Raw genomic sequence first — 114,222 nt, forward strand, 5'->3', positions numbered from 1 at the left:
CCAGCATGTCGAATCGACGTCGCTGCCCGGCATCGCGGTCGTGAAGGTGTTCCTGCAGCCGGGCGCGAACGTGCAGACGGCGATCGCGCAGACCGTGTCGTCCGCGCAGGCGATCGTGCGGCAGATGCCGCAAGGCGCGACGCCGCCGCTCGTGATCACCTATTCCGCGTCGAGCATCCCGGTGATCCAGCTCGGGCTGTCGAGCACAACACTCAGCGAACAGTCGCTCGCCGACATCGCGCTCAACTTCCTGCGCCCGCAACTGATCACGGTTCCAGGCGCGCAGATACCGTTCCCGTACGGCGGCCGCACGCGCGTGGTCGCCATCGACCTCGATCCGCAGGCCTTGCTCGCGAAGGGCCTCACGCCGGCCGACATCGTCAACGCGGTCAACGCGCAGAACCTCGTGCTGCCGACCGGCACCGCGAAGATGGGCCAGACCGAATACCGGATCGACACGAACGCATCGGCCGACACGGTCGCCGACATCAACAACCTGCCGATCCAGACCGTCAACGGCGCGACGACCTACCTGCGCGAGGTCGCCGCGGTGCGCGACGGCTTCGCGCCGCAGACCAACGTCGTGCGCCAGAACGGCCAGCGCGGCGTGCTCATCTCGATCCTGAAGACCGGCGACGCGTCGACGCTCAAGGTCGTGTCGGACCTGAAGGCGCTGCTGCCGAAGGTGATCCCGACGCTGCCCGAGGGGCTCACGATCACGCCGCTGTTCGACCAGTCGGTGTTCGTCAACGCGGCCGTGCAAGGCGTGATCCACGAGGCGCTGATCGCCGCCGTGCTGACCGCGATGATGATCCTGCTGTTCCTCGGCAACTGGCGCAGCACGCTGATCATCGCGATCTCGATCCCGCTGTCGATCTTCACGTCGCTGATCGCGCTGTCGGCGCTCGGCGAGACCATCAACATCATGACGCTCGGCGGGCTCGCGCTCGCGGTCGGGATCCTGGTCGACGACGCGACCGTCACGATCGAGAACATCGAGCGGCACCTGCATCTCGGCACGAACCTGCACGAGGCGATCCTCGAAGGCGCCGGCGAGATCGCGGTGCCCGCGTTCGTGTCGACGCTGTGCATCTGCATCGTGTTCGTGCCGATGTTCTTCCTGACGGGTGTCGCACGCTTCCTGTTCGTGCCGCTCGCCGAAGCGGTCGTGTTTGCGATGCTCGCGTCGTACGTGCTGTCGCGCACGCTGGTGCCGACGCTCGCGATGCTGCTGTTCCGCCCGCAGCAGGCCAGCACCGGCCCCGACCATGCGACGTCGCGTTTCGCGCGTATCCATCACGCGTTCAACAACGCGTTCGAGCGGCTGCGCGCGTGGTACATCGTGCTGCTCAGCATGCTGCTCGTGCGCCGCCGCTTCTACGCGATGTGCTTCCTCGGCTTCTGCGTGCTGTCGACGGGCCTCGTATTCGTGCTCGGCCGCGACTTCTTCCCGAACGCCGATTCCGGCAACATCCGGCTGCACATGCGTGCGCCGACCGGCTACCGGATCGAGGAAACCGCGCGCCTCGCCGACCAGGTCGAACGCGTGATCCGCGAAGCCGTGCCGCCCGACGAGCTCGGTGCGATCGTCGACAACCTCGGCCTGCCGGTGAGCGGCATCAACCTGTCGTACAGCAACGCCGGCACGATCGGCACGCTCGACGGCGAGCTGCTGATCGCGCTGAAACCGGGCCACCGCGCGACCCAGCACTACGTGCAGACGCTGCGCACGCTGCTGCCCGAACGCTTCCCGGGCGTCGAGTTCTTCTTCCAGCCGTCGGACATCATCACGCAGATCCTGAACTTCGGTCAGCCGGCCGCCATCGACGTGCAGGTGCTCGGCAACGATCTCGCGAGTAACATGACAATCGCAAGCAGCCTGATGAAAAAGGTCAGGCAAATCCCCGGCGCCGTCGACGTGCACGTACTGCAACGCAACGACGAGCCGACCCTGCTGGCCGACATGGACCGCACGCGCATGCAGCAGCTCAATCTCTCCGCGCAGAACGTCGCGCAGAACATGCTGATCTCGCTGTCCGGCAGTTCGCAGACGACCCCGTCGTTCTGGATCAACCCGCGCACCGGCGTCCAGTACCCGCTGCAGATCCAGACCCCGCAATACAACATCTCGTCGGTCGACGACCTGCTCGGCACGCCGATCTCGGCGAGCGGCCGCACGGGCGCGCCGCTGCAGTTGCTCGGCAACCTGGTGCAGATGCGCAGCGGCGCGAACCCGGCCGTGATCACGCACTACAACATCCGCCCGGCGATCGACCTGTACGTGAGCGTCGAGGGCCGCGACCTCGGTTCGGTCGCGGGCGAGATCGACCGCATCGTGTCCGACGCGCGCGCGACGCTGCCGCGCGGCACCGAGCTGACGATGCGCGGCCAGATCGAGACGATGCGCACGTCGTATATCGGCCTCGGCGCGGGTGTCGCGATGGCGATCGTGCTCGTGTACCTGCTGATCGTCGTCAATTTCCAGTCGTGGCTCGACCCGCTGATCATCATCAGCGCGATGCCGGCCGCGCTCGCCGGTATCGCGTGGATGCTGTTCATCACCGGCACGCACCTGAGCGTGCCCGCGCTGACGGGCGCGATCATGACGGTCGGTGTCGCGACCGCGAACAGCATTCTGGTCGTGTCGTTCGCGCGCCAGCGCCTCGCGGCCGGCGCGCCGCCGCTCACGGCCGCGCTGGAGGCCGGCGCGACGCGGATCCGGCCGGTGCTGATGACGGCGCTGGCGATGATCATCGGGATGGTGCCGATGGCGCTCGGTCTCGGCGAAGGCGGCGAGCAGAACGCGCCGCTCGGCCGCGCGGTGATCGGCGGGCTGCTGTTTGCGACCATTTCGACGTTGTTGTTCGTGCCGCTCGTGTTCGGCGGTGTGCATTCGCGGCTGGCCCGACGGCGCGCGCGCCAGGCCGGACACTGACTTTCGCCTATAGACCCGGTTGAATTGGTTGAATTCATGGAAGAGAAACATCACAGCTCCGTCGGCATCCAGGTGGACGAACACGGCATGCACCTGCCGACGCGCACGTCGGTGTCGCGGCGCGGACGGATCGTCCTGATCGTGATCGGCGTGCTGCTGGCCGCCGGCGCCGCGCGCACGATCGTCGTCAACGTGCTGAACCGCAACCGGCTCGACGCGGTCGCGGAGCAGAACACGCGCCAGTACGTGAACGTCGTGCATCCGGTCGACGCGGCGACCGGCGGCAAGCTGACGCTGCCCGGCACGCTGCGCGGCTTCGTCGAGGCGCCGATCTACGCGCGCGCCAGCGGCTACGTGCTGCGCTGGCAGGCCGACATCGGCGCGCACGTGAAGCAGGGGCAAGTGCTCGCCGAACTCGACACGCCCGAACTGAACCAGGAACTCGCGCAAGCCACCGCGCAGCGCCAGCAGGCGCAGGCGACGCTCGCGCTCGCGAAGACGTCGTTCGACCGCGCGCAGCAGCTGCGCCAGCGCGATGCCGTCTCGCAGCAGGAACTCGACGACCGGCAAGGCGCGTTCAACCAGGGCACCGCAAACCTCGCCGCGGCCGATGCGAACATGCGCCGGCTCACGGAGCTGAAAGGCTTCCAGCGGATCGTCGCGCCGATCGACGGGATCGTCACGCAGCGCAACGTCGACGTCGGCGATCTCGTCAGTTCCGGCAACGCGGGCCGCTCGCTGTTCACGGTCGTGCAGGCCGACCGGCTGCGCCTCTACGTGCAGGTGCCGCAGGCCTATGCGCAACAAGTGAAGGTCGGCCAGCACGTGAGCGTCGCGCAGACCGAGCTGCCGGGCCAGACCTTCGACGGCACGATCACGCGCACGTCCGAGGCGATCGACGTCGCGACGCGCTCGCTGCAGATCGAGATCACGTTGCCGAACCCGGACGGCCGGCTGCTGCCCGGCGCATACGTGCAGGCGACGCTGCCGATGACGCCGATCGGCCGCCTGCAGGTTCCGGCCAATACGTTGCTGTTCCGTGCCGAAGGCCCGACGGTCGCGACCGTCGACGCGAACGGCCAGGTCCGCCTGAAACAGGTGACGATCGTGCGCACGATCGGCCAGACGCTCGAAGTCGACGGGCCGCTCACGCCGAACGACCGGCTCGTCGCGAACCCGGGCGACGCGCTCGCCAATGGCGATCAGGTCATCGTGTCGGCGCCGGCGGCGAAACCCGCATCCGGCGCCGCGGGAGCGAAGTCGTGATCGCGACACGCGTTCGCGTGCGGCCCGCGGCGCTTGCCGCCGTCGTGGCGGCCACCGCCCTCGCCGCCTGCACGGTCGGCCCCGATTACCAGCGCCCGGCCGTCGATACGCCGGCCGCGTGGCGGCTCGACCCGGCCGACGCATACTGGCATCCGGCCGCGCCGGCCCGCGCGCCGCTCGATCCGGCGTGGTGGACCGCGTTCGGCGATCCGCAGCTCGACGCGCTCGAAACCGACGCGCTGCGCAACAACCAGAACCTCAAGGCCGTCGCCGCGCGCTACGACCAGGCGAAGGCGACGCTCGCGTCGGTCGCGTCCGCGCAATATCCGGCGGTCGGCCTGAACGCGAGCGGCCAGCGCTTCAAGATCTCCGCCGACCGGCCGCAGACCAACTACGCGACAGTGAACGCGTCGACCGTGCAGAACGACATCCAGGTCGGCGCGAGCGTCAGCTACGAGCTCGACCTGTTCGGCCGTGTGCGGCGCAGCGTCGAATCCGCGCAGGCAAGCACCGAGCAGGCCCACGACGATTTCGTGAACGCGCGCCTCGTGCTGACCGCCGATCTCGCGTCCAGCTATTTCGCGCTGCGCGAGCTCGACACCGAGATCGACGTCGTCAAGCGTTCGATCGATCTGCAGCAGAAGGCGCTCGACTACGTGGACGCGCGCCATGAACTCGGCGCGGTGTCGGGCCTCGACCTGCTGCAGCAGCGCGCGCAGCTCGACGCGACGCGCACGCAGGCGCAGTTGCTGCTCCAGCAGCGCGCGCAGGTCGAAACCGCGATCGCGACGCTGGTCGGCACGCCGGCCCCCGCATTCTCGCTGCCGCCGCGCGTGGTGCCGATCAACGCGCCCGCGCTGCCGACCGGCATGCCGAGCGACCTGCTGCAGCGGCGCCCCGACGTCGCGTCGGCCGAGCGCGCGATGGCCGCCGCGAACGCGCAGATCGGCGTCGCGCGCGCCGCGTATTTCCCGCGCATCATGCTGTCGCCGGACCTCGGCTGGGATGCGACGCGCTTCGCGGGCCTGTTCACCGTGCCGGCGCTGCTGTGGTCGGTCGGCGCGTCGGTCAGCCAGCCGCTGTTCGAAGGCGGCAAGCTGAAGGCAGGCGTCGATTTCGCGCAGGCCGGTTATACGGCCGCGCAGGCCAGCTACCGGCAGACCGTGCTCACCGCGTTCCAGGAGGTGCAGAATGCGGTGACGGGCCTGTCGGTGCTGGCCGAAGCCGCGCAGCAGGCGTCGGCCGCCGTCGACGATGCGCGCAAGCTCGTGTCGCTCGCGCAGGATCGCTACGCGGGCGGCCTGACGCCGTTCATCGACGTGCTGACGGCCCAGCAGCAATTGCTGACGAGCGAGCGCCAGGCCGTGCAGATCCAGGGCCAGCGCGCGGCGCTCGTCGTTTTTCTCGCGAAGGCGCTCGGCGGCGGCTGGGACGGCGATGCGACGCACGGCCCCGCGCCGTCCGACGTCGCGGCGGCGGGCCCGCAGCGCACCGCGGGCGTCGGCCCTTAACCCGGTTACGCGGACACACAATATGAAAGTGCTGATCGTCGAAGACGAACCGAAAGTCGTCGAATACCTGAAGAGCGGCCTGACCGAGGAAGGCTGGGTCGTCGATACCTCGCTAGACGGCGAGGACGGCGCGTGGAAAGCCGTCGAATTCGACTACGACGTGGTCGTGCTCGACGTGATGCTGCCGAAGCTCGACGGCTTCGGCGTGCTGCGCGCGTTGCGCGCGCAAAAGCAGACGCCCGTCATCATGCTGACCGCCCGCGACCGCGTCGACGATCGTGTGCGCGGGCTGCGCGGCGGCGCCGACGACTATCTGACCAAGCCTTTCTCATTCCTCGAACTGATCGAACGGCTGCGCGCGCTGACGCGCCGTGCCCGCGTGCAGGAATCGACGCTGATCTCGATCGGCGACCTGCGCGTCGACCTGATCGGCCGCCGCGCGACCCGCGACGGCACGCGGCTCGACCTGACCGCGCAGGAATTCCAGCTGCTCGGCGTGCTCGCGCGGCGCAGCGGCGAGGTATTGTCGAAGACGACGATCGCCGAACTCGTGTGGGACGTGAACTTCGACAGCAACGCGAACGTCGTCGAGACGGCGATCAAGCGCCTGCGCGCGAAACTCGACGGCCCGTTCGCGGAGAAGCTGCTGCACACGATCCGCGGCATGGGCTATGTGCTCGAGGCGCGCGAGGAAGGCGACGCCGAGAGGCAGGCATGAAACGCTCGATCGTCCTGCGGCTCTCCGCGATGTTCGGCATCGTGTCGCTGCTCGTGTTCACGCTGGTCGGCTGCGGGCTGTTCGTGATGATGGAGCGCCAGTTGTTCGCCGAACTGCGCGCGACGCTCGACACGCGCGCCAAGGTCGCCGAACTGATCGTGTCGCATGCCACCACGGCCGCGCGCGGGCGCCTGCTGCAGGAGAAACTCAGCGATTTCGAACCGCCCGATGGCTCGACGCACTACCAGATCGTCAGTCCCGATCCCGCCTTCCGCTTCGGCAAGCCCGTGAACGGCGTGCCCATCGAGCCGCCGAACGGCTCGTTCCAGCGCTACGCGCTGAACGACAGCAGCTACGACGTGATGACGAAGACCGTCACGGTGGCCGGCAGCGGCGAGCGGCCGACACTGCAGCTGGTCGTCGCCAGTTCGTGCGAGCGCACGCAGCGGATGCTGCGCCGCTTCGGCTGGACCCTCGCCGCGCTGATCGCCACCGCCACCGTCATCACGCTGCTGCTGAGCCGCGCGGTCGCGCGCTTCGGGCTCGCGCCGCTCGACCGGCTGTCGCAGGATGCGGCAACCGTGAGCGCCACGAACCGCCGCCAGCGGCTACAGACCGACGCGCTGCCGGCCGAGCTGCGCGACCTCGCCGCGGCGTTCAACGGCGCGCTCGACCGCATCCAGCAAACCTACGCGCGGCTCGAGGCATTCAACGCGGACGTCGCCCACGAGCTGCGCACGCCGGTCAGCATCCTGATCGGCCAGACCCAGGTCGCGCTGACGAGCCGCGACCGCTCGGTCGACCGGATGCGCCAGACGCTGCAGTCGAACCTCGAGGAGTTCGAGCGGCTGCGCGTGATCATCAACGACATGCTGTTCCTGTCGCGCAGCGATCGCGGCGAACGCGCGACCGACCTGAAGGACGTGTCGCTCGCCGACGAGGTGCGGCGCATGCTCGACTTCCTCGAAATCCCGCTCGACGAGGCGCAACTGCACGCCGAACTGCACGGCGATGCGCGCGCGGCCGTCGATCCGTCGCTGTTCCGCCGCGCGATGACGAACCTGCTGATCAACGCGATTCAGCATTCGGCGCCCGGCGCGACGCTGAACGTAACGATCACGCGCCGCGACGCACTCGTCGAAATGGCCGTCGCGAACCCCGGCGAACCGATCGACCCCGCCCAGCGCTCGCACGTGTTCGAGCGCTTCTACCGGCTCGAGGAAGCCCGCGCGAACAGCAAGGAGAACCACGGGCTCGGGCTGTCGATCGTCAAGGCCGTGGCCGAGATGCACGGCGGCGGCGTGTTCGTCGCATGCTCGGGCGGCGTCAATACGTTCGGCTTCTCGGTATCGACCCAACCTTGCGCGGGCGGCCCGCTGCGCCCGGCCGATGCAAACGGCCCCGCCGATACGCACGACGCGCAACCGGCACACACGCCGCGCGCATTGCACTGACGGCGGCCGCGCGCCGCCGAGGGCAGTTTTCTTCAATACGGGCCGGTGCGGCTTCCGTAGTCTCGATGCGACTTTCGACATTTCGCATGGAGACATCCAATGAGCATGCTGGTTTCGATGGCCGCGTTCGCGCTCGCCTCGTCGATCACCCCCGGTCCCGTCAACATCGTCGCGCTCAGCGCGGGCGCGCGCCACGGGCTCGGCGCGAGCCTGCGTTATGCGGCCGGCGCGACGCTCGGTTTCGTCGCGCTGTTCCTGCTGATCGGCCTCGGCCTGCACGCGGCGCTCGCGCGCTGGCCCGTGCTGACGACCGCCACGCAGTGGTCGGGGATCGCGTTCCTGCTGTATATGGCGCTGCGGCTCGCGCTCGATGACGGCCGGCTGTCGGCCAACCCGGACGTGGCCGGCCCGACGGCAGCGGCCGGCGCGGCGATGCAGTGGCTGAATCCGAAGGCGTGGCTCGCGTGCGTGGCCGCGATGGGTGCGTATGCGGCCGACGGCGACCGCACGCAGGTCTGGTTATTCGCCGGGCTGTATCTGGTGATCTGTTTCGCGTCGATCGCGTGCTGGGCGTATGCGGGCGCGTCGCTGCGGCATCGGCTCGCGAATGCGCGGCGCATGCGTTTGTTCAACCGGTTGATGGCGCTGCTGCTCGCGGGCAGCGCGCTGTTTCTGCTTGACGTGTAGCCCCGCGCCCGTTCAACTCATCGCGCTGCGGTACTGCCCGGGCGTCGCGGCCGCGATCCGCCGGAACGCGCGCTGGAAATGCGCCTGGTCCGCAAAACCCGCGTCGAGCGCGACGTCGGCGATCGGCCGGCCGCGGCGCAACTCGGTGCGGCCGTACTGCACACGGCGATCGATCAGGAATGCATGCGGCGTCATGCCGTAGCGCGCGTTGAATGCACGGATCAGATACGAAGGTGAAAGATCAGCCGCCGCGCAGATCGCATCGAGCGTGACGCCCTCGCGGCAATGCGCGGCGATGTAGTCGGCCGCGCGCGCGAGCTTTGCGTTGTCGTCCCCGGGCCGCGGGTCGGGCAGTTCGCGATCGAGCGCGCCGTGCAGCGCGGTGAAGAATTCGACCGCCGCGCTCTCCTTGCCGAGCGGATCGATCGCGGGCGACACGAGCGTGCGATAGAAGCCGCCAAATTGCGTGAACAGGTCGCGCCGTTCCGTCAACTTCGGCGAAAACCCGTGGAAATCGCCATTCGGATCGCGGCCCAGCGAATGCTGCAGCCGCGCGAGCCATGGCACGTCGACGTAGACCATCCGGTACGCCCACGCGTCGGGGCCGTACGGATTGCACGCGTGCACCTGTTCCGGATCGATGATCACGAGCACGCCGCGCCCGACGTGTTCGTTCGTCGCGCCGTTCACGTAGGTGCTCGTGCCGCCGACGATCGCGCCCACCGAAAACGTGTCGTGCGTGTGCTTCGCGTAGCAGATCGAACGCCCGTCGTCGACGGTGCGCGCCTCGATGAACGGCAGCGCGGCATCGCGCCAGAACGGCGACGGTACGGCGGATCGGTTGGCGGTACGGCTCACGCGGCGGGCTCCCGGTTCGGACGGCGAACGCTCACCGTACAAGACTGTGCGGGACGATGCAACCGGCACTTTGCAGCTTCGATACCGGATCGCGCGGTTTGACCTAAGCTTTGAATTCCGCTCGCCGCGACATGCGCGGCGGTTCCTGTTCACTCCTCTCCCGTCACCCACATGCATATCGATCTGAAAGGCAAGACCGCGGTCGTCACCGCCTCCACCGCCGGCATCGGGCTCGCCATCGCCGAAGGCCTCGCGCGCGCCGGCGCACGCGTGGTCGTCAACGGCCGCAGCGACGCGTCGGTGCAGTCCGCGCTCGCGCACCTGCGCACCGCCGTGCCCGGCGCGAGCGTCGACGGCGTCGCCGCCGACCTGTCCGATGCCACTGGCGTCGCACGCATCACGCAGCACACGCCCGATGCGGACATCCTCGTCAACAACGCGGGCATCTACGGCCTGAAGGCGTTCTTCGACATCGACGACGCCGAATGGGAGCATTACTTCCAGACGAACGTGATGTCGGGCGTGCGGCTCGCGCGGCATTACCTGAAAGGGATGATCGAACGCAACGCCGGGCGCGTCGTATTCATTTCGTCGGAATCGGGCCTGAACATCCCGGTCGACATGATTCATTACGGCTTCACGAAAACCGCGCAACTGTCGATCGCGCGCGGCCTCGCGAAGCTCGCGGCCGGCACGAACGTGACCGTCAACTCGGTGCTGCCGGGGCCGACGATGTCGGACGGCGTGCGGGCGCTGCTGAAGGAAACGGCCGACGAATCCGGCCGCAGCGTCGAGGACGTGGCCGTGGATTTCGTGCGCAACCATCGCGCGAGCTCGATCATCCAGCGGCCCGCGACGCCCGAGGAAGTCGCGAACCTGGTGGTGTACGTGTGCTCGCCACAGGCTTCGGCGACAACGGGCGCTGCGCTGCGCGTCGACGGCGGTGTGGTCGACACGATCGCGTGACCGCGTGATGCGGCCGGCGGCGGCCGTACTGACTAACTGCCCTTGCCCGACTGCAGCTTGCCGTTGCGGTCGGCGTCCATGCAGGTATCGAAGCCGTGTTGCGTGACGACGCCGGCCCGGTCGAACACGACGAAATAAGTCCGGTGATCGTTGCCGTGTTCGATGAAGTAGTTGTAGCAGACGCCGCTGCCGTTGCGGACCATCCAGACGCTGCGCGGGTTGCCGCCGGCGCGGACGACATCGGCGCGGGTCGCGCCATGCCGCGACGCGGCCCTTGCCAGCGGCGTGCGCGAATACGAAAACGGCAGCCACGAGTCGAACCACGCGCAGCCATGCAACATCAGGCAGCTGGCGGCCAAGGATAGCGTCGCTGCGGGACGGGACATCGTAATCAATCGCATGCTTGGGAAAATCTGCTGCGCCGTGCCGGCGTGATCGAAAACCTCATGCTACTCGACCTTTGGGTCCGGATCGAAAAGAAATGTAGAGATCCGCATCCGAATCCCTGGTTTCCACGCACGTTGCATGCCCCAGCGCAAGCTCAGGCGTTGCCGACCGTTGCGGCCGGCAGACGCTTGCCCGCGCATCCATGCCGCTGCGCCGATGCGTCAAACCGGCGCAACGGCGTGCATCGTCACGCGATCCATTCGACCCACAGCACCGTCAGCACCGTCATCAGCGCGGGGCCGACGAACAGCCCGATCAGGCCGAACGTCTCGGCGCCGCCGAGGATGCCGAACAGCACGAGCAGGAACGGCAGCCGCGCCGAGTTGCCGATCAGCACCGGCCGCACGAAATGCTCGGCGACGAACACGACGACGAAACCGAGCACGGCCACCACGACGGCCCACACGGTCGCGCCCTGCACGAACAGCCAGAGCGCCGCGCCGCAGAACACGATCGGCGCGCAGAACGGCAGCATCGCGGCGACCGCCGTCACGAGGCCGAGCAGCGCCGCATGCGGGACACCCGCGAGCGCATAGGCGATGCCGAGCAGCGCGCCCTCGCCGAGCCCGACGACGACGAGCCCCGTCACCGTGCCGAACACGGCCGCGACCATCCGCTCGATCAGTTCCGCGCCGTTGCGCCCGAATACGCGCCGCGCGCCCTGCAGCAATGCGCCCGACAACTTGTGGCCCGCGCGCAGGATCACGAACAGCGTGACGAGCATGAAGCCGAATTCGAGCAGCGCATGCGCGAGCTTCGTGCCGAATTGCCGGCCGTACGCGAGGAATTTCTCGCTGTTGACGCCGTGCATCGCGCTGGACGCATGCAGCGGATGGCCGAGATTGGCCTGCCACCATTCGGTGATCTGCGCGGCGCCGTAAGGCAGCCGGCCGACCACTTCCGGCAGCGGAATGCCGTTGTCCTGGATCGAGTGCAGCCACTCGCGCAGGTCGTGCGCCTGCCCGACCGCCTCGGTCGCCGCGATGGCGACCGGCAGCACGACGAGCAGCGAGATCGCCGCCGTGATGACGAGCGCGATGACCGTCGGCCGCTCGCGGAACAGCCGGTGCGATTCGAAGCGCTTCAGCAGCGGCCACATCGCAATGGCGCTCACGCAGGCCCACGCGATGGCGGGAATGAAGTCGCGGATCACCCACAGCGCGAGCACCAGCAGCGCCGCATACAGCACGGCGCGGGCAATCTGCTGCCCGCGCGGCCGCGCGGCGGGATCGTGAGACGACGGGACATGTACGCCCATGGCACCTCTGTCGAAATGGAAAAATGGCGGTTCGCGCAAGCCACCGGCCTGCGCGAACCGCCATTCTATCCATCGGCGCCGGATCGGCGGCGCGTTATCTCACCCGCTCAGGCCACCTTGTCGGCGATCCGGTAACGTTCGAGCCAGTGTGCGTACGGCGCGGGCAGCGTCCACGACGGGCGCTCGACGCCGAGCTGCTTCGCCGCGTAGTACGGCCAGTGCGGATCGGCGAGATGCGCGCGGCCGACCATCACGAGATCGAGCTGCTGTTCGGCGACGACGCGGTTCGCCAGTTGCGGCGTGTCGATCCCCCACGCGGACGACACCGGCAGCCCGGCCTCGCGGCGCACGCGCTCGGCGATCGGCGCGAGGAACGCCGGGCCCCACGGAATCCGTGCGTCGGGCGTCGAGAAACCGACCGACACGCTCAGCATGTCGAGCCCTGCCTGCTTCATCCGCTGCGTGAGCGCGATCGACTCGGCGAGCGTCTCGTCGTCGCGGCCGTCGTATTCGATCACGCCCAGGCGCGCGGTCAGCGGCAGATGCTCGGGCCATACCTTGCGGACGGCCGCGAGCGTGTCGACGAGGAAGCGGCCGCGGTTCTCGGCGGAACCGCCGTATTCGTCGTCGCGCTGGTTCGAATGCACCGAGAAGAAGCTCTGGCCGAGATAGCCGTGCGCGAAGTGCAGTTCGAGCCATTCGAAGCCCAGGTCGCGCGCGCGCTTCGCCGATGCGACGAAGTCGGCCTGCACGCGGGCGATGTCGTCGTGCGTCATTTCACGCGGCACCTTCGGCAGATGCGCGCCGAACGGCACGGCCGACGGCGCGATGGTCTGCCAGCCGCGCGGGTCGCCTTCGGCGATATGGTCGTCGCCTTCCCACGGACGGTTCGCGCTCGCCTTGCGGCCCGCGTGCGCGATCTGGATGCCGGGCACCGAGCCGGCCGCCTTGATCGCCGCGACCGACGGCGCGAACGCTTCGGCCTGCGCATCGTTCCACAGCCCCGCGCAGCCCGGCGTGATGCGCCCTTCCGGCGACACGGCCGTCGCCTCCGCGATCACGAGGCCCGCGCCGCCGCGCGCGATGCTGGCCAGATGCACGTGATGCCAGTCGTTGACGACGCCGTCTTCGGCGACGTACTGGCACATCGGCGGCACCGCGATGCGGTTGCGCAGCGTGACATCCTTGAGTTTGAACGGTTCGAACAGGGCAGACATCCACGACTCCTTTGCTTGGTTCTGCAAAACGACTGGGAACGCGCCGTGCGGCGCGCACGGCGGAACGATTCGGGCCGTCGGCGGGCAGATCGCGCCCGGCGACGGATACGGAACGGCGCCGGCCCGGCCGGCGCCATGTGCTTGCGTGCTTACTGGCGGCCGAGCTTCGCGAGCAGCGCCTCGGCGGCGGGTTCCGACGACGCGGGGTTCTGCCCGGTGATCAGCAGTCCGTCGGTGACGACATGCGGCGCCCAGTCGGCGCTGCGCTCGAATTCCGCGCCGTTGGTCTTCAGCATGTCCTCGACGAGGAACGGCACCACTTCCGTCAATTCGACGGCCGCTTCCTCGCTGTTGGTAAAGCCCGTCGCGCGCTTGCCGCGCACGACCGATTCGCCGGTCTTCGGGTTCTTCACGTGGCGCAGCACGCCCGGTGCGTGGCAGACGGCCGCGACCGGCTTGCCGGCCGCGAGCGCATGCTCGATCAGCCGGATCGAATGCAGATCCTCGGCGAGATCCCACAGCGGGCCGTGGCCGCCCGGGTAGAACACGGCGTCGTAGTCATCCACCGACACGTCGGCCAGCTTGTGCGTCGAAGCGAGTTCGGCCTTGGCCGACGCATCGGCTTCGAAACGGCGCGTCGCGTCGGTTTGCGACGCCGGATCGCTGCTTTTCGGGTCGAGCGGCGGCTGGCCGCCCTTCGGCGACGCGAGCGTCAGCTCGACACCCGCATCCTTGAACGTGTAGTACGGCGCGGCCAGTTCCTCAAGCCAGAAGCCGGTCTTCTTGCCGGTGTCGCCGAGCGTGTCGTGCGAGGTCAGGACAACCAGAATCTTCATGATCGGATACTCCTTCGAAAGTGGACGGGAACGGAGCCGTGCGGCGCGGCCGCCTGGATCGAGCAGGCGGCGTGCCGATCACGCAGGCACCTGACGGTTAGTCAGCTGTCGCGCGCCGACGTGCGGCGGACGTCGCCGAAAATCCGTTTCCGTCTATTAGACCAGTCGTCTAGAAATCGGTACAAAAAAAACATGCCGGCCAAGCGATACCCGATGGACTCAAGGGCAACGCCTTCAGCATCCCAGCCGCATGTGGCAATTTCGCGTCCGCGGTGCGAGTGCCGTCGCATTCATGAAGCCGGATCATATCGCCGGATTAGACCGGTCGTCTAGTAAACACCCGCTCGACCCTGCCGCCCGCATGGGTTTCACAGCGCGGCCGGGCGAGCGGCCCAATCGCCACCCGCCCGGCCCGCACCTGGCCCCAATCGTTCCGGCTACCGGCCGGTCACGTCTTAGCCCCGCTGCCCTTCGGCGCTCAGAGCAGCCCCATCCCGCCCGACGCGATGATTTCCGCGCCGACGATGAACGCGGACTCCGGCGCACTGAGGTGCAGCACCGTCGACGCGATTTCGTCCGGCGTGCCGAACCGGCCGATCGGGACGAGCCCCTTGATCTTGTCGGCCGTCGCGTCGAGCGTCGCCGCATCGAGCCCGAGCTTGCCGTACAGCGGCGTCTGCACCGGCCCCGGGCTCACGACGTTCACGCGCACGCCGTGCGGCAGCAATTCCGTCGACAGCGTCTTCGCGAACGAATTGACGGCCGCCTTGCTCGCCGCGTAGACCGACGAGCCGGGCATCCCGATGTGCGCATTGATCGAGCCGTTGATCACGATCGACGCGCCGCGGTTCAGCAGCGGCACCAGCGACTGGATCTGGAAATACGCGCCCTTCACGTTGGTGTTGAACACGAGGTCCCACATGGCCTCGTCGCTGTCGGCGAACGGCGCGAGTTTCGCGACGCCCGCGTTGATGAACACGGCGTCGAGCCGCACGCCGGCCGTCGCGATCGCGTCCGCCAGCGCGCGGGCCGACGCGACGCTGCCGGCCTCGTTGCGGATCGCGAGCGCGCCTTCGCCGAGCGTCTGCCGTGCGGCGTCGAGCGTCTGCGCGTCGCGCCCGGTGATGATGACCCGCGCGCCTTCGGCCGCGAATGCGCGGGCGGCTGCCAGGCCGATACCGCTGTTGCCGCCCGTGACGAGGACCGTTTTTCCTTCGAAGCGTTGCATGATGTTCTCCTGTGAACCGGTGAGTTGACCGTGATCACAGGATGCGCGCGGCGCCATGCGTTGCCGTACGACGCGCGTGGCGAACATGTTCGAAATCGTCGAACGTGTTCGAGCGGATGCCCCGCCCGCCTTTCTCCGTCTCAGCCGGCCACGTCGATCCCGTCGAGCAGGCGCTGCGCGAGTCTCGGCTCGCGCAATTGCTCCAGCCACCATTGCAGCGCGCGGCCGTCGCGGTCACCGCGCCATGCGACATACAGCAGGTTCGGTTCGCGCGGATCGGCCGTCCGTTTCTCGACGAGTTCGCCGCGCGCGAGCAGCGAGGCCACGCGCCGGCGCGGCACCCAGCCGACGCCGAGCCCGTCGCGCTGCGCGAGGATCTTCGCGCGCATCGACGGCACCGCGAGCATGGCCTGCCCGCCGAGCAGGCCGTAAGCGCGGCCGGCCGCGCCCCGCGACGAATCGGCGACGACGACCGCGCGATGCGCGCCGATCGCGTCCCGCGTCAGCACGTCGCTCGCGGCGGCCAGCGGATGGCGCGGCGACACCGCGAACACCCACTCCATCCCGCCCAGTTCGAACCACTTGAAGCCCTGAATCGCCGGCGGCTCGTTGGTCGCACCGACCACCAGGTCCGCGCGACCGTCGCGCAGCGCTTCCCAGGTGCCGCCGAGCACTTCGTGCGTGAAGCGCAACGACACGCCCGAGTCGAGCGCGTCGAACGCGCGGACCACCGGCAGCAGCGTGTCGAACTCCAGCACTTCGTCGCTGACGATCCACAGCCGGTCCTCCCAGCCGCTCGCGACCTGCCGCACGCGCTGCGTCAGCCGTGCGACGTCCAGCGCCAGCCGCGACGCCTCGTCGGCCAGCAATTGCCCGGCCGGCGTGAGCTGCAGCCGGTAGCCGCGCCGGTCGAACAGCAGCGCGTCGAAACGCGTTTCGAGCTGGCGTGCCGCATGCGACACCGTCGACGGCGCCTTGCCGAGCCGCGCGGCGGCGCGCGACAGGCTGCCGGTGGCGCGGATCGCGTCAAGCAGCGCAAGTTCGTCTTCGGACAGCATGGGGACGCTCCGGTTTGGGGTTGTCGTGGATCGTAAGGCAGCGGCGGGCCGCGGTCCAATCGGGCGACGGGGGCTTCGGTGTCGGCCGATGCCGGTGCCGGGAGTATGCCGACTTCCGGTATGCTGATCGGCACAAAATTACCCCAATCGAGGTAACCACTGCGATGGACATCGCGATCCGCATCGAAGGCCGTCACGACCTGACCGGGCAAATCTTCCGGCAACTGCGCACCGCGATCGTCGACGGGCGTCTCGAAGGCGGCGCGCGGCTGCCGTCGACGCGCGATCTCGCGAAACAGCTCGGCGTATCGCGCAAGACGACGCTCGATGCGTTCGAGCGCCTCGTCGCCGAGGGTTACCTGAATACGCGTGCCGGCGACGGCACGTTCATCGCCGATGGCCTCGCACGCGTGCCGCATGCTGCCGCGATGTCGGCGCCGTCGCTCGTCGAGGACACCCCGCGCATCGACGCGGTCGACGCGCGCGCGCTGTGGAACGACCTGCCCGACGCGCTCGCGATGCCCGCGCCGCAGGATTCTCCCGGCTTCGACTTCCGCGGCGGCGTGACCGACAAGACGCTGTTCCCGTTCGACGCGTGGCGGCGCTGTCTGCATCACGCGCTGCGCCAGCAGGCGCGCGGCCCCGGCCAGTACCACGACCCGGCCGGCGACCCGCAACTGCGCGGCGCGATCGCGCGCTACGTCGCGTTCAGCCGCGCGGTGGCGTGCAGCTGGGACGACGTGCTCGTCACGCACGGCGCGCAACAGGCGCTCGACCTGCTCGCGCGCGTCGTCGTGCGGCCCGGCGACGTCGTCGCGGTCGAGGATCCGGGCTATCCGCCCGCGCGGGCCGCGTTCGCATCGCTCGGCGCGACGGTGATCGGCGTGCCGGTCGACGCGCACGGCCTCGTCACGGAACGGCTGCCCGACGATGCGCGTCTCGTCTACGTGACGCCGTCGCATCAGTTCCCGCTCGGGATGCCGATGACGCTGGAGCGACGCATCGCGCTGCTCGAATGGGCGCAGCGCCGCCGCGCGCTGATCATCGAGGACGACTACGACGGCGAATTCCGCTTCGAAGGCCGGCCGGTGGAATCGCTGAAGAGCCTCGACCGCACGGGCCTCGTCGCGTACGTCGGCACGTTCTCGAAGACGATCTTTCCCGACCTGCGGATCGGTTATGCGATTCCGCCGCGCGCGCTGCGCGGCGCGCTGGCCAAGGCAAAACAGATCGTCGACTGGCACACCTGCGCGCTGACGCAGGCGGCGCTCGCGCGCTTCATGCTCGAAGGCGATTTCGCGCGGCACCTGAAGCGTGTGCAGAAGCATTACGACGCGCGCCGCAAGATGCTGATCGCGCATCTGCGCGGCGAACTCGCACAATGGTTCGACGCGATCGTGCCGACCGCCGGCATCCACCTCGCCGCGCACCTGAAGCCGGGGCTCGACGAAGCGGCGCTGGTTCGCGCGGCGCGCGCGCAGGACATCGGCCTGTACGGAATTTCGGGGTTCCATGTCGGCGTGCCGGTCCGTGCGGGGCTGCTGTTCGGCTATGGCGGGATCGACGCGCTGCGCATCGACACGGCGCTCGCGAAGCTGGCCGGATTGCTGGGTTCGGGCAGTGTGGGGAGGTTTCAGAAAACGGAAAATATTGCACGCTAAGGCCGGTCTGGTTTGGTCCTAACGTCTTCCCAACACATAAAACGGGGGGGCGTAGCCTGCAATGACATCGTGAATTGCCCCTCGAGCCGATCCCCCAAGTCGGACGTGCGATTAGCTGGAGGAACGCTTTCGCCCACAGTGGCGAGCCGTCCATGCTGCGGCATGAACCGCAGAACCTGCCAGGACACCCAAGACCCCCACGCCTGCAATCAGCATCCCCAGCGACGCCAACGCGGTCGCATCGGGCGTTCGCCTGGCAACGTCGATAGTAATTGCCGTACCTAACACCATCACCGTCGCACAAACAATCCAGTAAATCCGGGCCGCGCGCTTCGGTCGGACTCTACCCCGTCCGCATGCATGAAACAGCGCATAACCAAGACTAAACAGATAGATCAACGCCGGAAGCCCCATCGATAAAAGCCACGCTTTTGTCATCTCCATGTCACTAATACTCCTAAGAAACAAATACCGGGTTTGTCGTGGGTTGAAAACCATACGGGCCTGACAGCTCGGCTGTAGTGATTTTTCTTGCAGATACAACAACCTTACATTACCCTTCGGATTCCTGTCAAATCACATTTCCCAGGAATCACCGCTATGGATAAGAAATTGTCAAAGCAGGTACGATCGGTTGATACAAATCACATCCGACGTCTCATGTTGCTTGCTTCGGGGTCGGCGTCACTGGTGGGGCTCTTGAGATCAGCGAAAAGCTTCGCGGCAGGCGACCCCACGTTGCCCGCTATTACGGTCTCAGCCTCTCCCATTACGGACCCATACTATCCCGGCTCCGGTACGCTGGGGACTGGCGAAGTATCTCCGCTCAGACTTCCTCCCGTGCTGACGAACGGCAACATCACTGGTCCGGTATTCAAGGTCGGCGATTTTTTTCTGGTCAACGGCAAAAAGATACTTGACGCCATAGAACGCGGAGATTCCACCGGCGCCCTGGTTGAGTTTGCTACAGGCTTGCAGCACGCCACCGAAGCTGCCGTGCGCTCTCAGGCAGCAGTTTATGGATTGATAACACTTTGGCTTGCGGACCGCGGCTATACCAATCAACCCGGCGCGACCGAGTACGCATTCACAAACGTCGGAAGCATGAGTACGCTATTCGGCACATTCAGTACTTGGTATTTTAGCCACCTGCCTTCGCGACCGGCGACAGAGTTCAAATTCTATGGCACGCCGTTCATGTCTATCGCGGCAATTTATTACTGGATGTTTGGCGACGGTTCCCAGCGGACCATGAATATCGCATCTCTCAATTTAAAAATGAGCCTGGACGATTTCGACCCAATAAAAAGGGCCGTAGAAAATCCAGCATACGGACCGGGAACCTATCCATTCGATGCCGAGTTTTCAACCAATTTATTTAATCATGCAACCAAAGACCTTTGGGCCGCCGGAGTAATTGGTCGAGTCGGCGGCCGGGTCACCGGGACACTGGAAGTAAGCGCAACAGGCGACTACGTTTTCAATGGTAGTTTTACGCTCAATCCAGATCGATACAAGGCATACGACTCAAATCGGACAATTACACAAGAAGCGCTCACCAAATTTCTCGGTCTACTTGGTACCTTCGGACACAAAGACTACGATATCCTTTTCACTGGCGGTCAGAACATACAATTCTCCGGCAAGAAACCCGTAGCCTATCAACAGCCGACTAATCCCGGGGATGCTGTTCATCGTCCATCGTTTGGCGGTCGCCAACGTCCTCCCCGTTAGCCCATAAACGCGTTCGCATCGCAACTCATAGTGCGCCCACATTAGAAATGTGCGGCGCACTGTCGCCCGTCAAGTTGATGTGTTCCCAGCCCAGCGGCGACAGATAAGGCAGCAGCGTAGAATCGGTCGGCCCACCCCGCGCCTGCATAGCCTCGATCGCGCTCTCGCGAAAGGCCGTGTTCCATAGGTTCAGGCCGCCGGCCCGATAGTGCCGCGCCCCAACCAGCCTTGGCGTGCAGTACTTCCCGTTTTCTGAAGTCACCCCAGTGTCGACGCCATGTTACTGGTTACCTGAATTTACCGAAAATTGGCTATTCAAGCAGACCAATCTGCGTCTTAAAGTGGGTCCTGTCGCGCCACCCGGCGCTCCAACCGAACAAGGACCTGCCATGCAACAGCGCCTGAACTTCTATACCGCCAGCCCGAATGCGATGAAGGTGATGCGCAACGCCGAGGAATTCCTCGCGAAGAGCTCGATCGAGAAGCCGCTCGCCGAACTCGTCCGTCTGCGCGCGTCGCAGATCAACGGCTGCGCGTTCTGCGTCGACATGCACACGACCGACGCGCGCAAGGGCGGCGAAACCGACCGCCGTCTCGCGACCGTCGTCACGTGGCGCGAAACGCCGTTCTTCACCGAGCGCGAACGTGCCGCGCTGGAGTGGACCGAGGCGTTGACGCTCGTCGCCAGCAATCACGTGCCCGACGCCGTCTGGGAAGCCGTGAAGCCGCATTTCAGCGACGAGGAGCTGTTCGACCTGTCGATGCTGATCGCGACGATCAACTCGTGGAACCGCTTCGCGATCGCGTTCCGCAAGATGCCCGAGTAAGGAGACGACGATGATCCGCTCCACGCTCCATCGAGCCGCCCTGTGTGCGGGGCTCGTGCTGACCGCCGCGCTGCCGGCCGCCGCCCATGCGCACGACGCCGGCGACAACGTGCACGCGATCATGCGGCAGGCCGTGCCCGAGGCGCCCGGCAAATTCGCCGTCGTCGCGACCGTCGACTATGCGCCCGGCCAGGCTTCCGAAGCACACAAGCACCTCGGCTCGGTGTTCGCGGTCGTGTCGAAAGGCGAAGTGCTGTCGCAGGTGAACGGCGGCCCGCTGCGCCGCTACCGCGCCGGCGAAGGCTGGTACGAGGCGCCCGGCTCGCGCCACCAGGTATCGCGCAACGCCAGCGCGACCGAACCCGCGCAACTCGTCGTGTTCGGGCTGACCGGCGAACACGAGCCGCTGAAGTCGCCGATCGATCAGTAACCCCACACCGGGGCGCGTGCCATGCCCGGCCCGCGCCCCCGCTTCGCGACCGGCTTCCCCGCCGGTTTCGCCGGTTCCCTCTGTTTCTCGTTAATCACTCCCTACACGCCCCCCTCGGCACCCTGCCCGCCGCCCCATCGCGTCCCCGCTTGTCCGCGCCGCCATTCGACGCTCGCCTGATCCCGATCAAGGACGGCGAAAACCCTTCCTTGAAATTAACTAACTCATCAATTAGCGTCGATTTCATGAACGCGAAATCCACCATCGGCAAACCGCGCGGGCGCCGCCCGTCGGTGAGCGATTTCGACCTGCGCGACCACATGCTCGACGTCGCAATGCAGTTGTTCGCCGAGCGCGGCATCGCCGCGACGACGGTCGCGCAGATCGCCGCCGCCGCCGGCGTCACGTCGGCGATGGTCCACTACTACTTCACGAACCGCGAACAACTGCTCGACGCGATCGTCGAGGAACGGATCGCGCAGGCTATCGCGTTCGTGTGGCGACCGACCGAGCCGCAGATCGAAAACGATCCGTTCGCGCTCGTCGCCGAACTCGTCGACCGCTTCTTCGACGTCACGCACCGCATGCCGTGGCTGCCGTCGATCTGGCTGCGCGAGATCATCCACGAAGGCGGGCTGCTGCGCGAGCGGATGGTCCGGCGCATTCCGCTCGAGCATGTCGGACGTTTCACCGAACGCATCCGCGGCGCGCAGCAGGCCGGCACGCTGAACCCCGCGCTCGAACCCGCATTCCTGTTCCATTCGATCATCGCGCTCGTGATGCTGCCGCTCGCGACCGCGAAGCTGTGGCAAAGCGCGCGCGGCTTGCCGCCGATCGACCGCGACGTGCTGCACCGGCACGTCCGCGCGTTGCTCGGCGCCGGCCTGCAGCCGCCGACCGCCGCGCCGCGGAGTCCGTCATGAACGCCACCCGCGCGTTGCCGCTCGTACTGGCCGCCGCCGTCGCGCTGCTCGCCGGTTGCGGACGGTCGACGGACCACGCCACGACCTACCAGGGTTATGTCGAAGGCGAATTCGTGTACCTGTCGTCGTCGCAATCGGGCACGCTGACGCAGTTATCGGTCGAGCGCGGCCAGGCCGTCGCCGCCGGCACGCCGGCGTTCTCGCTCGAAGCCGCCAGCGAAACGGACGCGCTGCTGCAGGCGCAACATCAGCTCGCGGCGGCACGCGCGCAGCTTGCCGACCTGCAGACCGGCAAGCGCCCGCCGGAAGTCGCGGTCACGCAGGCGCAGCTCGCCCAGGCCACCGCGCAGGCCGCGCGGGCCGCCGCGCAACTCGCGCGCGACGAACGCCAGTACGCGGCGGGCGGCCTGTCGAAGCAGCAACTCGACGATTCGCGCACGTCCGCGCAGACCACCGCCGCGCAGGCGCGCGAGCTGCGCAACCAGGTCGACGTCGCGCGCCTGCCGGGCCGCGCGCAGCAGCTCGCCGCGCAAGCCGCACAGGTCGACGCCGCGCAGGCGGCGGTAGCCGCCGCGCAATGGAAGCTCGACCAGAAGCGCGTCGCCGCACCCGCCGCCGGGCGCGTGTACGACACGCTGTACCGTGTCGGCGAATGGGTGCAGGCGGGCAACCCGGTCGTGCAGATGCTACCGCCGCAAAACCTGAAGGTGCGCTTCTTCGTGCCGGAAGCCGCCATCGCATCGCTCGCGCCGGGGCACACGGTCGCGATCCGCTGCGACGGCTGCGCGGCCGACGTGCCTGCACGCATCACCTATGTGTCGAGCGAGGCCGAATACACGCCGCCCGTGATCTACAGCAACGAGAGCCGGACCAAGCTCGTGTTCATGATCGAGGCGCGCCCGGCCGTTGCCGACGCGCCGAAGCTGCATCCGGGCCAGCCCGTCGCCGTGAGGATGCAATGAACGCGCCGCCCGCTCCGTACGCGATCGACGTCGATCGCCTGAACAAGCGTTTCGGCGACAAGCACGTCGTGAAGGACGTCTCGCTGCGCGTCGCGCGCGGCGAGATCTTCGGCTTTCTCGGGCCGAACGGCAGCGGCAAGACGACGTCGATCCGGATGATGTGCGGCCTGCTCACGCCCGACTCGGGCAGCGGCACCTGCCTCGGCTACGACATCGTGCGCGACAGCGCGCAGATCAAGCGGCGCGTCGGCTACATGACGCAGCGCTTCTCGTACTGGGAAGACCTGTCGATCCGCGAAAACCTCGATTTCGTCGCGCGCGTGTACGGAATGCCCGACCGCAAGGCGGCCGTCGCGCGCGCGCTCGACGGGCTCGGCCTCGCGAGCCGTGCGGACCAGCTCACGGGCGCGCTGTCGGGCGGCTGGAAACAGCGTCTCGCGCTGGCCGCCTGCATGCTGCACGAGCCGGAACTGTTGCTGCTCGACGAGCCGACCGCCGGCGTCGACCCGGCCGCGCGCCGCGACTTCTGGGAGGAACTGCACCGGCTGGCCGCACAAGGAATTTCGGTGCTCGTCAGCACACACTACATGGACGAGGCGGAGCGCTGCCACAAGCTCGCTTATATCGCGTACGGCGAACTGCTCGCACAGGGCACGTCGGCGGAGATCGTCGCGTCGCAGGGGCTGTCGACCCGTTCGATCACCGGCGAGCGCCTGACCGAACTGTCCGCGCGGCTGCACGCGATGCCGGGCGTCGACCAGACGGTCGTGTTCGGCTCGGCGCTGCACGTGAGCGGCCGCGATCGCGCGCTGCTCGACGCGACGCTCGCGCAGGTCGCTGCACGGGCCGACGGGAATGGCGCACTGCAGGTCGCGCCGATCGACACCGGGCTCGAGGATGTATTCATCTACATGATGGGCCGCGCCTCCGGGCCGCCCGGCGGAGCGTCGTCATGAACGCGTGGGCGGGCCTGCGCGAATCGTTCTCGGTCGCGCGCTGGTGGAGCATCGTGCTGAAGGAATTCCTGCAGCTTCGCCGCGACCGCGTGACGTTCGCGATGATCGTCGGCGTGCCGATCATCCAGCTCGCGCTGTTCGGCTTCGCGATCAACACCGATCCGAAGCACCTGCCGACCGCGGTGATCGTCGCCGATTCGAGCCCGTTCGCGCGCAGCTTCATCGCCGCGATGCGCAATTCCGCGTACTTCGACATCGTCGAGACACTGCCCGACGAGGCAGCCGGCCGGCATGCGCTCGCACGCGGCGACGTGCAGTTCGTGCTGAGCGTGCCGGCCGATTTCTCGCGACGGCTGCTGCGCGGCGAGCATCCGTCGCTGCTCGTCGAAGCGGACGCGACCGACCCCGTCGCGACCGCGTCGGCGATCGGCGCGCTGCCGGGCCTCGTGCAGCCCGTCGCGGACAAGGACCTGACGGGGCCGCTCGCGCACCTGAACGGCCGCCCGGCCGCCTTCGACGTCGTGCTGCACCGGCTGTACAACCCCGAAGGCATCACGCAATACAACGTCGTGCCGGGCCTGATGGGCGTGATCCTGACGATGACGATGGTGATGATGACGGGCCTCGCGATCACGCGCGAACGCGAGCGCGGCACGATGGAGAACCTGCTCGCGACGCCCGTGCGGCCGCTCGAGGTGATGACGGGCAAGATCGTCCCGTATGTGTTCATCGGGCTGATCCAGGTGTCGATCATCGTCGCCGCGTCGCGGTTCGTGTTCGACGTGCCGTTCGTCGGCGGCGTGTTCGCGATCTACCTGTCCGCGCTGCTGTTCATCGCCGCGAACCTGACGGTCGGCATCACGCTGTCGTCGCTCGCGCAGAACCAGTTGCAGGCGATGCAGCTCGCGGTGTTCTATTTCCTGCCGAACATCCTGCTGTCGGGCTTCATGTTCCCGTTCGCCGGGATGCCGAAGTGGGCGCAGTTCGTCGGCAACCTGCTGCCGCTCACCTACTTCAACCGGCTCGTGCGCGGCATCCTGCTGAAGGGCAACGGCTGGGCCGACCTGTGGCCGTCCGTATGGCCGGTCGCGCTGTTCACCGTGGTCGTGATGGGCGTCGCGCTGCGCTTTTACCGGCGCACGCTCGATTAGGCGGCACACGATGAAACCGGCCTCGTATCGCGCCTCCATCACTGCCCGCGGCTTGACGTTGGCCGCTGCTGTGCTGCTCGTCACCGGATGCGCGGTCGGGCCGGATTTCCGCACGCCCGATGCGCCGACCACGCAGCACTACACGCTCGGCGAACCACCCGCGACGACGGCCGCCACCGCTGGCCCGGCCGGTGACGCGCAGACGTTCTCATCCGCCGCGCACACACCGCAACGCTGGTGGACGCAGTTCGGCTCCGACCCGTTGAACCGGCTCGTCGACACCGCGTGGCAAAACAGCCCGACGCTCGCCGAAGCCCGCGCGCGGCTCGACGAAGCGCGGCAGAACCATGCGGCCGAAGCCGGCGCGACGATGCTGCCGCGCGTCGACGCGAACCTGTCCGCCACGCGCGAGCAAGTCGACACCACCGCGTTCGGGTTGCCGGCCAACGTGCCGAATCCGGGGCCGTTCACGCTGTATGACGCATCGGTGAGCGTGTCGTACGCGCTCGACGTGTTCGGCGGCAACCGGCGCGCACTCGAAGCGCTGCGCGCGCAGGTCGACTATCAGGCATTCACGCTCGACGCCGCGCGCCTGACGCTCGCGGGCAACGTCGTCGCCACGACAATCCTGCGCGCGTCGCTCGCGCAGCAGGTCGCGCTCACGCGGCAGCTCGTCGACGCGCAGGCGCGGCAGTTGCGCATCGTCGAAGCGCGCTTCGCGGCGGGCGGCGTGTCGCAAGCCGACGTGCATGCGCAACGCGCGCTGCTCGCGCAGACGCAGGCCTCGCTGCCGCCGCTCGCGGCTCGCGTTGCGCAGGCCGATCACCGGCTCGCGATCCTGCTCGGCGCGCCGCCGTCCGACGCCGTGCTGCCCGATCTCACGCTCGATGCGCTCGCGCTGCCGCGCACGCTGCCCGTCGCGCTGCCGTCGACGCTGGCCCGCGAACGGCCGGACATCCGTGCGGCGGAAGCCATGTTGCACCAGGCGAGCGCGAATGTCGGCGTGGCCACCGCGAACCTGTATCCGCGTTTTTCGATAACGGCCGGGATCGGTTCGGAGCGCACGCGCGTCGCGGATATCGTGAGCGGGCTCAATGTCTGGAACGTCGGCCTCGGTCTGACGCAGCCGCTCTTTCACGGCGGCGAGCTGCGCGCGAAGAAACGCGCGGCCGAAGCGGCGTACGATGCCGCGTTCGCGAGTTACCGGGAAACCGTGCTGCAGGCGCTGCAGCAGGTGGCCGACGCGATGCGCGCGGTGGAGCACGACGCGGCCGAACTGCAGGCAAGAGATACCGCCGCGCGGGAAGCCGCGGCAAGCAACGCGATCGCCGGCGACCGTTACGCGGCGGGCGGGATCAGCACGTTCGACCTGCTCGACGCGCAGCGGCAGGCGTTGCAGACGTCACTCGACCGCACCCGCGCGCAGGCCGACCGGCTTGCCGATACGGCGGCGCTGTTCCAGGCGCTGGCGGGGAGCTGGACGGATGAGGCTGCGCAGTGACGGATAAGACGGCGTTGGCACTGGCCGAACACTGCGCCATCCATCGCATGATGCGCGCACCTGTCAGACCCGACTGCCGTCGCCGCCCGCTTCCCTTTGATGCCCGCTGGTGACGGAACCGGCACTGCGCACAATGCGTACCGCCAATAAAAAAACCGGCCCGAAGACCGGTTTTTCATACCGCATGCCGTAAGCGGCGCTCGCGCGCCGCGCGACATCAGAAGCGGTGGATCAGGCCAACGCCGAGGCCGATCTGGTTCTGCTTCGAACCTGCGCCCACGCCGTCGCCGATCGACGTCGTTGCAGCGATGATCTTGCCGCCGTTCAGCGTGTTGCCGCTCGAATGCTGCCAAGCTTCAACTGCGTACAGGCCCGTGCGCTTCGACAGGCTGTAGTACTGCGACAGCGTGACCTGGTGGTACTTGGCCGCGCTCGAGATGCCGTTCGACTGCGTTGCCGCCGTGTACGAGTAGCCTGCCGCGAAGTCCCACTGAGCCGCTGCCTTCCAGTGCAGCACGGCGCCTGCCGTGTTGAAGATCGCCGTGTTGCGGAACGACGAACCGACGCCCGGCGTGTACTGGACGTTCGAGTACGATGCCGAAATGTCCCATGCCGGCGTGAACTGGTAGCCCGCCGTCACGGCGATACGCTGCTGCGATTGCGCGGTCGCGTAGCCGTTGTTGATCGACGAAACAGCCGGCTGGTTGCCGTCGCCCGTCGCCGTCAGGCCGTTCTGGACCGTCGAGTTCGCGCCCCACACGCCGCCGCCGAGCGTCGCGTTGTTGACCTTCTGGTAGCCGACGGCGATGCCTGCCGGGCCGTTCAGGTACTGGATCGCCGCGCTCCACGTCGAGCCGCGGTTCGTCGCGCCTGCGACACCGCCGAACGAGTACGAACCGCCGACCGTGAAGCCGTAGAACTTCGGCGACATGTAGACGAGCGAGTTGTTCGCGCGGTAGCTGGTATCCAGCGAATCGATATCGCCCGGGTGCGCGCCGTAATAGCCGGTCAGCCAGGTCGTCGGGCTGTACGGCGACAGCAGCGTGTAGTACGCGGTGTACTGGCGGCCGGCCGTCAGCGTACCGTACGTCGCGTTGGTCATACCGACCCATGCCTGACGCGTGAAGATGCCGTTGGTCCACTGCGACGAGCCGTTAGCCGTGTTGACGCCGGCTTCCAACTGGAAAATCGCCTTCGTGCCGCCGCCGAGATCTTCGCTGCCCTTCAGGCCGAAGCGGCTGCCTGCCCACACGCCGGTGGACATCTGCACCTTCGAGTGACCGCCCGTGGTCGCACCGACTGCCGACGAGTTGTTCTGCCAGGCGATACCGTTATCGACGATACCGTACAGGGTCACGCTGCTCTGGGCGTGGGCGGCGGTAGCGGCTGCAAGGCCAACTGCCGTCATGGCGAAAGCGACGCGCTTTTTCATTGATTCTCCGTCCTCAAAGAATGATTTCTTTTCTGGTGTGGTTTTATGACTGACACATGTGCGAGTACATGCCGGCGCAATTCTGACGGATTACCGATTGTTTCCCAACATGTGCAGTCGGTCATCGTATGATCGACGCAACGCGCGGGTTCACCAAGCGGTTACATAACACCTGAAAACGCTTACGCGGCGGGCATTTCCGGCCTTTCCCGGTGAAAACCCTAGCTTTACATTTTTACTGGTGTAACACGACCGTCCGATGTCGTCAGACGCCTTCGGCATAAATTCATCTTACAAATGCGCGATCGGGACCTGACATCCGATTCACGCCGCCGCGCAGGATCGCTGACATTCATGACACCCACATTTCGGGAAACGAATTCATGAAAACGTTTTAGTCCGCACGCGGGAGATCGAACGGGAGCGGCCCGGCGAACGCGGGCCGAAGGGGATGCCGGCGCGCCGCGCCGGCGAGATTCAACGCGATGCGGGCTGGCCGAGCCGCGCGGTCACCGCATCGGTGAGCGCGGTCATGCGTGCGCGGATCGCCGCGTTCGAGCCGACGAGCGCGAGCGACGACGCCATGATCCGGTAGATGCGCTTTCTCGGCACCTTGGCCGGCTGCGCCGGGTCGAGCCACGCATCGTGGCCGGCCAGCAGCTCGAGCGTTTCGAGGCCGATCATGATCGGCCACAGGCACGCGAGCCGCAGCCGCACGAAGCGGCGCGGGATCGCGAGCGTGTACAGGCAGGCGTCGCGATACTGGTCGAGCGCGACGCGCAGCAGGTCGACCAGCACGCCGCGCGTACGCGCCGACGCATCGGGCTGCATCAGGTCGGCGAAGACGAGCCCGTGCGCGGCCAGCACGTCGTCGGGCAGGTAGCAACGGCCGATGCGCAGGTCCTTCGCGCAATCGCGCAGGATGTTGGTCATCTGCAGCGCCTTGCCGAACCGGATGCCCTTCTCGCGCATGTCCGGCAGGTCCCAGTTGCGTGCGGCGCGCGTGTGCGCGCCGGTCATGTCGGTCCAGAACTCGCCCACGCAGCCCGCGACGAGATACGTGTAGCGATCGAGCAGGTCGCGCGTCGGCAGCGACGCGACCTGCCCCGACTGCTCGTCGGGAAACGTGCGCAGGTCGAACTCCATACCCGACGTGAGCGTCGCGACGACCTTGCGGATCGACGCGCGGTCCGCGTCGGGCTGCGCGCGCAGCAGCGCGAGCATCGGCTCCATCGAGCCGAGCAGCACATGCTCGTGCGAATCGGTCTGCATCCGCGTCACGTCCTCGAGCGAACGCGACAGCGCCGCGCCGTCGCCGAGCCGTTCGATCTCGTCGCGCAGGCCGGTCAGCAGCGCCGCCCGGCGGTCGGGTGCAACGAGCGCCGTGTCGGCGATCGTGTCGGCCGCGCGCGCGAGCAGGTACGCGAGGCCGACCGGAGCGCGCATGCCGTCGGGCAGCACGCGCAGCGTCAGGTAGAAGGAGCGGGAAACGTTCTTCAGCAGCTCGCCGAGCAGATAGGCGGGATCGGTATGGGTCGTCATGGGTCGGAAAAAATCGGCCGGCGCGCGCCTCGGACGCTCAGAGCGCCGGGCGCCCGCGCCGGCCCGCGAGTCGCCGCATCGTCGCGCCAGGCGGGCGCCGGCCCCGGTGCGGCGATGCAAAATTCCCGCAAGTTTAGTGCATCCGGCGCGCGACCTCCCGGCGACGGCCGGATTGCGGTGCGCGCACGGGCGCCGTGCCCCCTTCTACTGCGCGCATCACGCCCCGAACAAAATAGAAAGACACAAGTAATACATATGTAATTATTCGGTGCGACGATCGCGTCCCGTTCGATTCCGTCCGGTGCGACACGACAGCCGTACCGGCGGAGCGACCGCCCTTTTCCGACTCACGTTTCGAAGGCTCATCGACATGCTCCTCAAGCGCCCGAGCGCCCTGCGCTACGTCCCGTTCGCCTGTGCCGCCGCTTTCCTGCTCGCCGCGTGCGGCGGCAACGACGATCTGACGTCCGATCCCACTCAGCCGATTTCCGCGAAGGTCCAGGTGGTCGGCCATCGCGGCGCGAGCGCGCTGCGTCCCGAACACACGCTCGCGTCGTACCGCAAGGCGATCGAGGACGGCGCGGACGTCATCGAGCCCGACCTCGTGTCGACCCGCGACGGCGTGCTCGTCGCGCGCCACGAGAACGAGATCTCGGGCACGACAAACGTGTCGGTACTGCCGCAGTTCGCGAGCCGCAAGGCGACCAAGACGATCGACGGCGCGCAGTTGACGGGCTGGTTCACCGAGGATTTCACGCTGGCCGAGCTTAAGACGCTGCGCGCCCGCGAGCGCATTCCGCAGGTCCGCCCCGCGAACACCGCGTACAACGACCAGTTCGAGATCCCGACGTTCGACGAAATCGTCGCGCTCGCGAAGCAGATGTCCGCGCAGACCGGCCGCACGATCCACCTGTACCCGGAAACCAAGCATCCGACCTACTTCCAGTCGATCAACCTGCCGCTCGAGGACCGCCTCGTCGACGCGCTGCTGAAGGATGCGTATACGTCGCGCACGGCGACCGTCTACATCCAGTCGTTCGAGGTCGCGAACCTGAAGACGATCCGCAACCGGATCAAGTCGAGCCAGCCGAACTGGAAGCTCGTGCAGCTGATGGACGAAGCCGGCCAGCGCCCGTACGACTTCGTGAAGGCAAACGACAAGCGCACGTACGGCGACCTGTCGACGCGCGACGGCATGCGCGAGATCGCGACCTATGCGAACGGCGTCGGCCCGTACAAGACGTCGATCATTGCGGTTGCCGCGGACGGCACGCTGCAGCAGCCGACGCCGTACGTGCGCTACGCGCACGAGGCCGGCCTCGTCGTGCATCCTTACACGTTCCGCCCGGAGAACAACTTCCTGCCCGCATCGCTGAAGGACGGCGGTACGCCGAGCACGCGCAACACCGCCGGCTCCGTGCGCGAAATCCAGGCCTACCTGCGCGCGGGCATCGACGGCTTCTTCACCGACGATCCGGCCGTCGGCCGTACGGCCGTCGATACGTTCAAGCGCTGATCGCGCGGGACGTGCCGGACGTGCGGTAACCGGGCCGGCGCGCAACGTGCCGCGCCCGGTCGTGCCGCTTCGGTCAGATCACGTTGAAGTGGTGCGTGCCGTCCCGCTTCAACTGGTCGACCAGCCCGTATTCCCAGTCGAGATACGCCTGCATCGCGGCAGCCGCGTTGTCGGTGCCTTCGTACGGGCGCCGGTAGCGGTCGACACGCGGCGAAGCAAGGCGCGTCTCGCCGCTTTCGAGCGGCAGCCCGGCGTCGATCCAGGCGGCCGTGCCGCCGGTCAGCACCGAGATGTCGGCCGAAGCCGGCAGCAACGCGCGCGCGTCGTCGGCCGCGAACCGCGCAAGCAGGCTCGATCCGCACGTGAACACGTAGCGCTTCGCGGGCGGGATCGCCGCGAGCGCGTCGCGCAACTGCGCACGCACGACGAACCAGGCGCCCGGGATATGGCGCTTCACGTAGTTCGCGCTGGCCGTCACGTCGACGATCGCCAGTTCGCCGGGCGCGGCTTCCTTCAGCCAGCCCGCGAGCGTCGCGGGCGACACGTCGGTCGCGGCCGGCGTGACCGGCACGTCGCGCGGCGGCTGGCCGCGCTCGCCGAACGCCGCCGCGCCGGCCGGCTCGACGACGTGCACGTCCCAGCCCATCTGCGCGAGCCACGACGCGGTCATGTCCGCGCGCACGCCGTCGTCGTCGGCAAGCACGATCCGCGCGCCGCGCACGGCCGCGTGATGGTCGGTCTCCTGCACGAGCTGGCCGCCCGGCGTGCTCAGGAAGCCCGGCAGGTGGCCGGCCTCGTACTCTTCCGGCGTACGCACGTCGAAGCGGTACAGCGTGCGGCCCGGCTCGTCGAGCGCAGCGACGTCCGCGAGCGCAATGCGCGGCACGCCCGCACGTTCGGCCACGGCGCGCGCGGCCTGGCGCGCAGCGGCGCGCTGTGCCGCGTTGATCTCGTCCGGAAAGCGGCGCGCGGCGCCACGCTCGAGCGTCTGGCCGGCGAGCGTCCAGCCGATCGTGCCGTTACGCAGTGCCGCGACCGGGTTCGGCAACCCCGCATTGACGAGCGACTGCGTGCCGATGATGCTGCGCGTGCGGCCCGCGCAATTGACGACCACCTGCGTCGCCGGGTTCGGCGCGAGCGCGCGCACGCGCAGCACGAGTTCCGCGCCCGGCACGCTCGTCGAGGTCGGGATGTTCATCGTCTGGTATTCGTCGAAACGGCGCGCGTCGACGATCACGACATCGGCCTTCGCATCGATCAGCGCCTGCACTTCCTGTGCGGACAGCGACGGCGTATGCCGCTCGGCCTCGACCCATTCGCCGAACGACTTGCTCGGCACGTTCACGTCGATGAACAGTTCGCCGCCCGCGGCCACCCAGCCCGCGAGGCCGCCGTCGAGCAGCCGCACGTCGGTATAACCGAGCTGTGCAAGCTTCGCGGCTGCGCGCGGCGCAAGATCCTCGCCGCCCGCTTCGCCGAACACGACGATCGGCGTGTCGCGGCGCGGAATCCGCGTCCACGCGTCGAGTTCGAGTTTCGACAGCGGAAAGTTGGCGGCCCACAGCGGGTGGCCCTGCGCGTACGGATCTTCCTCGCGTACGTCGATCAGCGCGATCTCGTCGTGTGCAAGCAGGCGCGCGCGCACGTCCTGATATGACGCGACGGGAAAGCGGGAGGTGGAATCGGCGGATTGCGTCACGATGTCTCTGTCTGATTCGGTTGAAGTCGGTGAAGAAAACAAAACGGATGAATCTTGAGCCTGCCGGCGCGCGCCCGCAACGAGCCGCGCCAGCGGGCCCGGCGTCAGGCGTTCGAATAACCCGACACGAAAGGCTTCACGGTGCCGTCGTCCAGGAACACCGCGCGCTCGACCTTGCCGATGTTCGCGCCATACACGTGGATGCTGATCGATACGCGATCGGCGAATGCGTTGGTCACGCGATGGACGTCGCCGATGCGCGGCGACACGGCCTCGACCTGCCCCGGTTCCAGCCGCACGGCTTCGCCGAACGGCACGGGCTTGCCCGCTTTGCCGAACCGGTACGGCTGCGAGAACTCGCCGCCGCGCAGCATCCCGATCAGCCCCCACACCGTGTGGTTGTGGATCGGCGTCGTCTGGCCGGGCCCCCACACGAAGCTGACGACCGAGAACCGCTCGTCCGGGTCGAGATGCAGCAGGTACTGCCGATAGCGCGCCGGATCGGGCTCGGCAAATGCGTCGGGTAACCAGTCGTCGTGTGAGACGAGCGCGGCGAGCAGCGCGCCGCCCTCGTCGAGAATGCGCGCCTCGTTCGCGCCGGACGCGAGCAGCGCGCCCAACGCGTCGACGAACGGACGCAGCGGCGTCTGATGCAACGAAAGCGTACTCATCGGCTGGCTCCTCGAATATGATGCCGAATATGATGGATCGTCATGATGCACCCGAAAGACCATGCAGAACAAACATGAAAATTAGCGATATCGACGCTTTTGCAGCGGTCGTCCGCTGCCAGACCCTGAGCCAGGCCGCAGCCGAGCTCGGGATGACGCAGCCGGCGATCACGCGGCGCGTCCAGAATCTCGAGGAAGCGCTCGGCGTGATCCTGCTCGATCGCAACACGAAGCCGCCGCGCCCGACCGACATCGGCCGGCGGGTATTCGAGCAGTGTCGCGCGATCCTGCGCGAAGTCGATGCGCTGCGCGAACTGACGGCCGGCGAGCAGCCGCCCGCCGGCGAATTCCGGATCGGGCTCACGCAGGGGCTCGGCGAGCTGATGCTGCCGGCGCTGATCGCGGAACTCGCCGCGCAGTGGCCGGCGCTCGCGACGCAGGTCACGACCGCATGGGGCGGCACGCTGGTCGAGCGCGTCGCCCGCCGCGAGCTCGATGCGGCGCTCGTGTTCCTCGCGCGCGAGATGGTGCTGCCGGCGCAGGTCGAAGGCGAGCGATTGCTGGCCACACGGCTCGTCGTCGTCGGCCGCAAGGGCGACTGGCCGCGCCGTGGCTACCGGCTCGCCGATTGCCACGCGCGCGGCTGGGTGCTCAATCCCGACGGTTGCGGTTTTCGCGCGGGCTTGCGGCGTGCGCTCGACGCGCAGGGCCTGCCGATGCCGGTCACGCTCGACACCTACGGCCGCGACCTGCAACTGCAGAGCGTCGCGAACGGCTTCGGCGTCGGGCTGATGCCGCTGCCGCTCGTCGACGGCAGCCCGCTGCGCGATGCACTCGACATCGTGCCGCTCGCCGATTTCAAGCCGCAGATCGATCTGTGGTTGCTGCGCCGGCACGACGCGGCCCGTTTCGACGCGCCACTCGCGGCCGTTGCCGCACATGCGCGCACCGCGTTCGCGTTGCCCGAACAGACGCACGGCAAGGCTGCGTGACCGTATGGGGCGGCGCCTGCATGACGTCGCCCTGTTTGCCTGCGCGGCAACCCTGCACCGCTCACGCATCGTTTCGACCGCGTTCGCCCTCGTGGCGTGGCGTCCCGCCCGCCTCACCGTTCGTTTCACCCCGGCTCGCAGCTTCGAGCACCTCGCGCCCCGCCGCCACCGCGATCGCATCGTCCTGCGGCGTATGCACGCGGCTGCACAGCACGTCGCGATAGTGACGCTCGAGCGGGTTGCCGCGGCTCAGCCCGTGATTGCCCGACAGCTTCAGCGCCTGTTCGACCGCACGGATCGCGTGCTCGGTCACCGTCCGCTTGACGAGGCCGCTGGTCGTGACCGATGGCGCATCGCCCGCGTCGGTGCGCGCGATGTGATCGTCGAGCAGCACGCGGTTCGTATGCAGCCAGCCCTCGATTTCGCCGACCGCCTCCTGCACGCGCGGCAGCGTCGCGAGCGGCGCCCCGAGCCCGCTCGGCGCACGCGTCGTCGCGAATCCGGTCAGCCAGTCGCGTGACGCGCGCGCCACCGCGTCGTACAGGCTACCGAGCAGCGCGACCATCCACGCCTGCTGGTCGGCCTGTGCGTCGGCATCCGCATGCGTCGCGGCGGACACGGCCCACGCTTGCGGCGCGCGCACGTCGACCGCGTGATCGGCCGGCAGCCGCACGTCGTCGAACACGACCTCGTGGCTGCCCGATGCGCGCAGGCCGAGGTGATTCCAGCTTTCGATCACGCGGATCCGATCGCCATCCGCATCGCGGTCGCGCGGCACGAGAAACACGCCGACACGCGGCTCCGGCTCGTCGGTGCGCGCCCACACGGCCAGCCAGCGCAGCGCCGGAATCCCGGTGCTGTACAGCTTGTGGCCGGACAGCCGCCAGCCGTCGCCGTCACGGCGAGCAATCGTTTCCGGCAGACCGCCGCGCGACGGCGAACCGAGCGCGGGCTCGACGCGCAGCGCGTTGATCAGCGCGCCGAGCGCGACCGCGCTGTCGAACACCGCGCGCCGTGCCGGTGCCGGCCAGCGGTTGTCGGCGCGGCCGAGCGCGCGATGTTGCAGATACGTCATCGTCAGCACCAGCGCGGTGGCCGGATCGGCGCGCGCGACGGCCGCAACGATCCGGCTCGCCTGTGCGAGCGTCGCACCGGCGCCGCCATGCTCGCGCGGCACGACCTGCGCTATCAGTCCCGCGCGATGCAGCCGCGCGAAGTTCTCGTGCGGAAAACGGCCGTCGACGTCGTTGCGGGCCGCATCGGCGGCGAGTTCCGGCGCGAGGCGGTCGAGCAGCGCGGCGACGCGCGCGTCGTCGGCAGCGTCGGCGGTGTCGGCAGGCAAGAGACGCAGCGAAGGCGGCTGCGGCGACGGCGAGGAAGCGGCAAGGCTGGCGGACATCGAGACGGATTCCCTGGGTAGTGCAAGCGCGGCAATGCCGGCCATGGCGATGATCGATCGGCACGCGATGCGCGGCGCACGATACGGCGCCAACGCGCGCCCGATCGTTCGTGAGCCCACAGCGTATGCGCACCGCGCACCCGCCCAAACCATGCAAATCTGATATTCAAATCGGGATTGATTATTTCCATTCCGCATGATCGCGGCGTTAACCTGCGCTCCATTCCTGCCCGGCCGTGCGCCGGGACGTCCCTGCACCGGAGACCCAGATGAGCGTCGAATTCATCGGCATGATCCAGAGCCAGAAGCAGTCGGAAATCCATCCGGCGTCCGGCCCCGTGGTCGATCCCGACTATGTGCGCGACTTTGCGCGCGCCCACGAAACGGCCGGCTTCGACCGGATCCTCGTGCCGCATCACTCGACCGGCCCGTCGGCGACGCTGACGATCGCGTTCGCGGCGGCCGCGACCGAGCGCATCCACTTCATGCTCGCGCATCGCCCGGGCTTCACCGCGCCGACGCTCGCCGCGCGGCAGATCGCGACGCTCGACCAGTTCAGCCGCGGCCGGCTCGCCGTGCACTTCATCTCCGGCGGCTCGGACAGCGAGCAGCAGCGCGACGGCGATTTCCTCGACCACGACGCGCGTTATGCACGCACCGACGAATACCTCGGCATCCTGCGGCGGATCTGGACCGAAACGCAGCCGTTCGATCACGACGGCGCGCACTACCGGTTCAAGCAGGGCTTTTCGGAAGTGAAGCCGTTCCAGCAGCCGCACGTGCCGATCTATTTCGGCGGCGCATCGGAAGCCGCGCTCGCGGTGGCCGGCAAGCACGCGGACGTCTATGCGCTGTGGGGCGAATCGCTGGATCAGGTGCGCGACCTGACGACGCGCGTGCGCGCCGAAGCCGCCCAGCACGGCCGGCAGGTGCGGTTCTCCGTGTCGTTCCGCCCGATCCTCGCCGCGACCGAGGACGAAGCGTGGGCGCGCGCGCACCGCATCCTCGACGAAACACGCCGGCTGCGCGAAGCGGCCGGCCTCGGCGCCGGCGGCCCGCAGCAGAGCGAAGGCGCGCGCCGCCTGCTGGCCGCGGCCGAACGCGGCTCGCGCGTCGACAAGCGGCTGTGGACGGAAATCGCAAAGCTCACCGGCGCACGCTCGAATTCGACGGCGCTGGTCGGCACGCCCGAACAGGTCGCCGACGCGCTGCTCGACTACTACGACCTCGGCGTGACGACGTTCCTGATCCGCGGCTTCGATCCGCTCGAGGATGCGATCGACTACGGCCGCGAACTGATTCCGCGCGTGCGCAGCGCTGTCGCCGAACGCGATGCGGCACGGCGCGCCGCATGACGCCAACGGAGCGATACGCCATGTCCGCCGTTCTTTCCTCGCCCGTCCGCACCGCATCGGGCCTCGTGCTCGCCGACGCGCCGCGCCAGCATTTCTGGTTCGACCCGCCCGCGCCGCGCATCGACGTCGCCGCCGAACGCCGCCACCGTCAGGAGCGGCTCGCGGCCGCGTTCCGCCTGTTCGCGCGCTTCGGTTTCGCGTCGGGCCTCGCCGGCCACATCACCGCGCGCGATCCGGAGTTGCCCGACCATTTCTGGGTGAATCCGCTCGGCGTGCATTTCTCGCAGATCAAGGTATCCGACCTGCTGCTCGTCAATGCGCACGGCGAAACCGCGATCGGCACGCGTCCGCTGAACAAGGCCGCGTTCGCGATCCATGCGGCGATCCACGACGCGCATCCGCATATCGTCGCCGCCGCGCACACGCATTCGACCTACGGCAAGGCGTGGTCGACGCTCGGCCGCCCGCTCGATCCGCTCACGCAGGACGCGTGCGTGTTCTACGAGGATCACGCGCTGTTCGACGACTTCACGGGGATGGTCGTCGATACCAGCGAAGGCGCGCGGATCGCCGATGCGCTCGCGAAACCGGACGGCACCACGCACAAGGGCGTGATCCTGAAGAACCACGGGATCCTGACGGCCGGCCCGTCGGTCGAGGCCGCCGCATGGTGGTACATCGCGCTCGACAATGCCGCGCACACGCAGTTGCTGGCCGAGGCGGCCGGCACGCCGCAGCCGATCGATCACGCGACCGCGCGCCACACGCACGGCCAGATCGGCGGCCCCGAGGGTGCGCTGCATGCATTCGACAGCCTGTTCGCGCGCGTCGTCGCCGACGAACCCGACCTGCTCGACTGAGCGCCTTTCCGCACGACCGGAGACCCGACCACATGACCCGAACCACCGCACCCGCGCCCACCGATGCGCACGACGACAAACGCCGCAGGCTGCTGCGCGCGGCCGGTGCCGCCGCGCTCGCTGCGCCGGCGATCACGCTTGGCCGCAAGGCCTGGTCCGCGCCGCCGCTGAAGAAACTCACGTTCGCGTGGAACCAGAACGCGTTCTGCCTGACGCCGATCGTCGTCGCGCAGGAACGCGGCTTCTTCGAGAAGAACGGGTTGAAGGTCGAGCTGATCAACTACAGCGGGTCGACCGACCAGTTGCTCGAATCGATCGCGACCGGCAAGGCCGATGCGGCGGTCGGGATGATCCACCGCTGGCTGAAGCCGCTCGAAGCCGGCTTCGACGTGAAGATCATCGGCAGCTCGCACGGCGGTTGCGTGCGGCTGCTCGGCGCGAAGGCGGCCGGCGTCACGACGCTGCAGGCGCTGAAGGGCAAGACGGTCGGTGTCAGCGATCTCGCCGCGCCCGGCAAGCATTTCTTCTCGATCCTGCTCGCGAAGAACGGCATCGATCCCGAGCGCGACATCACGTGGCGCCAGTACCCGGCCGACCTGCTCGGCGTCGCGGTCGACAAGGGCGAGATCCACGCGATCGCCGACGGCGACCCGAATCTCTTCCTGCTCGAAAAGCGCAGCAATGGCGCGTATACGGAACTGGCGACGAACCTGTCCGGCGAATACGCGCGCAAGGTGTGCTGCGTGATCGGCGCGCGCGGCGACCTCGTGCGCAACGACCGGCCGTCGGCTGCCGCGCTCGCGCGCTCGATCGTGCAGGCCACCGAGTACACGCACGACAACCCGAACGAGGCCGCGAAGGTGTTCGCGAAGTATTCGCCGAAGATCAGCCCCGACGATCTGCGCAAGCTCTACGCGACGCTCACCTACACGCATCACCCGACCAACGTCGATCTGCAGCAGGAAATCGCGTTTTATGCGGACGATTTCCGCCGCATCAGCGTGCTGAAGAAAAGCACCGACCCGCAGCGCTTCGCGCAGCAGGTCTATGCAAACGTGCTGGGGTGACGCGATGTCGACGATCGAACACGCTTCCCCCGCACGCACCGCATCCGCACCGGCTGGCGGCAGCGCCACCGCGTCCGCACGCGTCGCCTGCACGGCCTGCGAAGCCACGCTCGCCGCCGAAGCCCGCCGTGCACGGACCTGGCCGACCGGCATCGCCGCCGCGCTCGCGTGGGCCGCGCTCGGCGCGCTCACGCAACTGTGGCCGAACCGCATCGTCGGCTTCAGCGACTGGGCGTACACGGACACGTTCGGCACGGCCGCCTGGTCGATCGGCGCGCTGCTGCTCGCCGCCGCGACGCTCGGCCATCTCGTCCCCGCCACCCGCACGCGGCTTGCACGCGTGCGCCCGGCCGGCCCGTGGCTCGTCGCGCTGCCGCTCGTGCTCGCCGCGTGGGAAATCGTCACCGCGAAAACCGGCTGGCTGCCGACGCCGTTCTTCGCGCCGCCGCAGGCGCTGATCGAGGTCTATGTCGACGACTGGCCGCGCCTCTTCGGCAGCGCCGGCAACACGCTGAAACTGCTCGCGCTCGGGTTTGCGTACGGCGTCACGGTCGGCTTCGCGGTGGGCGTGTCGATCGGCTGGTCGCGCCGGATCGGCTACTGGGTGCATCCGGTGCTGCGCGTGCTCGGCCCCGTGCCGGCCACCGCGCTGCTGCCGCTCACGTTCTACTTCTTCCCGTCGAGCTATTCGGCCGCCGCATTCCTGATCGCGCTGTCGACCGGCTTCCCGGTCGCCGTGCTGACGTGGTCCGGCGTCGCGAGCGTCAACCGGCAGTACTACGACGTCGCCCGCACGCTCGGCGCGAACGCGCGCTTCCTCGTGCTGCGCGTCGCGATTCCGGCCGCGCTGCCGCACGTGTTCGTCGGCATCTTCATGGGGTTGAGCGCGTCGTTCACGGTGCTGGTCGTCGCCGAGATGATGGGCGTCAAGTCGGGGCTCGGCTGGTACCTGAGCTGGGCGCAGGGCTGGGCATCGTACGTGAACATGTATGCGGCGCTGATCGTGATGGCGCTGCTGTTTTCCGGGCTGATCGCGCTGCTGTTCGCGGTGCGCGACCGCGTGCTCGCGTGGCAGAAAGGAACCGTCAAATGGTAAGCACCGCCGTACTCGAACCGTCCGTTACCGCTGCGCCCGCCGCTACGCCCACCCTCACGGCGCCGCGCGGCGCGCACATCGACATCCGCCGTGTGAGCCATGCGTTCGACGGCCCCGGCGGCCCGCTGCCGGTGCTCGACGACGTCACACTGTCGGTCGCGGCCGGCGAATTCGTCGCGCTGCTCGGCCCGAGCGGCTGCGGGAAATCGACGCTGCTGCGTCTCGTCGCGGGCCTCGACGCCGCACGGCAAGGCACGATCGCGCAGGACGGCGTGCCGATCGAGCGCCCCGATCCGTCGCGCATCGTCGTGTTCCAGGACCCGACGCTGTACCCGTGGCGACGCGTGCGCGCGAACGTCGCGCTTGGCCTCGAAGCGCGCGGCGTGGCGCGCGTCGCACAGCATCGCGTTGACGATGCGCTGGCGCGCGTCGGGCTGCAGGAATTCTCGAACGTGTTCCCGCATCAGCTATCGGGCGGGATGGCGCAGCGCGTCGCACTTGCCCGCGCGCTCGTCAACGATCCGCGCCTGCTGATTCTCGACGAACCGCTCGGCAAGCTCGATTCGCTGACGCGGCTCACGATGCAGGGCGAACTGACCGCGCTGTGGCAACGCGACCAGTTCTCCGCGCTGCTCGTCACGCACGACGTCGAGGAAGCGCTGTTCCTCGCGCAGCGCGTGATCGTGTTCGGGCCGCGTCCCGCACGGATCGTCGCCGAATTGCATGTCGACCTGCCCTACCCGCGCCATCGCGGCGACCCGCGCCTCGCGGCACTGCGCCACGACGCGCTGCGGCATCTCGGGCTCGATGCGAGCTGGTAGATGCGGGTTGCCGTTCGACGATCGGCCGCCACGCGGCGGGCGCGCGGCAGATGAATGCGCCGCCGTTCGCCGACTGGGCGCTCGTGTTCCTGCAAGGGCTGTATCGCGCGCAACTCGCGTTGGCACGCGTGCTGCACATGCTCGGCCTCACGGGCGACGCCGACGGTCAGGCCGCGTGGCCGTGGGCGCACCGCATCGCGCTCGAGACGCTGCGCATCGACGCGGGCCTCACGCGGCAACTCGCGTTCGCGTTGGCGGCGACCGCGTGTGCCGTCGTGCTCGCATGCGTCGCGCTCGTTTCGCGCAAGGGGCGTTTCGCGTCGGCGATCGCCGCGCTGGCCGTTGCATGGTTCGCGCCGTGGCCGCCGTCGTCGCTGTGGCTCTCGCCTGCCGTGCCGACGAGTTTCCAGCGCGATCCCGCGCCGTTTTCGGTGTCGAACGTGGTGCGCGGCGCGCATCTCTACACGCAACACTGCGCGGCCTGCCACGGCGCGGACGGCCGTGGCGAAGGGCCGCTCGCGGCCACGCTCGCGCACTGGCCGCCGACCTTCGCCGGCGCGCTGCTCGCCCGCCGCCTCGACGGCGAACTGTTCTGGCGGGTGCGCCACGGCACGCGCGACGAACACGGCGTGTCGACGATGCCCGGCTTTGCGGCCACGCTCGGCCCGCAAGACACGTGGGCCGTGCTCGACTACCTGAAAGCGCTTGCGGCGGGCAGCGGCGCGCAAGCCGAAGGCGCGTGGCCCGTACCCGTCCCGCTGCCGGCGCTCGACGTGCGCTGCGGCACCGCCGCGCCGCAATCGCTCGAGCGCTGGCGCGAAGGCCAGCGGGTGCGCATCGTCGCGCTCGCGCCGGGCGTCGCAGCGCCGCCGGAAGACCCGCGCTGGCAGACCCTGCTCGTCACGGCACGCGGCACATCCATGCCGCCCGCAACCGGCACGCGTGCGGCCAACTGCGTCGCGTCGACGCCCGGCGCGTGGCTCGCGTTCGCGACGATCGCGGGTGTGGCGCCCAATGCACTCGGCGGCACGCAACTGCTCGCCGATCGTCGCGGCTGGCTGCGGGCGCGCGCGTTGCCGGGCAGCGCCGGCTGGTCGGACGCCGACCTGCTGTGCCGCTCGGACGCCACCGCACGGCCGGCCGCAGCGTCGGCGACCGTCGATCCGTTGACCGCACTGCTGCTGCGCGTCGACACGGAACCCGTCCGCGACGTGCAGGCCGGCCTCCCGCACTGAATTCCCGAACCTTTTCTCCGACCCACCGAACTTCACGATGAATCCGACCCGACGCCATTTCCTCGCGCAAGCGAGCGCCCTCGCCACGATCGCCGCGGCCCCGGCCGCGCTGCGCGCGCAATCGGGCACACGGCCGCTGCTGCGCGCCGGCGACCAGAAAGGCGGGCTGCGCGCGCTGCTCGAAGCGGCCGGCGAACTGAACGGCCTCGCGTACGACATCGCATGGACCGAGTTCCCGGCCGCCGCGCCGCTCGCCGAAGCGCTGAACGCGGCCGCCGTCGACTGCGGGCCGATCGGCGACGCGCCGGTGATCTTCGCGCTCGCGTCGGGCGCACGCATCAAGGTGATCGGCGCGAACCGTTCCGATCCGTACGGCACGGCCGTGCTCGTGCGGCCCGACGCGGCGCTGAAAAGCGCGGCCGACCTGAAGGGCAAGCGCATCGGCACCACGCGCGGCTCGATCGGCCATTTCGTCACGTTGAAGGCGCTCGACGCGGCCGGCCTGCCGCCGGACGCCGTGTCGTTCCGCTTCCTGCCGCCGGCCGACACGATGCTCGCGCTCGCGACCGGATCGATCGACGCGTGGGCGACCTGGGAGCCCTATACCGCGCTCGCCGAAACGAGCGGCCGCGCGCGCGTGCTCGTCAACGGCCGTGGACTGTGGTCGGGCCTCAGCTATGTCGCGGCGACCGACGCGGCGATCGCGTCGAAGCGCGACGTATTGCACGATTTCCTGCTGCGCGTCGTGCGCGCGCAGACGTGGTCGTACCGGCATGTCGACGCGTATTCCGCGGCGCTCGCGCGCATCATCGGCATTCCGCCGGCCGCCGCGAAGCTGCAGTTCGAGCGCCGCAACACGCGCTGGTTGCCGATCGACGCGACCGTGATCGCCGGGCAACAGCGCACGGCCGACTTCTACCTGAAGGCCGGGCTGTTGCGTCAGCCGCTCGACGTGCGCACGACGTTCGACACCGGCTTCCCGCTCGCGTAACCGCCCGAACGACTTCGGCCCGATCTGGCACAATCGCGTTTTGACTCTCCACGTCATTCGAAGCCAGCGCCATGCCAGCCATCAGCGAACTTTTCGTCTATCCGATCAAATCCTGCGCCGGCATCGCGCTGACGCGTGCGCAACTGCTCGAAACGGGCCTCGCCTACGACCGCCACTGGCTGATCACCGATCGCGACGGGCAGATGATCACGCAGCGCACGCACCCGCGCCTCGCGCTGATCCGCACCGCGCTCGACAGCGATGCGCTCGTGCTGAATGCGCCGGGCATGCGCGAGATCCGCACGCCGCTCGACGGCGACGCGTCGCCCGCCACGCCGAAAATGGCCGCGACCGTCTGGCGCGACACCGTCGACGCGATCGACACGGGCGCCGAAACGGCCGCGTGGCTCACCGAATTCCTCGGCACGCCCGCGAAGCTCGCCCGCTTCGGCGCCGACGCGCGCCGCGGCTGCAACCGCAAATGGACCGGCGAGATCGATACGCACACGCAGTTCGCCGATGCTTATCCGCTGCTCGTGATCGGCCAGTCGTCGCTCGACGACCTGAACGCGCGGCTCGCCGCGAAAGGCGCGCCGGCGATTCCGATGAACCGCTTCCGCCCGAACATCGTCGTGTCGGATCTCGATGCGTACGAAGAGGATTTCGTCGAACACCTCGATACCGAAGGCGCGACGCCCGTACGGCTGCGCCTCGTGAAGCTGTGCACGCGCTGCCCGATGCCGACGATCGATCAGGCTACCGCCGCGCCCGATCCGGCATGGCCGCACGAGCCGACCGACACGATGCAGACCTATCGCGCGAATCCGAATTACGAAGACGCGCTGACGTTCGGCATCAATGCGATCGTCGTCGAAGGCGCGGGCGCGTGGCTCGAAATCGGCCAGCCGCTCGAAGCGGAGATCGGGTTCGGCGATTAAAAAATCGCGAACCCGCATGAATGGCACAAGGCGCTGAATCGGAAGGCGGCGCATGCGATCGTTTACCGCAATGCGCCACCGGATTCGATTTCAAACAATGTGCCGATTGATTTCCGCTGGAATCACAGTTCCGTAATCTTTGCGTCGCTTACCGTGATCTTTTCTTCCGGATTTTGGGGATCGACGCTCGTATAACTGGCCGTTCCGGTTTTCGAACCCTGCGGAATAAGGGACGACAAATCCAGCACCGGAAACAGCGCCGGCGGGACGCCATGATACTTGTTGACGGGAATGATCCCGCCGACGTAACCATGCACGTGCAGCAAAAGCGACCGTACCAGAAGAGCGGACGCGCTTTCCTCTTCCTTTGACGGGAAGTAGGTATAGTTTCCGCCGATCGTGATTCTGGTCACGTTATTGGGCCGATGGGCCCACACAATCGTGCCGGAGCCTTGCAGCGAGCCCGACGGATGATCCAGTTCCGGGTGGAATGCGGCGGCAAACTGGATGGCCGGCGCATGTCCCTTTCCTGACGTGACCTGCCCACCGCTGATTCTGAATCGTTTGACGAAAATCTCCGGCAGAACTTCTTCATCGAGTGTCGTGGCCATGGCCTTGCCCTCATTGAATTATGGAAAATTACGATTCATCCCTGAATTAACGAGACGACGCCGTGCATTGAACGGCTGATTCAGCTTAGGTCGGATAATCGGAATTTGTAGCTGTTATAAATAGCAGCATGTCACGTGATTATAAAAAACATTCAATTTAATTATTGAATTCCTCGATTTTATAAAATATCGCGCCTGTGCATAATGGCGCAGATAATCACCTGCGCTCCGCATATCCACCGTCTCCCGGGAAACACATGCCGAAATGTGTTTCTAAAGGCTGATCGGCAGCGCCACCGTGACGATCAGCCCGCCGCCGCCCGCATCGGCCAGCGCCACCGTGCCCTGGTGCACGCGTGCGATCTCCCGCACGATCGACAGTCCGAGCCCCGTCCCTTCGACCGTCTGCGTCTTGCTGCCGCGATGAAAGCGCTCGAACACCGCGTCGCGCTCGTCGGCCGGAATGCCCGGCCCGTTGTCGATCACGTCGAGCCGTGCATGCTCGCCGTCGCGCGACACGCGCACCGTAATCACCGCACGATCGCCCGCATAGCGGATCGCGTTGTCGATCAGGTTGCCGATCATTTCGCCGAGCAGGTCGGACTGCCCGTGCACGTCGACGTCGGCCTCGTGTTCGAAGCCGAGATCGATGTCGCGCGCGCGTGCGACGGGCGACCAGTCGAGCGTCACGCTGCGCGCGAGCCGGTGCAGTTCGACCGGCTTGCGCGCGACCGCGTGGCCGCTGTCCGAATCGAGCCGCGACAGCGACAGCAATTGCTGGACGATCTTCGCGGCCTGCCGCACCGCGCCGTTCGCGCGCCGCAGGTGGGCGTTCGCGCGCGGCTGCTCGTCGGGCCGCAGCGCGAGTTCGACGCCGGCCTGCACGGCCGCGAGCGGCGTCTTCAGTTGATGGGCCGCATCCGCGAAGAAGCGGCGCCGCGCGACCTGCATGCGCTGCGTGCGGCCGATGTACTGGTTGATCGAATCGACGAGCGGCGTCAGCTCGCTCGGCATCGCGCCCGTGTCGAGCGGCGTCGTGTCGTCCTCGCTGCGCGCGGCGACCGTCGCCGACAGCCGGTTCAGCGGCCGCAGCCCGCGCCCGACGCCGAGCCATACGATCCCGAGCGCGAGCACGACGAGCAGCCCTTCCTGCAGCAGCGAACCGACCAGGATCTCGCGTGCGAGCGCCTGGCGCGCCTCGATCGTCTCGCCGACCATCACCCACACGATGCGCGACTGTGCGGTCGGCACGTCGTGCACCGGAATGCGCAGCGCGGCCATCCGCAACTGCTCGCCGCGATAGACGACGTCGTAGTAGCGCGTGACGAACAGCGCGCCGTCGCCCGCGTCGCGCCCCTGCGGCAGCGGCAGGTCCGGGTAGCCGGTGATCGTGTGGCCGTTGTCCTCGCGGATCAGGTAGTAGATCTTGCCGCCGTCGCTCGATTCGAGCATTTCGAGCGCGAGATACGGCAGGTCGACCTCGATTTCACCGTCGTTGAGCCGCACGCCTTCGCGGATCGACTTCAGCGACGACGACAGCGTGCGATCGAACGCGACGTGCGCGGCGCTCATCGCGCGCTGGTACGTGAGCCACGAGTCGAGCGCGAGCAGGCCGAGCAGCGGCAGCAGCAGCCACAGCGCAACCTGGGTGCGCAGGTTCGGGCGGGTCATTCCACCGCCTTCGCTTCCAGCAGATATCCCAATCCCCGCAACGTAACGATCGCGATGCCCGTGTTCTCGAGCTTCTTCCTCAGCCGGTACACGTAGATCTCGATCGCGTCGGCGTTGACCGATTCGTCGAGCCCGAAGATCTTCTCCGACAGCGTTTCCTTGTTGATCGCGCGGCCGTTGCGCAGGATCAGCACCTCGAGCACCGAGCGCTCGCGCGGCGTGAGCGACAGCGGTTCGCCCGCGAGGTGGAAACTGCGATCGATACTGTCATACGAAAGCGGCCCGCATTCGACCCGCGAATGCTCGTGGCCGAGGCTGCGCCGGATCAGCGCGCGGGCGCGTGCCTCCAGTTCGGTCAGCTCGAACGGCTTCGCGAGATAGTCGTCGGCGCCGAGATCGAGCCCCTTCACGCGGTCCTCGACCGACCCGTGCGCGGTGAGGATCAGCACCGGCACCGGATTGCGGCGCGCGCGCAGCCGCCGCAGCACCTCCAGCCCGTCGAGCTTCGGCAGCCCGAGATCGAGGATCACCAGCGCGTAATCCTGCGTGCGCAGCACGTGGTCCGCCGCCTCCCCGTCCGCCATGTGATCGACCGCGAAGCGCGCGGCGCTCAGCGCGTCGTTCAGCGACTGGGCCAGGTTCGGGTTGTCTTCGACGAGCAGCACACGCATGGGGAATCCGGTAAGGTCAGCGACAGGCCGCTACATTACATGATCCTTTCCGTTTCGACGCCTCGCGGAAACACCTGTTGCACCGCGTCTGCGAACCCGCGCCGCGTGGTCCGGTCGACTGTCGCTCATTGCTCGGGCGCACGACGCCTCCCTGTCGCGAAGCGCGAACCGTCGGTCACGCGACGCTCACGCAGACCGACGGCCACCGCGACGAACGCGACGCTCGCACCGACCGTGACGGCAATCATCGGGCGGGCGGTGCCATCCGACAGCCACGCCAGCACGCCGCCGCACGCGGCCGTGATCGCCATCTGGATAAAGAAGAACAGTCCGGACGCCGTGCCGGCGATCTTCGTGTACGGCTGCATCACCGCAAACTGACAGGCCGGAATCGCGATCCCGACGGCAATCATCACGACGAACATCGGCACGACGAGGGCCGTCACCGCCGTGGGGGCGATCGCACCGCCCGCCCACAACACCGCGGCGCCGACCAGATTGACGCCTGCCGCCGCGACGATGACCGCATCGGCTTCCCAGCGGCCGCTGGTCCGCGCGAACAGGCTCGAACCGATCAGGTAGCCGAGCACGGTCAGGCCGAAGATCGCCGCATAGACCGGGCCGGACACGCCCATTTGCCGCTGGAACAGCGTCGACGATTCCGCGATGAACGGGTAGTACGTGCAGTACGCGAAGCTGATGGCCAGCGAATAGCGCAGGAACCGGCGCTCGCGCAGCAGGCCGGCATACGTCCGCAAGAGCCCGCGGCCCGGCACCGGCCGCGCGTCGTATTCGCGGGTCTCGGGCAGGTAGCGCAGCACCATCGCCGTCGCGACCAGCCCGCCCGCCGCGAGACACCCGAACACCCCGCGCCAGCCGAACCACTCGGCGACCGCGCTGCCGGCCAGCGGCGCAATCACCGGCGACAACGCCATGCCGGCCGAGATACGACCCAGCATCGTGGCCTGCATCGCGGTCGGAAAGCGCTCGCGCACGATGACACGCCCGATCACCGTTCCGCTGCAGCCGCCCAGCGCCTGGAAGATGCGTGCGGCGATGATCGCCGGGATGCTCGTCGACAACGCGCAGGCAACGCTCGCGATCGCGTAGATGCACAGGCCGCCGATGAGTACCGGACGGCGTCCGTACCGATCGGACAACGGCCCCGACACCAGCATCGACAACGCATAACCGACCATGTAGAGCGTCAGCGTGAGCTGCAACTGGGCATCGGTGCCGTGCAGCGCGTCGGCCATCGCGGGCAGCGACGGCAGGTAGGCATCGATCGTGACCCGCGGCAGGCATACGACGAGCATCAACAGGAACAACCAGCCCCACTGGGGCAATAAACGCGTCTTCATGCGGTGAGTCCGTCTTCGGTCGGATGGGTGGGGTCGACAGCAATCTAAGGGGAAAGTGATATAAGCTGAAGGACCATTAAATCGAACGCTGACTGGACCACTATGCCGCGAGGCAAAGCCGCGATTCCGCTTGATCTGCCGCGCCCGTCCGGGTTGTCGACCAGCAGCCTGCAGTCGAAGCAGACGTGCATTGCCGACGCGATTCGCGACGCGATCCTGAAGCGCCTGCTGCCCGGCGACAGCGCGCTGCCGTCCAGCCGGACGCTTGCCGCGCGCTGGAGCGTCGCGCGGGGAACCGTCGAAGCGGCGTACGACCTGCTGTGCTCCGAGGGCTACATTGCGCGCACGCGCGGCTCCGGGTCGCGGGTCTGCGCGATGGTGCCGGACAGCTATCTGCGCGCGGCCGCGCAGCCGCGTCACGGCGGCGCCGATCGCCCCGACACGCCGAGCGCGTCGGCGGGCACGACGGACACGGCCGAGCCGGAACATGGCGTGCGCCCCGGCGTCCCGTTCGTCGCACGGCTCACGGATCCCGGCCTGCTGCCGATGCAGCAATGGAAGAAGGCGCTCGGGGCGAGCCTGCTTGCCGCGACGGCGAACGACCTCGGGGCCACGCCGTCGCAAGGCATCGAAAGCCTGCGCGCCGAAATCGCCGCGTACCTGCGGGAATACCGCGGCATTCCGTGCGAAGCCGGCGACATCTTCATCACGACCGGCATCCGGCATTCGATCGATCTCGTCGCGCGAACGGTGCTCGCGCCCGGCTCGACGGTCCTGATGGAAGATCCGGGTTATGCGTCGGCCTGGCAGATTTTCACGATCGCGGGCGCGACCGTGATCGACGTGCCGGTCGATCGGGAAGGAATCGACACGGCATCGCTGGATCGCCATCCGGATGCGCGCGCGGCCTACGTGACGCCCGCCCATCAGGCACCGCTCGGCGTCACGATGTCGGTGTCGCGCCGGCTCGAACTGCTCGACTGGGCGCAGCGCAACCGGGCATGGATCATCGAGGACGACTACGACGGCGAATTCAGTTACCAGACCGCCCCGCTGCCCGCGCTGAAATCGCTCGACGCATGCGATCGCGTGATCTACTGCGGCTCGTTCAACAAGACGCTGTTCTCGGGGCTGCGCATCGGCTTCATGGTCGTGCCGACGGAATTGCGGCCGATGCTGGCGGCCGTGTGGCACGCGACCGCACGCTCCGTCGGCGTGGCGCCGCAGCTTGCGCTGGCCCGCTTCATCGCGCACGGCGATTTCGCGAAGCACCTGCGCGCCAGCCGCCACGCGTACCGCCAGCGGCGCGACATCGTGCTCGACCAGTTGGCGAAGCACGCCGGCGGGCGGTACACGGTGTCGGGCGAGCACGCGGGATTTCATTTCGTGCTGTGGCTGCCGCCCGGGATGGACGACGCGTCGTACGTCGCGCAGGCGCACGCGGCCGGCGTCACGTTGCAGGCGATCCGCGGATTCTGCCGAAGCGCCGAGCGCGAAGCGGGTGTCGTCGTCGGCTATTCGGCACTGACGGCCGCGCACGCGCGGCACGGCGGCCGGATCCTCGGCAAGCTGCTGGCGCAATCCGCATAGCTGTCTTCGGCATCGTTGTCGCGCCTGTCGGCAACGCACCTCCTTCCCTTTTCAAATCGTGTCGCGCGCCGCGAAAACCGCGGCCGCCGCCGTTTCGACCTCGGGAAATCCATGACACAAAGGACGCGATTGTGAACGGAAATGAAAGCAGGCTGAAAGTGCCTCGCAATTAACATCCGCGTCACTCGAACAACACCGATACGTACTGGAGGAAGACATGTCGTTTGCACCGAAGACCCTCGCCGCCGCGCTGGCGGTCGTTCTGGGCACTGCCGCCGGCAGCGCCGCCGCGCAGGTTCCGGCCGGGTATCCGGGTAACTACCAGGGCGTGATCGACGCCGCGAAGAAGGAAGGCAAGCTGATCGTCTACTCGACGACCGACACGGGCCTCGTGCGTCCGCTGATCAAGGACTTCGAAAGCCTGTACGGCGTGAAGGTCGAGTACAACGACATGAACAGCACCGAGCTGTACAACCGCTACATCAGCGAGAACGCGGCGAGCAGCACCAGCGCCGACGTGCTGTGGAGCTCGGCGATGGACCTGCAGGTCAAGCTCGTCAACGACGGCCTGATGGCGTCCTACGATTCGCCCGAAAGCCCGAACCTGCCGCAATGGTCGCAATACCAGAAGCAGGCGTACGGCACGACCTTCGAGCCGCTCGCGATCGTCTACAACAAGCGCCTGATCCCCGAGAACGAAGTGCCGACGACGCGCGCCGACCTGATCAAGCTGCTCACCACGCAGGGCGACAAGTTCAAGGGCAAGGTCACGACCTACGACATCGAGAAATCGGGTGTCGGCTTCAACTACCTGACGCAGGACGCGCATGTGAACGAGAAGGTCACATGGGAACTCGTGCGGGCGATCGGCGCGACCGGCCCGAAGCTGCAGTCGAGCACCGGCGCGATGATGGAGCGGATCTCGTCGGGCGAGAACCTGATCGGTTACAACATCATCGGTTCGTACGCGTATGCGAAGGCGAAGAAGGACAAGTCGATCGGTTATGTGTTTCCGAAGGACTACACACAAGTCGTGAGCCGCCTCGCCACCGTGTCGAAGAAAGCGAAGAATCCGAACGCCGCGAAGCTGTGGGTCGACTACCTGCTGTCGAAGCGCGGCCAGACGCTGATCGCGAACCAGGCGAACCTGTACGCGATCCGCGCGGACGTCACGGGCGAAACGTCGGCCGCGAGCCTGTCGAAGGAACTCGGCGATTCGCTGAAGCCGATCCAGATCGGCACCGGCCTGCTGGTCTATCTCGACCAGTCGAAGCGGCTTGCGTTCCTGAAGCAATGGCAGCAGTCGATCAAGCGCTGATCCGCTGACTGCCGGCCGCCCGCCGCATCTGGCGCGGGCGGTCCCTTCCCCTTACCGACTTCCTAAAGGCGGCCATCCGGATGGCCGCAGGGGCGAACTCATGCTTTCAACCAGCACACGCGGAACGGCGCCGGCCGTTCCGCCCTCTACCGGCCAGAGCAGCGCGATTCCCGCGCTGCCGGTCAACAGCCTGCAGCCGCTCGCCGGCATGCTGCGCTGGATCGTCGTCGCGGTGCTGACCATCGCGGTCGCGCTGCCGCTCGGCTTCATCCTGTTCCAGAGCCTGTTGTCCGCGCCGTTCTTCGATGCGAACAAGACGCTCGGCATCGAAGGCTTCCGCTTCATTTTCAGCGATCCCGACTTCTGGTCGGCCGTGAAGAACTCGTTCATCATCGCCGGCGGGATGCTGTTCATCTCGATCCCGCTCGGCGGCATCCTCGCGTTCCTGATGGTGCGCACCGACCTGCCCGGCCGCCGCTGGCTCGAACCGCTGCTGCTCACGCCCGTGTTCGTGTCGCCGATGGTGCTCGCGTTCGGCTACGTGGTCGCGGCCGGCCCGGTCGGCTTCTACTCGGTGTGGTTCAAGGAACTGTTCGGCGTCGCGAACGTGCCATGGAACGTGTACTCGATCTTCGCGATCACGGTGATCGTCGGCCTCACGCACGTGCCGCACGTGTACCTGTACTCGTCGGCCGCATTGCGCAACCTCGGCTCGGACGTCGAGGAAGCCGCCCGCGTGACGGGCGCCCGCCCGTTCCGCGTCGCGCTCGACGTGAGCCTGCCGATGACGATGCCCGCGCTGCTGTTCGCCGGCGTGCTCGTGTTCTTCCTCGGCTTCGAAGTGTTCGGGCTGCCGCTCGTGCTCGGCGATCCGGAAGGCCACCTCGTGCTCGCGACCTACCTGTACAAGCTCACCAACAAGCTCGGCGTGCCGTCGTATCACCTGATGGCCGCGGTCGCCGTGTGCATCGTCGCGATCACGTTCCCGCTCGTGCTGCTGCAGCGCCGCCTGCTGAAGACCGCGAACCGTTTCGTCACCGTGAAGGGCAAGGCCGGCCGCGCGACGGTGCTGCCGCTCGGCGTGTGGCGTTGGGTCGCGCTCGCGATCGTCGCGCTGTGGCTGATGCTGACCGTGATCGTGCCGATCTCGGGCATCGTGCTGCGCGCATTCGTGACCAACTGGGGCGAAGGCGTGGCGCTCGCCGAGGTGCTGACGCTGTCGAACTTCATCGAGCTGTTCGAGCAGGACAACCTCGTGCGCGCGATCGTCAACACGCTCGGCATCGGCGTGATCGGCGGTGCGCTCGCGGTCGGCTTCTACTCGCTCGTCGCGTTCGCCGGCCACCGCCGCCACGACTGGGCGACGAAGCTGCTCGACTACATCGTGCTGCTGCCGCGCGCGGTGCCCGGCCTGCTCGCCGGCCTCGCGTTCCTGTGGATCTTCCTGTTCGTCCCGGGCCTGCGCGAACTGAAGAACTCGATGTGGAGCATCTGGATCGCTTACACGGTCGTGTGGCTCGCGTACGGGATGCGGCTCATCCAGAGCGCGCTGCTGCAGGTCGGCCCCGAGCTCGAGGAAGCCGGCCGCAGCGTCGGCGCGACGCGCAGCCGCGTGTCGCTCGACGTGACGCTGCCGCTCGTGCGTTTCGGCCTGCTCGCCGCGTGGCTCCTGATCTTCATGATCTTCGAGCGCGAATACTCGACGGCCGTCTACCTGCTGTCGCCCGGCACCGAAGTGATCGGCGCGCTGCTCGTGTCGCTGTGGGCGACCGGCGCCGTCGACCAGGTCGCCGCGCTCTCTGTCATCAACATCGCGATGGTCGGCGTCGGACTCGGCGTGGCCCTGCGTTTCGGAGTGAAACTTCATGGATAAGCTCATCGTCGACGACCTGCATCTCAGCTATGGCGTCAATCCGATCCTCAAGGGCGTGTCGTTCGAACTGAAGGCCGGCGAAGTCGTCTGCCTGCTCGGCGCGTCGGGCAGCGGCAAGACCACGCTGCTGCGCGCGGTGGCCGGCCTCGAACAGCCGTCCGAAGGCCGTATCCAGCTCGATGACCGCGTGTTCTTCGACGGCGCGCGGCGCGTCGACCTGCCCGTCGAGCAGCGTTCGCTCGGCCTCGTGTTCCAGTCGTACGCGCTGTGGCCGCACCGCACCGTCGCCGACAACGTCGGCTACGGGCTGAAGCTGCGCCGCGTCGCACCGGCCGAACAGAAGCGCCGCGTGCAGAGCGCGCTCGACCAGCTCGGCCTTGGCCATCTCGCGGAACGCTTTCCGCACCAGTTGTCGGGCGGCCAGCAGCAACGCGTCGCGATCGCACGCGCGCTCGTCTACAACCCGCCGGTGATCCTGCTCGACGAGCCGCTGTCGAACCTCGACGCGAAGCTGCGCGAGGAAGCGCGCGCGTGGCTGCGCGAGCTGATCGTGTCGCTCGGGCTGTCGGCGCTGTGCGTGACGCACGACCAGACCGAGGCGATGGCGATGTCCGATCGCATCCTGCTGCTGCGCAACGGCCGCATCGAGCAGGAGGGCACGCCGGCCGAGCTGTACGGCGCGCCGCGCTCGCTGTACACGGCCGAATTCATGGGCAGCAACAACCGGATCGACGCGCGTGTCGCCGCGATCGACGGCGAATGCGTGACGCTCGCCGGCGACGGCTGGGAAATCCGTGCGATGGCGCGCGACACGTTCGCGCCGGGTCAGGACGCGCAGGCCGTGATCCGTCTCGAACGCGTGCAGGTGACCGACGGCCCGGGCGCGAACCGGCTGCAGGCCGACCTCGTCACGTCGATGTATCTCGGCGACCGCTGGGAATACCTGTTCCATTGCGGCGACATGCGCCTGCGTGCGTTCGGCAACGTGCCGCGTGCGGCCGGCAAGCACTGGATCGAATTCCCGACCAACGACTGCTGGGCGTTCGCGAAAGCGGGCTGACCCGAGCGCGGCGGCCTGCGCGCCGCCGCGCATGCACCGCGCGCATCCCGCCAGGCGATGACTTGCATGACCGGCGGACGTCTCCGGGCGTCCGTCGCGGGCTGCCGCGCGTCGCATCCGTTTCACCCAACCCACAAGAACCAAGGAGACACCGTCAATGAAGTCACGCGCAGAACGTTCGATTCGTACAGTAGTCCTCACGGGCTCGGCCGCCGCGGCCTGCATCGCCGCGCCCGCCGCGCACGCGCAGTCGTCGGTCACGATGTACGGGATCATGGACGCCGGCATCGAATTCGCGAACCACGCGGCGCCGGAGGGCGGCAATTCAGTCAAGCTCAAGTCGGGCAACAAGAACACGTCGCGCTGGGGCCTGCGCGGCGTCGAGGATCTCGGCGGCGGGCTGAAGGCCGTGTTCCGCCTCGAAAGCGGGATCGATCTCGCGAACGGCGCGTCCGACGACGGCCCCGACTCGATCTTCGCGCGCCGCGCGACGGTCGGCCTGAAAGGCAAATGGGGCGAGCTGTCGCTCGGCCGCAACTTCACCGTCACCTACGACTACATGCTGCCGTTCGACCCGATGGGTTACGCGCAGAACTACTCGTGGGCGACGTCGTCGATGGCGACGGGCGGCCGCAAGGACGGCATGTTCACGCGCTCGTCGAACGCGGTGCGCTACGACGGCGAATTCAGCGGCTTCAAGTTCGGCGCGCTGTACGGCTTCGGCAACGTGCCGGGCAGCGTGAAGACCAGCTCGAAGTACGACATCGCGCTCGGCTACGAGACCGGCCCGTTCGCGGCCGTGGTCACGTTCGACCGGCAGAACGGCGCGGCCGACAGCGTCACGCCGGCCGACACGGTCAACTATATCCAGGGCATCCACGCGGGCCTGAGCTACGACTTCGGCAACCTGAAGACGATGGCCGGTTATCGCAATTACAAGCGCACGTTCCGCACCACGGCGGCAAACCAGCTGAGCGACATGGCCTGGGTCGGCGGGTCGTACCAGTTCACGCCGACGTTCTCGCTGATCGCGGCCGTCTATCACCAGAACGTCAAGGGCGGCACGGATGCCGATCCGACGCTCGTGTCGCTGCGTGCGCAGTACGCGCTGTCGAAGCGCACGGTGCTGTACGCGGCCGGCGCGTTCGCGATCGCGAAGCACGACCAGAAGGTCGGCGTGTCGCGCGACTTCAACGGGTACGGCACGACGCAGGTCGGCGTGACGGCGGGGATTCAGCAGCGGTTCTGAGCCTGACGCGGCGGGCGGCGACGGGCGTCTTTCGCGCGCGGCCGCCCTGCTTTCGGCCCACGCGCGGCGGCTTCACGACGGATGACAGCGTGTCGCCGCGCGGCTTGACCGTCGTGCCGTATTCGGCCCGCCGCGGCTCGGTCGCCGTTCACTCGTCCTGCATCGTGAACACCGTGCGCACGAGGCTGTTTGCATCGCCCCAGTGTTCGCCGACCGCCGACAGCGGCACGGTGCGCGTATCGATTGCCAGCCGCGCCGGCCCGGCCGCGTCGAACACGCCGCGCACCGAGTCCAGCAAACGCGGCAACGATACGCTGCCGATGCCGCTACCCATCAATTCGATCGCGGTGGCGCGCAATACGGCGCCCGGCAGCAGCACGTCCGCGCCGCCGATCGAGCCGATCTGCACGAATCGCAGCCGGCGCCCATCGGGCGTCGCCTTCGCCGCGGCAACCAGCAGCGTCTGCGCGCTGGCACCCCACAAGTAGTCGAGCACGACATCCACACCCGCACGGAAATGCGGTTCGAGCGCACGCGCCAGATGCGCATCGTCCTGCTGCAGCGACACGACGGCGTCTGCACCCGCGCTCAGCAAGGCGTCCAGCGCAGCTGCGTTGCGGCCCGTCGCGACCACCTTTGCAGCACCGAGATGCTTCGCGATCCGCACCGCCAGCCGGCCCGACGTCCCCGTCGCGCCGTTGACGAGCACCGTCTCGCCCGCGACGAGCCGCGCGCGTTCGGTCAGCGCGGCCCACGACGACATCCCGGGAATCGCGATCGCCGCGGCCGTGACATCGTCGAGCGCGTCCGGCAGCGGCACGCACCGCGCGTCGGGCGCGATCGTGCGCTCGGACATCGCGCCGAACGGCGCGGGCGCACCGAAGAAATAGACGCGCTGCCCGTCGTCGAGGCGGCCGACGCCGTCAACGCCGACTACGAACGGATAGCCTCCGTCCGACGAGTAATGCGTGCCGGACGCACGCGCCTGCGCGATCCGGCTCAGCGCGGACGCCGTCACGTCGATCAGGCGGTGGCCCTGCATCGCGCGCGGCGGTTCGAATTCCATATGGACGGGACGCTCGCCGGCGCCCGTCACGACTGCAGCTTTCATCTTGGCTCCTTGAATCGGGGATCTTGATCGACGGTTCGGACGGACGTCAGCGTGCGGCGAGCCACGCGCGCAGCGCGGGATCGCGTACTTCCAGCACGTCGAACAGGCCGAGCGCGCGCAGTGCCGGCAACGCGTCGATCGTGTCGGCCTCCGCGCGCGCCCGGTCGGCGGGCGCGGCGTTCGGATCGGTCAGCACCCGCGCGTTGACCAGAAACGCGCCGATGGTGCCCTTGCGGATCGTCGTTCCGCCGGCCTCGATCCGGTCGGCATGGTCGGGAAGCATTTGTTCGGCTCGCATCGTGTCGTACTCCGGTTGTCATCGATGGACGCAGTGTAGGCGTGCGAAGCCGGCCGATCTCCGGTATAACAGCCATTCGATACCGCTATCCGGCCATGTCCGATCCACTCCTGCCCGCCCGATTCGTCGTGTCCGACGACGGCCCGTTCGTCGTCGCCGCCGTCCTGTCGCAACGCGACCCGCGTATCACCGCACCGCACGCGCATGCGCGCGGTCAGCTCGTCGGCGCGCTCAGCGGACTGCTGACGATCGGTCTCGACGACCAGGACTGGGTCGTGCCAGCGATCCACGCGATCTGGATTCCGCCGCATTGCCGACATTCGCTGCGCTCGTTCGGGCCGATTTCCGGCTGGTCGGCGTTCGTCGCCGAAGCGCGCTGCGCGGCACTCCCGGACACGCCGCGCGCGATTCGCACGTCGCCGCTGCTGCGCGAAGCCGTGCAGCGTGCCGCAAGCTGGGGCGATGCGGAACTGGATGCGGCGCAGACGCGGATCGCCGACGTGATCCTCGACGAGATCGCGTCGTCGGAGGTCGAAGCGCTGGGACTGGTGCGGCCGCAGGACCCGCGGCTGATGAAGATCACCGATGCGCTTGCCGCGGATCTCGCGGACAACCGGCGGCTGGAGGAATGGGCGGAATGGGCCGGCATCAGCGCACGGACGATGAGCCGTCGCTTCGTCGCCGAGACGGGGCTGACGTTCGCGCAGTGGCGTCAGCAGGCGAGGCTGCTGCGTGCGCTGGAGAAAATCGCCGATGACGTGCCGGTGACGACGATCGCGCTCGATCTCGGGTACGACAACGTGAGCGCGTTCATCGATATGTTCCGGCGGGCGTTGGGGACGACGCCGGGAAGATATATGGAAATCGGGCAGCGCGGAACGCGATAGTCGCTGCTATGCGCAGGCACGAAGCCGCACTGCGGAAGGCGGCCGTTCCGCAGACGGCCGGCCGCTGCCGCTTCGTCAATACGTGCCGTCGCCCTTCTTCCCTGCCGCGCCGCCGTTCCCCTTGAACTGCGCCGCCAACCGCTCCGCGCTTCGCGCAAGCAACGTCGTATCGACCCCGACCGCGACGAACAACGCGCCCGCTTCCAGATAGCGCCGCGCCGCCGCTTCGTCCGCACTCAGAATGCCCGGCGCCTTGCCGGCCGCCTTGATCGTGCGAATCGCACCGTCGATCGCGGCCTGCACGTCCGGGTGCCCCGGATTGCCGAGATGGCCGAGATCGGCGGCCAGGTCGGCCGGCCCGATGAACACGCCATCGACGCCTTCGACCCGAGCAATCGCGTCGATCGCGTCGAGCCCCGCGCGCGTCTCGACCTGCACGAGCACGGCCATCTCGTCGTTTGCACGGTGCAGGTAGTCGCCGACGCGGTTCCATCGCGACGCGCGCGCCAGCGCGCTGCCGACGCCGCGAATCCCGTGCGGCGGGTAACGCGTCGCGGCAACGGCCGCGCGCGCTTCGTCGGCGCTCTGCACCATCGGCACGAGCAGCGTCTGCGCGCCGAGATCGAGCACCTGCTTGACGATCACCGGATCGTTCCACGGTACGCGCACAACCGGATGCGACGGATACGGCGCGATCGCCTGCAACTGCGCGAGGATCGTCGGCACCGTGTTCGGCGCATGCTCGCCGTCGATCAGCAGCCAGTCGAAACCGGCGCCCGCGACCACTTCCGCGCTGTACGGATTCGCGAGCCCGAGCCACAGCCCGACCTGCGCGTCGCCGCGCGCGAGCGCGGCCTTGAAGACATTCGTAGGAATCTGCATCGCTCGCTCACTCGAAGTAGCACTGGATCGTCCCGAGCGGGCCGTAGTCGACGCTGAACGTGTCACCCGGCCGCGCCGCGCACGGCCGCGTGAACGAGCCGCCGAGCACGATCTGCCCGGGTTCCAGCGCGACGTCGAAGCGCGACAGCCGGTTCGCGAGCCACGCGACGCCATTCGCCGGATGGTTCAGCACGCCGGCCGCGACGCCCGTTTCCTCGACCACGCCGTTGCGCGACATGATCGCCGCGACCCAGCGCAGGTCGACGTCGTGCGGCTTCACCGGCCGCCCGCCGATCACGACTCCCGCGTTCGCCGCGTTGTCGGCGATCGTGTCGAACACCTTGCGCGGGCGTTTCGTATCGGGGTCGATCGACTGGCTGCGCGCGTCGATGATCTCGAGCGCGGGCACCACGTAGTCGACCGCGTCGTACACGTCGAAGATCGTGCAGTCCGGGCCCGAGAGCCGCTTGCCGAGCACGAACGCGAGTTCGACCTCGACGCGCGGCACGATGAAGCGGCCGGTCGGGATCGTGCCGCCGTCCGCGAAGAACATGTCGTCGAGCAGCGCGCCATAGTCGGGTTCGTCGATCTGCGACGTGTTCTGCATCGCCTTCGATGTGAGGCCGATCTTGTGTCCCTTCAGCGTGCGGCCTTCCGCGAGCTTGAGGGTCACCCACGCGCGCTGGATCGCATACGCGTCGTCGATCGTGATGTCGGGATGGTCGAGCGAGATCTGGCGGATCTGCGTGCGCTCGCGCTCTGCGTCGTGCAGACGCTGCGCAAGCTGGTCGATGAGGGCGGGTTCGAGCATGGTCGGATCGGGAATGGGGTTCAGCCGGCCCGCTTGTAGCGGGCGTGGATGTTGTTGTGCTTGTACGAGCCGCTTTCGCTGAACTCGGTCAGTTCCATCGACAGCGCGAGGTAGCGTTTCGCGTACAGCTCGGCGAAATGCGCCTTGATCGCGTCGAACAGCGCGTCGCATGCGGCCTTCTTCGTTTCGTCGCTGCGGCCCGAGCCGATCTTCAGCGTCACGTGGACGAACGCGTCGTCCTCCGTGCCGTCGGCGACGCAGTAGTCCTGCAGCTCGATCGCGCGCGAGCGGATCCCACCGGTCGGGAACACGCCGCCCTGCGCGATCAGCGTTGCATTGATCGTGCGCAGCAGCGCGGGGATGCGCGCGTCGTCGCGGATGTTCGCGGTGTATTCGACGACGATATGTGGCATGGCAATTCTCCGGTCGGATGTCGAATGTCGAATGTCGGATGCGGTGCGGCGCCGTTCACGGCAGCGGGAAGATCGCGTTGATCTGCCCCGTGCCCGAACTCGCGAAATAGTCGGTGACGATCTCGACGGGTTTGTCGTAACGATCCCAGCCGAGCAGGCCGAGCAGCATCGCCGTGTCGTGCATGCCGCCTTCGCCGTGGCAATGCGTGTTGTACTCGGGCAGCATCGCGCAGAAGGTCTTGAAATCGCCCTGCTTCCACAGCTCGACCACGCGCAGGTCGACCTGCCGGAAGAATTCGCGGCTGATCTGGTGGATCGATTCCTCGGGGCTGCCGTTGTCGTTGAAGCGGTGCGACAGCGAACCGCTCGCGAGGAACGCGACGTTCGAATCGCTCTTCTCGATCGCTTCGAGCAGCGCCTCGCCGAAGCGCCGGCTTTCGTCGAGCGTGTGCCACATGCACCAGCCGGCGATCGACACGACCTTGAAGTGCTGGTCGCCGTTCATGTAGCGCATCGGCACGAGCGTGCCGTATTCGAGTTCGAGGCTGTCGATCTCGTGCGCACGCGTCGCGACGCCACGTGCGCTGGCCGTCTCGGCAATCAGCCGGCCGAGCGTCGGGTTGCCCGGATATTCGTACTGCATGTCGCGGATGAAATGCGGCAGTTCGTTGCTCGTGTACGTGCCCGCGAAGTGCGCATTGCAGTTCACGTGATAACCCGCGTTGACGAGCCAGTGCACGTCCGACACGACGATCGTGTCGACGCCGAGCGCACGGCAGCGCTCGCCGATCAGCTGATGGCCGCGGATCGCCGCTTCCCGGCAGCCGTGATGCCTGCCGGGCAATTCCGACAGGTACATCGACGGCACGTGCGTGATTTTCGCGGCGAGGGACAGTTTGCCCATCGTTAAGTCTCCGTATCGTTCGTTTTAGCGCCGAAACGACCCGCGCCCGTCACACGCCCCAGCGCGGAATGTGGTGCGAACCCATCGAAATGCACACGTTCTTGATCTCCGCGAACACCTCGAAACTGTACTCGCCACCCTCGCGCCCGGTGCCCGACTCCTTCACGCCGCCGAACGGCTGGCGCAGGTCGCGCACGTTCTGGCTGTTCACGAACACCATCCCGGCCTCGATGCCGCGCGCGAGGCGATGCACCTTGCCGACGTCCTGCGTCCAGATGTACGACGCGAGGCCGTACGACGTGTCGTTCGCGAGTCGCAGCCCTTCTTCCTCGTCCTCGAACGGGATCAGGCACGCAACCGGCCCGAAGATCTCTTCCTGTGCGACGCGCATCCGGTTGTCGACGTCGGCCAGCACGGTCGGACGCACGAAGTTGCCGTTGCGCAGATGGTCGGGCAAGCCCGCCGGCTTGTCCGCGCCGCCCGCGACCACGCGCGCGCCTTCCTGCTCGCCGATGCGGATATAGCCGGTCACCTTTTCCCAGTGCTGGCGCGTGATCATCGCACCCAGATTCGTGGCCGGATCGGACGGATCGCCGACCACCAGGTTGTTCGCGCGGCGCGCGAATTCCTGCACGAAGCGGTCGTAGATCGTGCGCTGTACGAAGATCCGCGAGCCCGCGGTGCAGCGTTCGCCGTTGATCGAGAAGATCGTGAACAGCGACGCGTCGAGCGCGCGGTCGAAATCGGCATCGTCGAAGATCAGCACCGGCGACTTGCCGCCGAGTTCCATCGAATACTTCTTGAGGCCCGCGCGCTCCATGATCCGCTTGCCGGTGACGGTACCGCCGGTAAACGACACCGCGCGCACGTCCGGATGCCGCACGAGCGCGTCGCCGGCCGTCGCGCCGTAACCCTGCACGACGTTCAGCACGCCGGGCGGGATGCCGGCTTCGAGCGCGAGCCGGCCGAGCTGGTCGGCCGTCAGCGGCGACAGCTCCGACATCTTCAGCACGGCCGTGTTGCCGAGCGCGAGGCACGGCGCCGTCTTCCACGTCGCGGTCATGAACGGCACGTTCCACGGCGACACCAGCGCACACACGCCGACCGGCTGGTAGAGCGTGTAGTTCAGCATCTGGTCGTCGACCGGATAGGTGCGGCCGTTCATCTGCACGCACACTTCGGCGAAGAAGTTGAAATTCTCGGACGCGCGCGGAATCAGCTGCTTGCTCGTCTGCGCGATCGGCAGGCCGGTGTCCTGCGTCTCCAGCGCCGCGAGCATCGGCACGTTCTTCTCGATCAGTTCGCCGAGCTTGCGCATCAGCTTCGCGCGCTCCTTCGCGGGCGTGTTCGCCCATTTCGGGAAGGCTTCCTTCGCCGCGCGCACGGCCGCGTCGACTTCGGCTTCGCCGGCCGACGCGACGTCGGTGATGACATCGCCGGTCGCGGGATTCAGCGTCGTGAAGGTCTCGCGGCTCTCGACTTCGCGGCCGTCGATCCAGTGCTTGATGGTCATGGGTTCTCCTTGGGCGACGGGCTCAGCCGGCGCGATAGTAGTCTGCTTCGCCGACGATCGTGTTGACGAGCCGGCCGATCCCTTCGATTTCGGTCACAACCTCGTCGCCCGGCTGCGTGTCCGCCAGCCCCTCGGGCGTGCCGGTCAGGATCAGGTCGCCCGGCGAGAGCGTCATGAAGCCGCTGATGTGCTCGATCAGCGCCGGCACGTCGAAGATCATGTCGCGCGTGCTGCCGCGCTGCGTCTCCTGCCCGTTCACCGTCGTGCGCAACGTCAGGTCGCCCGGGTCGCCGATCTCGTCGCGGCTGACGAACCACGGCCCGAGCGGCGTGCAGGTGTCGCGGTTCTTCACGCGCAGGTTCGGGCGGTAGTAGTTCTCGAGATAGTCGCGGATCGCGTAGTCGTTCGCGACCGTATAGCCGGCCACGTAGTCGATCGCCTGCGCGCGGCGCACGTTGCGCGCGGGCCGGCCGATCACGACGGCCAGTTCGCACTCGTAGTGCATGTGGGTGGCATCCGCCGGGCGCACGGTATGCGACCGGTGGCCGATGAACGTGTTCGGCCCCTTCAGGAAGATCAGCGGCTCGCTCGGCGCCTTGAACGCGAGTTCCTTCGCATGGTCGGCGTAGTTGAGGCCGAGGGCGAACGTCGTGCGCGGCGCGACGGGCGGCAGCCACGCAACCGCCTCCTCGGCCACGACGCGCCCGGTATCGAGGCGGATCGTGCCGTCTCCGGCCGGTTCGGCCGCATGCAGTGCGCCGTTGTAGATGATGCGCGCCGTCTTCATCGGGTTTCCTCCGCAATCAGCGTGTGCCGCAACGTGCCGATGCCGGCGGCGGCGATCTCGACCGTGCTGCCCGCGCGGGCGCGCGGGGCGCCGCCCGCGACGCCGAGCAGCAGCACGTCGCCCGCGTCGAACGACATGAAGGCCGTCACGTCGGCGATCAGGTCGCGCACGGGGCGGATCAGCGTGGTGGTCGAAGCGGAGACGGCAAGCTCGCCGTCGATCCGCACGGTCAGCGCAAGCGCGTCGACATCGGCGAGCGCGGCGGCCGGCACGATGGCGGGACCCAGCGGGCAGAAGCCGTCACGGCACTTGAAACGCACGGCCGGACGGTAGTAATCGGGATGCGGCACCGACACGTCGCTCGCGAGCGTGAAGCCGTGCACGTAGTCGAGCGCCTGCGCGGCCGGCACGCGGGTGGCGCGCCGGGCGAACACGACGGCCACCGACGCGCCGATCTCCAGCGCGTCGACACCGGCCGGCACGACGACGGCCGCGCCGTCGGCCGCATGCGTGTTGGCCGGCTTGATGTAAAGGATCGGCGCCTGCGGCGGGCGGCCGTAAGGCGGTGCGTTCACGGCAGCGCCGAGCGCGTCGAGCGCCGCGCGCTCGTTGAGCAGCGCACCGTAGACGGTACCGATGGCGACCGGCAACGGCGGCGCCGCGGCGGTCGTGCAAGACAGCTCCATGCGTCATTCCCCTGCCGCGCGTCGCGGCGCATCGTCAATAGTTAATATCTTAAGTAAACAATCGAGCGCTGGCAACCTCGATTACCCTGATACGCGAAATTCACCACCTTCGGCTGTTAAGATTGATGCGTCCCCGTCCACTGTCCACCCCGATGAACCGTACGCTCGACCATCGCAACCTGGCCATGCTGCTGCTGGAAGCCCGCGAAACGCTGATGGGTTTGTTCCGCCCCATTCTCAAGGAATTCGCGCTGACCGAACAGCAATGGCGGATCATCCGCGTGCTCGACGGTGAACCGGCGCATGCGCTCGAAGCGGGACAGATCGCCCGGCGCTGCTGCATCCTGAGCCCGAGCCTCACGGGCGTGCTGGAACGGATGGAGCGCGACGGCCTGATCACGCGCACGCGCGCGCAGGAAGATCAGCGCCGGCTGCTGGTCAGCCTGACGCCGCAAAGCAGGAAACTCGTCACGGAAATCGGTCCGCGCATCGACGAGCAATACCGGCAGCTCGAATCGCGCTTCGGCCAGGACGGCCTCGAAGATATCTACCGCGCGCTCGACCGGCTGATCGAACTCGGCGGCAACGCGTGAGGATGGCGCCCGTTCCCGCCAGTCGCGGGAATGGGCGCCGATGTTGCGCCGGCGGTCAGTGCACCGCGCCGCGCATCAGCTCGGTCACCGCGACGCCGCGCGACGTGCGCATGCATTCCTCGACGTAATCGATGAACGGCAACGGCTCGAAATCGATTTCATCGCGCACGCGGCGGTTGTCGAATACGCGATCGACCGTCGCGAATTCCCCGCAACGCTGCAGCGCCCGGCCGATCACGCGTTCGAGTGCCGGATCGGGCCGCCCGAGCACATCGCGCACCACGAGCGGCAGTTCGGCCGGCGCGCATGCCGCGTAGCGCGGCGCACCCGTCATCCCCGCCGCCTCGTCCATCGCACGCACGATCTGCGTGACCTGCGGCGCATCGTCGCCGGCCGATACGTGATAGACGTCGTGCGCGAGCGTCGGCTTGACGGCCAGCAGCATCGTCGCGCGTGCCACGTCGTCCACCGACACGATGTCGATGCGCGTCATCGGCCGTGCGGTGAAGCGGCGCGCGGCATGCGCAAGCCGGAACATCCAGAACGAATTCGGCGCGGGCCGCGTGCCGAGCACCGTGTGACCGACGACGTGCGACGGCCGCACGACGACGAGCGGCAGCCCGAGCGCGCGCAGGCGCTGCTCCGTTTCCGCCTTCGCGTGCAGGTAGTCGGCCGCGAGCACCGCGCCCGGCAGGCCTTCGTCGTCCTGCGCGACGTCGTTCGCCGCGTCGCCCGCCGCCTCTTCCTGCACGATCCCGCCACGGCCCGCATGCGCGTAGGCCGTGCCGACATACACGAAGCGCTGCAGGCGCGGCGCCCGAGCGAAGCGTTCGGCAAAACGCACCGAATCGGCGATGTCCGACTGCAGGTGCGCGCCGTCAGCCGGCGATGCATGACCGGCACAATGAATCACGTGGGTCGCACCGCCGAGACGCGGCGCGTCGGCACCCTGCCACACGTCGCCGAGCGCACCGACGATCACGTTCGCTTCGGTCAGGCGCGACGCCCAGTACGGCGCGAGTCCCGCGCGCAACGCCGCTTCACGCAGTCGCGCGACGGCGTGGCCGCGGTTCTGCGCACGCACGACGCACACGATACGTTCGAGCAGCCCTGCATTGACGAGCGCCGTCAGCACGGTACTGCCGATGAAGCCGGTTGCGCCGGTCAGCACCAGCCGTCCGACGTTGGCCGCCGCGACCGGTGCGCTGGCCGGCGACACGAGGCTGGTCCGCCAGTTGAGCGACAACGCGGTTTTCCAGATCAGCACGATAGTCTCCTTCGAAGAATCGGCCGGGCGGCGCGGCACCCGCGGTTGCGGGCTGCGCACGGCTCACCGGCCGGGCCGGGGCTAACGCGCGCCCTGGCAGTCCCGATCGGGCATGCGGCCCGCGATCGCGTCGATCGCGTCTCTGGCACGAGGCGGCGGCAGCCGCCGAGGACGGGCGTCCGCGGCACAGGATCGGGAAGCTCCCAGTGTGGGGCCCGACCGTATGCAAGTCTGTCCCGAAAGTTTCGCGAAAGTGTGCCGATTTGTACGCGATTGTCTGAGTGTGTCGTTCCGGACGCGCCGTCAGAACACTGACACATCCGATCGGGCGGCATTCGGGCTGTGCCGTGTCGCATCGGCCGGCGCGGTTTCGGCGGCCGGTCGCACGCGACAGATCGACGCGCCCCCCGGCCATGTCATCGCATGTCTCGAACGTCGGCCATGCGTGCGTCGATACCACGATCGCCGGTGTCGCCTGCGATTGCGCGCGCCGCCGGAATAACCATGAATCGTCAGACGTCGTTTCATCCGAAACCGAAATAGACTCAATACGGATTTATTGCGGATTATCACTTGCGTTTCACACCAGTCTATCTAGACTGTTCAAGTCAAAACGGTCGAATACGTCAATTTCTTGGGAGACGATCCTATGCGCCTCACTATTCGGATTAATGGCAGCGAATCAGCAACCCTGCAATCGTTCGCGGTACTGTGGGTCGATACCGACGAAGGGCTGTGGTCGCGCGAGGCACATCAGGGCATGGATCTTCCGACCTGGGGCAAGGTCCGCGATGTCGAGGGCGCAATGGCGCTCTGCGCGGCCGACGGCGGGAATGCCGTATGCCAGCTGAAGGGGCTGTCGTTCGGTGCGACGCAGCGTGAACAGGGCCCCGCTGTGCTCGCCGGCGATCACGCCGGTGCATGGCGGCTGCAGGCCGTCGATCGTTGCACGACCCAGCCGGAATACCGGGAATTTATTTCCGTTGCGCGATAGCAATATTGACCTGAATCGTCTGCGGTTTTCGGGTTTATTCCAGGTTCGTTGATATTCATTTCGATATTCAGTATTAACAGCGCCTCATTTTGGGGCGCTTTTTATTTTCTGCACCAAATAAATAATCAGCGACCGGGCAATTGATCGCGTGCAAGTGACGGTCGCGATCGACCTGACCCGGATATCCTGCCCCCGGATCGACACGCCGCCGATCGTCCGTCTTTCATCGTCTGCCGCGGCGGTGAAATTCCGCTTCCGCCCGCCTTTCCTGCCCCCTTTTCCGCACGTCGCCGAATGGTCGCCGAACGCTCTTTCACGGGGCCGGAACACACTTTCCCCACACGACGTTTACTCCTTTATTACAATTGCTTTATTCAGACTGACTCGCCGCCGCCCGGCGGCCCGACCCGGCCATTGCATGAGCGTAAAAAAGAAGACCCACCCCGCCGATCCGTACGCGGCCGCGACCAAGAATCCGATGCTCGCGTCGCGCCTGCCGATGTGGCGCTCGAAGCTGATCGTGATCGTGGTGTTCCTCGCGTTCGCCGCACTGATCGGGCGCGCTTTCTGGGTGCAGGTCGCCAACCAGGATTTCTACGTCGGCCAAGGGCAGAAACGTTACCAGCGCACGATCGAGCTCGGCGCGATGCGCGGGGGCATCGTCGACCGCAACGGCGCGATGCTCGCGGTCAGCCTGTCCACTTATGAAATCTGGGCGAACCCGAAACAGGTCGCCGATACCGACTACCCGCAGATCGCGAAGCTGCTCGACATGCCGCTCGTCGAGGTGAAACGGCGCCTCGGCAACGACAAGACGTTCGTGCTGCTCAAGCGGCAGGTCGACGCGGACACCGCGGGCCGGCTCGACAAGCTCGCGATCGACGGTGTCACGCAGATCGCCGATTCGAAGCGCTTCTACCCGGAAGGCGAATCGGCCGCGCACGTGGTCGGCTTCACGAACGTCGAGGATAAAGGCCAGGAAGGCGTCGAACTCGCGGCGAATGCACGCCTGTCGGGCACGTCGGGGCAGCGAGAGGTGATCCGCGACCGGCTCGGCCGCATCGTGTCGGACACGCGCCCGCTCGTGCCCGCGCAGCACGGCGCGACGATCGAACTGACGATCGACCGCCGGATCCAGCAGCTCGCGTTCAGCCAGCTCAAGGCGGCCGTGGTCGAAAACAACGCGTTAGCCGGCAGCGTCGTCGTGCTCGACGCGCAGAACGGCGAGATCCTCGCGCTCGCGAACTACCCGACCTTCGACCCGAACGACCGTGCGCGCCTCACCGGCCAGCAGTTGCGCAACCGCGCGGTGATCGACACGTTCGAACCCGGCTCGACGATCAAGCCGCTCGTCGTCGCGCTGTCGATCGACGAACGCAAGGTCACGCCGAACACGATCATCAACACGTCGCCGGGCACCTACAAGATCGGCCCGGCCGTGATCCACGACACGTCGAACCACGGGTCGCTGACGGTGTCGCAGGCGCTGCAGAAGTCGAGCAACATCGCGCTCGCGAAGCTCGCGCTGAACCTGCCCGCCGAGACGATCTGGAACAAGTACCAGGAATACGGGATCGGCCGCGCGCCGGAACTGACGTTCCCGGGCGTCGCGTCGGGCCGGCTGCGCGGCTACAAGCGCTGGCGGCCGATCGAGCAGGCGACGATGGCTTACGGCTACGGCCTGTCGATGTCGCTGCTGCAGATCGCGCAGACCTACACGGCCTACGCGGGCGACGGCACGCTGCACCCGGTGTCGCTGCTGAAGAACGGCACCGACCAGCAGACGATCGACGCGCATCGCGGCCACCGCGTGACGACGCCGCAAACGGCCGCGTCGATCCGCTCGATGCTCGAGATGGCGGTTGGCGAAGGCGGCACCGGGCGCCGCGCGCGCGTCGACGGCTACCGGATCGGCGGCAAGACCGGTACCGCGCGCAAGCAGGTCGGCGCGACCTATGCGAAGGGCAAGTACCGTGCGCTGTTCGCGGGGATGGCGCCGATGAGCAACCCGCGCCTGATCGTCGCGGTGATGATCGACGAGCCGCGCGGCAAGGGCTACTACGGCGGCACGGTGGCCGGCCCGGTGTTCGCGTCGGTCACGAGCGGCTCGCTGCAGTTGCTCGGCGTGCCGCCCGATGCGCCGGTCGAGCCGGAAAAGCCGCAGCCGGCCAAGGCGGTTGCACCGCAGAAGACGGTCGCGGCGCCAAAGGCGGCGGCTCAACCGAAAACGGCTGCCGCGCAGAAAGCCGCCGTGCCGGTCAAGACAGCCGCGCATGCCGACACGGCCGCCGTGCAGGCGAAGGCGACGGCAAGCTGAAACCGCCTGGCGGGCGATGCCGTGCGCCCCTCGCCCTCACCTCGCTTTCATCCCACTTACTAGGAACACACCGCATTATTTGAGCGTTCCCGCCGCGTCCTCCTACAATTTTTTCGCGCCGCGGGCGGCCTTGCCCGCGCGCCCGACTACAACAATGGAGTGAGACGCATGCGATTCCACTGGAAAACGCTCGTGCTGGCCACCGCGAGCCTCACGCTGTTTGGCGGCGCCCCGGCCCGCGCCGCCGATGCCGCCGACGTGAAAATCGGCTTCCTCGTCAAACAACCGGACGATCCGTGGTTCCAGGACGAATGGCGCTTCGCCGAGCAGGCGGCGAAGGAAAAACACTTCACGCTGATCAAGATCGCGACGCCGAGCGGCGAAAAGGTGTCGACCGCGCTCGACAGCCTCGCCGCGCAGAAGGCGCAGGGCGTGATCATCTGCGCGCCCGACGTGAAGCTCGGCCCCGGCATCGCGGCAAAAACGAAACGCGCGGGGCTCAAGCTGATGTCGGTCGACGACCAGCTCGTCGACGGCCACGGCGCGCCGCTCCAGGGTGTGCCGCACATGGGCATCTCCGCGTACAAGATCGGCCAGCAGGTCGGCCAGGCCATCGCGGACGAGACGAAGCGGCGCGGCTGGAATCCGGCCGAGGTCGGCATCATCCGGCTCGCTTACGACCAGTTGCCGACCGCGCGCGAGCGCACGACCGGGGCGGTCGACGCGCTCAAGGCCGCCGGCTTTCCGGCCGCGAACGTGATCGACGCGCCCGAGATGACGGCTGACACCGAAGGCGCGTTCAATGCGGCGAACATCGCGCTCACCAAGCATGCGAACTTCAAGCGCTGGGTGGCGTTCGGCTCGAACGACGACACGACGGTCGGCGCGGTGCGCGCCGCCGAGGGGCGCGGCATCGGCGCGGACGCGATGGTCGCGGTCGGCATCAACGGCAGCCAGGTCGCGCTCAACGAGTTCGCGAAGCCGAAGCCGACGGGCTTCTACGGTTCGATCCTGCTGAATCCGCGCCAGCACGGCTATCAGACAAGCCTCAACATGTACGACTGGATCACGAAGAACCAGGCGCCGCCGCCGCTCGTGCTGACGTCCGGCACGCTGATCACGCGCGACAACGAGAAACAGGCGCGCGCCGCGCTCGGCCTGTGAGCCTGCACCAGGAGCCGACATGACACGTACCACCCTCGTGACGGGCGCCGCCGGCGGCATCGGCCAGGCGCTGTGCCGCACCTTCCTCGCGGCCGGCGACCGCGTGCTCGCGCTCGATCGCGACCGCGCGGCGCTCGACCGCTTCATCGACACGCTCGCCGACACGCACGCGACACCGATCGTCGACGACCTGACCGACGCGGCGCGGCTGCATTCGATGCTCGAATCGCATCCGGAAGTCGACGTGCTGGTCGCGAACGCGGGCACGGCCGCATCGACCACGCTGCGCGATACGACGCCCGCCAGCTGGCGCACCGATCTCGATGCAAACCTGACGGCCACCTACGTGAGCGTCGAAGCCGCGCTGTCCGGCATGCGTGCACGCCGGCGCGGCGCGATCGCGATCATCGGTTCGGTGAACGGCGTGCACGCGCTCGGGCATCCGGTGTACAGCGCCGCGAAGGCCGGGCTGATCAGCTACACGAAATCGCTTGCGATCGAATACGGCCGCGACGGCGTGCGCGCGAACATCGTGCTGCCGGGCACGGTGAAGACGCCCGCGTGGGAAGCGCGCGTGCAGCGCAACCCGCAGGTATTCGAGCAATTGAGGAAGTGGTATCCGCTCGACGATTTCGCGACGCCCGACGACGTCGCGCAGGCCGCGCTGTTCCTGTGCTCGCCGGCCGCGCGAATCATCACCGGCGTCGCGTTGCCCGTCGACGGCGGCCTGCTGGCCGGTAATCGCGTGATGGCGCAGGAACTGACGCTCGAGACGTTCTACTGACTGCCGCGCGGGCGGCCGCCTGGCCGCCGCGCGGCCCGGTGCGCGGCGCGATGCCGCGCGCCGTCTCAATGCGCAGCCGCGACCGGCTTCACCATCCTGCCGAGCACGTGCTCGGTCATCCCGCGCGCGAGTTCGGTCTCGCCCATGAACACAGTGCCGATGCCCTCGCTCGACAGCAGCGCGGCCTCGTCGCCGCTGTTCGTGCACAGCACGACCTCCAGCGTCGGGTTGAGCGTGCGCGAGATCTCGACGATCTGCCGCACGTCGAACACGTCGGGCAGCGTGACGACCAGCATCCCGGCACGCGCGATATGCGCCTGCACGAGCACGATCGGCTCGATCGCGTCGCCCGACACGGCCGCGATACCATCCGCGCGCAGCTTCTCGACGAGCTCGCGGTTCTGCTCGACGACGACATATGCGATCCCGCGCTCGTCCAGCGCATGCGCGATCCGCGTGCCGACCTTGCCGTAGCCGACGATCACGACCTGCCCGGTCAGGTGCGTCTGCGGCGTCGACATCGGCAGCGCGGCGAGCGGATCGTCGCGCGCCTCGAGCCTGCGCGCGAACGCCGAATGCTTGCGGATCCATGCGAGCGCCGGATCGATCATCGCGAACAGCAGCGTATTCATCGCGATCGAGATCAGCGCGACCGCGAGAATCAGGCTCTGCCCCTCGGCCGACAGCAGCCCGAGCGCCCGGCCGAGCCCCGCGAGGATGAACGAGAATTCGCCGATCTGCGCGAGGCCCGCACCGACCGTCAGCGCGGTGTTCAGCGGATAGCGGAACGCGATCACGAGCGCGACCGCCGCGAGCGTCTTGCCGACCAGCACGATCGCCGCGACCTCGATCACGTGCAGCGGCTCGTCGAGCAGCACCTTCGGGTCGAACAGCATCCCGACCGAAATGAAGAACAGCACCGAGAACGCGTCGCGCAGCGGCAGCGTCTCGTCGGCCGCGCGCCGGCTGAATTCCGACTCGCGCATCATCATCCCGGCGAAGAACGCGCCGAGCGCGAACGACACGTCGAACAGCTTCGCCGCGCCGAACGCGATGCCGACCGCGGCCGCGATCATGCACAGCGTGAACAGCTCGCGCGAGCCCGTGCGCGCGACGAGCCACAAAATCCGCGGGAACACGCGCTTGCCGACCACGAGCATCAGCGCGATGAATGCCGCGACCTTCAGCATCGTGACGCCGAGCGTGCCCCAGATGCTGCCGCCGGCCGCATGCGCGTCGCCGGGCGGCGTGCCGCCGAGCAGCCCCGCGACGGGCGGCAGCAGCACCAGCACGAGGACCATCACGAGATCCTCGACGACGAGCCAGCCGACCGCGATGCGCCCGTTGACCGTCTCGACGAGCCCGCGCCCTTCGAGCGCGCGCAGCAGCACGACCGTGCTCGCGACCGACAGCGCGAGCCCGAACACGAGCGCCGCACCAACGCTCCAGCCCCACGTGAGCGCGAGCCCGCCGCCGAGCAGCGTCGCGACGGTAATCTGTACGACGGCGCCCGGCAGCGCGATCTTGCGCACCGCGAGCAGGTCGCCGAGCGAGAAATGCAGGCCGACGCCGAACATCAGCAGCATCACGCCGACTTCGGCGAGCTGCTGCGCGAGCGAAAGATCGCCGACGAAACCGGGCGTGCCGGGGCCGATCACGATCCCGGCGAGCAGATAGCCGACGAGCGGCGGCATTTTCAGCAGCGACGCGAAGTAACCGAAGATCATCGCGAGACCGAAACCGGCCGCGAGCAACGCAATCAGGCTGACGTCATGAGGCATCCCCCCTCCCAAGTTCTTGTAACTATTTAGTAAGGTTCAAGAATGGAAGGATAAGGGATGAGGCGGAACAATGGCGCGCCGCCGCGAAAATTTCACGTGGCGGCGCGGCTTGGCGGGGTGCAACCCCGGCGAAACGCAAGGCGCAGCGCGAGCGCGCCGGCGCGTTGAAACGGCCCGGACAGGCGGGGCTAACGGCTAACGCCCCGCCGCTCCCGTCAGCGCGACGCTTGCGGGAACCGCGCGCCCGGCGGCGGTTCGGGCCGGGTCGACGGGACGCTCTTGCGCACTTTCGCGACCTGCGCGGCCGTCACCGGCGCGCCCGTGTTGCCCCAGCTCGTGCGCACGAAGTTCGACACGTCCGCGACTTCCTGGTCCGACAGGCGCCAGCCGAGCGGCGGCATCGTGAAGGTCGACGGCGCGGTGCGCGTGCCCTGCAGCGCGCTGCCTTCCAGCACGACGTGGATCAGCGACGTCGGATCCTCGCCCTGCACGACCGGGTTGCCGGCCAGCGCCGGGAACACGCGCGTGTAGCCGTGGCCGTCGCTGCGGTGGCAGGCCATGCAGTTGTCGCGATAGACGGCCGCGCCCGGCTTGCTCGCGTCGCCGGTCTGCAGCGCCTTCGCGGCGGCCGCGTCGTACACGTGCGCTTGCTCGCCCTGCACGCGCGGCGGCAGCGTCTTCAGATAACGCGCGATCGCGTTCAGGTCGTCGTCGGTCATGTGCTGCATGCTGTGGCCGACCACGTCCGTCATCCCGCCGAACGCAGCCGTGCGCAGCGTGCGGCCCGTCTTCAGGAACTGCACGATCTCGGTGTCCGTCCACGTGCCGAGCCCCGTGCGCGGCTCGCCGCGCAGGCTCGTCGGCACCCAGCCGTCGATCGCCGCGCCGCCGGCCAGGAAGTCCGGGCCGTCCGCGTCGGTCAGCCCGCGCTCCTGCATCGTCGGCGCGCGCGGCGTGTGACACGCGCCGCAGTGGCCGAGACCCTGCACGAGATACGCGCCGCGCGCGACCACCGGATCGGTGTACGGCGCCGCGTCGAACGGCTTCGGCGACGGTGCGAACATCTTGCGCCAGATCCCGAGCGGCCAGCGCATCGACAACGGCCACACGATGTCGACCGCGCGGTTCTCGTGCTCGACCGGCGCGACGCCGTGCATGAAATACGCGTACAGCGCCTTCATGTCGTCGTCGGTGAGGCGCGCATAGGACGGGAACGGCATGGCCGGATACATCGTGTCGCCGTTCTTGCGCACACCCTCGCGCACCGCGCGGGTGAAGTCGTCGACCGTCCAGCCGCCGAGGCCCGTTTTCGGGTCCGGCGTGATGTTCGTCGAATAGATGCCGCCGATCGGCGTGTCGAACTTCAGCCCGCCCGCGAATGGCTTGCCGCCGCTCGCGGTGTGGCACGCGATGCAGTCGCCCGCGCGTGCGAGATATTCGCCGCGCTTGACGAGGTTCGCATCGGCGGATTGGGCCGCGGGCGCGGCCGCCGGCTGGGCGAAAGCCGCCGTGCCCGCGAGACCGAACGCAGCCCAGGCCGCACCGGCCGCCAGCGCGCGCCGCACCGGCGAAAGGCGACGCGCGGCGTCGTGGTTCATCGTCCTCTTCATACGGTCACCAGCGGGGCGGGATTTTTCAGGTATTGCTCGCGGATCGCACGTGCCGACCAGTAGGCCAGCGCCGCGATGATCCCGGTCGGGTTGTAGCCGATGCCCTGCGGCAGCGCCGAGGCGCCCATCACGAACACGTTGTGCACGTCCCAGCACTGCAGGTAACGGTTCAGCACGCTCGTCTTCGGGTCGGTGCCCATCACCGCGCCGCCGACCAGGTGGGTCGTCTGGTACGCACGCGAATCGAAGTGCTTGCCGAACTCGCGCGTCGATACGCCGATCGACTTCGGCCCCATCGCCTCCGCGATCTTCTTCATCTGCCCGGTCACGTACTGCGCCATCCTGATGTCGTTGTCCTTCCAGTCGAAGGTCATCCGCAGCAGCGGCTGGCCGTACGAATCGCGATAGGTCGGATCGAGGTCGAGATACACGTCGCGGTACGACATGTTCGAGCCGTGCGCGTCCATCGAGATCGTGTGTGCGTAGTAGTCCTTCACGGATTTCTTCCACGCCGGGCCCCACTGCGGCGTGCCGGCCGGCGTCGCGATGCCGCTGATCGGCTTCACGCCGGCCTGGTTCACCCACAGCGGCGAACCGCCGACGAAGCCGAGCGGGCCGTGGTCGAAGTTGTCCGCGTTGAAGTCGTCCACCGCAACGCCGTTGCCGCCCGCGCCGATGAACGGATTCGTGTAGGTGTCCTTGTCGAAGAACGCCTTGATCGTCGACAGGTTCTGGTACGCGAAATTGCGGCCGACCACGCCTTCGCCCGAGATCGGGTCGTACGGCTTGCCGATGCCCGACAGCAGCAGCAGGTGCACGTTGTGATACTGGAACGCGGCCACGATCACGAGATCGGCCGGCTGGTGCACTTCGCGCCCGGCCGGGTCGACGTACGTCACGCCCGTCGCGCGCTTCTTCGTGTCGTCGAGGTCGACGCGCAGCACGTGGCACTTCGAGCGCAGCTCGAAGTTCGGCGCCTGCTTCAGCGCGGGCAGAATGTTCAGGTTCGGCGACGCCTTCGAATACATGTAGCACGCGTAGCCGCTGCAGTAACCGCAGAAGTTGCACGGGCCCATCTGCACGCCGTACGGGTTCGTGTACGGGCCGGACGTGTTCGCCGACGGCAGCCGGTACGGGTGCAGCCCGAGCGACCGGGCCGCATCGAAGAAGCGCTGCGCCGAATACGTATTGAGCTGCGCGGGCAGCGGGAAGTTGTCGCTGCGGTTCGCCTCGAACACGTTGCCGTCGCCGACCACCTTGCCGCCGACCTTGTACGCCTGCCCCGACGTGCCGAACACCTTCTCGGCGAAATCGAAATGCGGCTCGAGCTCGTCGTAACTGACACCCGTGTCCTGGATCGTCATCCCCGCGGGGATGAACTTCTTGCCGTAGCGCTCTTCGTAGTGGCTGCGCAGGCGCAGCTCTTCCGGCGTGATCCGGAAATGCACGCCCGACCAGTGCAGCCCCGCGCCGCCGACGCCCTCGCCCGGCAGGAACGCGGCGAGCTGCCGGTACGGCAGCGCGGTGTCCTGCACGCCGTGGCGGATCGACACGGTCGTCTTCGACAGGTCGAGGAACAGCTTCTTGCGGATGTTGTAGGTCAGCTCGTCGATCGTGTTCGGATACGCGCCGTCCGGATAGGTGTCTCGATATTCGCCGCGCTCGAGCGCGACAACCTTCAGGCCCGCTTCGGTCAGTTCCTTGGCGAGAATCGCGCCGGTCCAGCCGAAGCCGACGATCACCGCATCGACATGCGGTTTTTTATCTGCGGCCATCAGCTGCGCTCCCCGTTGATCGAGACGGGGCCGTACGGATAGGCCTTGCCGTTCTGGTTGACGAAATCCATGAAGTCCGCGCGCGCGCCCGGAAAGCCGATCATCTTCCACGCGGCCATGTCGTGATTGCCGCCATGCACCGGATCGCAGAAGTAGCCTTCGCGGGTGTTCTGCAGCAACTGGCCGAAGAACACCTCGGGCGGCACGTCGTCGATCTGCGCGCCGCCCTTCTCCAGCGCGCCGAGCACCGTGTCGCGCGTCGGCGCGTCGAGCTCCGCGAACGCCTTGCCGTGGGCCTTCTCGCAATAGCGGTTGACGGCCGCGATGCCGAGCCGGTAGATGTCGCGCGGCACGAGCTTCAGCTGGTAGCCGAGCTCGGGCACGCCCTGCTGGAACGGCCCCTGCATGTACCACGTCGCGCCCTGCGCATACGGCGTCTCCATCTGGCGGTCGATGAATTCGGGCACGCCCGATTCGAGCGCGCCGGGGCCTTCGGTATCGGCCGGGATCAGCCGGTCGACGGCGGCCTGGACGAACGCCCATTCCTTCGCATCGAAGAAGGTCGGCTTGTACGGGGCGCGTTCGGCGCTGGCCGATGCGGCGGGCGCGCTGCCGGCCGTCGTCGCGGACTGCGACGACGAGCGCAGATCGCAGCCGGCAACCGACGCGATCGGCACGAGCGCGACCGACGTGCGCAGGAAACGGCGGCGCGAGTTGGGTTTGTCAGATGGCGTGGACATGGTCGGATGTTGATCGTTGGGGATCGGGGGCCGGACGCGCGCATTCCGCGTGCGGTGTGTCCGGCACGGCAGCCATGCCGCACGCGGCCGGCCGTCCTGTTCTTTCGGATGCTGCGAACAACCTCGATGCAGCCGCGTGCGCGCCGGGTTCCGGAGGCGCTGCGCGGATCGACCTCTACGTGGGCCTTATCGTCGGACAAATACCAGCCATCGGCCCGTATCTGCCCGCCATCGCCATGACCCTGATTCAACTTAGACGCCACGTTTGCCGACGGCAAGCGCAACGTGCACGACCCTCTTTCGGGTCCGGCGACGCGTGGCGCGAATTATAAATGGAACCGGTTCCATTACTAGACGGTTCAATGCAATTCAATGCATCGTAAATTGCAACAATTGAAAAATCCGGGATGTGGAATGCGCAAGGACCGCGCGATGACAGGCCGAACCGCCCGCCGGGTAGACGATTGTTCTGCGTCGGGCCGGGCCAATGACTGTCTCTTTCCAGCCACGCTGGCGCAACGCGGCGATGCCGGTTTGCAACGCGGTCTGGTAGCCTCCGCGTCTCATGAATACACAGAACAACAAATCGCTGGCGCCCGACGCGACCAGTATCAGCAAAACCCTCAGCTACCTGCTGCGCCACGCACCGCAGACGATCGGCCTGCAACTCGACCCGGAAGGCTGGGCCGACATCGGCGAGCTGATCGCCGGCGCCGCCCGCGACGGGCGCAGCCTCGATCGCGCAACGATTGAAACCGTCTGCGCGACCAGCGACAAGCAGCGCTTCGCCCTCTCCGACGACGGTCGACGCATCCGCGCGGTACAAGGCCATTCGACGTCCGCCGTGCAGCGCCGGTATCCGGCCGCGCAGCCGCCCGAGCGCCTCTATCACGGCACCGCGACGCGCTTTCTGGATTCGATTCGTGCACAAGGGCTGAAGCCCGGCGCCCGACATCACGTACATCTGTCGCCGGACATCGGGACGGCACTGGCCGTTGGTACGCGCTACGGCGTACCCGTGATTCTCGAGATCGATGCGCAGCGCATGCAGCGGCAAGGCCACACGTTCTTCGTCGCCGAAAACGGCGTATGGCTGACCGATGCGGTGCCGGCCGAATTCCTCACACCGATCGATCCGCCTGCGTGCTGAGCCGCACGCCGCTCACCACGGCCAGAACATCGACGCGATGGACAGCGCGAGGGCCGCGCAAAGCGGCGAGTAGTACAGCGTGTCCATCCGCGCGAAACGTGACCCGCGAATCCGCTTGAAGAAACCGACGTAGCGGAAATCGCCGACGGCCCGCACCGCGAAGATCAATGCGAGCGCAACGACCGCGAACGCGATCGTGCCGGGATACGGGTTCCGCCCGAACCAGCCGGCTCGCGTGGCGACCATGCATGCGCCGGCCAGCAGCGCCGCCGCGACGACGAGCGTGCCGACGGCAGTCGGCCGCAGCAGCGGCTCGCCGTCCTGTTCCGGAATGGCCGCACGCTTGCCCAGCCGCCCGCCGAACGCCCAGTAGACGTGAACGAGCGCAATCGCGCAAAGCGTCGGCACGCTGAAATACGCACCGGTCATGTCGGTAAATGTCCTCGTCTCGATGTGTCGTTGTTCTGCCGGAAGGGTTCCGGCACGCGGCCCCGGCCCGCGACACGCATGACGATACCGAAACCCGGCAACGCGTGCATTGCGACGTCCGGTCGCAACCCGCGACTGCGCATGTTGCGATGCAGTGCGCGTGCATCGTTACGCCGGCCGGCCGCTTGACTTCCCTCCGCGCACTACTACGCTGTTATTCCAGTACTGCGTCCCGCACGCCCCTGCGCCAGCGGCCGCACGTGCATCGCCGCCGCGCCGCGCGGATGCACGACAACGATAACGAAGGCCATGGAGGTGACTCATGCTGATCGGTGTGCCGAAGGAGATCAAGAACCACGAATACCGCGTCGGCCTCACGCCGGCCAGCGCACACGAACTCACGCGGCACGGCCATACCGTGCTCGTGCAGCGCGGCGCGGGTACGGCGATCGGCCTGCTCGACAACGACTACACGGCCGCGGGCGCGTCGCTGTGCGACGGCGCCGACGAAGTCTTCGCGCGCGCCGACATGATCGTCAAGGTCAAGGAGCCGCAGCCGGTCGAATGCGCGATGCTGCGGCGCGGCCAGATCCTCTACACGTACCTGCATCTCGCGCCCGATCCCGATCAGGCGGCCGCGCTCGTGCAGTCCCGCGCCGTCTGCATCGCATACGAAACCGTGACGGGCCCCGGCGGCGGCCTGCCGCTGCTTGCGCCGATGAGCGAGGTGGCCGGACGCATGTCGATCCAGGTCGCGGCGACCCATCTCGAAAGCCCGCGCGGCGGCCGCGGCCTGCTGATGGCCGGCGTGCCCGGCGTGCCGGCCGCGCATGTCGTCGTGCTCGGCGCGGGCGTGGTGGGCACCGGCGCACTGCAGATGGCGGTCGGTCTCGGCGCGCGCGTCACCGTGCTCGACACCAACGTGAACCGGTTGCGCCAGCTCGACCTGGTCTTCGCGAACCGGATCACGACCGTCTGCTCGAATGCGCACACGATCGACGAAGCCGTACGCGATGCCGACGTCGTGATCGGCGCCGTGCTCGTGCCGGGCGCGTCGGCGCCGCGGCTCGTCACGCGCGACATGATCGCGACGATGCGCACGGGGGCCGTCGTCGTCGACGTCGCGATCGACCAGGGTGGATGCTTCGAGACATCGCACGCGACGACGCACGCGGACCCGACCTTCGTCGTCGACGGCGTCGTGCATTACTGCGTCGCCAACATGCCCGGCGCGGTCGCGCGCACGTCGACCTTCGCGCTGAACAACGCGACGCTTGGGGCTGCGCTCGCGCTCGCCGACAAGGGCTGGAAGCAGGCGATGACCGACGATCCGCATCTGCGCGCGGGCCTGAACGTCTGCAACGGGCACATCACATATGAAGCGGTCGCGCAGGCGCTCGGCCTGCCTTATGTACCGGCGGCCGGCGTGCTGGCCTGACCTGAACGCACGGCTGGCGGCACGCGTTGCCGGCCGCCTTCACGCGCCCTTCGAGCGGCTGCGCTTCGACGCGCCGCCCGCCCCCATCGTGCGCGCCAGCAGCGGCCGCAATTGCGCGAGCGTGCGCGTGTTCAGCACGTCCCGCCGCGTAAGCCAGCCGCGTCGCGCCTGATCGACCCCGTACGCGAGATTGTCGAGTTCATCCGCGCTGCACGCATCCGAACCGATCGCCACCGGCACACCGGCCTTCGCGGCCTCGCGGCACCAGATGTCCGGCAGGTCGAGCCGCCGCGGCTGCGCATCGAGTTCGACGAAGCAGCCGCGCGCCGCGGCTTGCGCGATCACACGCGGCAGGTCGAGTTCGCATGCGTCGCGCTCGCCGAGCATGCGGCCGGTCGGGTGCGCGAGCATCGTGAAATGCGGATGGTCCATCGCGCGCAGCATGCGCTCGGTCTGCGCGTCGCGCGACAGGTCGAAGCCGTCGCGTACCGCGCCGACCACGAGATCGAGCCGGCCGAGCATCGCATCGGGCACGTCGAGGCTGCCGTCTTCGCGAATGCCGGCCTCCACGCCCTTGAGCAGCACGAAATCGTCGAACGACGCATTGACGCGATCTATCTCGTCGAGCTGCCGCGCGAGCCATTCGAACGCGTTGCGGCCACCGCCGGCATGCGGCGTCCGGTCGGTGACGGCCAGATACGCGAGCCCGCGTGCGCGCGCCGCATCGGCCATTGCGCGCAGGCTGTCGCGGCCGGCCGATGCGTCGGTATGCGCATGCAGGTCGCCGCGGACGTGCTTGCGCTCGACCAGCACCGGCAGCGTGCCGGCGCGCGACGCGTCGATCTCGCCGCGATCCTCGCGCAGTTCGGGCGGTACCTCGTGCAGCCCGATTGCTTCGTAGACCGATGCCTCCGTCGCGCCGGCAATCCGTTCGTCGCCGCGAAACACACCGTATTCGTTGATCTTCAGCCCGCCGGCCTGCGCGATCCTGCGCAGCGTGATGTTGTGCGCCTTCGATCCCGTGAAGTAGACGAGCGCCGCGCCGAACGCATCGGCATCGACGACGCGCAGGTCGACCTGCAACCCGTTGACGAGCACGACGCTCGAACGCGTCTTGCCGTGTGCGAGCACGCGCGCCACGTCGCCGTAGCCGACGAATGCGTCGGCGACGGCGACCGGATCGCGTGAGGTAACGAGGATGTCGAGATCGCCGACCGTCTCGCGGCGACGGCGAAAACTGCCGGCCGGCACGGCCTTGCCGACGCCTGCGACCGCGCGCAGCCGTTCGAGCAACGGCATCAGCGTGTGCGCGGCATCCGGCAGCAGGAAACGTTGCGGATCGCGCAAGCGCTCGTCGATCGCGTCGAGCAGGTGCGCTTCGGTTCTCGCGCCGAAGCCCGGCAGCTCGCGCACGTGCCCGTTCTTCGCTTCGGTGCGCAGTTGTTCGAGCGAATCGACGTGCAGCGCGTCATGCAGCGCTTTCACGCGCTTCGCGCCGAGCCCGGGCACCTCGAGCAACTCGACGATTGCGCCCGGCAGCGCATGGCGCAGCGTTTGCTGCAGTTCGCAGGTGCCGGTCGCGGCGATCTCGCGCAGCTTCGACGCGAGGTCGGGCCCGATCGACGGAATCTTCCCGAGATCGTCGCCGTTCGCGACCATCGTCGGAATATCCCGCCCGTAGTCGGCGATCGTCCGCGCGGCATTGCGGTACGCACGCACGCGGAACGGGTTGGCGCCCTGGATCTCCAGCATGTCGGCGATCTCGGCAAACACGGCCGCGCACTCGGCATTGCGGATCGGCATGATCGGCGTGGCTCCCTTCCACGTGGATGACGCCGTGCGCGTGCGCGACGGCATCTGCCTGCCCGGCGCCGCATGTCGACGCCGCCGGGCGCCCGTTCGTCATCGTACGCCGACCGCGCAGCACGTGCAGCGCGTGCTGCGCGCAGGCGGCGGTAACGTCAGAGCGATGCGCGTGGCGTCGTGGCGTACCGTCGTTCGTAGATCGACTGGCAATGCGTGCAGCGTTCGGCGGTCGGACGCGCGAGCAGGCGCGCGTAGGCGACTTGTGCATCGCAATCGATGCATTCACCGTAGCTGCCGTCGCGCATCCGCTGCTGCGCGCGGCCGACGGCACGCAGTTCGGTCAGCTTCATGCCGATCAGTGCATGGTCGACGTCGACGAACAGGTCCGCGTTCGCCTCGTCGCCCTCGTCCGGCGCCGCGCCGGCAAGGTCCGCATAGGATTCCGACGCGCGCTGGTCTTCGCTCGTGCGGATTTCCGCACGCAACGTCAACTCGCTCTCGTTCAGGCGCTGTTGCAGCGTCCGCCGTTGTTGTTGGTCGAGCGCCATGGCCATCTCTCCTGTTCCGGGTTCCGCGCGGAAATACGGCGCGCGGTGTCGCGCCGGTGTGCGGCGGGCATGGCAAGACCGGCGCCGCCGCGCCCGGATGCGCGCCCGGACACGCGAAGCGCCGAACGCATTCGATGCAGGATAAACCCATTGAACACGCGTGTGTTGACGGGAATCAGCGGGCCGGCGACGCGCGCGGCACGCTCGCGGAAACTGGGGACCGACGCGAAATCGCCACGCTCGATGTGTGCCGTGAAGCCCGGTGGCGCAACCGCAGTGCAGCAATTCGCTGCGTTGCTGCCGGCTTCCTTCGACACACTCGAACAGCCGCCAACCGGTTCGTTGGCGGCTGTTCGCACGACGTACCTTCTTGAAAATGATTCGCAATCCTCAGAAAGCATTCCGCCCGATAAAACCACGCACGACCGTCAACAGGATGATCTTCATGTCGAACCAGAAGCTCCAGTTCTGCATGTAGAAGAGATCGAACTTCACGCGCGCTTCCATCGCCTCGACCTTGCGCGTCTCGCCGCGATAGCCGTTCACCTGCGCCCACCCGGTGATGCCGGGCCGCACGCGGTAGCGGTACATGTAGCTGTCGATCAGTTGCCGATAGAAGTCATCGTGTTCGATCGCGTGCGGGCGCGGGCCGACGACCGACATCTGCCCGAACAGCACATTGAAGAACTGCGGCAACTCGTCGAGCGACGTGCGCCGCAGGAACGCGCCGACCGAGGTGATCCGCGAATCGTTGCGCGAGGCCTGCCGCACGACGCCCGGCTGCGCGCGATGCACGCGCATCGTCCTGAACTTCAGGATGTTGAATTCGCGGCCGTCGACGCCCTTGCGGCGCTGCCTGAACAGCACGGGCCCCGGCGACGACAGCTTGACCGCGATCGCCAGCATCGACAGCAGCGGCAGCAACGGAATCAGCACGCCGACCGCAAACAGCCGGTCGAACGCGAACTTCGCCCACAGCTCCGGCGCGGAGCGCGGCGTGGTCGCGAGATTGATCGCCGGCATGCCGAGCACGTCGGTCGCCGAGCGATCGATGACTGCCATCTGCCGCACGTCGGGCAACAGCCGCAGCTCGACGAATTCGTCGCGCAACTCGCGCACGATGCGCTGGATCCGCCACTCGTGCGACATCGGCAGCGTGAGCCACACCTCGTCGATCTCGCCGCCGCGAATCAGGTCACGCAAGGTGTTCCAGTCGTCGATCACGGGCACGCCGCCGATGCCGCCCGCGGCGGCCTGCGCGTCGTCGTCGAATACACACGCCGCCACGAAAGGGCCATTCGGCGCAAGCTGCATCCGTTCGATCGCCACGCGTCCGTAAGCCGTTGCGCCAACGACGGCGACGCGGCGCTGCCGCGCGCGCGGGTCGTCACGCGTCAGCGCGAGTGCCAGCAGCACCGCGCGGCCGAGCAGCAGCGCCGCGTCGCCGGCCAGCACCGTGCGCACGATCCAGCGGGTCGTGACCGTGCCGCCGCGGTTCATGATCCACATCGTGCCGGCCACCGTGAGCACGCTCGCGCAGACGACGGCAACCATCGTCTGCGTCAGCGCGTGCACGCCGCCCTGCGCCGCCATGCCGCCGCGCACGGTGCGCAGGTAGCGCGGCAGCAGCGCCGCGGTCAGCACGCACAGCAGCGCGATCGCGCCGCGCTGCGCGTCGGACAGTTCGCGCCAGGCAAGGCCCGACGCCGCCTGCGCCGCAAGCGCGCCGGCCAGCACGAGCACGACGTCGGCCGCCGCGATCGCGGCACGCCGCATCGCATTCGTTCCACCGGACATCGACTGCATCGTCACGCACCATGTGCCGGGAATCCGCAACGTACCTCCGGCAGGCGGGGGCGAACCGGCGTCGGCCTCGTATTCCCGCGCGTGCCGAGCAACCGGCGATAGTCGGCGCGAATCAGGTCGTAGCATTCGCATGCGTGATGTTCGAGACCGTCGCGGTCGAGCACCGTGATGCGGCCGCGGCGCTGCCGGATCAGCCCGGCTTCCTGCAGGCTGCCGGCCGCTTCCGTCACGCCCTCGCGCCGCACGCCGAGCATGTTCGCGATGGTTTGCTGCGTGACGGCCAGCTCGTCGCCGTCGATACGGTCGTGCGCCAGCAGCAGCCAGCGGCTGAGCTGCTCGCTGACCGAGTGATGCCGGTTGCACAGCGCGCTGCGCGAAATCTGCGCCATCGTCGCCTGGCAGTAGTTGAGGAGCAGCCGGTAGGTCGCCGGCGAGCGCTCGAATTCGGTGCGCATCACGCAACTCGGCACGCGATACGCCATCCCGCCGATGCGGACCTCGATCCGGCTCGACGCCGCGGCGCCGCCGACCAGCGTCGCGAGCCCGACCACGCCCTCGCGGCCGACAACCGCCACCTCGACCATCGCACCGTCCTCCATCAGGTGCTGCACCGACATCATCGCCGTCGTCGGGAAATGCATGTGACGCGCCGGCTCGCCGACCCGGTCAAGCATGCCGGCCTTGATCCTGACCAGTTCGAGGTGTGGTGCGATGGCGCGGATGCTGTCCTCCGGGAGGGCATCGAGGATGGCATTCGCCGAGTAGCTCGAGTGAAGATGAAGCATGTCTGTATCCTTTTATTGTCCGTGCAGCCTGCAGCCGCGTGCACGGAACTCGTTATCGCGATGCGCGCCCGGACGTTGACAGTGGTTGCGGCCCACAACCCTGAATCCGATTGGCCATTGGCTTGTTGCCGTTGGATTGAATCGACCGTCCCGTTTCGACACGCCAGCCCGAATAAGCGATTTACGTGCCAATACCCGCCCATCCTTAATATATGAATCACGTCCGATTTAGATCGACCGAATAAGCCGTCTAAAAGCAAAAAAAGCGTCTCATTTCCGGACACTCTTCCGTGCGACGGACACTCTTCCGTGCAAAGGACCCGGCTCGCCATTCGACTGATCAAATCGCGCACGTCGTGCTGGAGCAGTCGCTTCGGAGCCTGCGAGGCTTATCGTTCAAATACTTACAGCCGATTTTCAATTGTTTCCGTGATGTGCTGGGCGGCGCTCCGCAGCGCCCCCACGCCTCAGACACACGTTTGAAACTGTCTCAAATTTGAATCTGCGCACTAATTCCCGGATCTGTACGCCACCGCACACATCGCACGCAAACCGTTGATCCATATGACAAATTTTTCATTTATCGAGCATTTGTCAAATAGTGTTCAATGTGCGCCCGGCACTTTTCGCTGTACGATGCGCTGCGTCGCGCGATTGATTCCCGTTCGACATCGAATGGTTCGCCGGCCTGTCATTCCGTTTCCGGATGATTAATTTCGTGGAAATGAATCATTAAATCCATATAACGTTTGCACCCAATCCCAATCGTTAAACTTTGTGAGATGACGCAAGGTGCAATTGTTTTAATTCAATTGCGTGTTAGCCTTTTCGCCAGCATCGTCATTTTATTTTCGACGAACACAAGTCCGCACGATCGTGCGAAATCCCGTTTTATGGGGTATCGCCGCGACGACGCGCGACCGCCACCCTACGAGGATGTGCCGTGACTCTCCAGGCCCTTGACGCCGTCGCGCACGCGAACGGCATGATCGAGCTTTCCCACAGCTTCGATGCCAACCGGTTTCTCGCGGCCATCGATCGGGACGAACTCGCCACGCTGGTCCCCCACCTTCAACTCGTCCATCTGAAATCGGGGCAAGTGCTCTGCGAACCCGGCGAAATGCTCGCCGCGGTCTACCTGCCCGTCACGACGGCGATTTCGCTGCAGTACGTGTCGTCCGGCGGCATGACGCTGGAGGTCGCCGAAATCGGCAGCGAAAGCGTGGTCTGCGACGACGTGATCGGCGGCAGCGGCCGGATGCCCTGCCGTGCGGTCGCCTGCCGCGACGGTTTCGTCTACCGGCTCGACCGGCGCGTATTCGCCGCCGCGTTCGATGCGTCGCCGGTGATCCGCCACTTGGTGTTCGTCTGCGTGCGGCTGCTGATGGCGCAGGTATCGCAGATCACGTTCTGCAGCCGTCATCACGTGCTCAAACATCAGTTATGCAGATGGTTCCTGCTGGCGTACGACCGGACGCGCAGCATCGAGATCCAGGTGACGCACAGCATGCTGGCGCAGATGCTCGGCGTGCGGCGGGAAACGGTGACGGATGCCGCCGGCGAGATCCAGAAGCTCGGCCTGATCCGCCAATACCGAAGCTCGATCGAACTGGCCGACCTCGACGGCCTCGAAAAAATGTCGTGCGGCTGCCGCGCGATCGTGCGCGACGAGATGAAGCGCATCCTGTCGGCCGACTCGGGCGTGCCGGCCGCGGCGCGCGCCTGATCGGCGTGCCCGATCGGGCCGGCGCTTTGGCGCCGGCCGCATCCGGGTTAGCTGTTTGTAGGGTGGCGAACAGAACGCCGTGCGTGCCAATGGTCTACTGATGCCGGACTGCCGGGGGGACGTCAGCGCTTATCGCGCGTCTGCCCGAGCGGACGACACCACGCACGCCGGAGCAGCACGTGAAAAACGAAATCAGAACCATCCTCAGGCACGTCGCCCATCTCGAAGCCGCGATCGATTCGATCGGCGACGGGGACGACCTCTACGAAGCGGGCCTCTCCTCGCTCGATACGATCCAGCTGATGCTCGCGATCGAGAAGCAGTTCAACATCGAGATTCCCGACGAGATGCTGAACCGCAACCTGTTCCGCAGCATCGATGCGCTCGCGGACACGATCGCCACACTTCAACGCACCGAGCATTCCGCATGAGCGGGCTGCTTCCCGAACTCGCGGCCGACAGCGACGCGCATCGGCTCGACGAGGCCGCGCACGCCGTTGCGCAGATCGCCACGCAGCACGCGGATGCGGTCGATCGCGACGCGCGCTGCCCCGTCGAGGCAATCGAGGCGATGCGCGCGCGCCGGCTGCTGAGCGCGATGGTGCCGACCCATCTGGGCGGCGCCGGCGCATCGCTGGCCGACGTCGCGTCCGCCTGCTCGATCCTCGGCCAGGCCTGCGCATCGTCGGCGATGGTGTTCGCGATGCACCAGATCCAGGTCGCCTGCATCGTCAACCACGCCGTCGACCAGGGCTGGCACAAGCTGTTCCTGCAGCAGCTCGTGCGCCACCAGTGGCTGCTCGCGTCGGCGACGTCGGAAGACGGCGTCGGCGGCAACCTGCGCGCGAGCCAGTGCGCGCTCGAAACCGACGGCGGCGAGTTCCGGCTGCGCAAATCCGCGCCGACGATCTCGTACGGCGACTACGCGGACGGCATCCTGGCCACCGCACGACGCGACGCGGACGCGCCGCCTTCCGAACAGGTACTCGTCACGCTGCTGCGCGACGGTTATACGCTCACGCGCCGCGGCGAATGGGACACGCTCGGCATGCGCGGCACGTGCAGCAACGGCTTCGCGCTCGATGCGCAAGGCGCCACCGTCCAGTGCCTGCCCGTGCCGTTCGCGAAGATCGCCGAGGAAACGATGGTGCCGGTCTCGCACATCCTGTGGGCCGCGGTATGGATCGGCGTGGCCGGCGACGCGTTCCACCGCGCGCACCAGTTCTTCCGCGCGCAGGCACGCCAGACCGACGGCGCGCCGTCGCCCGCGGCACGGCGCATCGCCGAATCGCTCGCGCTGATGCAGGCGATGCAGACCCGCGTCGACCACGTGCTGCACCTTTATGCGAACGCGTCGGCCCGTTCGTGGTCGGCCGGCATGGCCTGGGCCGCCGAGATCAACACGCTGAAGACCTACGTGTCGGCGACCGCGCTGGAAGTCGCGCACCAGGCGATGATGATCTGCGGGATGGCCGGTTACAAGCAAGGCACGCCGTTCAGCATCGGCCGCCATATTCGCGACCTGTACGCGGCGCCGCTGATGATCAGCAACGACCGCATTGCCGCCAACACCGCGAGCCTGCTGCTCGCGCTGCGTCCTGCGACGCTGGAGAAACATACGTGAACGATCGCCTCGCCGTGCCCTCCGCCGCCTCCGCTCCCGCCGATGCACCGCTCGACCGCGCGGGCGTCAACCCGCTGCGCGATGCGCTGATCGATGCGGGCCTGCTGGTCTCGACCGGCATCCAGGGCCTGTTCGGCCGCAGCGAACGGTTCGAGCGCGTCGTGGAAGCGCTCGACGCGTTCGTCACGCGCGTCGGCGCCGACCAGCAGGCCGAAGTGCTGCGCTTTCCGCCGGCGATGAGCCGCCTGGAGTTCGAGCGCAGCGAGTACATGAAGAGCTTTCCGCAGCTCGCGGGCAGCGTGCATGCGTTCTGCGGCGACGAGCATCAGCACCAGCGCCTGCTGCAGTGCCTCGATCGCGGCGACGACTGGACCGAAAACCAGAAACCGACCTACGTCGTGATGACGCCGGCCGCGTGCTACCCCGTCTATCCCGTCGTCGCGCGCGCGGGCGCGCTGCCCGGCGACGGCCGGATCGTCGACGTGTTCTCGTACTGCTTCCGCCACGAGCCGTCGCTCGACCCGACCCGCATGCAGCTGTTCCGGATGCGCGAGTTCGTGCGGATCGGCACGCCCGAGCAGATTGTCGCGTTCCGCGAGACCTGGATCGAACGCGGCACGCGGATGATCGAGGCGCTGCGCCTGCCGAACGCGATCGATCTCGCGAACGACCCGTTCTTCGGGCGCGGCGGCAAGATCGTCGCGAACAGCCAGCGCGAGCAGAACCTGAAGTTCGAGCTGCTGATCCCGATCGAGCACGACGATCGCCAGACCGCTTGCCTGAGCTTCAACTACCACATGGACCATTTCGGGCTGCTGTGGGACATCCGCACCGCGACGGGCGACGTCGCACATACGGGCTGCGTCGGCTTCGGCCTCGAACGGCTCACGCTCGCGCTGTTCCGCCATCACGGCTTCGACCTCGACGCATGGCCGCGCGAAGTCCGCGACGTGCTGTGGGGCACGCGATGAGGTTCGTGTCCCGCGACGGCGAAGACGCGTCGTTCGAGGATGTGCGCCACCGCGCGCGCCACTACCGGCCGCACCCGCTGCACAGTCAGGAGATGGTCTGGAAGCAGACCAACTGCTACGTCGACATGTGGCTCGAAGTGCTCCGGTGGTGGGGTTTCAATCCGTACGCGGCGCTGCCGTTTACGATCGCGCTCGACTTCGAGGGCGATCAGTTCACGTTCTTCAAGTTTCCGCACGATGAACTGGAGCGGCTCTACGGCGTCGTCGTGCAGGAACACTCGATCTACGAACCGCTCGACCAGCACATCGAAACGCAGGTTGCGCGCGGTCACCTGATGATCGTCGAGGTCGACGCGTGGTTCCTGCCCGACACGCGCGGCAGCAGCTATCGCACGCAGCACACGAAGACGACGATCGGCATCGATGCGATCGACCGCGACAAGCACCAGATCGGCTACTTCCACAACAGCGGCTATTACGTGGCCGAGGATTTCGACTACAACGGGCTCGTCGGCGACAGCTCGACGATGACGCTGCCGCCGTATGTCGAATGCGCGAAGCGGCGTTTTGCGCCGCTCGACGAGCGCGCGCTCTGCGAAGCGTCGCTCGGCGCGCTGCAGCGTCACTTGCGGCGCCTGCCGGTCGTCAATCCGATCGCGGCCTTCCGGCGGCAGTTGCAGACCGATGCGCGGACGCTCGCGGATTCACCGCTCGAGCGCTTCCATGCGTACTCGTTCAATTCGGTGCGACAGCTCGGCGCGAATTTCGAACTGTTCGGCCATTACGCGCGCTGGCTGCAGGCCAGCGGCTGCGTCGGGCCGTTCGCCGAGATCCGCGCCGCATGCGAGCGCATCGCGTCCGAAGCCATGGTGCTGGAATTCCGGCTCGCGCGCGCCTGCGCGCGCGGCAAGGAAGAGCGCGGCGATTCGACGCTCGAAGCGATCGAGACCGCGTATGCCGACCTGGTCGCCTGCGCGCGGCAGATCGGCGCGCCGCTCCGGAACATGACGCCTGCACGCAGCGACGCGGCGCCCGTGCCGGTCATGCGGTGACGCGCGCGCGTGCCCTGCCCGCGTGGTCGATGCTGGCGACGGCCGCGGGCGCCGCGCAGACACCGCGCGACCTCCCGGCCGCCGGCGACGGCTGGATCGCGGCGCCCGTGCCCGGCACGGTCGCGCAGGCGCTCGCGCTCGCCGGCCGGCTCGACGAAGCCGGGACGCTCGACGAACGCGACCACTGGTACCGGATCGAGCTGCGCGGACGCGGGCCGCGCGTACTGCGCTTTCACGGCCTCGCGACGCTCGCGCAAGCGTGGCTCGACGACACGCCGCTCCTCAGCTCCGACAGCATGTTCGTCGCGCACGACGTTACCGTGTCGCTCGACGGCACGCACCGGCTGACCCTCTGCTTCCGCGCGCTCGCCCCGCACCTGCGTGACACGCGCGCGCCGCGCCGTGCGCGCTGGCGCACGCGGCTCGCGGAGCCGGCGGCGCTGCGCACGGTCCGCACCTCGCTGTTCGGGCACATGCCCGGGTGGTTTCCGCCGTCCGTGCCGGCGGGCCCGTGGCGGCCCGTCGACGTGCTCGATCCGGCCGCCGGGCCCGTTCTGGTCGATTGCGACCTGCATGCGCGCATCGAAGGCGACACGGGCTGGCTCGACGCGGAGCTGGCGTTCTCCGCGCCGCTGCCCGATACGCTCGCGGCGCGGCTGTCGTGCGGTGAACACCACGCGACGCTCGAACGCGCCGGCGCCGACCGGCTGCGCGCGAGCGTCGCGGTACCCAACGTGCGCCGCTGGTGGCCGCATACGCACGGCGAGCCGGCGCTCTACGAGATCGCGCTGCACCTCGGCGACGAGCGGCGGCCGCTCGGCTCGACCGGCTTTCGCACGATCGAGGTCGACGCCGGCGCCGACGGCAAGGGCTTCGGGCTGCGCATCAACGGCGTGCCGGTGTTCGCGCGCGGCGCGTGCTGGAGCAGCGCCGCGCCGCTCGCGCTGCACGCGGACGACGCGACCTACGGCCGCCTGCTCGGGCTCGCGCGCGACGCCGGCTTCAACATGATCCGCGTCGGCGGCACGATGACCTACGAGGCCGACGCCTTCCACGCATGGTGTGACCGGCTCGGGCTGCTGGTCTGGCAGGATTTCATGTTCGCGAACTTCGACTACGCGCTCGACGATCCCGGGTTCGCGGCGAACATCGACCGCGAAGCCCGGCAGTTCCTCGCGCGTCACGGCGCGTCGCCGTCGCTCGCGGTGCTGTGCGGCGGCAGCGAGATCGCGCAACAGGCCGCGATGTCGGGGCTCGGGCCGAAGCAGCGCTTCGTCGAGTTGACCGCCGAGCGGCTGGCCGGCCTGGCGGCCGCGCGCCGCCCCGACGTCCCGTACGTGCCCGATTCGCCCGACGGCGGCGTGCTGCCGTTCATGCCGCGCGAACGCGTGTCGCACTACTACGGCGTCGGCGCGTATCTGCGCCCGCTCGACGACGCGCGCCGTGCCGACGTGCGCTTCGCGAGCGAATGCCTCGCGTTCGCGAACGTGCCGTGCGACACAACGCTCGCCGAGCTCGGCTGGCCCGGCGTGCACGAGCCGCGCTGGAAGGCGGCCGTGCCGCGCGACCCCGGCACGTCGTGGGATTTCGAGGACGTTCGCGACCATTATTTGCAAACGCTCTACGACGTCGCGCCCGACCGGCTGCGGCGCGAGGATCCGGCGCGCTACTTCGAGCTGTCGCGCGCGGTGATCGCGGACCTGATGCGCGAGACGTTTTCCGAATGGCGGCGCACCGGCTCGCGCTGCGCCGGCGCGCTCGTGTGGCAGTTCCAGGACGTGATGCCGGGCGCCGGATGGGGCGTGATCGACGCCGCGCACCGGCCTAAATCGGCGTGGTATGCGCTGCGCCAGGTGCTGCAGCCGGTGCAGGTGCTGCTGGTCGACGAAGGCCTGAACGGGCTCGACGTCCACGTGGTCAACGAGCACCCGGCGCCGCTGTCGGCGGCGCTCGAGCTGGTCGCGCTGCGCGACGGCCGCACGCCGGTCGCGCGGGCCGGCTGCCCGGTGCGGATCGCCGCGCACGACGCGGTGCGGATCGGCTCGGCCGAGCTGCTCGGCCGCTTCTTCGACTGGACCTATGCGTACCGCTTCGGGCCGTGCGAACACGACACGGTCGTCGCGACGCTGCGCGCCGACGACGGCACGCTGCTGTCGCAGGCGTTCCATTTTCCGTCCCGCACACACCCGGCCGTGCTGGCACGCCGCGAACTCGGGATCGAGGCATGCGTATCGCGTAGCGGCGACACGTGGCACGTCGACATCGACACGCGACACGTCGCGCGCCACGTGCAGATCGACGCGCCCGGCTTCGTACCGCGCGACGACTGGTTCCATCTCGCGCCCGGCACGCCGGCGCGTGTCGCGCTCGTTCCGCTGGAAATTGCAGGGGATGCAGGGAAGCATCCGGCCGCCGCCGATGCGCCGCCCGCTGTCGAAATCCGTGCGGTGAACGCCGCGCGAACGGTACGCGCCACGCACGCCGGTTGACGCGACGCTCGCGGCCGCCGCGAGCGTCGCCGGTCCACTCTCAGTCGGACGAGCCCGTGCCGCGCGGCCGCTCGATCCCGTACGCCTCCATCCAGCGATACAGCGTCGCGCGCGACACGCCGAGCTCGCGCGCCGAAGCCGCGACACGCCCGCGCGTGCGCAGCAACGCGGTTTCGATCGCCTCGCGCTCGATCGACTTGCGGATGTCGGCCACCGACGGCGACGCCGCGTCGAGACAGTATTCGAGTTCGAGATCCTGCGCGGTGATCAGGCGCCCTTCCGTCATCACGACCGCACGGCGCACGCGGTTGATCAGCTCGCGGACATTGCCGGGCCAGTCGTGCTTGTAGAGTGCCGTGATCGCATCCGTCGAGAAGCCGCGCACGCGATGGCGCGCGTCGCCGCGGAAGCGTTCAAGCATGTGGTGTGCGAGCAGCTCGATGTCCTTGCCGCGCGCGCGCAGCGGCGGCTGGTCGATGCGCATCACGCACAGACGGTGGAACAAGTCCGCGCGAAAGCGCCCTTCTTCCATCGCGCCGCGCAGGTCGACGTGTGTCGCCGACACGATCCGGACGTCGACCGGCACCGGATCGCTGCCGCCGAGGCGATGAATCGAGCGTTCCTGCAGAAAGCGCAGCAAGCTCGCCTGGCTCTCGTGCGGCAGGTCGCCGATCTCGTCGAGCAGCAGCGTGCCGCCGTTCGCGGCCTCGACATAACCGATCTTGCGCGCGTTCGCGCCGGTAAACGCGCCGCGCTCGTAACCGAACAGCTCCGATTGCAGCAGGTGCGGCGGAATCGCGCCGCAGTTCACCGCGACGAACGGGCCGTTGCGCCGCTCCGAATGACGATGGATCGCGACCGCCGTCAGTTCCTTGCCGGTTCCGGTTTCTCCGAACACGAACACCGGTGCGTCGGTGCGCGCGAAACGCCGCACCGTATCGAACAGCCGCAGCATCGCGCTGCAGGTGCCGACGATGCCTTTCTCTTCCGATTCGAGCTGTTCACGATCCCGCGCGAACAGGCATTCCATGCCGTACGCATGGCCGACCGTATCGGCGATCCGCTGGTGCGACGCGGGCAACGTGACGTAGTCGAAACAATAGTCGCGCAACAGCGCGCGCACGTTCGGCGACGCGGTCTGGCCGACGTCGATGAGCGCGACCCAGACGACATCGCGCATCGACGCGCAGGTCGACGCGATGCTGCCGATCGCATCGGCATGACCGCCGCTCAGGTCGAGGATGCCGCAGGTGATTTCACCGGACGTGTCGCGCAACTCGCTCGCCTGCGCGACGATCGAGACTTTCCAGTCGCGTCGCGCCAGTTCCTTTCGCAGCATGACGGACGGCGACTGCGTCCAGTAAATCAACGGACGCTGCCCGTTACCGCTCCCCGCGCCGGCGCTCTTATCGCGCGTTATTGGCATATTCATAACGAACCATCACTTTCTCCACTCCGCGAACCGTTCGCGTGCGCTGCGGCCGGCGGCGCATGGCCGCCTGTCCGCGCCGCGTTTCCGCAGCTTTGGCGAAGATCGAAACTGCACACGGCGAGAGCCCCCGGAGGTCGAGCCGGATGTTATCCGGCCTCGTTGTCATCGAACTCGAACGGAACGCGCGGCTGCGGAAGCCACGACGTTCCGGCTTTGATGCGACCCGCCGTCAGGCGGGGCACGTCGGCAAACGGAAATTCCGTCCGCATGTGCGTCGCGTCGTACACGACAGTCGCGCCCGATGCTGAACCGAATGGCGGCCAACCCGCTTCCGGAATGACCGCCTCATTACATCCGCTCCTGAATTTACACCCCGTTTCAAGATGGTCGTGTTACCAAAAGATAATCCTGATTCAGCCGGTTACGCTAGCGGTCGCCCCGTACTTTGTGCCTTTGACCACTGAGATTTGATTATCTCTAACCATTCCCGTCAATCAGTGGCAAATACTACTTTTCCGCAAGATAGGCTCCGTCGATTGCCTGCCAATTCCACCGAAATCCCCGAAAAAGGCCGACACCGCATTCCATGCATCGCATAATCGCGCGCGCCGCCGCACGCCCATGGCGCGCCGCGACGGCACGCGGCCCGCTCTTCCGTTACACGTCGTAATCAACCATGTCGCGGCGCGCGTCACGTTCATGGTGCTGACGCACCCCGGGGTGCACGCTTCTCGTGCATCCCATGCTCCGGCGAACCGCCATCGCCCGGCGCGAAATCGGTGGAGGTAGCACGCGCCTCCTGCAGTGCAGCATGACCGTCCGGCGCACATGCACAGGCACGCTGCCGTCGCCGGACTGACCGCCCCGCTTGAACACGCGCGGAAACAACGGCGCATCGCCGCGATTCGCCGGGATGGATCAATTCAATTATGAAAAGGCACCTGCACCGGCGGTGTGTGCTACCGCACATTGCAGCGTTCCCGGGGCCCGCGCGCGGCCACGCCACCCCCTGCCTCCCGCGCGAATCCGGAGCGTGAGTACGCTTTCGAACAGACCGGCACACGGCGTATCCGGATGATGAAGATCGTCGCATCGCACGGAACGATCGCGTCCGTGCGATGCGGCGTGCCGAAGGCATCACGCGAGGACCGCATCATGGAATGGCATTGTTGTGAATTCGAACATCTGAGCGCCGTGGATCTCTATGCAATCCTGCGCGCGCGCAGCGCCGTGCTGGTGGTCGAGGACGCGCATACGCATCTCGACATCGACGGTAAAGACGCAGACGCGCTGCATGTCTATGCGAGCGTGCACAACGGCGACACGACGGAAGTCGCCGCCTACGCACGCATCCTGCCCGGCGACGACATCGATCCGGATGTCGTGATCGACAAGGTGTTGACGAGCGAGAGCTGCCGCGACGACGACACGCTCGAGCGGCTGATCGGGCGCGCGCTCACCGCCGCGCAGGCCGCGTGGCCGGACGCCGCGGTGCGCACGCACGTACCTGCCCCGCGCCAGGCGTTCTACAAGCGCTTCGGATTCCGCAAGGCCTATGGCCCGTATCTCGAACAGGGCGCGCCGTTCGTCGGCCTGATCCGGTCGGCCGACCGCGCCGCCGGCGCGCTGCGCAATCTGCTGTCCCGGGCCGTTTCGGCGCCCCGGTCGCGCCACGATGAATCGCGCGCCGACGGTCGTGCGCTCAACCGGCTGCCCGCCGATACCGGAGTCACCCGATGACTCGCACCCTACGCCCGGTTCCCGAACCCGATCTGCCGCGCATCCTGCCGGTGATCCTCGCCGGTGGCTCCGGCACGCGGCTGTGGCCGCTGTCGCGCGAGCAGTTCCCGAAGCAGCTGATCGAGCTGGTCTCGAACGAATCGCCGCTGTCGGCAACGGCACGCCGACTGAACGGCATCGAGAACGCGTCGCTCGGCGACACGCTGCTGCTGGTCTGCGGCGAGCAGCATCGCGTCATGAGCGCCGCGCAGGTGCTCGGCCGCGCGGCGCCCGCCCGCATCCTGCTCGAACCGGCCGCGCGCAACACCGCGCCCGCGCTGACGCTTGCGGCGCTCGACGCGAGCGCGCTCGCGGACGATCCCGTGCTCGCGGTGATGCCGGCCGATCACGTGATCGCCGATGTCGGTGCGTTCCAGGACGCCATCGCGCGCGCGGCGCGTTACGCGCAGGAAGGCGCGATCGTCACGCTCGGCGTACTGCCGCGCCGCGCGGAAACGGGCTACGGTTACATCCAGGTCGGCGAGCCGCGCACCGGTCGCCACGGCGGCCAGGGTGGTTATGCGATCGGGCGCTTCGTCGAGAAACCCGATGCAACGCTCGCCGAGCGCTACCTACACTCGGGCGACTACTGGTGGAACAGCGGGATTTTCGTCACGCGCGCATCGGTCTGGCTGAAGGCGATCGGCGCGCTCGCACCGGACATCCTCGCGGCCTGCGAGACTGCATGGCGCGCGGGCGTCGCCGAGGATCCGTTCTTCCGGATCGATGCGGCGGCCTTCGACGCGTGCCCGTCGGACTCGATCGACTATGCGGTGATGGAACGCCTCGGGGAGCACGGTGAACTCGGCATCGAAGGCATCGTGGTGCCGCTCGCGGCCGGCTGGTCGGACGTCGGCACCTGGGATGCGATCTGGGAAATCATGCCGAAGGACGATCACGGCAACGTCGCGCGCGGCCCGATCGTGTTCGAGGACACGCAGGACAGCTTCGTGCGCTCGGAGGGGCGCCTCATCGCATGCGTCGGGATGAAGGACGTCGTCGTGATCGAGACGCCCGATGCGGTGCTGGTCGCGAACAAGCACGACGTGCAGCGCGTGAAGAACATCGTCGCGCGCCTGAAGACCGACCGCCGCCCGCAGGCGAGCGAGCACCGCAAGGTGCAGCGGCCGTGGGGCCATTACGATTCGATCGATCTCGGCGAGCGCTTCCAGGTGAAACGGATCGTCGTCGAGCCCGGCATGCGGCTGTCGCTGCAGATGCACTATCACCGCGCCGAGCACTGGATCGTCGTGCGCGGCACCGCGAAGGTGACGCGCGGCGCCGAGACATTCCTGCTGTGCGAAAACGAGTCGACGTACATCGCGGTCGGCGAAGTGCATCGACTCGAGAATCCCGGCCGGATCCCGCTCGAGATCATCGAGGTGCAGTCGGGCAACTATCTCGGCGAGGACGATATCGTCCGCTTCGACGATCAATACGGCCGGCCGACGTGCGCGCCGGCGGAACTCGAAGCGGCGATGGCGGTGCCGCTCGCTCGATCGACGGCAGACGACGTGCGATAGCCGCGCATCAGCGCACGACGATGGCCGCGGAAACGACGTTCTGGATGAACGGCTTGCCGACCGCCTTGACGAAATACGTGCCCGCCCGCGTCTCCGGCAGCGCAATGCTCGTCGCATCGGACGGATAGCGTCCGACCAGCCTGAACGACGACGGACCCAGCTGCTCGTAAAGCTCCAGATGATCGACGGTGTCCGGATGAGTGATCCTGACGGTCACGCTCGCGCCCAACGGCTGCGCGTCGATCTCGGTACAACTCGCAATGCCGGTTTCGAGCGCGCTCCCCTCCTCGTAGTCGTTCCACGTAATCAGCTGAACGAATGGAAGCTGCTGCCGCGCACTGTAGCGCTCGTTGATGCTCCTGAACGTGTCGAGCCAGGTGCGGCCGCACGCAGGCGCGAGAAAGCGCGGCGCGGCGGCACCCCACGACGCCTTCTTGTCGTCGAACCCGCTCCACACGCCGCCGACCGTGATCATCCCCGGCGGCTGGTTCCGGCCAATGTTGTAGAAGCGCTCGCGATGCAGCAGGTCGTGCCGCGTGCCGGCCGGTTGTGACGTGGCCCACGACGACGGCTGCTCCCAGACATACGCCCCCTTGCTGTACGGCAGATCGAAACCCGGCGCAAGCGTATGGATCCAGTAGACGTCCGGGTACGCGGCATGAATGCGTGCCCAGTCCGCCTTTCCGACCGCATCCATCCCGAACTCGGACACGACCGGATGGCCTTCGTAACGCAGATACTGATTCGACGTGAAGTATTCGCGGCTGATGTACGCGAGGTTGTTCAGGATCGTTTCGGTCAGGTCGCACCCGTGACACGCATTGAACTTGAAGCTGCCGCTGTCGATCATGATCGAGAACGTCATCCCGGGAAACTTCGCCAGTTCGGGCATGGATGCCTGCCACGCGGTGTCGACGAAATGGCCCTGCCCGTACCAGTCGACGATCACGCCGTCGATCCCGCGTGACTGCATGTCGGCGAAGGTGCGATAGGCCTGGCGAGGATCGTCGGATCGGTAACCGACGTCCACGCCGCGCGGGTCGGGGCCCCACCACGGCAGGTAGTGGGCCAGCACCCGGGTCGTGCTGCCCGGATACAGCAACGTATGCACATCGATCTTCGAAACCGACGATGTGCCGGCGAGCAGCCCGTTCGATGAACCCTTGAAATCGCGGCTGCCGGACGTATTGGCGGGCGCGATCGTCGCCACCCGCTCTTCGCCGTAACCGTGCCCCGCCGACAAGGCCAATGCGACGAGCACGGCCACCGAGTTGCGTCGAAGTGCCCGCATGACGCTCCTCTTCCTAGACGTTCCGTTGCCCGTCAATGCCCATCCACGACGCGAGCTGCTCCGCGTAGTGCGACGGCGTGTATGCCGAACAATCGTAATGTCGATGGTCGGTACGCAGGTGACGGTTCAACTCGTCGAGTGCGCTCGTCAGGCCGGCCGGCGAATTCCGGTACAGGATCTTGTTGCCGATCTCGCTGCCGAACGTCGACAGGCTGCCGATCTCGTGCGCGAGAACCGGCAACCCGAGCGTGGCCGCCTCGACCAGCACGAGCGGCGCATTCTCGGCCCAGACGGACGGCAACACCAATGCATCATGGGCGCGCAGTGCGTGAAACAGCTCGCTGTGGTCAAGCCGCCCGGCAAAGCGCAGCCGTTGCGCCTGAACCAGATCCTGATGGTGAGTTTCGAGCTGCGCGCGCATCGCCCCGTCGCCATAAAGCGTCAGGCTGCCGATACGATGAAAACCGGTCTGGCGCGCCAGTTCGATGAACTCGTGAATGCCCTTCTCCGCATCGAGGCGCCCCACGTAGGCGAGATCGAACCGCTCACGATGACACACACGCGGCGGAAACGGCTCCGCCAGCGTGCTCACCGGGTTCGGCAACAATGCGCTTCGCGTGATGCCGCGCTGCGCGAGTGCGGTGCGCATATACGGGCTCGGGCACAGGAACAGGTCGAATACGTGTTGCGGATTGCAATACGCGTACACAGCATGCCAGTGCAGCTTCTTCACCGTGTCATGAATACGCCCTCGAGGGCTCGCAAGCCTGAACAATCGCGTCGGCTTCGACAGCGCATCGACCGGCACCGGCACCGGACGCCCGTTGCGATAGGCCAGCAGATTCGGGTTGTAAAAGACCAGGTGGTAGTCGTGGCACGTGAGATACGTACGGAATCCCTGCTCGCGGCGGTAACGCGCGAGTACCGGCAGGATCGATTGCGTCAGCAGGTTGTGATAGTTGTGCACGAGCACGCGATGCGGACGCACCTCGTCGAGCAGCGCCGCCAGGGCGTTCGCCGCGGCACGGTTCCAGCCGCGCGTGAACGAGCCTTCGCCCGGCGGGAAATTCGTCTCGTCGAACGAGTACACGTCGACGCCCGGAATCTTTCGCAGCATTTCGATGGAGGTCCGGTAGACCTCTTCCGCGCCACCCTTTCGCGCGTAGTCATTGATCACGACGATGCGCGTCGCTTCCGCGCGGGAGCCAACCGACGGGAAGCTATTCAATTGAACTTCCCTGCCGCGGGTTGAAACATTCGATATCGCGGCACACCGCCGCCTTCATCAATCGCCACCATCCTCTCCCACTCCATGCAGTCCATTCCATTCACGTCGGCGACACGAGGTCGCCACTTTCAGCCGCAACGCTTCCGCGCCCGGTCAGTTTCGAACCGGATCCTGCGCCGCGTTGACCGGATGATTGCCGGCCGGCAGATCGCCGCGTGGCCGCGACGCGGTCAGGCGGTGCGCAAGCCGGACACAGGGCGCCTCGCAATACCGGTAGCTTGCGTATGACAACGCAATCAACGGCACAACGGGCACGATCATGTAGACGCCCAGCGGCCACCCGGTCCATTGATAACGCTCGCACAGCCAGTAAAACCCGAACAGCGGGATCGCATGAAACAGGTAAATCGAGTAGCTGACTTCGCCCAGCTTCGCGAATGACCGCGCGCGGATTTTCAATACCGTCGCCATCGCCGCGAATATCGCGATGCCGATCACGTAAGCGAGCGACGACGGCAGATGAACCAGGTTGTGATGTCGCCAATCGTTGATGGCGCCAATCAGTGCGACGCCGACGATCATCGCCGCCAGCAGGCCAACCACGGATCGGTACGTCAGCGTGATTCCGGCATGCTCGCCGCGCCCCCATCTCACACGCAACACGTCGAGCGGATGGTCGTACGCCTGACGAAAACAGGCCCCCCAGAACATGATCGCGAGGTGATACGGCATCGCCTTGTACTGGCCCAATGCATTCTCGGGAATGATGTGCAACCCGAGGGTGATCACGAATACCGTGCACAGCGCGATGCAGACGAGCGCGAGATCGCGCATCCGGTGCAGCCCGCCCCACCAGAACAACACGAGACACAGCGCGTAGAAATACAGCTCCGTTTCGAGCGTCCAGTAATGCCCCATGACCGGCTCCTGCCCGAACGCGGTCGGAATCATCGTTGCGTTGGCAACGAGCAGCGACACGCTTACCGGTTTTCCGAACAACGTCCAGAACACGAGGCAGCCGACCGGAATGGACAACCAGAACGCCGGATACAACCGCAGGAAGCGACGGATCAGGAAGCGCCGCGTGCCTTGTCCAGCAGCGCCGCGCAGGCTGCTCGGAATCAGCAGGCCGCTGATGCCGAAGAACACCACCACGCCGATCCGCCCGAAATTGACGGAGCGTTGCAGCGTGTCGAGCCACTGTTGGGTGCCCGCCAGCGCGACGAACCGCTCGGCGTAATGCGTCCAGATGACGAGCAGGACCGCGACGGCGCGCATCGCGTCGATATGATCCAGACGTCCGGAGCTTTTCGAGTTCATCGTTGGGGTCGTGTAGTGGGCAGGCGGCGTGGCCGAGGACAGGCGAGTTACCGTATCACCGCCCCCGCTCGCCGACTGTGCGACAACTGACATAGCCCTCCCGTGCCGTCGGGCAGCAATGAGGCCGGCGCGCGTGGCAAAACCGGCGCCGGCCTCGCGTCACGCGGGCGATCCAGCCTTGACGATCCTGCCGAGCGGCGCGCGGCGGGAATCGAGACCCTTGACGAATTCGCTGCACAACCCGATCACCTGTTCGGCCGCATGCGAACTGAACAGACTGTGATCGAGGTCGTCGAGCACGACCGTGCGCGCGCCCGAGAAGCGCGACAGCCGCTTTCCGCGCGGGCCGAAATACATCGTCATCAGGTCCAGGCTGCTGTCGTATGCGCCGCAGACGAACAGCGTGCTCACCTCCTTGCGCTGCAGCGTGCGCAGGATTTCATGAGGATCGACCGGTATCGTCTGCGCGCACGACCATCCGGCGATCCGGTGTCGCCACGCGCCGATCCGGACCGCCGCAAGCGTCGCCACGCGCTTCAGGACGAGCCGGACGAACGGCATGATCTTTCGATCGCCGCACAGCACCTGCTTCCATTTCTTCAGCTCGAAGAACGACGACCGGTAACCGGCGATCGAATTGGGGCGATGCCTGCGCAGCGCGTCGGTCGGCATGTCGTCGGGCATATGGAAACTCTGCAGGTTCACCGAGATGACACCCGACAGCGCGCGCCCCACGAGCGCCGCACGCAACGCGCTGTACGCGCCCGAGCAGATGCCGAAGGACACGACATGGCGATACCCTTGTTCCTTCAACCAGTGGGCAGCCGTCGCGACGTCCTCGACGACGGCACTCGAATAGACCGGCGCACGGGCGCCGCTCCCGGAGACACTGTCGCCGATCCCGCGTCCGTCGAACCGCAGCGATGCGATGCCGCGGCGCGCCAGTTCCCGGGCAATGCGCACCGATAGCCGGCTGTCGCCGACATGCGCGCTGGCCGACGTGTTCGTGATCAGCAGAACCGGGCCACGATCGCGCATGGCCGGCGGCAGGCACAGGATGCCGAACAAACCCGCAACGCCGAACCTGACCGGCTGTTCGCAGGCTTCCGGCGTCCGGAGCATCAGGCCTGCATCCCAGTCCGCTTTCAACGCGACACCGGGCGACGGCGCCTGCCCGGCCGCCCTGGCCGCGATCCAGTCGACCACGGCGTCGAATACACGCGTCGGCATGCTCGAGAACGTCGTTTCCTGCATGAACGCGGCGTAGCCTTCGAACGACCTTGACTCGACTTCACCGCCCAGCGCTTCCAGCTTCTGTTTCAGGGCTTCGCTGCCGCCGACATTCACGTCGACGATCAGCGTGTCCGGCGCCGGCGCGCGTACGCTGTCCTTCAACGCATCGACCGCATCGAACGCATTGAGCCGCGCACGGAACACCGGACTGTAGACCTGCCCGAGTACGTTGAATGGTGCGTCTTTCGGTTGGGCCTCACGCAATGGCGCCGGCAACTGGTCGAGCCAGATATTGCGCATGATCGACAACTCGCGCACGTAGCTTCGCCCGCTCGCCACCGGCGCCAGCAGCACGAGCGCATCCACGTCGCACTGGCTCGCCGCGACTAGCGCGAATGCCGCGCCCAGCCGCAGGCCGCACAGCGTCACCCGGGCGACGCCCGTTTCTTCGCGAAGCCGCGCGATGGCCGCGCGCACATCGTCGACGGCCGTCTCGAACTGGTCGCTCGCGCCATCGGCCCCGTCGGAATCGCCCGTTCCGCGGTAATCGAAACGCAGCACCGGAATCCCGCTGGCGGACAGGCGGTCCGCCAGGCTCCGCATGCCGCCGTGACTCCAGACGGATTCGTGCCCGTAAGCGTTGCACAGGACGACACCCCTCGTCCCTTCGCCCGGATGCAACCATCCGAACCGCCCGCCAAATATGATCGGTCTCATTTTTAATTAGATATCGGTGAAGAATGGGATATGGCGTCCTTCGGCCGAGTTGCTGAATCGATCGGCCGAAGGACGGCAAGTCGCTCGCGGAAGGCTCTCCCCTTTCCGGTTATCACGCATCCCCATGCGAGGGTCCGGAAGCCGGCCATCCGCGAACCGTTCAGATCACGACGTCGAGGCCCTCCTTTCGACTGCGCCGGCTTTCCGGTTGGATCGGGCGCGGCGCGCTGCCCGGCCCGTCACGACGGGCTGCCCGGCGTGGGCGCGATCACGTCGCGCCAGCGCCGATCGAATACCGACATGCTGAAGTGCTGCTCGCAATAGGCGGCGAATCGCGTCGCCGCTTCGACGACACGCACCAGATCCGCGGACGGTTCGGCGACGAACCGCTCCAGTCGCGCTTCGCTCATCGCCAGCGCGTCGTCGTGGAATCCGAGGCCCTCGTAAGCGGCTTCGTTTCCGACCGGCACGCACCCGTACGAAATGGCTTCCAGCACCTTCGATTTGATGCCGCCGCGAAGGAACGCGGGACACAACGCGATCGAGGATCCGGTATAGACGTCCGCCTGCGTTGGCGCGAATCCGGCGAATTCGACGTTCGGAACGGGATCGTAGCGACCGGTCATGCGCCCGAAGATCACCAGCGGCGTGGCCGGCCTGACGCGTGCCCACAATGCCACCAGGTACTCGATCGCGAGCCGGTTCTGCAACTGCCGGTCCGAACCGATAAACACGAACCGGAACGGCGCCGCCGGATGACGCACCGGTTTCAGCGCATTCATCGGCGGCGCGATCACATGCGTCTTCACGGCCTCGTCGTCGGTGAGCGACATCCTCAACGAATGCGCGTCTTCCGCGGAAACGAGCGTGACGGCATTCGACGACCCGATCGCCGCGCGTTCCTGCCGCTTGAGCGCGAACGCTTCATAACCCAGAAACGCGTTGCGGATCATCCTCGCGTTGGCGAGCCTGACGAACGGCCCTGGAATCGACTTTTCCAGATACCCGGCCGACAGCGGAAAATCCTGCTCGCGCAGGATGTTCGCGCGGCGCGACATGAGATCGTCGAAATCCACGACGATTCGGCACGCGGGCACGTTGCGCCGAACCAGGATCGCGTAATCCACCAGCCGGATGCCGTCGAAATAGATCACGTCCGGCTTGAACGCATCGACGGCGCGCAACAGCGCCGTCCGCTTGCCCGGGTGCGAGAACATCGCCACCTGAAGCGCGCAAGGCGCACCACGCAACACGCTCCATCCGACGCGCACCGCCGCGCCGATCTTCGCGCGCAAGCCACCATCCTCGAACACGGACCGAATCTTGAATTCGGCCACTTCCGTCTGGTCGCCAAGCGCTTTCCGGATGAAGCTCAGCGTACGCTCCCGCCCGTTCGTCACTTCCTGCGGAATGTCCCGCGTCATCACCATCAGCACTCGACTCTTCACGAGCGGCCCCTCCATCGATCCGAAACTCTCTTCATTCCATTCACTGCATGCGAATCCCGGCGCTCGCGTTCGGCCGGTTGCCGGTGCGGCAAACCACGGGCTGCCCGGAAGCGGTTCTTCATGAGCGCTCCCGGTTGTACGCAAGATTCCCGAGAACGATGCACCAGAAGGCGACCAGCGACACGGCGATGCCCGTCGAAGGCGCATACATCACCAGCGAGCGCGGCATGACAAACGGCGCGGCGACGATGGCCGCGACGATCAGCACCTGCTTGATCATGATGAGCCGGTAACGGCGCACGGCCAGCAGCCACGTGCTCAGCCCCGCATCGACGAACGTGGCGATCGAGCATCCGGTCGCGTAGATCATGATCGGCACACCCTGGACGAACGCGGGCCCGTAGATCATCAGGAACACTTTCTGGCCGATGAAATAGCTGCCCACCCACGCGACGCAGCCGACCAGGCCGAGATACAGACCGAGCTTGAACGCCTTGGCACGCACGAGCGACTCGGTCCGCGCCGCAAAGACCATGCTCGGCGCCAATGCCAGCGCCAGCGTCGTTCCGACCGAATTCCACTGCTCGACCAGCGAGGCCGCCGACGCGTAGATGCCGAGATCCGCCTTGGAGACCAGCACGCCGAGCAGCAGCCGGTCCATCCGCAAGACCAGGACACTGGCCGCGATGGCCGGCCAGATCCTCAGCCCGCGCACGACCAGCGCTTTCGTCACGGCTGCGTTGCCGCGAAACGATTTGGGCGACTTCAGCGCCAGCGAGCGATAACGACTGAACGGCGCGACCGCGGCCACGCATGCCTCGAGAGGCCACGCGAACGCGGCCACGATCACGCCCATCGACGCGTGGGCCGCGACGTACAGCCACAGCACCCGGACACAGCTTGCATAGGCTCTCGCCCGCGTGATGACCCACGGCTTGGATTCGGCATAGGCCATCAGCGAGCCGAGCGCGATCGGCTCCACGATCAACGCGAAGGCCGCGATCAACGTGAGCTCGGACACGCTCGACGGGCGCATGACGATCACCACGATGCCCATGAACAGCAGCATGACGGCCAGCGTCAGCGTGAGCCGCAAGCGAAACGCGCGGTAGACGACCATGTGCCGCAAACGAGGGTGCTTGCCGAGGATCGGCTGGATCACCTGCGCGCCGAAGATCAGCGCGACGCTGCCGATCACATAGGCAAGCGACAACGCGAACTGCAATTCACCGAACAGGCGCGCGCCGTAGATGTTCGCGAACAGGTGATTGCTCGCGATCGCGGCGAGTGCCCCGATGATCTTTTCGCACACCACGCCCGCGAACGACGAAAACAGAAGCCTGACGAACGCGTTCAAGATAGCCCCGTCCGCGTCGCATCGGCGTTCGAGCGCCTCGCGTCGATGCAAACCCACCAGATCAGCGCGATCAGCAAGTAGAAGAGCGTGCGCGCCCCGAACAGGGTCCAGTAGTCGCCTTGCTGGATCGAGTAGGTTGCGTAGGCAAAGATCTTCGTGGTCAGCCACAGCATCACGACACCGCCGCGCATCGCGACCTGAATCAGCATCGCGCTCACCGCACCGTATATCACGCCCGTCAATGCAACGAAGAGCGCGCCGCCCGCATAACCGAACCAGTAGACCGGCACCGCCATGTTTCCCATCGTGAACGTGACGTCGTCGAACACGTAGGCCTTCAGGATCTCCGGCGTGCCGTACGACAGCATCAGGTCGCGCAAGCCGCTCACCGGCGCATCGCTGAAGAACGTCGGTTCCGTGAAGGAGCCGAGCGATGCCGCGAAACGCCCGAACGCCGCCATCCCGCCGAGCGCCGGCGCGCCGAACAGATGCGCGTCGCCGTCCACCACGTACCACGCCTGCCCCTGCTCGAGAAAACGCGACATCACCGTTTCGGCGACATCCAGCCCCTGCCCCTTGTACGCGTAGAACAAGGATACGCTGCCGATCACGAGCGCGACGGCCGAGCCGATCCCCAGATAGCGCATCACCGGTTTGCCGTTCATCGCCTGAATCGCGATGAGCGGAGTCAGGACGGTCATGCACACATGCAATACGGCCATGAACTGCTCGCCGTGCAACGCCTCGAGCACCAGATCGGCGACCATCATGAAGATGGACACCCATCGCACGGTCTTGTTCGAACTCGTGCAGAAGGTACTGAGCAGCACGGCAACGAAGGTCTGGTTGTTCAGGAACAGGTTGAACAGCGTACTGTTCGACGCGTCGTTGCGCAGCGCGTAGCGGTTGACGCCGCTCAGCACCGAGAAGCCGCCCGTCAAGCCCGCCAGCACGCCCGTGGCGAGGATCGCGGCGACCAGCCCCAGGCCGAGTACGACGCTGATCGGCTGGAGCGTCATCCGCGCGCGGATCGGCTCGTGCGCGGTACGCACCTTCAGAAACCGGTTGAACCCGAACTGTGCGCACGCAATGAAAATCACATAGAACGACAGCAACCGGCTGAACGCGCCGTTCGCGACGCCGAAGATGTCCGTTTCCCGGAGAAACCCGCCGGATTCGATCCCCACGCCGGCCACGAAAGCGGTCAACCCGATCACCAGCGTGTAAAGCATCGACACGGCGAACACCGGGCGCGCGACGATCAGCGCGATCACCCCCGCCACCGCCAACAGCAACGTACAGGTCGCGCTCGGTTCCATCGCGCCGAGCGCCGGCAGCATCGCGTTGACCGTCAACGCGAGCAGGAACAGCGTCGCGACGGTCAGCGCCAATGCCGCTTCGGCCCTGCCGTCGGCTCGAATCGTTCGCATCACCGCCTCTTTCACGCTTCGGCCCGGCTTGCGCGCGAGCCGTCATGCACGGCACGGTCCAGCACGTCGTGCAGCTGCGCGCTGACCGCGCGAGACGAAAAGCGCTGTGCGTTTGCCCGCCCGTCGCTCACCAGTCTCGCGCGGAGTATCGGGTCGCCCGCGACGCGATCGATCTGCCGGCCCCATTCGGCGGCATCCATCGCATCGGCCACGGCCACGAACGAATCCCCCATCGTGTAGCGATACACCGGCAGATCCGATGCGACGACCGGCACGCCGACGAACTGCGCCTCGATCACCGTGCGGCCGAAACCTTCGTGCAGCGTCGGCGACGCGTACAGGTCCGACGCCTGGAAGAAATAACCAAGATCGTCGTCGTCGACGTTCTCGACGAAATGGGCGACGATTCCCGCCTGCGCGGCGATGGCCCGGCACTCGTCCCGGTTGGCCTGGTTTTGCGCACTGCCCACGCGCAGCACCACGACGTCCTTGCGCCCGAGCGACGCCAGCGCGCGAAACAGCGTCGCGTTGTTCTTGCGCGTTTCATCGGAGCCGACGTTCAGCACGACCAGCGCTTCGCCGATCCGGATGCCGAAGCGCGCCAGCAGCGCCGCGCGTGCCTGTTCGCGCACGCCGGCGTCGATCGGCGCATAACGATCGTCGAACGCATTGGGGACGACCTGCATCCGGTCGGCCTGAATGTGCAGATCCGCCAGCGCCTCTTGCGCCGTCACCTCCGACGGCGCGAGCACCACGTCTGCCGTCGCGATCAGCGACTGCGTCAACCGCATATACGCGTTCTTCAGCTTCTCGACCACGCCGCGCACCTGCCCGGGACGCTGCACGTGATGAAGCACGATGCCGACCCGCCCGCCGACCCACTGGATCAGCGGAATCATGAAGGCCAGGTCCTCCTGGTACAGCATCACGAAGTGCCCCGCGCGCGCCGCCGACACCGCGCGCAGCGGATACAGCACGAACTGCGTCCAGTAGCGCCGCAACGAACGCGGCTCGGCCGGAATGTCGATCGGCTCGACGTCGAACCCCGCAAATGCCGGGATGAAATCGATACATTTGAGGCTGTATCGCATCACGCCATTCCAGCTCACCGGCCGCGGCCCGAGAAACCACACGACCCGCACCGCTTGCGACGCGCGTCGCGGTCCATCCTTGCTTGCCATCGAATCACTCATGCGATGCGCTCCTCGCCTGCACGATCACGCGCGTGCCGCGGCGAAGCCGGCGCCGATTCGGCGAACGCCCTGCAACGGCGACGGCTCGAAACCGTTGAACACCAGCCCGTCGACGCGCACGCCGACCTTGCCCAGGCTCTCGAGCGCATCCGTCACGCCGGCCGAACTGGCCGAACCCTGGCGCGCCACCAGCAGCGTCATGTCGGAGATCCGCGACAACGCGGCGATATCGCCCACCGGCAGCGCCGACGGCGCATCCACGACGATCATGTCGTAGCGGCCCCGCAACGACGCGGCCAGCTTGTCGAGACGAGCGATGTTGAACAGGTTGCGCGTCGACGTGCCCTGCTTTCCGGCCGACAGCGCATCGAGGTGTTCGGTCGCGCGGGTGATCGCCTCCTCGGCCGGCAGCGAACCCTTCAGCACCTCGGACAGACCCTTCGTCGCGGTCACCGGAAAGTAGCGATGCAGCCCCGGCGCGCGCACGTTGGCGTCCACGATCACCGTCTTGAGCCCCCTCTCGGAGAACAGGTAGGCGAGATTGGCGGCAATCATCGACTTGCCCTGCGCGGGCGCCGCGGACGACACCAGCACGATCTTCGCGTCGCCGCCATACGCGGCCAGCCGGTGCCGCAACGTCAGCGCGAGGCTGTCCATCGCATCGGCCAGCGGCACGTCGGCCGGCTCTTTCGTCGCGATGAAGGCCGGCGTGCGGTGCGCATCCGCGTCCATCTGGCGTCGCGAATTCGGCAGGATGCCGAGCATCGGAATACCGAGCGCCGCTTCCAGGTCGTGCGGATCGCGAATGCGCCCGGACAGCAATGCACGGCCCTGCGCGGCCAGGAAGCCCAGCATCAGCCCGATCACGGCACCGGCCAGGATCGCGACCAGGCGCTTCGGCCGGACCGGCTTGTCGCTGACGACCGCCTTGTCGACGATCGACGCGTTGCCGACCGTCCCGGCTTCCGCGATCTGCAACTGCTGCGTGTTGTTCAGCAGCCCGACATAGAGCTGATTGTTGACCTCGACGTCGCGCGCCAGGCGCAAGTACGTCTGTTGTTGCGACGGCAGGCGCGCCGCCTTGTCCTTCAGCACGGCGGCCTGCTTGTCGAGTTCCTTCAGCTTGTTGGACGCCGCGACGACCTGCGGTTGCCCCGGAACGTATTTCGACAACAGGTCCTGGTATTCGAGCTTGGTCTCGAGCCGCGACTTGTCGACGAACGCGAGCTGTTCGACCAGCAGCCGGACGTCGCCCTGCGCGTCGATCGAACCCTGCTGATTGCGAAACGCGTTCAACGCCTGCTCGGCCTGTTGCAGCCGGGCCTTGACGATCGGCATTTGCGCGTTGAGGAACGTGAGGCTGCGCTCGGCATCGTCGGCGCGGCGTCGCGCGTTGAAGCTCAGGTAGGCCGCGGCGATCGCATTGAGCATGCGGGCGGCGAAGATCGGATCGGCATCCTCGAAACTCAGTTGCATGATGCCCGACTGCCGTTTCGTCTCGGTCACGCCCAGTTTCTTCAGGATCGCGTCAACGCGAACGTCGGTGGCCACGCGCCGCACGCGGAATTCCGCACCGGGGCGCGCGATGATCCGCGCCACGTCGACCTGATAACCGTTGCTCGCGCTCGGCACGCCGACCACCCCGTTCAGCACTTCCTGACCGTTACGGTCCTTCAGCTGAAACCGGTTGTCGTCGAGATAATCGAACTCCAGCGCCTTGCCGATCTGCGCGGACGGAACCTCGAACGTCCTGAATTCAAGACGCTCGCCGCCCCACGCCCACGACGACATCCCGAGCGGCGGCTCGGCGAGGCCATTCGCGTCCTTCGACAGGAACGCGCCGATGAGGCCGCCGACGAGCGGGAAGTGGTTCTCGACCGACACCTCGGCCTGGGCGGCCGTCGCGTTGATCGCTTCCATCACGACCGAGCGCGAGCGGACGATGTCGATTTCGCCGACCACGGCCGAATTCTGAATATCCAGCGCCTTGGAGATCGACGACAGCGAACCCAGCGCGCTGGCCTTGTTTTCCTCGATCTGGATCAGCGTGTCGGCCGAATACACCGGCGTTGCCGCGATCGCATAGACGATCGCCAGCAGCAGGCATGCCGCGACGACGGCTGCGAAAAGGCGCCCGTTGTCGAGCATGTTCTCCACCAAATCGATCGGCGACAACCGCGTCACATGCCGGGAAACAGGTTTCGTTTCGTTTTGGTGCCCGGTCAATGCAGGTCGGTCCATCTTCATGCTGAACTCCAGAATTGAAGAGCCGGCTGGCTTCGCCGCTTTACGCGCGTTGTTGTTCACATTCATTTCTTTGAAAATCCGGCTGAAAACCCTTCAGTGCCGACCGGGAATCCATCGCGCCGGAAACCTGAATTCCCCGGATGTTTCCGCTCGAATCGGCGCAACGGCCGGCAAGCCGTTATCGAGGCCTCGTTCATTTCATTCCGGTATGCGGCCGTCGACCCTGCCGCCACGCCTAAACACGCGCGGCTGCGATTCCGGTCTCTTCCAGCGCCGCGCCGATGTCGGACAGCCGCGTCACGACGTCGATGCCCGATTCGATTTCCGCGCGGCCGTGCCGGTCGCCGACGAACAGGAAACGACGCCCCACGCCGGCGCGCGCGCCGGCATCGAGATCGGATGGCTTGTCGCCGACCAGGATCGATGCGGACATATCGAGGCCGAGATCCCGCTGTGCGTCGTTCAGCATCCCGGGCTCCGGTTTCCTGCACGCGCATGCCTGCCGGTAGCGGCCCATACCGGCCACCGGGTGATGCGGGCAGAAATAGACGCGGTCGATTCTCGCGCCGCGCTCCTCGAAACTGCGGCGCATCCAGTTCATGAACGCGACGAACTGCGACTCCGAAAAATACCCGCGGCCGATCCCGGCCTGATTCGTCACGACAACCACCCGGTGGCCGGTCGCATTGGCCAGCCGCACGAGATCGAAGATGCCGTCGACGAACACGCAGTCCTGCTGCCGGTGGACGTACCCGTAGTCGACGTTGATCACGCCGTCGCGATCCAGAAAAAGGGCTTTACGCTTCACTGGTCCCGGTCTCCAGCATCAGCGGAATGACGGTTTGCGCACGCGCGTAATCCGCCGGCACCCCGATATCGATGAACTCCGTCACCTCGGGGAACACGCGGATGTCGAGCGCGGCGACCTGTTCGCCCAGGAAATCCTGTTCGAACGAGAATTTCGCCGGGAGATCGAAGCCGAGCAGCGTGCGCGCATTGACGACATACGTGCCCGCATTGATGTAGCCCTGTCCCGGACGCTTTTCGCGGAACGCCGCCAACCGGCGCGACGCCGCATCGAAATCGAGCGTGCCGTAGCGTGAAGCATCGTCGACCTGCGCCGCCGCCACGACGAGATCGGGGCCCGTCGCGCGATAAAACGCCGACAACGACCGCAGATCCAGATTCGACAACGTATCGCCGTTCATCACGATCATGTCGGGCGCGCCGTGGGCCTTCATCGCGTGAACGATCGCGCCGCCGGTGCCGAGCGGCTCGTCTTCCTCGATCACCGAAATCGCGAGCCCGAAGTCGCGGGACGTCACGAGTTCCTTGATCGGGCCGCTGCCGTAGCCAAGCGACAGCACCACGTCCGTCACGCCCTGCTGCAGGAGCCCTCTGAGCATCCAGCACAGAAACGGCTCGCCATCGATCGACGCGAGCGCCTTCGGCATCGTGTCGCCCAACACCGGGCGCAGCCGCGTGCCGAGGCCGCCCGCCAGGATCAGGCATGGCAACATCGCGCTCATCCGAAGATCCGCTCTTCGACGATGCCGCAAATGATGTGGCCGCACACGAGATGCCCTTCCTGGATCTTCGGGGTCGACGCGGACGGAATCTCGATGCTGATATCCGCACGCTGACGCATCTCGGCCGCACCGGGACCGTTGCCGGTGAACCCGACCGAAAACATGCCGGCCGCCTTCGCCACTTCCAGCGCACGGAGAATGTTCGGCGAACGCCCGGACGTCGAATAGGCCCAGAAGATGTCGCCGGGACGCCCTGTCGCCTGAATCTGGCGCTCGAACAGTTTCTCGTAGCCGTAGTCGTTGCCGATCGCGGTCATGACCGAGCTGTCCACGGTCAGTGCAAAGGCCGCGAGCCCCGGCCGGTCGAAGTTGAAACGGCTGACGAATTCGCCGGCGATATGCTGTGCATCCGCCGCGCTGCCGCCATTGCCCGCGAGCAGGATCTTGTTGCCCGTGCGCAGCGCCGCCGTCACCCGATCCGCTACCTGTTCGATCCGCGCCAGTTGCTCGCGGTCGGACACGAGCGCCGTCAAAACCGACAGCGTCTGGCGAATTTCGCTCTCTACTCCGATCGTCATTGATTCTTTCTCCACGACTGCGCGCCGATATCCGTGAACGTGCAGTTGAGCACCTGGCCGTTGATTCCTTTGTACGTATCCAGCGCACGCATCACGGCCGACCGTTCGACCGGATCGACGAAGAACATCATGAAACCGCCGCCGCCGGCGCCGGACACCTTGCCGGCCTTCGCGCCGGCGCGGACCGCGACCTTGTACAGGTCGTCGATCATCGAGTTCGAGATGTTTTTCGCCATCCGCTTCTTCGATTCCCATGCGTCACGCATCGACGCGGCGAACGCATCGAAATCGGCGCGCAGCACGGCCTCTTTCATCCGGATGGCTTCGTCCTTCACTTCGTGCAGCGCGGCCAGCGAATCGACGACGCCTTCCGTCACGTTGCTGCTCTGTTCCTTGATGATGTTGGCCGACTCGCGCGAGACGCCGGTGTAGTACAGCACCAGCGACGCCTCCATCTCGGCCTTGATTTCCTGCTTGATCCGCAACGGATTGACGATCACGCGATCGCCGTAGAACTCCATGAAGTTCAGCCCGCCGAAGGTCGCCGCGTACTGATCCTGCTTGCCGCCGGCCAGCCCGAGATCCTCTCGTTCGATGTCGTGCGCGAGGTGTGCGATGTCGTATTCGCCGAGCGGCAACGACAGCAGTTCGCAGAACGCCCTGACCAGCGCGACGACGATCGTCGACGACGATCCGAGCCCCGATCCCGGCGGTGCTTCGGAGCACGTCGTGATCGTGACGGCCAACGGGTGGCCGCCATGAAAATCCCGGACGATCCGGTTGTAGACGCCGACGTGCAACCCGAGCCCGTTCTGTACCTCGAGCACCGGCGCCACAGAGCCGATCCAGCGCGTGTCGGTATCGGCCGCCACCAGTTCGACCTTCGCGTCGTCGCGCGGCGCGATCGATGCATACGCGAATTTTTCGATCGTCACATTGAGCGCCAGACCGCCGAACCGGTCCGAATAAGGCGGCACATCCGTTCCGCCGCCGCCCAAACCCAACCGCAAAGGAGCCCTCGAACGGGCAATGAAGCGTGTCATGAAATTTCTCGCAGGCAATGAGTCGGAAGCCGGCGCGATGCCGTGCCCGACCCGCACATTCGTCGTTCATGCCGGGCCGCTCGCCTGACGCATCGCGCCGGGCACCGGTGCCGGAACACGAATGCGCATGA

98 protein-coding genes and 1 pseudogene (1 of these 99 running past the window's edge) are annotated in these 114,222 nt (G+C 67.3%); 47 read left to right on the plus strand and 52 right to left on the minus strand.

All coding sequences use genetic code 11. From position 1 onward, the window contains the following. The 6 genes from H3H55_RS24960 to H3H55_RS24985 all read left to right on the plus strand — a co-directional run. Positions 1-2,935: the 3' portion of an efflux RND transporter permease subunit gene (locus H3H55_RS24960; RefSeq protein ID WP_193100632.1), read on the plus strand. The gene continues 233 nt to the left of window position 1, outside the view; only the last 2,935 of its 3,168 coding nucleotides appear in the window; its start codon lies beyond the left edge, outside the window; it ends in the stop codon at positions 2,933-2,935. A 36-nt stretch (positions 2,936-2,971) separates the two neighbouring features. After that, positions 2,972-4,201 (plus strand): efflux RND transporter periplasmic adaptor subunit, encoded by a 1,230-nt coding sequence (locus tag H3H55_RS24965; RefSeq protein WP_193100633.1) that lies wholly within the window; start codon positions 2,972-2,974, stop codon positions 4,199-4,201. Further along, positions 4,198-5,712 carry an efflux transporter outer membrane subunit gene (locus H3H55_RS24970; protein WP_193100634.1) on the plus strand — a complete coding sequence of 505 codons (1,515 nt, stop codon included), beginning with the start codon at positions 4,198-4,200 and terminating at the stop codon, positions 5,710-5,712. Before H3H55_RS24965 ends, H3H55_RS24970 begins: the two co-directional genes overlap by 4 nt. A gap of 22 nt (positions 5,713-5,734) precedes the next feature. Further along, positions 5,735-6,430 (plus strand): heavy metal response regulator transcription factor, encoded by a 696-nt coding sequence (locus H3H55_RS24975; RefSeq protein ID WP_193100635.1) that lies wholly within the window; start codon positions 5,735-5,737, stop codon positions 6,428-6,430. Next, positions 6,427-7,884, plus strand: a complete 1,458-nt coding sequence (locus H3H55_RS24980; RefSeq protein WP_193100636.1) for a heavy metal sensor histidine kinase — start codon at positions 6,427-6,429, stop codon at positions 7,882-7,884. Before H3H55_RS24975 ends, H3H55_RS24980 begins: the two co-directional genes overlap by 4 nt. A gap of 99 nt (positions 7,885-7,983) precedes the next feature. Further along, positions 7,984-8,571 carry a LysE family translocator gene (locus H3H55_RS24985; RefSeq protein ID WP_193100637.1) on the plus strand — a complete coding sequence of 196 codons (588 nt, stop codon included), beginning with the start codon at positions 7,984-7,986 and terminating at the stop codon, positions 8,569-8,571. Positions 8,572-8,583: 12 nt separating this feature from the next. Here the strand turns inward: H3H55_RS24985 and H3H55_RS24990 are convergent, their stop codons facing one another. Next, on the minus strand, positions 8,584-9,429 hold the full coding sequence (locus tag H3H55_RS24990; protein WP_048245360.1) for an AraC family transcriptional regulator: 846 nt from the start codon (positions 9,427-9,429) through the stop codon (positions 8,584-8,586). 171 nt (positions 9,430-9,600) lie between these two features. Between H3H55_RS24990 and H3H55_RS24995 the strand changes: the two genes are divergently transcribed. Beyond that, positions 9,601-10,395, plus strand: coding sequence for an SDR family NAD(P)-dependent oxidoreductase (locus H3H55_RS24995; RefSeq protein ID WP_193100638.1), 795 nt, complete (start codon positions 9,601-9,603; stop codon positions 10,393-10,395). 32 nt (positions 10,396-10,427) lie between these two features. On the opposite strand, the gene H3H55_RS25000 is transcribed toward H3H55_RS24995, so the two are convergent. From H3H55_RS25000 to H3H55_RS25025, 6 genes are all read right to left on the minus strand, one after another. Continuing rightward, entirely contained in the window at positions 10,428-10,796 is a 369-nt protein-coding gene (locus H3H55_RS25000) for a hypothetical protein (RefSeq protein ID WP_193100639.1), read from the minus strand. A 233-nt stretch (positions 10,797-11,029) separates the two neighbouring features. Then, positions 11,030-12,100, minus strand: a complete 1,071-nt coding sequence (locus tag H3H55_RS25005) for an AI-2E family transporter (RefSeq protein WP_193100640.1) — start codon at positions 12,098-12,100, stop codon at positions 11,030-11,032. 107 nt (positions 12,101-12,207) lie between these two features. Further along, on the minus strand, positions 12,208-13,317 hold the full coding sequence (locus H3H55_RS25010; RefSeq protein ID WP_193100641.1) for an NADH:flavin oxidoreductase/NADH oxidase: 1,110 nt from the start codon (positions 13,315-13,317) through the stop codon (positions 12,208-12,210). A 149-nt stretch (positions 13,318-13,466) separates the two neighbouring features. After that, a complete protein-coding gene (locus H3H55_RS25015; protein ID WP_193100642.1) occupies positions 13,467-14,153 on the minus strand; it encodes a type 1 glutamine amidotransferase domain-containing protein in 687 nt (228 codons plus the stop codon). A gap of 478 nt (positions 14,154-14,631) precedes the next feature. Continuing rightward, on the minus strand, positions 14,632-15,381 hold the full coding sequence (locus H3H55_RS25020; protein WP_193100643.1) for an SDR family oxidoreductase: 750 nt from the start codon (positions 15,379-15,381) through the stop codon (positions 14,632-14,634). 140 nt (positions 15,382-15,521) lie between these two features. Continuing rightward, positions 15,522-16,439 (minus strand): LysR family transcriptional regulator, encoded by a 918-nt coding sequence (locus H3H55_RS25025; protein ID WP_193100644.1) that lies wholly within the window; start codon positions 16,437-16,439, stop codon positions 15,522-15,524. A gap of 164 nt (positions 16,440-16,603) precedes the next feature. Here H3H55_RS25025 and H3H55_RS25030 point away from each other — a divergent pair, with 164 nt between their 5' ends. Continuing rightward, on the plus strand, positions 16,604-18,100 hold the full coding sequence (locus H3H55_RS25030; RefSeq protein ID WP_193100645.1) for a PLP-dependent aminotransferase family protein: 1,497 nt from the start codon (positions 16,604-16,606) through the stop codon (positions 18,098-18,100). A 111-nt stretch (positions 18,101-18,211) separates the two neighbouring features. Here H3H55_RS25030 and H3H55_RS25035 read toward each other — a convergent pair whose 3' ends face one another. After that, entirely contained in the window at positions 18,212-18,544 is a 333-nt protein-coding gene (locus tag H3H55_RS25035) for a hypothetical protein (protein WP_193100646.1), read from the minus strand. A 156-nt stretch (positions 18,545-18,700) separates the two neighbouring features. Between H3H55_RS25035 and H3H55_RS25040 the strand changes: the two genes are divergently transcribed. Continuing rightward, positions 18,701-19,834 (plus strand): lipid II-degrading bacteriocin, encoded by a 1,134-nt coding sequence (locus H3H55_RS25040; protein WP_193100647.1) that lies wholly within the window; start codon positions 18,701-18,703, stop codon positions 19,832-19,834. A gap of 25 nt (positions 19,835-19,859) precedes the next feature. Here the strand turns inward: H3H55_RS25040 and H3H55_RS25045 are convergent. Beyond that, a pseudogene (locus tag H3H55_RS25045) lies at positions 19,860-20,048 on the minus strand (Tn3 family transposase); the annotation flags it as partial. A 175-nt stretch (positions 20,049-20,223) separates the two neighbouring features. Here H3H55_RS25045 and H3H55_RS25050 point away from each other — a divergent pair. The 7 genes from H3H55_RS25050 (at position 20,224) to H3H55_RS25080 (ending at position 26,584) form a co-directional block, all read left to right on the plus strand. Further along, positions 20,224-20,661 carry a carboxymuconolactone decarboxylase family protein gene (locus H3H55_RS25050; RefSeq protein ID WP_193100648.1) on the plus strand — a complete coding sequence of 146 codons (438 nt, stop codon included), beginning with the start codon at positions 20,224-20,226 and terminating at the stop codon, positions 20,659-20,661. A 10-nt stretch (positions 20,662-20,671) separates the two neighbouring features. Next, positions 20,672-21,091, plus strand: coding sequence for a cupin domain-containing protein (locus H3H55_RS25055; RefSeq protein ID WP_193100649.1), 420 nt, complete (start codon positions 20,672-20,674; stop codon positions 21,089-21,091). A 245-nt stretch (positions 21,092-21,336) separates the two neighbouring features. Further along, positions 21,337-22,014, plus strand: a complete 678-nt coding sequence (locus H3H55_RS25060) for a TetR/AcrR family transcriptional regulator (RefSeq protein ID WP_193100650.1) — start codon at positions 21,337-21,339, stop codon at positions 22,012-22,014. Further along, positions 22,011-22,976, plus strand: coding sequence for an HlyD family secretion protein (locus H3H55_RS25065; protein WP_193100651.1), 966 nt, complete (start codon positions 22,011-22,013; stop codon positions 22,974-22,976). Before H3H55_RS25060 ends, H3H55_RS25065 begins: the two co-directional genes overlap by 4 nt. After that, a complete protein-coding gene (locus tag H3H55_RS25070; protein WP_193100652.1) occupies positions 22,973-23,932 on the plus strand; it encodes an ABC transporter ATP-binding protein in 960 nt (319 codons plus the stop codon). Before H3H55_RS25065 ends, H3H55_RS25070 begins: the two co-directional genes overlap by 4 nt. Then, the gene (locus H3H55_RS25075; RefSeq protein WP_048245376.1) at positions 23,929-25,083 is read left to right on the plus strand and encodes an ABC transporter permease; all 1,155 of its coding nucleotides are present in this window, start codon (positions 23,929-23,931) and stop codon (positions 25,081-25,083) included. The genes H3H55_RS25070 and H3H55_RS25075 overlap by 4 nt, the downstream gene beginning before the upstream one ends. A 10-nt stretch (positions 25,084-25,093) precedes the next feature. After that, positions 25,094-26,584: an efflux transporter outer membrane subunit gene (locus H3H55_RS25080; protein ID WP_193100653.1), complete on the plus strand. Its 1,491-nt coding sequence runs from the start codon at positions 25,094-25,096 to the stop codon at positions 26,582-26,584. 217 nt (positions 26,585-26,801) lie between these two features. On the opposite strand, the gene H3H55_RS25085 is transcribed toward H3H55_RS25080, so the two are convergent. Then, positions 26,802-28,016: a porin gene (locus H3H55_RS25085; protein WP_193100654.1), complete on the minus strand. Its 1,215-nt coding sequence runs from the start codon at positions 28,014-28,016 to the stop codon at positions 26,802-26,804. Between the two features lie 477 nt (positions 28,017-28,493). Continuing rightward, positions 28,494-29,558, minus strand: coding sequence for a squalene/phytoene synthase family protein (locus tag H3H55_RS25090; protein WP_193100655.1), 1,065 nt, complete (start codon positions 29,556-29,558; stop codon positions 28,494-28,496). 370 nt (positions 29,559-29,928) lie between these two features. On the opposite strand from H3H55_RS25090, the gene H3H55_RS25095 reads away from it, so the two are divergent. Then, positions 29,929-31,074 (plus strand): glycerophosphodiester phosphodiesterase, encoded by a 1,146-nt coding sequence (locus H3H55_RS25095; protein ID WP_193100656.1) that lies wholly within the window; start codon positions 29,929-29,931, stop codon positions 31,072-31,074. A gap of 73 nt (positions 31,075-31,147) precedes the next feature. Here H3H55_RS25095 and H3H55_RS25100 read toward each other — a convergent pair whose 3' ends face one another. Then, entirely contained in the window at positions 31,148-32,773 is a 1,626-nt protein-coding gene (locus H3H55_RS25100) for a rhodanese-related sulfurtransferase (protein WP_193100657.1), read from the minus strand. Between the two features lie 104 nt (positions 32,774-32,877). After that, positions 32,878-33,444 (minus strand): cysteine dioxygenase, encoded by a 567-nt coding sequence (locus H3H55_RS25105; RefSeq protein ID WP_193100658.1) that lies wholly within the window; start codon positions 33,442-33,444, stop codon positions 32,878-32,880. Positions 33,445-33,461: 17 nt separating this feature from the next. Here H3H55_RS25105 and H3H55_RS25110 point away from each other — a divergent pair, with 17 nt between their 5' ends. Next, entirely contained in the window at positions 33,462-34,436 is a 975-nt protein-coding gene (locus H3H55_RS25110) for a LysR family transcriptional regulator (RefSeq protein ID WP_193100659.1), read from the plus strand. 61 nt (positions 34,437-34,497) lie between these two features. Here H3H55_RS25110 and H3H55_RS25115 read toward each other — a convergent pair whose 3' ends face one another. Next, a complete protein-coding gene (locus H3H55_RS25115; RefSeq protein WP_193100660.1) occupies positions 34,498-35,835 on the minus strand; it encodes an acyl-CoA dehydrogenase family protein in 1,338 nt (445 codons plus the stop codon). Positions 35,836-36,104: 269 nt separating this feature from the next. Here H3H55_RS25115 and H3H55_RS25120 point away from each other — a divergent pair, with 269 nt between their 5' ends. The 8 genes from H3H55_RS25120 (at position 36,105) to H3H55_RS25155 (ending at position 44,198) form a co-directional block, all read left to right on the plus strand. Continuing rightward, a complete protein-coding gene (locus H3H55_RS25120; protein WP_193100661.1) occupies positions 36,105-37,190 on the plus strand; it encodes an LLM class flavin-dependent oxidoreductase in 1,086 nt (361 codons plus the stop codon). 20 nt (positions 37,191-37,210) lie between these two features. Then, positions 37,211-38,050, plus strand: coding sequence for a class II aldolase/adducin family protein (locus tag H3H55_RS25125; protein WP_193100662.1), 840 nt, complete (start codon positions 37,211-37,213; stop codon positions 38,048-38,050). Between the two features lie 32 nt (positions 38,051-38,082). Continuing rightward, positions 38,083-39,117, plus strand: coding sequence for an ABC transporter substrate-binding protein (locus tag H3H55_RS25130; protein ID WP_193100663.1), 1,035 nt, complete (start codon positions 38,083-38,085; stop codon positions 39,115-39,117). Between the two features lie 4 nt (positions 39,118-39,121). After that, the gene (locus tag H3H55_RS25135) at positions 39,122-40,213 is read left to right on the plus strand and encodes an ABC transporter permease (RefSeq protein ID WP_193100664.1); all 1,092 of its coding nucleotides are present in this window, start codon (positions 39,122-39,124) and stop codon (positions 40,211-40,213) included. Next, positions 40,207-41,034 carry an ABC transporter ATP-binding protein gene (locus H3H55_RS25140; protein ID WP_193100665.1) on the plus strand — a complete coding sequence of 276 codons (828 nt, stop codon included), beginning with the start codon at positions 40,207-40,209 and terminating at the stop codon, positions 41,032-41,034. Before H3H55_RS25135 ends, H3H55_RS25140 begins: the two co-directional genes overlap by 7 nt. Positions 41,035-41,084: 50 nt before the next feature. Further along, entirely contained in the window at positions 41,085-42,269 is a 1,185-nt protein-coding gene (locus H3H55_RS25145) for a c-type cytochrome (RefSeq protein WP_193100666.1), read from the plus strand. Between the two features lie 37 nt (positions 42,270-42,306). Continuing rightward, positions 42,307-43,260 carry an ABC transporter substrate-binding protein gene (locus H3H55_RS25150; protein WP_048245390.1) on the plus strand — a complete coding sequence of 318 codons (954 nt, stop codon included), beginning with the start codon at positions 42,307-42,309 and terminating at the stop codon, positions 43,258-43,260. Positions 43,261-43,331: 71 nt separating this feature from the next. Further along, entirely contained in the window at positions 43,332-44,198 is an 867-nt protein-coding gene (locus H3H55_RS25155; protein WP_193100667.1) for an MOSC domain-containing protein, read from the plus strand. Positions 44,199-44,320: 122 nt separating this feature from the next. On the opposite strand, the gene H3H55_RS25160 is transcribed toward H3H55_RS25155, so the two are convergent. The 4 genes from H3H55_RS25160 to H3H55_RS25175 all read right to left on the minus strand — a co-directional run bounded on the left by H3H55_RS25160 (position 44,321) and on the right by H3H55_RS25175 (position 48,512). Continuing rightward, on the minus strand, positions 44,321-44,809 hold the full coding sequence (locus H3H55_RS25160; RefSeq protein WP_193100668.1) for a hypothetical protein: 489 nt from the start codon (positions 44,807-44,809) through the stop codon (positions 44,321-44,323). 273 nt (positions 44,810-45,082) lie between these two features. After that, positions 45,083-46,480 (minus strand): sensor histidine kinase, encoded by a 1,398-nt coding sequence (locus tag H3H55_RS25165; RefSeq protein WP_193100669.1) that lies wholly within the window; start codon positions 46,478-46,480, stop codon positions 45,083-45,085. Next, positions 46,477-47,151: a response regulator gene (locus H3H55_RS25170; RefSeq protein ID WP_193100670.1), complete on the minus strand. Its 675-nt coding sequence runs from the start codon at positions 47,149-47,151 to the stop codon at positions 46,477-46,479. The genes H3H55_RS25165 and H3H55_RS25170 overlap by 4 nt, the downstream gene beginning before the upstream one ends. A gap of 125 nt (positions 47,152-47,276) precedes the next feature. Further along, the gene (locus H3H55_RS25175; protein ID WP_193100671.1) at positions 47,277-48,512 is read right to left on the minus strand and encodes a multidrug effflux MFS transporter; all 1,236 of its coding nucleotides are present in this window, start codon (positions 48,510-48,512) and stop codon (positions 47,277-47,279) included. A gap of 102 nt (positions 48,513-48,614) precedes the next feature. On the opposite strand from H3H55_RS25175, the gene H3H55_RS25180 reads away from it, so the two are divergent. From H3H55_RS25180 to H3H55_RS25200, 5 genes are all read left to right on the plus strand, one after another. Further along, positions 48,615-50,102, plus strand: coding sequence for a PLP-dependent aminotransferase family protein (locus tag H3H55_RS25180; RefSeq protein WP_193100672.1), 1,488 nt, complete (start codon positions 48,615-48,617; stop codon positions 50,100-50,102). A 217-nt stretch (positions 50,103-50,319) separates the two neighbouring features. After that, positions 50,320-51,420, plus strand: coding sequence for an ABC transporter substrate-binding protein (locus tag H3H55_RS25185; protein ID WP_048245395.1), 1,101 nt, complete (start codon positions 50,320-50,322; stop codon positions 51,418-51,420). Positions 51,421-51,520: 100 nt separating this feature from the next. Beyond that, positions 51,521-53,293 (plus strand): ABC transporter permease, encoded by a 1,773-nt coding sequence (locus H3H55_RS25190; RefSeq protein WP_048245396.1) that lies wholly within the window; start codon positions 51,521-51,523, stop codon positions 53,291-53,293. Next, positions 53,286-54,353 (plus strand): ABC transporter ATP-binding protein, encoded by a 1,068-nt coding sequence (locus H3H55_RS25195; RefSeq protein WP_048245397.1) that lies wholly within the window; start codon positions 53,286-53,288, stop codon positions 54,351-54,353. The genes H3H55_RS25190 and H3H55_RS25195 overlap by 8 nt, the downstream gene beginning before the upstream one ends. 157 nt (positions 54,354-54,510) lie before the next feature. Beyond that, a complete protein-coding gene (locus H3H55_RS25200; protein ID WP_193100673.1) occupies positions 54,511-55,602 on the plus strand; it encodes a porin in 1,092 nt (363 codons plus the stop codon). A 148-nt stretch (positions 55,603-55,750) separates the two neighbouring features. On the opposite strand, the gene H3H55_RS25205 is transcribed toward H3H55_RS25200, so the two are convergent. Both H3H55_RS25205 and H3H55_RS25210 read right to left on the minus strand, forming a co-directional pair. Then, entirely contained in the window at positions 55,751-56,713 is a 963-nt protein-coding gene (locus H3H55_RS25205; protein ID WP_193100674.1) for a quinone oxidoreductase family protein, read from the minus strand. A gap of 46 nt (positions 56,714-56,759) precedes the next feature. After that, a complete protein-coding gene (locus H3H55_RS25210) occupies positions 56,760-57,011 on the minus strand; it encodes a hypothetical protein (RefSeq protein WP_193100675.1) in 252 nt (83 codons plus the stop codon). A 95-nt stretch (positions 57,012-57,106) separates the two neighbouring features. Here H3H55_RS25210 and H3H55_RS25215 point away from each other — a divergent pair, with 95 nt between their 5' ends. After that, positions 57,107-57,898, plus strand: coding sequence for an AraC family transcriptional regulator (locus tag H3H55_RS25215; RefSeq protein WP_193100676.1), 792 nt, complete (start codon positions 57,107-57,109; stop codon positions 57,896-57,898). A 75-nt stretch (positions 57,899-57,973) separates the two neighbouring features. Here H3H55_RS25215 and hpaI read toward each other — a convergent pair whose 3' ends face one another. Genes hpaI through H3H55_RS25250 form a run of 7 tightly spaced genes read right to left on the minus strand, consistent with a single transcriptional unit; the run spans position 57,974 to position 63,894 of the window. Then, entirely contained in the window at positions 57,974-58,780 is an 807-nt protein-coding gene (gene hpaI / locus H3H55_RS25220) for a 4-hydroxy-2-oxoheptanedioate aldolase (protein ID WP_193100677.1), read from the minus strand. A gap of 7 nt (positions 58,781-58,787) precedes the next feature. Continuing rightward, positions 58,788-59,591 carry a 2-oxo-hept-4-ene-1,7-dioate hydratase gene (gene hpaH / locus H3H55_RS25225; protein ID WP_129517248.1) on the minus strand — a complete coding sequence of 268 codons (804 nt, stop codon included), beginning with the start codon at positions 59,589-59,591 and terminating at the stop codon, positions 58,788-58,790. Positions 59,592-59,611: 20 nt separating this feature from the next. Then, entirely contained in the window at positions 59,612-60,004 is a 393-nt protein-coding gene (locus H3H55_RS25230) for a 5-carboxymethyl-2-hydroxymuconate Delta-isomerase (RefSeq protein WP_059599287.1), read from the minus strand. 55 nt (positions 60,005-60,059) lie between these two features. Beyond that, positions 60,060-60,908 carry a 3,4-dihydroxyphenylacetate 2,3-dioxygenase gene (gene hpaD, locus H3H55_RS25235; RefSeq protein WP_193100678.1) on the minus strand — a complete coding sequence of 283 codons (849 nt, stop codon included), beginning with the start codon at positions 60,906-60,908 and terminating at the stop codon, positions 60,060-60,062. Between the two features lie 49 nt (positions 60,909-60,957). Next, positions 60,958-62,421 (minus strand): 5-carboxymethyl-2-hydroxymuconate semialdehyde dehydrogenase, encoded by a 1,464-nt coding sequence (gene hpaE, locus H3H55_RS25240; RefSeq protein WP_129517246.1) that lies wholly within the window; start codon positions 62,419-62,421, stop codon positions 60,958-60,960. A gap of 22 nt (positions 62,422-62,443) precedes the next feature. Next, on the minus strand, positions 62,444-63,208 hold the full coding sequence (locus tag H3H55_RS25245) for a fumarylacetoacetate hydrolase family protein (RefSeq protein ID WP_193100679.1): 765 nt from the start codon (positions 63,206-63,208) through the stop codon (positions 62,444-62,446). Further along, positions 63,205-63,894, minus strand: a complete 690-nt coding sequence (locus H3H55_RS25250; protein ID WP_193100680.1) for a fumarylacetoacetate hydrolase family protein — start codon at positions 63,892-63,894, stop codon at positions 63,205-63,207. The genes H3H55_RS25245 and H3H55_RS25250 overlap by 4 nt, the downstream gene beginning before the upstream one ends. A 152-nt stretch (positions 63,895-64,046) precedes the next feature. On the opposite strand from H3H55_RS25250, the gene hpaR reads away from it, so the two are divergent. Next, positions 64,047-64,487 carry a homoprotocatechuate degradation operon regulator HpaR gene (hpaR, locus tag H3H55_RS25255; RefSeq protein WP_034179682.1) on the plus strand — a complete coding sequence of 147 codons (441 nt, stop codon included), beginning with the start codon at positions 64,047-64,049 and terminating at the stop codon, positions 64,485-64,487. Between the two features lie 55 nt (positions 64,488-64,542). On the opposite strand, the gene H3H55_RS25260 is transcribed toward hpaR, so the two are convergent. After that, positions 64,543-65,754, minus strand: a complete 1,212-nt coding sequence (locus H3H55_RS25260) for an SDR family oxidoreductase (protein WP_193100681.1) — start codon at positions 65,752-65,754, stop codon at positions 64,543-64,545. A 649-nt stretch (positions 65,755-66,403) separates the two neighbouring features. Between H3H55_RS25260 and H3H55_RS25265 the strand changes: the two genes are divergently transcribed. The 4 genes from H3H55_RS25265 to H3H55_RS25280 all read left to right on the plus strand — a co-directional run bounded on the left by H3H55_RS25265 (position 66,404) and on the right by H3H55_RS25280 (position 71,013). Next, on the plus strand, positions 66,404-66,748 hold the full coding sequence (locus H3H55_RS25265; RefSeq protein WP_193100682.1) for a DUF3564 family protein: 345 nt from the start codon (positions 66,404-66,406) through the stop codon (positions 66,746-66,748). Between the two features lie 418 nt (positions 66,749-67,166). Then, complete coding sequence (locus H3H55_RS25270; RefSeq protein ID WP_193100683.1) at positions 67,167-69,065, plus strand: peptidoglycan D,D-transpeptidase FtsI family protein; 1,899 nt, start codon at positions 67,167-67,169, stop codon at positions 69,063-69,065. A gap of 168 nt (positions 69,066-69,233) precedes the next feature. Then, on the plus strand, positions 69,234-70,229 hold the full coding sequence (locus tag H3H55_RS25275) for an arabinose ABC transporter substrate-binding protein (RefSeq protein WP_193100684.1): 996 nt from the start codon (positions 69,234-69,236) through the stop codon (positions 70,227-70,229). Positions 70,230-70,248: 19 nt separating this feature from the next. Continuing rightward, a complete protein-coding gene (locus H3H55_RS25280; protein ID WP_193100685.1) occupies positions 70,249-71,013 on the plus strand; it encodes an SDR family oxidoreductase in 765 nt (254 codons plus the stop codon). Between the two features lie 65 nt (positions 71,014-71,078). On the opposite strand, the gene H3H55_RS25285 is transcribed toward H3H55_RS25280, so the two are convergent. From H3H55_RS25285 to H3H55_RS25300, 4 genes are all read right to left on the minus strand, one after another. Beyond that, the gene (locus tag H3H55_RS25285) at positions 71,079-72,794 is read right to left on the minus strand and encodes a cation:proton antiporter (RefSeq protein ID WP_129517238.1); all 1,716 of its coding nucleotides are present in this window, start codon (positions 72,792-72,794) and stop codon (positions 71,079-71,081) included. A 215-nt stretch (positions 72,795-73,009) separates the two neighbouring features. Continuing rightward, a complete protein-coding gene (locus tag H3H55_RS25290; protein ID WP_193100686.1) occupies positions 73,010-74,404 on the minus strand; it encodes a c-type cytochrome in 1,395 nt (464 codons plus the stop codon). Beyond that, a complete protein-coding gene (locus tag H3H55_RS25295) occupies positions 74,401-76,179 on the minus strand; it encodes a GMC family oxidoreductase (protein WP_193100687.1) in 1,779 nt (592 codons plus the stop codon). Before H3H55_RS25295 ends, H3H55_RS25290 begins: the two co-directional genes overlap by 4 nt. Beyond that, positions 76,179-76,919, minus strand: a complete 741-nt coding sequence (locus tag H3H55_RS25300) for a gluconate 2-dehydrogenase subunit 3 family protein (protein WP_193100688.1) — start codon at positions 76,917-76,919, stop codon at positions 76,179-76,181. Before H3H55_RS25300 ends, H3H55_RS25295 begins: the two co-directional genes overlap by 1 nt. 565 nt (positions 76,920-77,484) lie before the next feature. Here H3H55_RS25300 and H3H55_RS25305 point away from each other — a divergent pair. After that, positions 77,485-78,069, plus strand: coding sequence for an RNA 2'-phosphotransferase (locus H3H55_RS25305; protein ID WP_193100689.1), 585 nt, complete (start codon positions 77,485-77,487; stop codon positions 78,067-78,069). A gap of 12 nt (positions 78,070-78,081) precedes the next feature. Here the strand turns inward: H3H55_RS25305 and H3H55_RS25310 are convergent, their stop codons facing one another. After that, entirely contained in the window at positions 78,082-78,498 is a 417-nt protein-coding gene (locus tag H3H55_RS25310) for a DUF3995 domain-containing protein (protein WP_193100690.1), read from the minus strand. A gap of 322 nt (positions 78,499-78,820) precedes the next feature. Here H3H55_RS25310 and ald point away from each other — a divergent pair, with 322 nt between their 5' ends. After that, positions 78,821-79,936 (plus strand): alanine dehydrogenase, encoded by a 1,116-nt coding sequence (gene ald / locus H3H55_RS25315; protein WP_193100691.1) that lies wholly within the window; start codon positions 78,821-78,823, stop codon positions 79,934-79,936. A 39-nt stretch (positions 79,937-79,975) separates the two neighbouring features. Here ald and polX read toward each other — a convergent pair whose 3' ends face one another. From polX to H3H55_RS25340, 5 genes are all read right to left on the minus strand, one after another. Continuing rightward, positions 79,976-81,739: a DNA polymerase/3'-5' exonuclease PolX gene (gene polX / locus H3H55_RS25320; RefSeq protein WP_193100692.1), complete on the minus strand. Its 1,764-nt coding sequence runs from the start codon at positions 81,737-81,739 to the stop codon at positions 79,976-79,978. Between the two features lie 158 nt (positions 81,740-81,897). Next, entirely contained in the window at positions 81,898-82,290 is a 393-nt protein-coding gene (locus H3H55_RS25325) for a TraR/DksA family transcriptional regulator (protein WP_129517231.1), read from the minus strand. Next, complete coding sequence (locus H3H55_RS25330; protein WP_193100693.1) at positions 82,245-82,607, minus strand: hypothetical protein; 363 nt, start codon at positions 82,605-82,607, stop codon at positions 82,245-82,247. The genes H3H55_RS25325 and H3H55_RS25330 overlap by 46 nt, the downstream gene beginning before the upstream one ends. Before the next feature lie 73 nt (positions 82,608-82,680). Continuing rightward, a complete protein-coding gene (locus H3H55_RS25335; RefSeq protein ID WP_129517229.1) occupies positions 82,681-84,087 on the minus strand; it encodes an undecaprenyl-phosphate glucose phosphotransferase in 1,407 nt (468 codons plus the stop codon). Positions 84,088-84,098: 11 nt separating this feature from the next. Next, positions 84,099-84,881, minus strand: a complete 783-nt coding sequence (locus tag H3H55_RS25340) for a Crp/Fnr family transcriptional regulator (protein ID WP_129517228.1) — start codon at positions 84,879-84,881, stop codon at positions 84,099-84,101. Between the two features lie 943 nt (positions 84,882-85,824). Here H3H55_RS25340 and H3H55_RS25345 point away from each other — a divergent pair. The 6 genes from H3H55_RS25345 to H3H55_RS25370 all read left to right on the plus strand — a co-directional run bounded on the left by H3H55_RS25345 (position 85,825) and on the right by H3H55_RS25370 (position 92,743). After that, complete coding sequence (locus H3H55_RS25345; protein WP_193100694.1) at positions 85,825-86,607, plus strand: Crp/Fnr family transcriptional regulator; 783 nt, start codon at positions 85,825-85,827, stop codon at positions 86,605-86,607. 179 nt (positions 86,608-86,786) lie between these two features. Then, a complete protein-coding gene (locus H3H55_RS25350; RefSeq protein ID WP_129517227.1) occupies positions 86,787-87,038 on the plus strand; it encodes an acyl carrier protein in 252 nt (83 codons plus the stop codon). Then, the gene (locus H3H55_RS25355; protein ID WP_193100695.1) at positions 87,035-88,231 is read left to right on the plus strand and encodes an acyl-CoA dehydrogenase family protein; all 1,197 of its coding nucleotides are present in this window, start codon (positions 87,035-87,037) and stop codon (positions 88,229-88,231) included. Before H3H55_RS25350 ends, H3H55_RS25355 begins: the two co-directional genes overlap by 4 nt. Further along, positions 88,228-89,202 carry an amino acid--[acyl-carrier-protein] ligase gene (locus H3H55_RS25360; protein WP_193100696.1) on the plus strand — a complete coding sequence of 325 codons (975 nt, stop codon included), beginning with the start codon at positions 88,228-88,230 and terminating at the stop codon, positions 89,200-89,202. Before H3H55_RS25355 ends, H3H55_RS25360 begins: the two co-directional genes overlap by 4 nt. After that, complete coding sequence (locus H3H55_RS25365) at positions 89,199-90,254, plus strand: DUF1839 family protein (RefSeq protein ID WP_193100697.1); 1,056 nt, start codon at positions 89,199-89,201, stop codon at positions 90,252-90,254. The genes H3H55_RS25360 and H3H55_RS25365 overlap by 4 nt, the downstream gene beginning before the upstream one ends. A gap of 29 nt (positions 90,255-90,283) precedes the next feature. Continuing rightward, entirely contained in the window at positions 90,284-92,743 is a 2,460-nt protein-coding gene (locus H3H55_RS25370; protein ID WP_226800362.1) for a glycoside hydrolase family 2 protein, read from the plus strand. 40 nt (positions 92,744-92,783) lie between these two features. Here the strand turns inward: H3H55_RS25370 and H3H55_RS25375 are convergent, their stop codons facing one another. Continuing rightward, positions 92,784-94,175 (minus strand): sigma-54 dependent transcriptional regulator, encoded by a 1,392-nt coding sequence (locus tag H3H55_RS25375; protein WP_164992106.1) that lies wholly within the window; start codon positions 94,173-94,175, stop codon positions 92,784-92,786. Between the two features lie 1,155 nt (positions 94,176-95,330). Between H3H55_RS25375 and H3H55_RS25380 the strand changes: the two genes are divergently transcribed. Together H3H55_RS25380 and H3H55_RS25385 are read left to right on the plus strand one after the other, a co-directional pair. After that, a complete protein-coding gene (locus H3H55_RS25380) occupies positions 95,331-95,915 on the plus strand; it encodes a drug:proton antiporter (protein ID WP_193100699.1) in 585 nt (194 codons plus the stop codon). Continuing rightward, positions 95,912-97,477: a mannose-1-phosphate guanylyltransferase/mannose-6-phosphate isomerase gene (locus H3H55_RS25385; RefSeq protein WP_226800363.1), complete on the plus strand. Its 1,566-nt coding sequence runs from the start codon at positions 95,912-95,914 to the stop codon at positions 97,475-97,477. Before H3H55_RS25380 ends, H3H55_RS25385 begins: the two co-directional genes overlap by 4 nt. A 7-nt stretch (positions 97,478-97,484) precedes the next feature. On the opposite strand, the gene H3H55_RS25390 is transcribed toward H3H55_RS25385, so the two are convergent. The 13 genes from H3H55_RS25390 to H3H55_RS25450 all read right to left on the minus strand — a co-directional run bounded on the left by H3H55_RS25390 (position 97,485) and on the right by H3H55_RS25450 (position 114,091). Then, positions 97,485-98,768 (minus strand): hypothetical protein, encoded by a 1,284-nt coding sequence (locus tag H3H55_RS25390; protein ID WP_193100700.1) that lies wholly within the window; start codon positions 98,766-98,768, stop codon positions 97,485-97,487. 13 nt (positions 98,769-98,781) lie between these two features. Then, positions 98,782-99,996: a glycosyltransferase family 4 protein gene (locus tag H3H55_RS25395; protein ID WP_193100701.1), complete on the minus strand. Its 1,215-nt coding sequence runs from the start codon at positions 99,994-99,996 to the stop codon at positions 98,782-98,784. A 153-nt stretch (positions 99,997-100,149) separates the two neighbouring features. Further along, on the minus strand, positions 100,150-101,316 hold the full coding sequence (locus H3H55_RS25400; RefSeq protein WP_193100702.1) for an acyltransferase family protein: 1,167 nt from the start codon (positions 101,314-101,316) through the stop codon (positions 100,150-100,152). A gap of 159 nt (positions 101,317-101,475) precedes the next feature. Then, positions 101,476-103,266 (minus strand): alpha/beta hydrolase, encoded by a 1,791-nt coding sequence (locus tag H3H55_RS25405; protein ID WP_193100703.1) that lies wholly within the window; start codon positions 103,264-103,266, stop codon positions 101,476-101,478. Positions 103,267-103,505: 239 nt separating this feature from the next. Beyond that, positions 103,506-104,714: a glycosyltransferase gene (locus tag H3H55_RS37685; RefSeq protein ID WP_193100704.1), complete on the minus strand. Its 1,209-nt coding sequence runs from the start codon at positions 104,712-104,714 to the stop codon at positions 103,506-103,508. Between the two features lie 118 nt (positions 104,715-104,832). Further along, entirely contained in the window at positions 104,833-106,071 is a 1,239-nt protein-coding gene (locus tag H3H55_RS25415) for a hypothetical protein (RefSeq protein WP_129517217.1), read from the minus strand. Next, complete coding sequence (locus tag H3H55_RS25420; RefSeq protein ID WP_193100705.1) at positions 106,068-107,501, minus strand: DUF6418 domain-containing protein; 1,434 nt, start codon at positions 107,499-107,501, stop codon at positions 106,068-106,070. Before H3H55_RS25420 ends, H3H55_RS25415 begins: the two co-directional genes overlap by 4 nt. Positions 107,502-107,512: 11 nt before the next feature. After that, positions 107,513-108,694, minus strand: coding sequence for a glycosyltransferase (locus H3H55_RS25425; RefSeq protein ID WP_193100706.1), 1,182 nt, complete (start codon positions 108,692-108,694; stop codon positions 107,513-107,515). Positions 108,695-108,718: 24 nt separating this feature from the next. Beyond that, entirely contained in the window at positions 108,719-110,941 is a 2,223-nt protein-coding gene (locus tag H3H55_RS25430; RefSeq protein ID WP_193100707.1) for a GNVR domain-containing protein, read from the minus strand. A 235-nt stretch (positions 110,942-111,176) separates the two neighbouring features. After that, the gene (gene gmhB / locus H3H55_RS25435; protein WP_193100708.1) at positions 111,177-111,749 is read right to left on the minus strand and encodes a D-glycero-beta-D-manno-heptose 1,7-bisphosphate 7-phosphatase; all 573 of its coding nucleotides are present in this window, start codon (positions 111,747-111,749) and stop codon (positions 111,177-111,179) included. Then, positions 111,739-112,470, minus strand: coding sequence for a nucleotidyltransferase family protein (locus H3H55_RS25440; protein WP_226800364.1), 732 nt, complete (start codon positions 112,468-112,470; stop codon positions 111,739-111,741). The genes gmhB and H3H55_RS25440 overlap by 11 nt, the downstream gene beginning before the upstream one ends. Continuing rightward, on the minus strand, positions 112,467-113,048 hold the full coding sequence (locus H3H55_RS25445; RefSeq protein ID WP_129517211.1) for an SIS domain-containing protein: 582 nt from the start codon (positions 113,046-113,048) through the stop codon (positions 112,467-112,469). The genes H3H55_RS25440 and H3H55_RS25445 overlap by 4 nt, the downstream gene beginning before the upstream one ends. Then, complete coding sequence (locus H3H55_RS25450) at positions 113,045-114,091, minus strand: dehydrogenase (protein WP_193100710.1); 1,047 nt, start codon at positions 114,089-114,091, stop codon at positions 113,045-113,047. The genes H3H55_RS25445 and H3H55_RS25450 overlap by 4 nt, the downstream gene beginning before the upstream one ends. Positions 114,092-114,222: the final 131 nt, after the last annotated feature.

The organism is Burkholderia sp. Z1 (assembly GCF_014893795.1).
Taxonomy (GTDB): Bacteria; Pseudomonadota; Gammaproteobacteria; order Burkholderiales; family Burkholderiaceae; genus Burkholderia; species Burkholderia theae.

What these genes read in the sequence shown, in the direction of transcription:
- H3H55_RS25130 (WP_193100663.1), top strand. Translation starts at nt 38,083, where the DNA reads ATGACCCGAACCACCGCACCCGCGCCCACCGATGCGCACGACGACAAA.
- H3H55_RS25055 (WP_193100649.1), top strand. Translation starts at nt 20,672, where the DNA reads ATGATCCGCTCCACGCTCCATCGAGCCGCCCTGTGTGCGGGGCTCGTG.
- H3H55_RS25015 (WP_193100642.1), bottom strand. Translation starts at nt 14,153, where the DNA reads ATGAAGATTCTGGTTGTCCTGACCTCGCACGACACGCTCGGCGACACC.
- H3H55_RS24980 (WP_193100636.1), top strand. Translation starts at nt 6,427, where the DNA reads ATGAAACGCTCGATCGTCCTGCGGCTCTCCGCGATGTTCGGCATCGTG.
- H3H55_RS25040 (WP_193100647.1), top strand. Translation starts at nt 18,701, where the DNA reads ATGGATAAGAAATTGTCAAAGCAGGTACGATCGGTTGATACAAATCAC.
- H3H55_RS25145 (WP_193100666.1), top strand. Translation starts at nt 41,085, where the DNA reads ATGAATGCGCCGCCGTTCGCCGACTGGGCGCTCGTGTTCCTGCAAGGG.
- H3H55_RS25305 (WP_193100689.1), top strand. Translation starts at nt 77,485, where the DNA reads ATGAATACACAGAACAACAAATCGCTGGCGCCCGACGCGACCAGTATC.
- H3H55_RS25195 (WP_048245397.1), top strand. Translation starts at nt 53,286, where the DNA reads ATGGATAAGCTCATCGTCGACGACCTGCATCTCAGCTATGGCGTCAAT.
- H3H55_RS25400 (WP_193100702.1), bottom strand. Translation starts at nt 101,316, where the DNA reads ATGAACTCGAAAAGCTCCGGACGTCTGGATCATATCGACGCGATGCGC.
- H3H55_RS25340 (WP_129517228.1), bottom strand. Translation starts at nt 84,881, where the DNA reads ATGCTTCATCTTCACTCGAGCTACTCGGCGAATGCCATCCTCGATGCC.
- H3H55_RS25265 (WP_193100682.1), top strand. Translation starts at nt 66,404, where the DNA reads ATGCGCCTCACTATTCGGATTAATGGCAGCGAATCAGCAACCCTGCAA.
- H3H55_RS25035 (WP_193100646.1), bottom strand. Translation starts at nt 18,544, where the DNA reads ATGGAGATGACAAAAGCGTGGCTTTTATCGATGGGGCTTCCGGCGTTG.
- H3H55_RS25085 (WP_193100654.1), bottom strand. Translation starts at nt 28,016, where the DNA reads ATGAAAAAGCGCGTCGCTTTCGCCATGACGGCAGTTGGCCTTGCAGCC.
- H3H55_RS25310 (WP_193100690.1), bottom strand. Translation starts at nt 78,498, where the DNA reads ATGACCGGTGCGTATTTCAGCGTGCCGACGCTTTGCGCGATTGCGCTC.
- H3H55_RS25080 (WP_193100653.1), top strand. Translation starts at nt 25,094, where the DNA reads ATGAAACCGGCCTCGTATCGCGCCTCCATCACTGCCCGCGGCTTGACG.
- H3H55_RS25380 (WP_193100699.1), top strand. Translation starts at nt 95,331, where the DNA reads ATGGAATGGCATTGTTGTGAATTCGAACATCTGAGCGCCGTGGATCTC.
- polX (WP_193100692.1), bottom strand. Translation starts at nt 81,739, where the DNA reads ATGCCGATCCGCAATGCCGAGTGCGCGGCCGTGTTTGCCGAGATCGCC.
- H3H55_RS25025 (WP_193100644.1), bottom strand. Translation starts at nt 16,439, where the DNA reads ATGCTGTCCGAAGACGAACTTGCGCTGCTTGACGCGATCCGCGCCACC.
- H3H55_RS25300 (WP_193100688.1), bottom strand. Translation starts at nt 76,919, where the DNA reads ATGTCCACGCCATCTGACAAACCCAACTCGCGCCGCCGTTTCCTGCGC.
- H3H55_RS25135 (WP_193100664.1), top strand. Translation starts at nt 39,122, where the DNA reads ATGTCGACGATCGAACACGCTTCCCCCGCACGCACCGCATCCGCACCG.
- H3H55_RS25205 (WP_193100674.1), bottom strand. Translation starts at nt 56,713, where the DNA reads ATGAAAGCTGCAGTCGTGACGGGCGCCGGCGAGCGTCCCGTCCATATG.
- H3H55_RS25390 (WP_193100700.1), bottom strand. Translation starts at nt 98,768, where the DNA reads ATGCGGGCACTTCGACGCAACTCGGTGGCCGTGCTCGTCGCATTGGCC.
- H3H55_RS25030 (WP_193100645.1), top strand. Translation starts at nt 16,604, where the DNA reads ATGGACATCGCGATCCGCATCGAAGGCCGTCACGACCTGACCGGGCAA.
- hpaR (WP_034179682.1), top strand. Translation starts at nt 64,047, where the DNA reads ATGAACCGTACGCTCGACCATCGCAACCTGGCCATGCTGCTGCTGGAA.
- H3H55_RS25325 (WP_129517231.1), bottom strand. Translation starts at nt 82,290, where the DNA reads ATGGCGCTCGACCAACAACAACGGCGGACGCTGCAACAGCGCCTGAAC.
- H3H55_RS25285 (WP_129517238.1), bottom strand. Translation starts at nt 72,794, where the DNA reads ATGCCTCATGACGTCAGCCTGATTGCGTTGCTCGCGGCCGGTTTCGGT.
- H3H55_RS25020 (WP_193100643.1), bottom strand. Translation starts at nt 15,381, where the DNA reads ATGCAACGCTTCGAAGGAAAAACGGTCCTCGTCACGGGCGGCAACAGC.
- H3H55_RS25065 (WP_193100651.1), top strand. Translation starts at nt 22,011, where the DNA reads ATGAACGCCACCCGCGCGTTGCCGCTCGTACTGGCCGCCGCCGTCGCG.
- H3H55_RS25010 (WP_193100641.1), bottom strand. Translation starts at nt 13,317, where the DNA reads ATGTCTGCCCTGTTCGAACCGTTCAAACTCAAGGATGTCACGCTGCGC.
- H3H55_RS25270 (WP_193100683.1), top strand. Translation starts at nt 67,167, where the DNA reads ATGAGCGTAAAAAAGAAGACCCACCCCGCCGATCCGTACGCGGCCGCG.
- H3H55_RS25375 (WP_164992106.1), bottom strand. Translation starts at nt 94,175, where the DNA reads ATGAATATGCCAATAACGCGCGATAAGAGCGCCGGCGCGGGGAGCGGT.
- H3H55_RS25140 (WP_193100665.1), top strand. Translation starts at nt 40,207, where the DNA reads ATGGTAAGCACCGCCGTACTCGAACCGTCCGTTACCGCTGCGCCCGCC.
- H3H55_RS25170 (WP_193100670.1), bottom strand. Translation starts at nt 47,151, where the DNA reads ATGCGTGTGCTGCTCGTCGAAGACAACCCGAACCTGGCCCAGTCGCTG.
- H3H55_RS25075 (WP_048245376.1), top strand. Translation starts at nt 23,929, where the DNA reads ATGAACGCGTGGGCGGGCCTGCGCGAATCGTTCTCGGTCGCGCGCTGG.
- H3H55_RS25175 (WP_193100671.1), bottom strand. Translation starts at nt 48,512, where the DNA reads ATGAAGACGCGTTTATTGCCCCAGTGGGGCTGGTTGTTCCTGTTGATG.
- H3H55_RS25295 (WP_193100687.1), bottom strand. Translation starts at nt 76,179, where the DNA reads ATGGCCGCAGATAAAAAACCGCATGTCGATGCGGTGATCGTCGGCTTC.
- H3H55_RS25275 (WP_193100684.1), top strand. Translation starts at nt 69,234, where the DNA reads ATGCGATTCCACTGGAAAACGCTCGTGCTGGCCACCGCGAGCCTCACG.
- H3H55_RS25430 (WP_193100707.1), bottom strand. Translation starts at nt 110,941, where the DNA reads ATGAAGATGGACCGACCTGCATTGACCGGGCACCAAAACGAAACGAAA.
- H3H55_RS25370 (WP_226800362.1), top strand. Translation starts at nt 90,284, where the DNA reads ATGCTGGCGACGGCCGCGGGCGCCGCGCAGACACCGCGCGACCTCCCG.
- H3H55_RS25165 (WP_193100669.1), bottom strand. Translation starts at nt 46,480, where the DNA reads ATGACCCGCCCGAACCTGCGCACCCAGGTTGCGCTGTGGCTGCTGCTG.
- H3H55_RS25245 (WP_193100679.1), bottom strand. Translation starts at nt 63,208, where the DNA reads ATGAAGACGGCGCGCATCATCTACAACGGCGCACTGCATGCGGCCGAA.
- hpaD (WP_193100678.1), bottom strand. Translation starts at nt 60,908, where the DNA reads ATGGGCAAACTGTCCCTCGCCGCGAAAATCACGCACGTGCCGTCGATG.
- H3H55_RS25200 (WP_193100673.1), top strand. Translation starts at nt 54,511, where the DNA reads ATGAAGTCACGCGCAGAACGTTCGATTCGTACAGTAGTCCTCACGGGC.
- H3H55_RS25425 (WP_193100706.1), bottom strand. Translation starts at nt 108,694, where the DNA reads ATGAGTGATTCGATGGCAAGCAAGGATGGACCGCGACGCGCGTCGCAA.
- H3H55_RS25090 (WP_193100655.1), bottom strand. Translation starts at nt 29,558, where the DNA reads ATGACGACCCATACCGATCCCGCCTATCTGCTCGGCGAGCTGCTGAAG.
- H3H55_RS25070 (WP_193100652.1), top strand. Translation starts at nt 22,973, where the DNA reads ATGAACGCGCCGCCCGCTCCGTACGCGATCGACGTCGATCGCCTGAAC.
- H3H55_RS25440 (WP_226800364.1), bottom strand. Translation starts at nt 112,470, where the DNA reads ATGAGCGCGATGTTGCCATGCCTGATCCTGGCGGGCGGCCTCGGCACG.
- H3H55_RS25420 (WP_193100705.1), bottom strand. Translation starts at nt 107,501, where the DNA reads ATGCGAACGATTCGAGCCGACGGCAGGGCCGAAGCGGCATTGGCGCTG.
- H3H55_RS25095 (WP_193100656.1), top strand. Translation starts at nt 29,929, where the DNA reads ATGCTCCTCAAGCGCCCGAGCGCCCTGCGCTACGTCCCGTTCGCCTGT.
- H3H55_RS24995 (WP_193100638.1), top strand. Translation starts at nt 9,601, where the DNA reads ATGCATATCGATCTGAAAGGCAAGACCGCGGTCGTCACCGCCTCCACC.
- H3H55_RS25355 (WP_193100695.1), top strand. Translation starts at nt 87,035, where the DNA reads ATGAGCGGGCTGCTTCCCGAACTCGCGGCCGACAGCGACGCGCATCGG.
- H3H55_RS25250 (WP_193100680.1), bottom strand. Translation starts at nt 63,894, where the DNA reads ATGGAGCTGTCTTGCACGACCGCCGCGGCGCCGCCGTTGCCGGTCGCC.
- H3H55_RS25445 (WP_129517211.1), bottom strand. Translation starts at nt 113,048, where the DNA reads ATGACGATCGGAGTAGAGAGCGAAATTCGCCAGACGCTGTCGGTTTTG.
- H3H55_RS25280 (WP_193100685.1), top strand. Translation starts at nt 70,249, where the DNA reads ATGACACGTACCACCCTCGTGACGGGCGCCGCCGGCGGCATCGGCCAG.
- hpaE (WP_129517246.1), bottom strand. Translation starts at nt 62,421, where the DNA reads ATGACCATCAAGCACTGGATCGACGGCCGCGAAGTCGAGAGCCGCGAG.
- H3H55_RS25230 (WP_059599287.1), bottom strand. Translation starts at nt 60,004, where the DNA reads ATGCCACATATCGTCGTCGAATACACCGCGAACATCCGCGACGACGCG.
- H3H55_RS25215 (WP_193100676.1), top strand. Translation starts at nt 57,107, where the DNA reads ATGTCCGATCCACTCCTGCCCGCCCGATTCGTCGTGTCCGACGACGGC.
- H3H55_RS25185 (WP_048245395.1), top strand. Translation starts at nt 50,320, where the DNA reads ATGTCGTTTGCACCGAAGACCCTCGCCGCCGCGCTGGCGGTCGTTCTG.
- H3H55_RS25385 (WP_226800363.1), top strand. Translation starts at nt 95,912, where the DNA reads ATGACTCGCACCCTACGCCCGGTTCCCGAACCCGATCTGCCGCGCATC.
- H3H55_RS24985 (WP_193100637.1), top strand. Translation starts at nt 7,984, where the DNA reads ATGAGCATGCTGGTTTCGATGGCCGCGTTCGCGCTCGCCTCGTCGATC.
- H3H55_RS25150 (WP_048245390.1), top strand. Translation starts at nt 42,307, where the DNA reads ATGAATCCGACCCGACGCCATTTCCTCGCGCAAGCGAGCGCCCTCGCC.
- H3H55_RS25190 (WP_048245396.1), top strand. Translation starts at nt 51,521, where the DNA reads ATGCTTTCAACCAGCACACGCGGAACGGCGCCGGCCGTTCCGCCCTCT.
- hpaI (WP_193100677.1), bottom strand. Translation starts at nt 58,780, where the DNA reads ATGCAGATTCCTACGAATGTCTTCAAGGCCGCGCTCGCGCGCGGCGAC.
- H3H55_RS25105 (WP_193100658.1), bottom strand. Translation starts at nt 33,444, where the DNA reads ATGAGTACGCTTTCGTTGCATCAGACGCCGCTGCGTCCGTTCGTCGAC.
- hpaH (WP_129517248.1), bottom strand. Translation starts at nt 59,591, where the DNA reads ATGCTCGAACCCGCCCTCATCGACCAGCTTGCGCAGCGTCTGCACGAC.
- H3H55_RS25060 (WP_193100650.1), top strand. Translation starts at nt 21,337, where the DNA reads ATGAACGCGAAATCCACCATCGGCAAACCGCGCGGGCGCCGCCCGTCG.
- H3H55_RS25290 (WP_193100686.1), bottom strand. Translation starts at nt 74,404, where the DNA reads ATGAAGAGGACGATGAACCACGACGCCGCGCGTCGCCTTTCGCCGGTG.
- H3H55_RS25050 (WP_193100648.1), top strand. Translation starts at nt 20,224, where the DNA reads ATGCAACAGCGCCTGAACTTCTATACCGCCAGCCCGAATGCGATGAAG.
- H3H55_RS25115 (WP_193100660.1), bottom strand. Translation starts at nt 35,835, where the DNA reads ATGTCCGCCAGCCTTGCCGCTTCCTCGCCGTCGCCGCAGCCGCCTTCG.
- H3H55_RS25110 (WP_193100659.1), top strand. Translation starts at nt 33,462, where the DNA reads ATGATGCCGAATATGATGGATCGTCATGATGCACCCGAAAGACCATGC.
- H3H55_RS24965 (WP_193100633.1), top strand. Translation starts at nt 2,972, where the DNA reads ATGGAAGAGAAACATCACAGCTCCGTCGGCATCCAGGTGGACGAACAC.
- H3H55_RS25180 (WP_193100672.1), top strand. Translation starts at nt 48,615, where the DNA reads ATGCCGCGAGGCAAAGCCGCGATTCCGCTTGATCTGCCGCGCCCGTCC.
- H3H55_RS25000 (WP_193100639.1), bottom strand. Translation starts at nt 10,796, where the DNA reads ATGCGATTGATTACGATGTCCCGTCCCGCAGCGACGCTATCCTTGGCC.
- H3H55_RS25125 (WP_193100662.1), top strand. Translation starts at nt 37,211, where the DNA reads ATGTCCGCCGTTCTTTCCTCGCCCGTCCGCACCGCATCGGGCCTCGTG.
- H3H55_RS25210 (WP_193100675.1), bottom strand. Translation starts at nt 57,011, where the DNA reads ATGCGAGCCGAACAAATGCTTCCCGACCATGCCGACCGGATCGAGGCC.
- H3H55_RS25405 (WP_193100703.1), bottom strand. Translation starts at nt 103,266, where the DNA reads ATGAGACCGATCATATTTGGCGGGCGGTTCGGATGGTTGCATCCGGGC.
- H3H55_RS25335 (WP_129517229.1), bottom strand. Translation starts at nt 84,087, where the DNA reads ATGTCCGGTGGAACGAATGCGATGCGGCGTGCCGCGATCGCGGCGGCC.
- ald (WP_193100691.1), top strand. Translation starts at nt 78,821, where the DNA reads ATGCTGATCGGTGTGCCGAAGGAGATCAAGAACCACGAATACCGCGTC.
- H3H55_RS25160 (WP_193100668.1), bottom strand. Translation starts at nt 44,809, where the DNA reads ATGGCCACGACACTCGATGAAGAAGTTCTGCCGGAGATTTTCGTCAAA.
- H3H55_RS25365 (WP_193100697.1), top strand. Translation starts at nt 89,199, where the DNA reads ATGAGGTTCGTGTCCCGCGACGGCGAAGACGCGTCGTTCGAGGATGTG.
- H3H55_RS25005 (WP_193100640.1), bottom strand. Translation starts at nt 12,100, where the DNA reads ATGGGCGTACATGTCCCGTCGTCTCACGATCCCGCCGCGCGGCCGCGC.
- H3H55_RS24975 (WP_193100635.1), top strand. Translation starts at nt 5,735, where the DNA reads ATGAAAGTGCTGATCGTCGAAGACGAACCGAAAGTCGTCGAATACCTG.
- H3H55_RS25450 (WP_193100710.1), bottom strand. Translation starts at nt 114,091, where the DNA reads ATGACACGCTTCATTGCCCGTTCGAGGGCTCCTTTGCGGTTGGGTTTG.
- H3H55_RS25155 (WP_193100667.1), top strand. Translation starts at nt 43,332, where the DNA reads ATGCCAGCCATCAGCGAACTTTTCGTCTATCCGATCAAATCCTGCGCC.
- H3H55_RS25120 (WP_193100661.1), top strand. Translation starts at nt 36,105, where the DNA reads ATGAGCGTCGAATTCATCGGCATGATCCAGAGCCAGAAGCAGTCGGAA.